This window comes from Microcystis wesenbergii NRERC-220 (genome assembly GCF_032027425.1).
GTDB classification, from domain to species: domain Bacteria; phylum Cyanobacteriota; class Cyanobacteriia; order Cyanobacteriales; family Microcystaceae; genus Microcystis; species Microcystis wesenbergii_A.
In genome coordinates this window covers 2,572,288-2,687,630 of sequence record NZ_JAVSJA010000001.1, presented here as the reverse complement: position 1 = coordinate 2,687,630, position 115,343 = coordinate 2,572,288, and the positions used below count along the sequence as shown (strand labels likewise).

At 43.2% G+C, this 115,343-nt stretch carries 102 protein-coding genes, 1 tRNA gene, 1 other RNA gene and 8 pseudogenes (1 of these 112 running past the window's edge); 59 read left to right on the top strand and 53 right to left on the bottom strand.

Annotated elements, in window-relative coordinates; all coding sequences use genetic code 11:
• Positions 1-61 precede the first annotated feature (61 nt).
• Positions 62-301 (top strand): DUF6737 family protein, encoded by a 240-nt coding sequence (locus tag RAM70_RS13300; RefSeq protein WP_312674127.1) that lies wholly within the window; start codon positions 62-64, stop codon positions 299-301.
• Here the strand turns inward: RAM70_RS13300 and RAM70_RS13295 are convergent.
• From RAM70_RS13295 to RAM70_RS13280, 4 genes are all read right to left on the bottom strand, one after another.
• Positions 266-2,566 carry an ATP-dependent helicase gene (locus tag RAM70_RS13295; protein WP_312674125.1) on the bottom strand — a complete coding sequence of 767 codons (2,301 nt, stop codon included), beginning with the start codon at positions 2,564-2,566 and terminating at the stop codon, positions 266-268. The two genes, RAM70_RS13300 and RAM70_RS13295, sit on opposite strands and share 36 nt — an antisense overlap.
• 243 nt (positions 2,567-2,809) lie before the next feature.
• On the bottom strand, positions 2,810-3,784 hold the full coding sequence (tilS, locus tag RAM70_RS13290; protein ID WP_190380659.1) for a tRNA lysidine(34) synthetase TilS: 975 nt from the start codon (positions 3,782-3,784) through the stop codon (positions 2,810-2,812).
• Between the two features lie 213 nt (positions 3,785-3,997).
• Complete coding sequence (hemF, locus tag RAM70_RS13285; protein ID WP_045356280.1) at positions 3,998-5,020, bottom strand: oxygen-dependent coproporphyrinogen oxidase; 1,023 nt, start codon at positions 5,018-5,020, stop codon at positions 3,998-4,000.
• A gap of 120 nt (positions 5,021-5,140) precedes the next feature.
• The gene (locus tag RAM70_RS13280; protein WP_045356278.1) at positions 5,141-5,431 is read right to left on the bottom strand and encodes a DUF2288 domain-containing protein; all 291 of its coding nucleotides are present in this window, start codon (positions 5,429-5,431) and stop codon (positions 5,141-5,143) included.
• A 135-nt stretch (positions 5,432-5,566) separates the two neighbouring features.
• Here RAM70_RS13280 and RAM70_RS13275 point away from each other — a divergent pair, with 135 nt between their 5' ends.
• From RAM70_RS13275 to RAM70_RS13250, 6 genes are all read left to right on the top strand, one after another.
• Complete coding sequence (locus RAM70_RS13275) at positions 5,567-6,139, top strand: TetR/AcrR family transcriptional regulator (RefSeq protein WP_312674124.1); 573 nt, start codon at positions 5,567-5,569, stop codon at positions 6,137-6,139.
• A 31-nt stretch (positions 6,140-6,170) separates the two neighbouring features.
• Positions 6,171-7,454 (top strand): ABC exporter membrane fusion protein, encoded by a 1,284-nt coding sequence (locus RAM70_RS13270; RefSeq protein ID WP_312674123.1) that lies wholly within the window; start codon positions 6,171-6,173, stop codon positions 7,452-7,454.
• 7 nt (positions 7,455-7,461) lie between these two features.
• Positions 7,462-8,634, top strand: a complete 1,173-nt coding sequence (gene devC / locus RAM70_RS13265; RefSeq protein WP_312675914.1) for an ABC transporter permease DevC — start codon at positions 7,462-7,464, stop codon at positions 8,632-8,634.
• A gap of 18 nt (positions 8,635-8,652) precedes the next feature.
• Positions 8,653-9,372: a DevA family ABC transporter ATP-binding protein gene (locus RAM70_RS13260; protein WP_045356272.1), complete on the top strand. Its 720-nt coding sequence runs from the start codon at positions 8,653-8,655 to the stop codon at positions 9,370-9,372.
• A 61-nt stretch (positions 9,373-9,433) separates the two neighbouring features.
• Positions 9,434-9,525, top strand: a tRNA-Ser gene (locus tag RAM70_RS13255).
• A gap of 19 nt (positions 9,526-9,544) precedes the next feature.
• On the top strand, positions 9,545-10,351 hold the full coding sequence (locus RAM70_RS13250; protein WP_312674122.1) for a radical SAM protein: 807 nt from the start codon (positions 9,545-9,547) through the stop codon (positions 10,349-10,351).
• Here RAM70_RS13250 and mrdA read toward each other — a convergent pair.
• From mrdA to RAM70_RS13230, 4 genes are all read right to left on the bottom strand, one after another.
• The gene (mrdA, locus tag RAM70_RS13245) at positions 10,348-12,222 is read right to left on the bottom strand and encodes a penicillin-binding protein 2 (protein WP_312674121.1); all 1,875 of its coding nucleotides are present in this window, start codon (positions 12,220-12,222) and stop codon (positions 10,348-10,350) included. The genes RAM70_RS13250 and mrdA overlap by 4 nt on opposite strands.
• 486 nt (positions 12,223-12,708) lie before the next feature.
• Positions 12,709-12,906 carry a hypothetical protein gene (locus tag RAM70_RS13240; protein ID WP_045356263.1) on the bottom strand — a complete coding sequence of 66 codons (198 nt, stop codon included), beginning with the start codon at positions 12,904-12,906 and terminating at the stop codon, positions 12,709-12,711.
• Between the two features lie 55 nt (positions 12,907-12,961).
• Positions 12,962-14,071 carry an S-(hydroxymethyl)glutathione dehydrogenase/class III alcohol dehydrogenase gene (locus RAM70_RS13235; RefSeq protein WP_312674118.1) on the bottom strand — a complete coding sequence of 370 codons (1,110 nt, stop codon included), beginning with the start codon at positions 14,069-14,071 and terminating at the stop codon, positions 12,962-12,964.
• A gap of 478 nt (positions 14,072-14,549) precedes the next feature.
• Positions 14,550-15,605: a Fe(3+) ABC transporter substrate-binding protein gene (locus RAM70_RS13230; protein ID WP_312674116.1), complete on the bottom strand. Its 1,056-nt coding sequence runs from the start codon at positions 15,603-15,605 to the stop codon at positions 14,550-14,552.
• 247 nt (positions 15,606-15,852) lie between these two features.
• Between RAM70_RS13230 and RAM70_RS13225 the strand changes: the two genes are divergently transcribed.
• The gene (locus RAM70_RS13225) at positions 15,853-18,474 is read left to right on the top strand and encodes an O-linked N-acetylglucosamine transferase, SPINDLY family protein (protein WP_045356259.1); all 2,622 of its coding nucleotides are present in this window, start codon (positions 15,853-15,855) and stop codon (positions 18,472-18,474) included.
• A 79-nt stretch (positions 18,475-18,553) separates the two neighbouring features.
• Here the strand turns inward: RAM70_RS13225 and cobT are convergent, their stop codons facing one another.
• Genes cobT through RAM70_RS13210 form a run of 3 tightly spaced genes read right to left on the bottom strand, consistent with a single transcriptional unit; the run spans position 18,554 to position 20,283 of the window.
• Positions 18,554-19,624 carry a nicotinate mononucleotide-dependent phosphoribosyltransferase CobT gene (gene cobT / locus RAM70_RS13220; RefSeq protein ID WP_288000633.1) on the bottom strand — a complete coding sequence of 357 codons (1,071 nt, stop codon included), beginning with the start codon at positions 19,622-19,624 and terminating at the stop codon, positions 18,554-18,556.
• A 27-nt stretch (positions 19,625-19,651) separates the two neighbouring features.
• On the bottom strand, positions 19,652-20,062 hold the full coding sequence (locus RAM70_RS13215; RefSeq protein WP_002738349.1) for a type II toxin-antitoxin system VapC family toxin: 411 nt from the start codon (positions 20,060-20,062) through the stop codon (positions 19,652-19,654).
• On the bottom strand, positions 20,050-20,283 hold the full coding sequence (locus RAM70_RS13210; RefSeq protein ID WP_052426663.1) for a hypothetical protein: 234 nt from the start codon (positions 20,281-20,283) through the stop codon (positions 20,050-20,052). Before RAM70_RS13210 ends, RAM70_RS13215 begins: the two co-directional genes overlap by 13 nt.
• 222 nt (positions 20,284-20,505) lie before the next feature.
• Between RAM70_RS13210 and RAM70_RS13205 the strand changes: the two genes are divergently transcribed.
• The 4 genes from RAM70_RS13205 to RAM70_RS13190 are packed head-to-tail and all read left to right on the top strand — an operon-like array spanning position 20,506 to position 23,156.
• Complete coding sequence (locus tag RAM70_RS13205) at positions 20,506-21,384, top strand: ABC transporter permease (RefSeq protein WP_190380984.1); 879 nt, start codon at positions 20,506-20,508, stop codon at positions 21,382-21,384.
• Positions 21,385-21,429: 45 nt separating this feature from the next.
• Positions 21,430-21,792, top strand: coding sequence for a thioredoxin family protein (locus RAM70_RS13200; RefSeq protein ID WP_008203477.1), 363 nt, complete (start codon positions 21,430-21,432; stop codon positions 21,790-21,792).
• A 16-nt stretch (positions 21,793-21,808) separates the two neighbouring features.
• Positions 21,809-23,026, top strand: coding sequence for an LL-diaminopimelate aminotransferase (locus tag RAM70_RS13195; protein WP_045356254.1), 1,218 nt, complete (start codon positions 21,809-21,811; stop codon positions 23,024-23,026).
• Positions 23,019-23,156, top strand: a complete 138-nt coding sequence (locus RAM70_RS13190) for a hypothetical protein (RefSeq protein ID WP_238567721.1) — start codon at positions 23,019-23,021, stop codon at positions 23,154-23,156. The genes RAM70_RS13195 and RAM70_RS13190 overlap by 8 nt, the downstream gene beginning before the upstream one ends.
• Before the next feature lie 63 nt (positions 23,157-23,219).
• Here the strand turns inward: RAM70_RS13190 and RAM70_RS13185 are convergent, their stop codons facing one another.
• Entirely contained in the window at positions 23,220-23,426 is a 207-nt protein-coding gene (locus RAM70_RS13185) for a helix-turn-helix domain-containing protein (RefSeq protein WP_045356253.1), read from the bottom strand.
• A 22-nt stretch (positions 23,427-23,448) separates the two neighbouring features.
• Positions 23,449-24,264 (bottom strand): Rpn family recombination-promoting nuclease/putative transposase, encoded by an 816-nt coding sequence (locus RAM70_RS13180; protein WP_045356252.1) that lies wholly within the window; start codon positions 24,262-24,264, stop codon positions 23,449-23,451.
• Positions 24,265-24,521: 257 nt separating this feature from the next.
• Here RAM70_RS13180 and RAM70_RS13175 point away from each other — a divergent pair, with 257 nt between their 5' ends.
• Together RAM70_RS13175 and RAM70_RS13170 are read left to right on the top strand one after the other, a co-directional pair.
• Positions 24,522-25,154, top strand: coding sequence for a 6-bladed beta-propeller (locus tag RAM70_RS13175; RefSeq protein WP_288002341.1), 633 nt, complete (start codon positions 24,522-24,524; stop codon positions 25,152-25,154).
• A gap of 274 nt (positions 25,155-25,428) precedes the next feature.
• Positions 25,429-25,716, top strand: a complete 288-nt coding sequence (locus RAM70_RS13170) for a YggT family protein (protein ID WP_045356251.1) — start codon at positions 25,429-25,431, stop codon at positions 25,714-25,716.
• Here the strand turns inward: RAM70_RS13170 and RAM70_RS13165 are convergent.
• Positions 25,713-26,153 (bottom strand): hypothetical protein, encoded by a 441-nt coding sequence (locus tag RAM70_RS13165; protein ID WP_002741759.1) that lies wholly within the window; start codon positions 26,151-26,153, stop codon positions 25,713-25,715. The two genes, RAM70_RS13170 and RAM70_RS13165, sit on opposite strands and share 4 nt — an antisense overlap.
• Positions 26,154-26,239: 86 nt before the next feature.
• Here RAM70_RS13165 and RAM70_RS13160 point away from each other — a divergent pair, with 86 nt between their 5' ends.
• The 7 genes from RAM70_RS13160 to RAM70_RS13130 all read left to right on the top strand — a co-directional run bounded on the left by RAM70_RS13160 (position 26,240) and on the right by RAM70_RS13130 (position 31,236).
• Positions 26,240-26,833: a hypothetical protein gene (locus RAM70_RS13160; RefSeq protein ID WP_045356249.1), complete on the top strand. Its 594-nt coding sequence runs from the start codon at positions 26,240-26,242 to the stop codon at positions 26,831-26,833.
• A 166-nt stretch (positions 26,834-26,999) separates the two neighbouring features.
• A complete protein-coding gene (gene grxC / locus RAM70_RS13155; RefSeq protein WP_002763636.1) occupies positions 27,000-27,260 on the top strand; it encodes a glutaredoxin 3 in 261 nt (86 codons plus the stop codon).
• 15 nt (positions 27,261-27,275) lie between these two features.
• The gene (gene gshB / locus RAM70_RS13150) at positions 27,276-28,247 is read left to right on the top strand and encodes a glutathione synthase (RefSeq protein ID WP_287998961.1); all 972 of its coding nucleotides are present in this window, start codon (positions 27,276-27,278) and stop codon (positions 28,245-28,247) included.
• Between the two features lie 157 nt (positions 28,248-28,404).
• Positions 28,405-28,716: a DUF2499 domain-containing protein gene (locus RAM70_RS13145; protein WP_002741768.1), complete on the top strand. Its 312-nt coding sequence runs from the start codon at positions 28,405-28,407 to the stop codon at positions 28,714-28,716.
• Positions 28,709-29,032, top strand: a complete 324-nt coding sequence (locus tag RAM70_RS13140; RefSeq protein WP_045356246.1) for a DUF3593 domain-containing protein — start codon at positions 28,709-28,711, stop codon at positions 29,030-29,032. The genes RAM70_RS13145 and RAM70_RS13140 overlap by 8 nt, the downstream gene beginning before the upstream one ends.
• A gap of 97 nt (positions 29,033-29,129) precedes the next feature.
• Positions 29,130-30,149 carry a glycosyltransferase gene (locus RAM70_RS13135; protein WP_045356245.1) on the top strand — a complete coding sequence of 340 codons (1,020 nt, stop codon included), beginning with the start codon at positions 29,130-29,132 and terminating at the stop codon, positions 30,147-30,149.
• A 220-nt stretch (positions 30,150-30,369) separates the two neighbouring features.
• Entirely contained in the window at positions 30,370-31,236 is an 867-nt protein-coding gene (locus RAM70_RS13130; RefSeq protein ID WP_287998958.1) for a Tab2/Atab2 family RNA-binding protein, read from the top strand.
• 212 nt (positions 31,237-31,448) lie between these two features.
• Here RAM70_RS13130 and RAM70_RS13125 read toward each other — a convergent pair whose 3' ends face one another.
• Both RAM70_RS13125 and RAM70_RS13120 read right to left on the bottom strand, forming a co-directional pair.
• Positions 31,449-32,942 carry a carotenoid oxygenase family protein gene (locus RAM70_RS13125; protein WP_190381600.1) on the bottom strand — a complete coding sequence of 498 codons (1,494 nt, stop codon included), beginning with the start codon at positions 32,940-32,942 and terminating at the stop codon, positions 31,449-31,451.
• Between the two features lie 405 nt (positions 32,943-33,347).
• On the bottom strand, positions 33,348-35,519 hold the full coding sequence (locus RAM70_RS13120; protein ID WP_045356240.1) for a glutamine synthetase III family protein: 2,172 nt from the start codon (positions 35,517-35,519) through the stop codon (positions 33,348-33,350).
• Between the two features lie 416 nt (positions 35,520-35,935).
• On the opposite strand from RAM70_RS13120, the gene RAM70_RS13115 reads away from it, so the two are divergent.
• The 5 genes from RAM70_RS13115 to RAM70_RS13095 all read left to right on the top strand — a co-directional run bounded on the left by RAM70_RS13115 (position 35,936) and on the right by RAM70_RS13095 (position 37,896).
• Positions 35,936-36,649, top strand: a complete 714-nt coding sequence (locus tag RAM70_RS13115; protein WP_190381174.1) for a PEP-CTERM sorting domain-containing protein — start codon at positions 35,936-35,938, stop codon at positions 36,647-36,649.
• Positions 36,650-36,794: 145 nt separating this feature from the next.
• Positions 36,795-37,133: a hypothetical protein gene (locus RAM70_RS13110; RefSeq protein WP_045356237.1), complete on the top strand. Its 339-nt coding sequence runs from the start codon at positions 36,795-36,797 to the stop codon at positions 37,131-37,133.
• 2 nt (positions 37,134-37,135) lie between these two features.
• Positions 37,136-37,324: a hypothetical protein gene (locus tag RAM70_RS13105; RefSeq protein ID WP_312674096.1), complete on the top strand. Its 189-nt coding sequence runs from the start codon at positions 37,136-37,138 to the stop codon at positions 37,322-37,324.
• A gap of 105 nt (positions 37,325-37,429) precedes the next feature.
• A complete protein-coding gene (locus tag RAM70_RS13100) occupies positions 37,430-37,675 on the top strand; it encodes a type II toxin-antitoxin system HicB family antitoxin (protein ID WP_312674093.1) in 246 nt (81 codons plus the stop codon).
• Positions 37,675-37,896, top strand: coding sequence for a type II toxin-antitoxin system HicA family toxin (locus RAM70_RS13095; RefSeq protein WP_002732388.1), 222 nt, complete (start codon positions 37,675-37,677; stop codon positions 37,894-37,896). The genes RAM70_RS13100 and RAM70_RS13095 overlap by 1 nt, the downstream gene beginning before the upstream one ends.
• A gap of 116 nt (positions 37,897-38,012) precedes the next feature.
• Here RAM70_RS13095 and RAM70_RS13090 read toward each other — a convergent pair whose 3' ends face one another.
• Entirely contained in the window at positions 38,013-39,449 is a 1,437-nt protein-coding gene (locus tag RAM70_RS13090) for a folate/biopterin family MFS transporter (RefSeq protein ID WP_045356232.1), read from the bottom strand.
• 345 nt (positions 39,450-39,794) lie between these two features.
• Between RAM70_RS13090 and RAM70_RS13085 the strand changes: the two genes are divergently transcribed.
• Entirely contained in the window at positions 39,795-40,268 is a 474-nt protein-coding gene (locus RAM70_RS13085) for a hypothetical protein (protein ID WP_190381175.1), read from the top strand.
• 790 nt (positions 40,269-41,058) lie between these two features.
• On the top strand, positions 41,059-42,027 hold the full coding sequence (locus RAM70_RS13080; protein ID WP_242017349.1) for an endonuclease/exonuclease/phosphatase family protein: 969 nt from the start codon (positions 41,059-41,061) through the stop codon (positions 42,025-42,027).
• Positions 42,028-42,343: 316 nt separating this feature from the next.
• Here the strand turns inward: RAM70_RS13080 and RAM70_RS13075 are convergent, their stop codons facing one another.
• Complete coding sequence (locus RAM70_RS13075; RefSeq protein ID WP_045356227.1) at positions 42,344-42,664, bottom strand: DUF5615 family PIN-like protein; 321 nt, start codon at positions 42,662-42,664, stop codon at positions 42,344-42,346.
• A gap of 1 nt (position 42,665) precedes the next feature.
• On the bottom strand, positions 42,666-42,884 hold the full coding sequence (locus RAM70_RS13070) for a DUF433 domain-containing protein (RefSeq protein ID WP_045356225.1): 219 nt from the start codon (positions 42,882-42,884) through the stop codon (positions 42,666-42,668).
• 395 nt (positions 42,885-43,279) lie between these two features.
• Between RAM70_RS13070 and RAM70_RS13065 the strand changes: the two are divergent.
• From RAM70_RS13065 to RAM70_RS13025, 9 genes and pseudogenes are all read left to right on the top strand, one after another.
• Positions 43,280-43,948: pseudogene (locus tag RAM70_RS13065) on the top strand (RNA-guided endonuclease InsQ/TnpB family protein); the annotation flags it as partial.
• 219 nt (positions 43,949-44,167) lie between these two features.
• Entirely contained in the window at positions 44,168-44,869 is a 702-nt protein-coding gene (locus RAM70_RS13060; protein ID WP_080754213.1) for an NnrU family protein, read from the top strand.
• Between the two features lie 88 nt (positions 44,870-44,957).
• Positions 44,958-45,284, top strand: a pseudogene (locus RAM70_RS13055) (thioredoxin family protein); the annotation flags it as partial.
• 278 nt (positions 45,285-45,562) lie between these two features.
• Complete coding sequence (locus RAM70_RS13050) at positions 45,563-46,219, top strand: vWA domain-containing protein (RefSeq protein WP_312674085.1); 657 nt, start codon at positions 45,563-45,565, stop codon at positions 46,217-46,219.
• 13 nt (positions 46,220-46,232) lie between these two features.
• Positions 46,233-46,991, top strand: coding sequence for a PP2C family serine/threonine-protein phosphatase (locus RAM70_RS13045; protein ID WP_312674083.1), 759 nt, complete (start codon positions 46,233-46,235; stop codon positions 46,989-46,991).
• Positions 46,992-47,061: 70 nt separating this feature from the next.
• Positions 47,062-47,451, top strand: coding sequence for a FitA-like ribbon-helix-helix domain-containing protein (locus RAM70_RS13040; RefSeq protein WP_238567717.1), 390 nt, complete (start codon positions 47,062-47,064; stop codon positions 47,449-47,451).
• 395 nt (positions 47,452-47,846) lie between these two features.
• Complete coding sequence (locus tag RAM70_RS13035) at positions 47,847-52,838, top strand: SUMF1/EgtB/PvdO family nonheme iron enzyme (protein ID WP_312674081.1); 4,992 nt, start codon at positions 47,847-47,849, stop codon at positions 52,836-52,838.
• A 227-nt stretch (positions 52,839-53,065) separates the two neighbouring features.
• Positions 53,066-53,539: a type II toxin-antitoxin system VapC family toxin gene (locus RAM70_RS13030; RefSeq protein WP_043998848.1), complete on the top strand. Its 474-nt coding sequence runs from the start codon at positions 53,066-53,068 to the stop codon at positions 53,537-53,539.
• 2 nt (positions 53,540-53,541) lie between these two features.
• Positions 53,542-53,769, top strand: a complete 228-nt coding sequence (locus tag RAM70_RS13025; protein WP_004268635.1) for a hypothetical protein — start codon at positions 53,542-53,544, stop codon at positions 53,767-53,769.
• Positions 53,770-54,037: 268 nt separating this feature from the next.
• Here RAM70_RS13025 and RAM70_RS13020 read toward each other — a convergent pair whose 3' ends face one another.
• Positions 54,038-54,364, bottom strand: a complete 327-nt coding sequence (locus RAM70_RS13020) for a DUF433 domain-containing protein (RefSeq protein ID WP_312674078.1) — start codon at positions 54,362-54,364, stop codon at positions 54,038-54,040.
• Between the two features lie 866 nt (positions 54,365-55,230).
• Between RAM70_RS13020 and ureA the strand changes: the two genes are divergently transcribed.
• The 3 genes from ureA to RAM70_RS13000 all read left to right on the top strand — a co-directional run bounded on the left by ureA (position 55,231) and on the right by RAM70_RS13000 (position 56,849).
• Positions 55,231-55,533 (top strand): urease subunit gamma, encoded by a 303-nt coding sequence (ureA, locus tag RAM70_RS13010; RefSeq protein ID WP_002738360.1) that lies wholly within the window; start codon positions 55,231-55,233, stop codon positions 55,531-55,533.
• A gap of 19 nt (positions 55,534-55,552) precedes the next feature.
• On the top strand, positions 55,553-55,879 hold the full coding sequence (gene ureB, locus RAM70_RS13005; RefSeq protein ID WP_045356217.1) for an urease subunit beta: 327 nt from the start codon (positions 55,553-55,555) through the stop codon (positions 55,877-55,879).
• Positions 55,880-55,961: 82 nt separating this feature from the next.
• Complete coding sequence (locus RAM70_RS13000) at positions 55,962-56,849, top strand: S-methyl-5'-thioadenosine phosphorylase (RefSeq protein ID WP_287999782.1); 888 nt, start codon at positions 55,962-55,964, stop codon at positions 56,847-56,849.
• A 93-nt stretch (positions 56,850-56,942) separates the two neighbouring features.
• Here RAM70_RS13000 and RAM70_RS12995 read toward each other — a convergent pair whose 3' ends face one another.
• Entirely contained in the window at positions 56,943-57,899 is a 957-nt protein-coding gene (locus RAM70_RS12995) for an RNA polymerase sigma factor, RpoD/SigA family (protein WP_045356207.1), read from the bottom strand.
• Between the two features lie 742 nt (positions 57,900-58,641).
• Here RAM70_RS12995 and RAM70_RS12990 point away from each other — a divergent pair.
• On the top strand, positions 58,642-59,283 hold the full coding sequence (locus RAM70_RS12990; protein ID WP_045356206.1) for an LON peptidase substrate-binding domain-containing protein: 642 nt from the start codon (positions 58,642-58,644) through the stop codon (positions 59,281-59,283).
• Positions 59,284-59,829: 546 nt separating this feature from the next.
• Here the strand turns inward: RAM70_RS12990 and trxB are convergent.
• The 3 genes from trxB to RAM70_RS12975 all read right to left on the bottom strand — a co-directional run bounded on the left by trxB (position 59,830) and on the right by RAM70_RS12975 (position 63,430).
• Positions 59,830-61,188 carry a thioredoxin-disulfide reductase gene (gene trxB, locus RAM70_RS12985; protein WP_045356205.1) on the bottom strand — a complete coding sequence of 453 codons (1,359 nt, stop codon included), beginning with the start codon at positions 61,186-61,188 and terminating at the stop codon, positions 59,830-59,832.
• Positions 61,189-61,423: 235 nt separating this feature from the next.
• Positions 61,424-62,194, bottom strand: coding sequence for an HAD family hydrolase (locus RAM70_RS12980; RefSeq protein WP_288001312.1), 771 nt, complete (start codon positions 62,192-62,194; stop codon positions 61,424-61,426).
• A gap of 42 nt (positions 62,195-62,236) precedes the next feature.
• Complete coding sequence (locus tag RAM70_RS12975) at positions 62,237-63,430, bottom strand: lipase family protein (RefSeq protein ID WP_312674071.1); 1,194 nt, start codon at positions 63,428-63,430, stop codon at positions 62,237-62,239.
• Between the two features lie 226 nt (positions 63,431-63,656).
• On the opposite strand from RAM70_RS12975, the gene RAM70_RS12970 reads away from it, so the two are divergent.
• Positions 63,657-64,289: a Uma2 family endonuclease gene (locus RAM70_RS12970; protein WP_045356201.1), complete on the top strand. Its 633-nt coding sequence runs from the start codon at positions 63,657-63,659 to the stop codon at positions 64,287-64,289.
• A 48-nt stretch (positions 64,290-64,337) separates the two neighbouring features.
• Here the strand turns inward: RAM70_RS12970 and RAM70_RS12965 are convergent, their stop codons facing one another.
• Positions 64,338-65,318, bottom strand: a complete 981-nt coding sequence (locus RAM70_RS12965; RefSeq protein WP_312674068.1) for an ABC transporter ATP-binding protein — start codon at positions 65,316-65,318, stop codon at positions 64,338-64,340.
• A 274-nt stretch (positions 65,319-65,592) separates the two neighbouring features.
• Here RAM70_RS12965 and dacB point away from each other — a divergent pair, with 274 nt between their 5' ends.
• Positions 65,593-66,480 carry a D-alanyl-D-alanine carboxypeptidase/D-alanyl-D-alanine endopeptidase gene (gene dacB, locus RAM70_RS12960; protein ID WP_312675912.1) on the top strand — a complete coding sequence of 296 codons (888 nt, stop codon included), beginning with the start codon at positions 65,593-65,595 and terminating at the stop codon, positions 66,478-66,480.
• Positions 66,481-66,626: 146 nt separating this feature from the next.
• On the opposite strand, the gene RAM70_RS12955 is transcribed toward dacB, so the two are convergent.
• The 9 genes from RAM70_RS12955 to patD form a co-directional block, all read right to left on the bottom strand.
• Entirely contained in the window at positions 66,627-66,893 is a 267-nt protein-coding gene (locus RAM70_RS12955) for a DUF6761 family protein (RefSeq protein ID WP_045356196.1), read from the bottom strand.
• A gap of 135 nt (positions 66,894-67,028) precedes the next feature.
• A complete protein-coding gene (locus RAM70_RS12950) occupies positions 67,029-67,253 on the bottom strand; it encodes a hypothetical protein (RefSeq protein WP_312674067.1) in 225 nt (74 codons plus the stop codon).
• A gap of 17 nt (positions 67,254-67,270) precedes the next feature.
• Positions 67,271-68,236: a M48 family metallopeptidase gene (locus RAM70_RS12945; protein ID WP_312674066.1), complete on the bottom strand. Its 966-nt coding sequence runs from the start codon at positions 68,234-68,236 to the stop codon at positions 67,271-67,273.
• Between the two features lie 406 nt (positions 68,237-68,642).
• Positions 68,643-69,422 (bottom strand): hypothetical protein, encoded by a 780-nt coding sequence (locus tag RAM70_RS12940; protein ID WP_045356192.1) that lies wholly within the window; start codon positions 69,420-69,422, stop codon positions 68,643-68,645.
• 122 nt (positions 69,423-69,544) lie between these two features.
• Entirely contained in the window at positions 69,545-69,679 is a 135-nt protein-coding gene (locus RAM70_RS12935; RefSeq protein WP_274518313.1) for a type 1 glutamine amidotransferase family protein, read from the bottom strand.
• A gap of 340 nt (positions 69,680-70,019) precedes the next feature.
• Positions 70,020-72,155 (bottom strand): glycosyltransferase, encoded by a 2,136-nt coding sequence (locus tag RAM70_RS12930; RefSeq protein WP_045356190.1) that lies wholly within the window; start codon positions 72,153-72,155, stop codon positions 70,020-70,022.
• Positions 72,149-72,394: a hypothetical protein gene (locus tag RAM70_RS12925; RefSeq protein WP_045356187.1), complete on the bottom strand. Its 246-nt coding sequence runs from the start codon at positions 72,392-72,394 to the stop codon at positions 72,149-72,151. Before RAM70_RS12925 ends, RAM70_RS12930 begins: the two co-directional genes overlap by 7 nt.
• Positions 72,395-72,449: 55 nt before the next feature.
• A complete protein-coding gene (locus RAM70_RS12920; protein ID WP_045356184.1) occupies positions 72,450-74,075 on the bottom strand; it encodes a dipeptide ABC transporter ATP-binding protein in 1,626 nt (541 codons plus the stop codon).
• Between the two features lie 294 nt (positions 74,076-74,369).
• Positions 74,370-74,726 (bottom strand): heterocyst frequency control protein PatD, encoded by a 357-nt coding sequence (gene patD / locus RAM70_RS12915; RefSeq protein WP_045356182.1) that lies wholly within the window; start codon positions 74,724-74,726, stop codon positions 74,370-74,372.
• Positions 74,727-74,953: 227 nt separating this feature from the next.
• Between patD and RAM70_RS12910 the strand changes: the two genes are divergently transcribed.
• The 3 genes from RAM70_RS12910 (at position 74,954) to leuC (ending at position 80,215) form a co-directional block, all read left to right on the top strand.
• The gene (locus tag RAM70_RS12910; protein WP_312674065.1) at positions 74,954-77,251 is read left to right on the top strand and encodes a RelA/SpoT family protein; all 2,298 of its coding nucleotides are present in this window, start codon (positions 74,954-74,956) and stop codon (positions 77,249-77,251) included.
• Positions 77,252-77,408: 157 nt separating this feature from the next.
• Positions 77,409-78,407, top strand: coding sequence for an MraY family glycosyltransferase (locus RAM70_RS12905; RefSeq protein ID WP_045356178.1), 999 nt, complete (start codon positions 77,409-77,411; stop codon positions 78,405-78,407).
• 407 nt (positions 78,408-78,814) lie between these two features.
• Positions 78,815-80,215, top strand: coding sequence for a 3-isopropylmalate dehydratase large subunit (leuC, locus tag RAM70_RS12900; RefSeq protein WP_312674064.1), 1,401 nt, complete (start codon positions 78,815-78,817; stop codon positions 80,213-80,215).
• 655 nt (positions 80,216-80,870) lie between these two features.
• Here leuC and RAM70_RS12895 read toward each other — a convergent pair.
• A complete protein-coding gene (locus RAM70_RS12895; protein ID WP_312674063.1) occupies positions 80,871-83,309 on the bottom strand; it encodes a glycosyltransferase family 39 protein in 2,439 nt (812 codons plus the stop codon).
• A gap of 137 nt (positions 83,310-83,446) precedes the next feature.
• On the opposite strand from RAM70_RS12895, the gene zds reads away from it, so the two are divergent.
• Together zds and RAM70_RS12885 are read left to right on the top strand one after the other, a co-directional pair.
• Positions 83,447-84,907: a 9,9'-di-cis-zeta-carotene desaturase gene (gene zds, locus RAM70_RS12890; RefSeq protein WP_288001349.1), complete on the top strand. Its 1,461-nt coding sequence runs from the start codon at positions 83,447-83,449 to the stop codon at positions 84,905-84,907.
• 331 nt (positions 84,908-85,238) lie between these two features.
• Entirely contained in the window at positions 85,239-85,700 is a 462-nt protein-coding gene (locus RAM70_RS12885; protein ID WP_045356168.1) for a DUF29 domain-containing protein, read from the top strand.
• A gap of 79 nt (positions 85,701-85,779) precedes the next feature.
• On the opposite strand, the gene RAM70_RS12880 is transcribed toward RAM70_RS12885, so the two are convergent.
• The 4 genes from RAM70_RS12880 to RAM70_RS12865 all read right to left on the bottom strand — a co-directional run bounded on the left by RAM70_RS12880 (position 85,780) and on the right by RAM70_RS12865 (position 91,715).
• A complete protein-coding gene (locus RAM70_RS12880; protein WP_312674058.1) occupies positions 85,780-89,652 on the bottom strand; it encodes an Eco57I restriction-modification methylase domain-containing protein in 3,873 nt (1,290 codons plus the stop codon).
• A 394-nt stretch (positions 89,653-90,046) separates the two neighbouring features.
• On the bottom strand, positions 90,047-90,403 hold the full coding sequence (locus RAM70_RS12875; protein WP_002784265.1) for an iron-sulfur cluster assembly accessory protein: 357 nt from the start codon (positions 90,401-90,403) through the stop codon (positions 90,047-90,049).
• 88 nt (positions 90,404-90,491) lie between these two features.
• The gene (locus RAM70_RS12870) at positions 90,492-91,310 is read right to left on the bottom strand and encodes a WecB/TagA/CpsF family glycosyltransferase (RefSeq protein WP_238567714.1); all 819 of its coding nucleotides are present in this window, start codon (positions 91,308-91,310) and stop codon (positions 90,492-90,494) included.
• A gap of 15 nt (positions 91,311-91,325) precedes the next feature.
• Entirely contained in the window at positions 91,326-91,715 is a 390-nt protein-coding gene (locus RAM70_RS12865) for a DUF8738 domain-containing protein (RefSeq protein WP_045356162.1), read from the bottom strand.
• A 104-nt stretch (positions 91,716-91,819) separates the two neighbouring features.
• Here RAM70_RS12865 and RAM70_RS12860 point away from each other — a divergent pair, with 104 nt between their 5' ends.
• The 3 genes from RAM70_RS12860 (at position 91,820) to RAM70_RS12850 (ending at position 94,357) form a co-directional block, all read left to right on the top strand.
• Complete coding sequence (locus RAM70_RS12860) at positions 91,820-92,593, top strand: hypothetical protein (protein WP_312674056.1); 774 nt, start codon at positions 91,820-91,822, stop codon at positions 92,591-92,593.
• Positions 92,594-92,630: 37 nt separating this feature from the next.
• The gene (locus tag RAM70_RS12855; RefSeq protein ID WP_045356160.1) at positions 92,631-92,972 is read left to right on the top strand and encodes a phage holin family protein; all 342 of its coding nucleotides are present in this window, start codon (positions 92,631-92,633) and stop codon (positions 92,970-92,972) included.
• Positions 92,973-93,430: 458 nt separating this feature from the next.
• Complete coding sequence (locus RAM70_RS12850) at positions 93,431-94,357, top strand: RluA family pseudouridine synthase (RefSeq protein WP_045356158.1); 927 nt, start codon at positions 93,431-93,433, stop codon at positions 94,355-94,357.
• On the opposite strand, the gene bioU is transcribed toward RAM70_RS12850, so the two are convergent.
• Entirely contained in the window at positions 94,354-95,355 is a 1,002-nt protein-coding gene (gene bioU / locus RAM70_RS12845; protein ID WP_045356156.1) for a (S)-8-amino-7-oxononanoate synthase BioU, read from the bottom strand. The two genes, RAM70_RS12850 and bioU, sit on opposite strands and share 4 nt — an antisense overlap.
• Positions 95,356-95,665: 310 nt before the next feature.
• Here bioU and RAM70_RS12840 point away from each other — a divergent pair, with 310 nt between their 5' ends.
• From RAM70_RS12840 to RAM70_RS12825, 4 genes are all read left to right on the top strand, one after another.
• Complete coding sequence (locus RAM70_RS12840) at positions 95,666-95,881, top strand: DUF2997 domain-containing protein (protein WP_002752708.1); 216 nt, start codon at positions 95,666-95,668, stop codon at positions 95,879-95,881.
• 44 nt (positions 95,882-95,925) lie between these two features.
• Entirely contained in the window at positions 95,926-96,312 is a 387-nt protein-coding gene (locus RAM70_RS12835) for a DUF1257 domain-containing protein (RefSeq protein WP_002762644.1), read from the top strand.
• A complete protein-coding gene (locus tag RAM70_RS12830; RefSeq protein WP_045356155.1) occupies positions 96,312-96,719 on the top strand; it encodes a ferredoxin in 408 nt (135 codons plus the stop codon). Before RAM70_RS12835 ends, RAM70_RS12830 begins: the two co-directional genes overlap by 1 nt.
• Before the next feature lie 68 nt (positions 96,720-96,787).
• Positions 96,788-97,504, top strand: a complete 717-nt coding sequence (locus tag RAM70_RS12825) for a potassium channel family protein (protein WP_312674053.1) — start codon at positions 96,788-96,790, stop codon at positions 97,502-97,504.
• Here RAM70_RS12825 and RAM70_RS12820 read toward each other — a convergent pair.
• Positions 97,461-99,089, bottom strand: coding sequence for a cation:proton antiporter (locus RAM70_RS12820; RefSeq protein ID WP_312674052.1), 1,629 nt, complete (start codon positions 99,087-99,089; stop codon positions 97,461-97,463). The two genes, RAM70_RS12825 and RAM70_RS12820, sit on opposite strands and share 44 nt — an antisense overlap.
• Before the next feature lie 900 nt (positions 99,090-99,989).
• Here RAM70_RS12820 and ssrA point away from each other — a divergent pair.
• Together ssrA and RAM70_RS12810 are read left to right on the top strand one after the other, a co-directional pair.
• Positions 99,990-100,380: a transfer-messenger RNA gene (gene ssrA / locus RAM70_RS12815) on the top strand.
• Positions 100,381-100,389: 9 nt separating this feature from the next.
• A pseudogene (locus RAM70_RS12810) lies at positions 100,390-100,698 on the top strand (pyridoxal phosphate-dependent aminotransferase); the annotation flags it as partial.
• Between the two features lie 27 nt (positions 100,699-100,725).
• On the opposite strand, the pseudogene tnpA reads toward RAM70_RS12810, so the two are convergent.
• A pseudogene (gene tnpA / locus RAM70_RS12805) lies at positions 100,726-101,127 on the bottom strand (IS200/IS605 family transposase).
• Between the two features lie 50 nt (positions 101,128-101,177).
• Between tnpA and RAM70_RS12800 the strand changes: the two are divergent.
• Positions 101,178-102,401, top strand: coding sequence for an RNA-guided endonuclease InsQ/TnpB family protein (locus RAM70_RS12800; RefSeq protein ID WP_288002397.1), 1,224 nt, complete (start codon positions 101,178-101,180; stop codon positions 102,399-102,401).
• Between the two features lie 54 nt (positions 102,402-102,455).
• A pseudogene (locus RAM70_RS12795) lies at positions 102,456-103,313 on the top strand (pyridoxal phosphate-dependent aminotransferase); the annotation flags it as partial.
• A gap of 65 nt (positions 103,314-103,378) precedes the next feature.
• On the opposite strand, the pseudogene RAM70_RS12790 reads toward RAM70_RS12795, so the two are convergent.
• The 11 genes and pseudogenes from RAM70_RS12790 to RAM70_RS12740 all read right to left on the bottom strand — a co-directional run.
• Positions 103,379-104,228, bottom strand: a pseudogene (locus tag RAM70_RS12790) (IS630 family transposase).
• 171 nt (positions 104,229-104,399) lie between these two features.
• The gene (rsmH, locus tag RAM70_RS12785) at positions 104,400-105,272 is read right to left on the bottom strand and encodes a 16S rRNA (cytosine(1402)-N(4))-methyltransferase RsmH (RefSeq protein WP_312674050.1); all 873 of its coding nucleotides are present in this window, start codon (positions 105,270-105,272) and stop codon (positions 104,400-104,402) included.
• 259 nt (positions 105,273-105,531) lie between these two features.
• Complete coding sequence (gene ilvA / locus RAM70_RS12780) at positions 105,532-107,043, bottom strand: threonine ammonia-lyase, biosynthetic (RefSeq protein WP_312675911.1); 1,512 nt, start codon at positions 107,041-107,043, stop codon at positions 105,532-105,534.
• A gap of 164 nt (positions 107,044-107,207) precedes the next feature.
• On the bottom strand, positions 107,208-108,200 hold the full coding sequence (gene dcm / locus RAM70_RS12775) for a DNA (cytosine-5-)-methyltransferase (RefSeq protein WP_312674048.1): 993 nt from the start codon (positions 108,198-108,200) through the stop codon (positions 107,208-107,210).
• 158 nt (positions 108,201-108,358) lie between these two features.
• Positions 108,359-108,595: a DUF4926 domain-containing protein gene (locus RAM70_RS12770; RefSeq protein ID WP_002743276.1), complete on the bottom strand. Its 237-nt coding sequence runs from the start codon at positions 108,593-108,595 to the stop codon at positions 108,359-108,361.
• Between the two features lie 12 nt (positions 108,596-108,607).
• Positions 108,608-108,928, bottom strand: a complete 321-nt coding sequence (locus RAM70_RS12765; RefSeq protein ID WP_024968524.1) for a DUF6883 domain-containing protein — start codon at positions 108,926-108,928, stop codon at positions 108,608-108,610.
• A gap of 49 nt (positions 108,929-108,977) precedes the next feature.
• Complete coding sequence (locus RAM70_RS12760) at positions 108,978-109,172, bottom strand: RelB antitoxin-like protein (RefSeq protein WP_190380465.1); 195 nt, start codon at positions 109,170-109,172, stop codon at positions 108,978-108,980.
• Positions 109,173-109,286: 114 nt separating this feature from the next.
• Positions 109,287-109,697 (bottom strand): annotated as a pseudogene (locus RAM70_RS12755) (GUN4 domain-containing protein); the annotation flags it as partial.
• Between the two features lie 213 nt (positions 109,698-109,910).
• Positions 109,911-111,245, bottom strand: a pseudogene (locus RAM70_RS12750) (GUN4 domain-containing protein); the annotation flags it as partial.
• A gap of 436 nt (positions 111,246-111,681) precedes the next feature.
• On the bottom strand, positions 111,682-113,793 hold the full coding sequence (argZ, locus tag RAM70_RS12745; protein WP_312674042.1) for a bifunctional arginine dihydrolase/ornithine cyclodeaminase: 2,112 nt from the start codon (positions 113,791-113,793) through the stop codon (positions 111,682-111,684).
• A 173-nt stretch (positions 113,794-113,966) separates the two neighbouring features.
• Positions 113,967-115,343, bottom strand: partial view of an SWIM zinc finger family protein gene (locus RAM70_RS12740; protein ID WP_312674041.1) — the 3' portion only. Its footprint extends 387 nt past the window's final position; 1,377 of the gene's 1,764 nt are visible here — the last part of the coding sequence; the start codon falls outside the window, past its right edge; it ends in the stop codon at positions 113,967-113,969.

Below are 115,343 nucleotides of genomic sequence, written 5' to 3'. Positions count from 1 at the left end.
GCAGTTATCTGAATAGTCAGGTACGATAAAATCAAGTTAGTAAATTACCGCCCCTTAACCAATGTCTAACTCGAAATCCGATAACGTTTGGGACCACAAACCCCGTTGGTGTCAACCTTGGTCGATTTTGTTGACAGGAATTACCCTGATTGCTGGGTGTTGGTTTTTAACTCAGCGTCTCTGGTTAACCCTACTCTTATCTGTTCCCATACTCCTCTGGTGGTTTGTCTTCCTAATTCTTTATCCGCGGACGCTGCAGCAACAGTTAAACACAGAAAGAATCGGGGAAAGCATTGATTAAAACAGGAAAGACAGGACAGGGATTTTTATCCTGTAATTGACTACTTTCATCTCCGCGAAAAGTGTTCCAACGGAAGGGAGCTTTTTTTTCACTCGACATCCATAAAAGTCTTTTTGCTCGCGTCATCGCTACATACAAAAGTCGGTATTCTTCAGCTTTTTTAAGTTGTCCAGCTTCTAACCAAGCGCTTAAAGGTGGGGGAATAATTGGTATGCTGTCGGGGTTTAAATAGCGTTGATGAACTGCTGCTCGAATTTGCGCCCGGGCCACTTCTGCAAGGCTAAAATCTCCCAAAAACTTTGCCCCATTGGGAACCCAAGGTTTGCCCGGGATAATATCTTCATGAAGAAAGGGAATAAAAACATAATCCCAGTCTAAACCCTTGGCTTTGTGCATAGTAATAATCGTCAGTTGTCCGGGACGAGTATAACAATCGTCGTTATCTTCTTCCACCCCTTCAAATCGCTCAGAGGCGATAATTTCATTAAGAGTATTAATGGTATTTTTGAGAGAACTATTACCAGCAGTTTCCTGATAAATACGGGCGGTTAATTTTTGCAAAGTTGCTAATTCTGACCCCGAATATTGGAGAGTCATAGCGAAAAAAGATAGGAGTTGATAATGGGGTAATTCTAATCTAGCTTTTAGTAAACTGCAGCAATAACGACGGGCGATTTTTTCGTTAGATTTCAGTTCAGGATCGAGGGGAGTAGGATAAAGAAATTGTTCGGGATAGGTAACTAAAGGATTTAAATCTTGGGCAGTAATTAAACCCCTCAATTGTAACACTTCTAAGGCCGCTTTCAGATAATCGGGAGAGTGGGGACGTTCGACAAAAGCTAATAGTTTCAGCATTTCGGCGGGAATTTGGGAAAAGCGATCGATCTCGTTAGCTTCAAAAATTCTGATCTGATAACTTTTATAAAAATGGGCAAATTTTTGAGCAAAAAAGTGTCCTTGTCGATTTTCTCTAACGAGGATAGCGGCATTATGTTGAGGGTTTTCTTGAAGTAATTTAACTAGACGTTTTTCAATTAATTCTACTGTTTGATAAATATCATCAGGTTGATAAATTTCTAATCCTTTTCCCTCCTTAACTGGATTAGGTTGGGGATCTTCAGCACTGACGGGAAGAATCGCTTGAACTCGAAAAGGAGCCTCGGTAACTTTATGATTATCTTTTCCCTGTTTCCAATCTCGATCGACCCATTGTAAAACTAAATTAGCAGCTTCAATAATTTTAGTATTGCTGCGACCTGCTTGGTTCATAGTGGATAAATTGCCTTCGTTTTGACAACTTTCACAAAACCAATTAAAGTAAACAGGATCGGCGGGGGTAAAGGTAGAATTAATCGCTTGATTGGGATCACCGACGCGAATTAAATTAGGTATTTCCCCGTCATTATTTTTTGCTAAAATAGTAATTAGTTTTTCTTGAAGAGGACTAGAATCCTGTGCCTCATCTTCAAAGACTCCAAAGACAGATTTTTGCCATTGTCGGCGAATTTTTTCTTCCTCTAATACTCGCAAGGCTCCTAAAATCATGTCATCATAATCTATATAGTTTTTCTGACGCATCAGGATTTCATACTGTTGGTACAAACCACTAGCAATAGCGAGAATTTGATAATTATCGTCGGTATAGTGGCTTAATTCCCAGACTTGCTGCGGTGATAATCCCGAACTTTTTAGCTCATGAATGGCCGCATAGGCAAGACTAGGTAAAATTTCGGTTCTCAGCACCGATTGACGGCGTAATCTTTCGGTTTCTTCCCCATCAAATTCCACTCCTTCTAATAACTTTTGATAACGAATTGGATCGGCAATTAGCCATTTTTCCACCGAGTTTCTAATAATTCTGTGGCTAGGAGTCGGAATAACTAAGGTAGAAGATTCGAGGTCTAATCCCGATAATTCCGGATAACGACGGGCCAATTGTAGGGCCAGTCCGTGCAGAGTTTGGACGCTGAAACCTTGGGCCGAAAGTTGTAAATCTTGCAAGCGTTGTTTAATTTTAGCTTTAATACTAGCGGCAGCCGAGCGCGTGTAGGTGACAATAATTAACTGTTTTTTAGCATGAAGTTGCTCACGAGCAATAACCATAGCGGCAGCTACGGCCAAACTGTGGGATTTTCCCGCCCCCGGCACCGCAGAAATGGCCATTTTTCCTCCTTGCCAATCGGCTAATTCCTGTTGTCCGGCTCGCAGTTGTTGCCGGAGATTGACCAGTAAACTTTCTCGATTAATTACTTTAGTTTCGCTCATTATGCTCCGCCAATTTTATTTTTAGTTTAATTGTATTACTATTTTAGTTTATCTTTAAACTAATTGCTGTAAAAGTTAGCTACAGATAACTAGAATGGGGAGATAGGTTTTTTCAGTGAACAGTAAACAGTAAGCAGTGAAAAGAAAGTAGCAAAGTTTTCACCTAACACTGTCCACTTAAAACTGTAATCTGATAACTGATCACTGATAACTGATAACTGATCACTGATAACTGATAACTGATCACTGATAACTGATATGTAGCCAATTTTGTTGTACTTCTACTCGAATTTTGCCGCTTAAGGAGGAAGTGGCATCGCGATTAACACCAGTAATGAGATTAACCACTGACTCAACTTCGGCAAAATTAGGTGATGAGGGTAAATATTGAGCCAAAAATAAACGAATCACCCGTCTTTGTATCGCTAGAGGTAAAATTTGTAAAGGGGAGCGATCGAGTCTTTGTTGATCTAGATCGATAACCTGACGAAAAATATCCCGGGCAATACTATCTAAATAATCGCTTTCTGCTTCCAAAATTTCGGCAGTTTGGGCGAGATGTTTTTCAATTTGGGGATTTAAATTAGTTTGCAGGTAGGGTAATAATTCCCGACGGATGCGATTGCGAGCATAGCGTAAATTCTCATTAGCTCGATCGTACCAGATCGGTAATTCTCGACTTTGACAAAAAGCGAAAGTTTCCCCGCGAGTGACATTTAAGAGGGGACGGACTAAAAAAATATCTGGGGTTAAACTTGTCAACCAAGTTAGGGCAGAAAGTCCATCACTACCCGCTCCGCGCATGAGATTATAAAGAAAAGTTTCCGCTCGATCGCTCCTCGTGTGTGCCGTGAGAAGATAATTAAAACCCTGTTCTTGGGCGATTGTTTGTAAAGCTTGATAACGCCATTGTCGGGCCTTGGCTTCCGTTTCCGCCATGGGGGGTGCGGTGGCAATATAAACGGGTAATTGCCAAATTTCGGCGATTTTACGCACATGATCCACTAATCCTCGGTCCTGGGACCAACGGTGATCACAATGAGCGATCGCTAGTTGCCAACCCCAACGAGAGCGCAAATCCAGCAATAATTGACCTAAACAAAGGGAATCCTGGCCTGCCGACAATGCCACTAACAGAGACGCATTTTTAGGTAGTAATTGTCCCTTTTTCACCGTGGTTTCCAGACGAGTATGGAGAGGTGTCCAAAAATTAGCCAAAATTTTTAGATTTATTTACTTGACAAGGGTGTGGGAAGTATTTTCAGTGATCACTGATCACTGATCAGTAAACAGTAAAAAGACAGTAGGAAACTGCTATTTAATACTGCTCACTTAATACATAATGCTCACTTAAAACTCAAATCTGATAACTGATAACTGATAACTGATAACTGATAACTGATAACTGATAACTGATAACTGATAACTGATTTAACCTTGCCAATTAACCCAATCTTGGGGTTTTAGGAAGACATCATAGAGTTTTGCTTCTGGGGTATTGGCTGCAGGTTGATAACAGTATTCCCAACGGACTAAAGGAGGTAAAGACATCAAAATTGACTCGGTACGACCATTAGTTTGCAACCCAAAAATTGTGCCACGATCATAAACTAAATTAAATTCTACATAACGACCGCGACGATAGAGTTGAAACTGACGTTCTCTGTCACCGTATTCCGTCGAGCGCCGTTTCTGGACAATGGGAACATAAGCGGGTAGAAAAGCCCGGCCACAGTCATTAATGAAACTAAAAATTTCTTCCCAGTTGCGCGGTTGTTGGGGAGATAATTTTTCTGAATAGATAGCGGCATCACTTTCGGCAAAGGGACCCCGATAGAGAGGGTCTAAACCGTCTTGGTAATCAAAGAAAATCCCGCCGATGCCTCTGGCTTCCTGACGATGATTGAGATAAAAATATTCATCACACCAGCGTTTAAAAACGGGATAATATTCGGGATGATGTTGGTCGCAAACCTGTTTAAAAGTGCGGTGAAAATGACTAGCATCTTCTTCAAAGCCATAGTAGGGAGTTAAATCAGCGCCGCCGCCAAACCACCAAACTGGACCGGCTTCAAAATAGCGATAATTGAGGTGAACCGTGGGAATATAAGGATTGTGAGGATGCAAAACCATCGAGGTTCCCGTGGCGTAAAATTGATGACCGGCAGCCTCGGGCCGTTGTTTGGCAATGCTAGGAGGTAATTCTTTCCCCCAAACTTCCGAAAAATTCACCCCTGCCTGTTCAAAAATTGCCCCTTCCCGCAAAACTCGCGAACGTCCGCCGCCACCTTCAGGCCGTTGCCAACTATCTTCGATAAATTTTGCTTGTCCATCCACTTCTTCTAATCCCTGACAAATTTCATCCTGTAGGGATTTCATAAATTCACTGACGCGGCTACGGCTGTCACTGGCGGGCAAATTGGCAAGGGTGGGGGTTGTGGTGAATGCAGTCATACTTAAGGATCAAAGTTGATAACTCAGTGATTATATTACTACTGGGTGATGAAACGGCCGCTCTTCGATACTTAACTTAACATTTAGACGGATTGGGGGTTTTTCAGTGATCAGTGTTATCTAAACTATGGTCTGAATTAACACAAAAGGTTGCACGATTAGTGTATTAAAAAGGTTATCGGGATGGGAATTCCAATCGCTTAATTGCTCTTGTGTCGGTTTTTCTAGTAGTTTTTCCCCGATCCAATTCTGCACTTGAGCAACCTGATCACTGGCGATCGCTTCTGCCACTTCGATTAAATTGAGGGAATCGGAAACCAGGATCAGCGCATCCCTTTGAGCATGGGGGATCAAGTCACTCCATTCCACTTCGGCTAATTCCTCTAATAACTGCTCGTGAATATTACCCATACTGTCAATCCTTGCGAAAAAGCTCGCTCAATAACGAATTATCCCCTCCTTCTAGCATACAGGCAAAGGGACGACTGATTTCCCCATCTATAGTAATGTTAAGCTAAAATATAACGAACGTTCGATATTAAATTTATGCCTAAGATAGTAGATGTAGAACAATACCGAAAAGAACTCCTCTTAAAAAGTGCCGAACTCTTTGCCGAGAAAGGCTATGCTAACATGACGACGAGAGAATTAGCGCAAGGATTAGGAGTGTCCACGGGAACGCTATACCACTACTTTCCCAGTAAAGCGGCACTTTTCGAGCAATTAGTCGAGGAGATGTGCCGGCAGGATGTTTTATTAGCTAAAGCCGAGATCGATCGAGGAAAAACCCTGATAGAAAAGCTAAAAATTCTCGGCAAATTTATGACTAATCGCGAGGATTCCTGTATCAAACAATTATTCTTATCGATCGATTATTCTCAATACCAAGGACGAGAAGAACTGCGTCGTAGTCAATTTTTTGAGCGCATTGATCGCCGCTATCATCAGGCAGTAATCGAGATTTTAGGTATTAGCGATCCGAGTGTAGCTTGGTTAGTTGTCAGCGTTATTAATGGACTGATATTAGAGCGCCTGTGGTGCAATGAACAGATTGCGATCGATGAACAAATGGAATTATTAGGTAAAATTCTTACTACTTATTTGCAGAAAAAATGTTAACCCCCAACAATCACTTATTAACTAAAAAATTATGAAAGGTAAAACTTTTGTGAAACCAAATCAAAAGTTAATAATCGGGTTAATAGTATTAGGCACGGGATTATTAGGAATAACCACCTTTTATAGTCTTTCCCAAGTCGCCCCCAAACCCGAAACCAAAACCCCTGTAGTTGCCTCGCCCGCACCGCAAAAAATCACCGCTTTAGGCAGAATTGAACCGAGGACAGAAATTATCAGCATATCTGCCCCGATGTTGCTTAATTCCGATCGAGTCATACAATTATTAGTCGATGAAGGAGATAGCGTCAAAACGGGACAAATAATCGCCATTCTCGAAAGTCAGGAAAGATTAGAGGATAACCTGCAACAGGCACAAGAACAGGTGAAAGTAGCCGCAGCCAAACTAGAACAGGTGAAAGCTGGGGCAAAAGTCGGTGAAATCGATGCTAATGCCGCTAACGTGCGAAAAATCGAGGCACAATGGGTAGGGGATCAAGCAACCCAAAGGACAACCATCCAAAGATTAACAGCGCAATTAGAAGGGGATATAGCCGCCCAAAAAGCGACAATTGGCAAATTAGAAGCAGAATATCGCAATGCCAAAGCTGAATTTGATCGCTACGAAAAACTCTATCAAGAAGGGGCAATTTCCGCCTCTAGTTTTGATAGTAAAAGACTGAATTTAGAAACCAGTAATCAACAACTAACAGAAGCAAAAGTTACCCTAGAGAGAATTGAACGCACTGGTAAACAACAGATACAAGAAGCCAAGACTACCCTAGCCCGGATTGAATCCACCGGTCAACAGCAGATCAAAGAGGCCAGATCCACTTTAAATCAAGTCTCAGAAGTGCGGGGAGTCGATGTGCGGGCAGCCCAAGCGGAGGTAAATGCTGCCCTAGTTGCCGTTAAAAAGGCTCAAACCGAGTTAAATCAGGCTTATATTCGATCGCCAATTACCGGCAAAGTGATTAAAGTCAATACCCGTATCGGGGAACAAATCAGCGATCAAGGAATTGTTGACCTCGCTGAAACCGAGCGCATGGAGGTAATTGCCGAAATCTATCAAAGCGATATCGGGAAAATTCGCTCTGGACAAACTGCCACGATTACCGGATCGGCGTTTAAGGGCGAAGTTAGCGGAAAAGTGCGCTTAATTGCTTTAAAAGTTGACCAACAAAATATCTTCAGCAATCAACCAGGGGAAAACTTCGATCGCAAAGTTATCTCTGTCCGCATTGCCTTAGATCGCAAAAACAGTGAAAAAGTGGCAGGTTTAACCAATTCCCAAGTAACTGTAACTATCAATGAGTAGGTTTTCCATGAAACTAACCCATCTATTCAAAAAAACGCCCCTATCTTGGTTACAGGTGACGCGAGAGAAAACCCGTTTGATCGTGGCTATTGCCGGGATTGCTTTTGCTGACTTCTTAATCTTCACACAGTTGGGGTTTCGGGATGCCTTATTTGACGCTTCCGTTAAACCCCATTATGTTCTCGATGCGGATTTAGTCCTGATTAATCCCCAATTCGATACCCTCTTTGCGGTGAAAAGTTTCTCACGCGATCGCTTGTACCAAGCTAAAAGAGTCGAGGGCATTCAATCTATAGCCCCAGTTTATATTGCTTCGGCCCAGTGGCGCAATCCCGAAACTGCCCTAGAAAGAACTACTTTAGTCTTTGGTTTTGATCCCAGTCAACGGGTTTTTACCCTCCCAGAAGTCAATCAAAAATCCAGTGATCTAAAGATGTTAAATCGCGTCTTATACGATCAAGCAGGAAGACCAGAATTCGGTCCAATTGCCGATTTACTCCAGAAAAACCCCGATTTGACAGTTCAGTTAAATAAAAAAGAGGTACAGGTAGCGGGAATTTTTACCCTTGGTGCCTCCTTTGCTGCCGATGGTAACGTCATTAGCAGTGATTCTACCTTTTTAAGGCTCTTTCCCGAACGTCAACCCCACGAAATCGATATAGGACTGGTGAAACTGCAACCGGGGGCAAATATCGAGGCAGTTAAGGTCAATTTACAGGCACTTTTCCCTAAAAATGAAGTAATTGTCCTTACTTTAAAAGAATTTGCTGAAAGGGAAAAAACCTATTGGGCAAATGGTACAGCGATTGGTTTTATCTTTGGTTTAGGTACAGTAGTCGGTTTTATCGTCGGTATCGTCATTGTCTATCAGATTCTCTATTCCGATGTCACCGATCACTTACCCGAATACGCTACCCTAAAAGCTATGGGTTACGGTGATTGGTATTTAGTCGGGGTTTTGATGCAAGAGGCCTTATTACTAGCGGTTTTGGGGTATATACCGGGGTTTATCGTCTCTCTCGGTGTTTATCATCTCGCTTCCTCCGCTACACTGTTACCGATAGTGATGACTACCCCTAGGGCGATCGAAGTTTTAATCCTGACAATTATTATGTGTATTGCCTCTGGAATTGTCGCCATGGGCAAATTAAGGACAGCAGATCCAGCCGATATTTTTTAAGCTATCAAGGGTGAAATAATGCGGATTTTTCAAAAAGAGCGAGAATTAGTCGATTTTAGCCCTAATGAACCCGTAATTGCTATTAAAGGCTTAAATTACTATTTTGGCACGGGGGAATTAAGAAAACAGGTTTTATACGATATCGATCTGGAAATTAAAGCGGGGGAAGTAGTAATTATGACCGGTCCTTCGGGGTCCGGGAAAACTACTTTATTGAGTTTAATGGGAGGTTTGCGATCGGCACAAGCGGGCAGTTTAAAAATTCTCGGCCAAGAAATGTTAGGAATTAGTAAGGGCAAAATGCTGAAAATTCGCCGACAAATTGGCTATATTTTTCAAGCACATAATTTACTAAAATTCCTCACAGCGAAACAAAACGTAAGGATGTCTTTGGAACTGCACGAGGAGTTTTTAGAACAAGATCTCGATCAAAAAGCGGCGGCAATTCTAGAGTCAGTCGGTTTAGGCAACCGCGTTGATTATTATCCCCATGATCTATCGGGGGGACAAAAACAACGGGTTGCGATCGCTCGCGCCCTCGTCAGTCATCCCAAATTAGTCCTCGCCGATGAACCGACCGCGGCCTTAGATAAACAATCCGGGCGCGATGTGGTGGAAATCATGCAGAAATTGGCAAAAGAACAAGGTTGCACGATTTTACTTGTCACCCACGATAACCGGATTCTCGACATCGCCGATCGCATTGTCAATATGGAGGATGGTCGTTTAGGCGATTAACTGCCCAAAAATTACTTGCCAAAAATCGGCCTTTTATGTTAGACTAAAATAATGTCATCTTGGAGAGGTGGCAGAGTGGTCGAATGCGGCAGATTGCTAATCTGTTGTACGAATCGTAAGACCGTACCGAGGGTTCGAATCCCTCCCTCTCCGTCTTCTTTCGGTGTGTTCGATGACTGCTCGCCAGGATTATTTCTGCTCCGTATATGGTCCGGTTGCCTCTTGGCGTTTCGGCAGTTCCCTGGGCATTGATCCGATTGGTTTAGTTTCCACCTGTTCCTTTAACTGTGCCTACTGTCAGTTAGGAGAAATTGAGCAAAAAACCGAGCAACGAAAAATTTTTATCACTAGCGAACAAATTAGCAGGGATTTAAGGGCTTTTGCTCCTTGGGAGGTGGATATAGTCACTCTCAGTGGTAGCGGGGAACCCACCCTCGCCCTCAATTTAGGGGAAATACTGGCCACCGTCAAGGAAATGACCAGGCGGCCGGTGGCGGTCTTAACCAATAGTACTCTCCTGGGAGATGCCCGAGTGCGTCAAGACTTGAGCAAAGCTGATATCGTCGCCGCTAAAATCGATGCTGTTTCCGAGGCCCAATGGCGACGGGTTAACCGTCCAGTCCCCGGCCTGGATTGGCAGGGTCTTTGGTGGGGATTAAGACAATTTCGCCAAGAATGGTCGGGAAAACTAGCAATTCAAACCATGGTGCTGGCCTCTTGGTCGCCCCAAGAGCAAGACCAGTATATCGATTTGATGCAACAGCTACAAGCGGATGAAATTCAACTTAACACCCCGACCCGTCCCCGGGCCAGACAAAGACAATTGGAAACCCGCGGTAATAATCCCCTCACCGCTGCCGACGGAATGCAAATTCTCAAACCCGTAAACGCTGAAATATTGGCAATTTGGGCGGAAAAAATCGCCACGGCGACGGGAATTACCGTGCGCTGTGTGCCACTTACCGCCACAGGTCTCTAAGGCTTCGGCCGAGGTTTTTCTTCTTTCGGCTTGACATTAAAATAAGCCTCCATTACCTGACGTACCATAGGTGCGGCCACTTTACCACCACCACCGCCGGAATGTTCCGCAAAGGCGACCACGACAATTTCGGGCTTGTCGAAGGGTGCAAAAGCTCCAAACCAAGCGTGGGACTGCCCCGGGGGTGCTTCTGCCGTGCCGCTTTTGCCCGCTACGGGCGGTAAAGCGGGGTCTGATAGGGCCCGCCCCGTTCCTTCCGCTACCACGGCTCTCAGGGACTTTCTCAGGGTGTCTAGGGTGCTAGGTTTCATGTTCAAAGATTTTCGCCATTCCTTAACATCCCGGGCATCCTGTAAAAGGTGCGGTTTCACCAAAAAACCACCGTTAGCGGGGACAGCAAACATCACAGCTACCTGTAGGGGAGTTGCGAGGGTAAATCCTTGACCGATCGACATATTAATCGTATCCCCTACGGACCAATCCCAGTTTTTAAAATTACGCAGCTTCCAATCGCGATCGGCAATTAACCCCGGGGTTTCTTCCGCTAATTCTATCCCGGTTTTCTGACCGAAACCGTAGCGCCGAGCCATGGCAATTAAAGCCGGTCCCCCCACTCCGCGACCTATTTGACCGTGAAAAGTGTTACTACTCATGGCCATGGCCCGGACAAAACCCATCGGACCAAAACCAGCGCGATTCCATTCCCCAAAAGCTGTCCCCCCCACATAAAGGGCGGCAAAGGTATTTAAGACCGTATTAGGGGGAAATTTACCCGATTCCATGCCAGCAGTGGCAGTGACGACTTTAAAGGTGGAAGCGGGGGGGAATCCTTGGAGAGCGCGGTTAACAAACGGGTTGCCCTCCGCTTGTAGTTTTTTCCAAGTGGCGGTGGTAATTGGGGCCGAGAAAACATTGGGATCGAAACTAGGATAACTGACCATGGCCCGCACGGAACCATCCCGGGGATCGATCGCCACGATCGCACCCTTGCGTTTTCCTAAAGCGGCCTCGGCGGCTTTTTGGAGTTTTAAATCTAGTGTCAGGGTGACATCTTGCCCCGGTTTAGCAATTTTTTGGCCGAGAATTTGGATTACTTGTCCCGATCCGTTGACCTCTAACTGCATTCCCCCCCATTCTCCCCGCAATTTTGACTCGTAGGCGGCTTCTACACCCATTTTACCGACGACATCTCCCAATCGGTAGCCCTGTCGTCTTTTGGCTTGATATTCCTCCGGGGTTAGTTCCCCAGTATAACCGAGAATATGCGCCCCAATTTTACCATTGGGATAGTAGCGCACTGATTCCACGTCCACTTCAATGCCGGTTAATTCGTCTTTGTATTCCTCTAGGGCGATAATTTGGCCTGGAGTTAAACCCCTAGCGATGCGGATCAGGGTGGAGGGGTTTTCGTCCGCTTCGTTAATGCGTTTTTCTAGGTCGCTTCTGGGAATTGCTAAAATACTGGCTAAACGGTCAAGATTGAGTTTTTGGGCAGGATTACGCTGGGATTTGGGCCAAATATAGGCCGCATGGGTTAAACGGGCCGTAGCCAAAACTTTGCCATTGCGATCAAATAAGTTGCCCCGGACTGGGGGTTTGGGAAGAATGCGAATCCGGTTATTTTCTGCCCTTTCTCGGTTAATTTGTCCTTGCTGCAGTTGTAAATAGGCCAATCGTGAGCCGACTCCTCCTAGCAGGACAAGGCTAATTAAGCCCATAATTAGCCATGACTGACGCTGACGACCGACTAGACGCTCCTTGTCTTTGATTTTATTCTGTAATTTATTCGGCGATGGCCGCGTCGGCGAGGTGAGCGGTTTTTTCGGTTTCAGTTTGACTTTGGTTTTTGATAGGAGTCCGCTATTACGCATTTGCTTAAAGTTATAAAATTTAAAAGTTATTAGGGCAGTTATCAGTTATCAGTTATCAGTTATCAATTATGAGATTTGAGTTTTAAGTAATAAGTATTAAGTGAGTAGTTTTAAATAGCACTTTCCTAATGTCTTTTCACTGGTTACTGGTTACTGGTTACTGCTTACTGGTTACTGGTTACTGGTTACTGGTTACTGATCACTGCTTACTGCTTACTGGTTACTGATCACTGTTCACTGAAAAGGACGCAATACTAGGTGATTTAGCTCCTCTCTTTACTAAAGTTAAGGTAATCTGCAATATATATTAACAAAATAGGAGTAAATGCCCAGACAAATTTTAACTTTTGTTAACTGACCTTGATTTTTCAAAAATACTCAGTAAGAATCTCTCACAGAGCTTTGATAGGAATTGCTAATAAGTAGGGAGGCACAATTATTTGTAGGATGGGTTAGCGGTAGCGTAACATGATCGGGCGTTGGGTTTCATGCTTCAACCGAACCTACGTTCATCTTATATTTAATTCCACCCACCCACTTAGTTCCGATTAAAATGGCCTCTTGGGCGAATAATCCAGCAGTTTCGGCAAATTCGCCCGCGTTTAGCCTTTGAAAATAGCGGTAGATAATTGGTTCCGTGATACCAGCGATCGAGATTTCGGGACAGGAAACTGGCGCAGACATATAGTTAGGAGTCTTTTGTCAAGTATTTCTTAACCTAATGTAACATTATCCCTGCTCAAAATGTAATCACACTGCGGATAGAATCTCCTTGGCGCATCAGGTCAAAAGCCTCGTTAATTCTTGCCAGAGGTAGAACGTGGGTGATTAAATCATCGATGTTAATCTTGCCGTCCATGTACCAATCGACTATTTTTGGTACATCTGTACGACCTCTCGCTCCACCAAAAGCCGTACCTTTCCAGACCCGTCCGGTGACTAATTGAAAAGGACGGGTACTAATTTCTTGGCCGGCCCCAGCTACACCGATAATAGTGGCAACACCCCAACCTTTATGGCAACATTCCAAAGCTTGACGCATAATCTGGACATTGCCGATACACTCAAAACTATAATCGGCCCCACCTTTAGTTAAATCCACCAGATAGGCCACTAAATCCCCCTCAATTTCTTGGGGATTAACAAAATGAGTCATCCCGAATTTTGTCGCTAAAGCTTGTTTCTGGGGATTGATATCGACCCCGACAATCATATCGGCCCCCACCAAACGGGCCCCTTGAATAACATTTAAACCGATACCTCCCAGACCAAAAACCACCACTTTTGCCCCCGGTTCCACTTTAGCGGTATTAATCACCGCACCGATACCTGTAGTGACTCCGCAGCCGATATAACAGACTTTTTCAAAGGGAGCATCGGGGCGAATCTTGGCCAGGGAAATCTCCGGCAGCACGGTATAGTTAGCAAAAGTCGAGGTTCCCATGTAGTGATAAAGAGGCCGACCATCGAGGGAAAAACGACTGGTTCCATCCGCCATTACTCCCCGACCTTGGGTAAGACGAATCGCTTGACAGAGATTGGTTTTAAAGCTGAGACAGTATTCGCACTGACGACATTCGGGAATGTATAGGGGAATCACAGAATCACCCACTTTTAGGCTAGTGACACCTGCTCCCACTTCTACCACGATTCCTGCCCCTTCATGACCTAAAATTGAGGGAAATAAGCCTTCAGGATCGGCCCCGGAGAGAGTATAGGCATCGGTGTGACAAACTCCCGTGGCTTTGATTTCTACTAACACTTCCCCCGCTTGCGGTGCTGCTAATTGTACCGTTTCAATAGTTAGGGGTTTTCCCGCTTCTAGGGCAACTGCCGCTCGAACATCCATAGGCTAAAAGCAATAGGTTTTTTCCAGTATAATACGGCTAAACTCGGATATTATAGCTAATAAATCAAAATTATCAGGATTTTTCCGCTTTTCTTCCCTATTTCACCCTGATTTGTCCTGACAAGCTCAAAAATACGAGAGTTTTTGGGCGTTGCTGAATCAGGGTATGAATGTCAACCGTGCATCCTATCCAAAAGTTAGTTTGGGTCTAGGTTTTAAAAACCCCACACAAGAAGATTCATGTCTTAAATCGGCTTTTTAGCTATCAGCTGTCGCACTTCCTAAGTAGTCGTGCAAAATTAATTTCTTAGTCAAGACAGGAGACAGGAGGCAAAAGGCACTCATGCAAAAGGCACTCATGCAAAAGGCACTCATGCAAAAGGCAGCTTTGTTCTCCCCACACCCCACACCCCACACCCCACACCCCACACCCCACACCCCACTGATAACTGATAACTGATAACTGATAACTGATAACTTATTTCCAACCGGCGCGATTCATTACCTGTACTGCTGTGGCTAAATTAGGACCGTAATTAGCCACACTAACGGTATCTTCTTTACCGCGTCCGAGTTTTGCTAGGAAAGGGTCTAAAGCAACCCCTGGAACGACGGGATATTCTCGATTACCCTTAGCAAAAAAGTTCTGTGCTTCATTGCTAGAAAGATATTCTAAAAATTTAATGGCCGATTCTCGATTCGGGGCGGTTTTAATTAAACCACCACCGCTAATATTAACGTGAGCGCCGCGCCCTCTTTGGTAGGGGAAAATTACGCCTACTTGGTCATAAATTGCCCGTTTAGCGGGGTCTTTTTCTTCGGCATACCCCGCTAAGTAATAGGTGTTAGCTAGGGCTAAATCGGCAATTCCTGCGGCGACAGCTTCGATTTGTGCCTTATCATTTCCCTGGGGTGAACGGGCAAAATTAGCCACTAATCCTCGACACCATTTTTCTGCGGCCGCTTCCCCTTGGATGTCGATTAACCAAGCGGTAAAAGATTGACTATAGATGTTACTGGATGACCGGGTGACGACTTTTCCTTTCCATTTGGGATTGGTTAAATCTGCATAGGAATCGATTTCTCTGGGGTTAACTCTGTCTTTGTTATACATGATTACCCGCAAGCGTTTACTAAACCCGAACCAGTGACCTTTGGGGTGACGCAAATTAGCGGGAATTCTTTGGGTGAGAATGCGGGAATTGACTGGGGCAAAAATTCCCTGTTGGTCGGCGCGCCATAGTCTCCCCGCATCTACCGTCAGGAGTATATCGGCAGGACTATTGCTGCCTTCGCTTTTAATCCGTTCGATTAATGGGTCCGCTTCCCCTTCCACGAGGTTAATTTTTATTCCCGTTTGTCGGGTGAAGTTGTCATACAATCGTCGGTCGGTGTTGTAGTGACGGGAGGAATAGAGGTTTAATTGTTTAGTTTGGCCGGAAACTTCGTTTATTTTCCCTAATTGACCCACTGCTATCGCTAAGGTGGCTGTTCCCGCACCTAGAAAGACTCTACGAGTTATTTTATCGTTCATTGCTCGATTCTTGGCAAAGTTGTCTTTTCCTATTGTACAACTATTGAGAATAATTCTTATCTGTGTGAGAAATTATTTGCCTTACTAGAGCAGTCAATTCAAGACAATCCCAGCAAAATGAGGATTTTTTGCCTTAATAGGGCTAATAAATCCTCGAATCTATCGCTATTAAAATTCAATAAGTCCGAGATGTTACCCGAAGCTCGATCGAGGGTATTGTGGAATTAGAGCAGCGGGAGTCAAGATAATGATCAACAGTGATCACCAACAAGCGATCGAGCTAATGTTAGCATCGGGAGACCATAATCAATTATTGTTATTTTGTCAACAAGCGCTGGCGGTTCATCCGGAAGTGACTGATTATTATCCCTATCTGGGATTAGCTTATCTGCTGCTAGGGCAGCAAGCAACAGCGCAAGAAATTTGGTTATTTTGGCTGTTAGAATCAGAGTCCAGTCAGGATTTAATTGTGCTGCTCAAAAAAGAGATAATTAGAAATCTCGATTGCTGGCAGTTTGGCCAAGCTAAATTAATCTATCTCCAGGGGCTAGAATTAGAAGAAATAGAAGGCGATGAAGAGATAGAAAATTATGCCCTGACTGCGATAAACTCCTGTCTTCAAGAGGTGCAAGAGGCAATTAATCGGCGAGAATATACTTTAGCTGAGGACTTTTACTTAAGAATTTTATCTTGGCGTGAACAATTAGCTTACATCTGGCACGATTTAGGATATTTATACTATATAATTAACCGACTAACAGAATCTTTTAACTGTTTAGCACGAGCCATAGAATTAGAGGAAAATCAAGCCTTATATCATTATACTATGGCCATGGTGCTAGAAAAACAATCCCGTTTAGATCTAGCTTTATCAGCTTATCAAAAAGCGATTGATCTCAAGGCTAATTTTGTCGATGCTTATAATAAACTGGGCAATTTATTTTATCGATTAGGGCAGCTAGAGTCAGCCGAAAAATTCTATCAGCAGGGAATTAATAACCAGGCTGATTTTTATCCTTTCTATATCAATTTAGGCAATGTCTATTTAGTTAAACAAGCTTGGACAGAAGCAAAAAATGCTTATAAAACTGCCCAACAACTGGCAGGAGATAGACGAGAAATTAGTCAAAATCTCTCCCTTTGGGAAATCCTGCAAGCTGACCAACAAATTGCCGATATTTACTCAGGTGATTATTTTTATCAAAGAAAACTCTATCAATTAGCACTAAACTATTATCAAAAATTATTAGCAATTAAAATAGAGGACAGCAATTTTTATTTACATTGCGCCCATTGCTATCTCATTCTTAAAGAAGAAAAACAAGCTTTAGAAGTGTATAAAAAAGGCATTGCCTATCATCCAAAAAATATTGATTTACATTTGCGCCTAATTTGGTTACTGCAAAATAATTATCCGATCGAGGTGGCAATTCAAGCAACTAAATCGGCTTTAGAGTATCTTCCCGATCACCTATCTCTGAAGTTAGAATTAATGCGGTTAATGCCAATAGTTTACACAACTCAAGCCGATATTATGCAATATCGATCGAACTACGAGAAACGGTTAGATAATATCTTGTCCAATCTTGATTTAAACACTACTAATCAACAACAAGAGGCTTGGAAAAGTATTGGATTAAGAACTAATTTTTATCTTCAATATCAAGCCAAAAATGATTTAGAACTACAAAAAAAATATGGAGAATTAGTTTATAAAATTGCCTCGGCTAACTTTCCTAATTGGGTGAAAAACCTAACTATGCCTACGGGAAAAATCCGCCTTGGCTATATTTCTGCTCACTTGCGTCATCACACGGTAGCGAAACTCTTTCAAGGATGGTTGCAGTGGCGAAATCGAGAACAATTTGAAATTTATTGTTATGGAATAGATATTAATAACACCTTCGATAATTTTACGAGAGAATATCAAGAGCAAAGTGATTATTTTTATCAGTTTGATAATCTAGTCAATATAGAAAGAATTGCTCAACATATTTTAGATAATCAGTTACATATTCTCGTTTATTTAGATATTGGTATGGATGCTCGTACTACCCAACTAGCAGGATTGCGTTTAGCTCCAGTACAATGTGTAACTTGGGGCCATCCAATCACCTCAGGATTACCAACCATTGATTATTTTATCTCCAGTGAATTAATGGAACCCACCGAGGGAGATAATCACTACAGTGAAAAATTAATTCGCTTATCCAATTTAGGTATTGCCTATCCCAAACCTTCCCTTCCTCCCCAGAGAAAAACTCGTTTAGAGATGGGATTAGCCGAGGATAAAATCATCTATTTAAACTGTCAGAGTTTATTTAAATATCTGCCAGAAAATGACGATATTTTTCCTAGAATTGCTCGACAAGTTCCCCACAGCCAATTTATTTTTATCTGTCATCGTAGTGAATTTGTGACCCATTGCTTTCAGTCGAGATTAAGTCAAGCTTTTAATAAGTATGGACTCAATTGGCAAGATTACGGGGTAATGATGCCACAATTAGAACAAAATGATTATTTTCGGCTTAACTTACTAGCAGACATCTATTTAGATAACTTAAGTTGGTCGGGAGGAAATACCACCCTGGAAGCAATTGCCTGTCAGCTTCCAGTTGTTACCTGTCCGGGGGAATTTATGCGCGGAAGACATTCCTATGCTATCTTGAAAAAGTTGGGCATAACCGAGACAATTGCTACGGATAAAAATCACTATATTGAAATTGCTATCCGTTTAGGTTTAGATAATCAATGGCGACAAACAATCAAAGATTATACTAAAGTGAATATCGATACAGTATTTAACGATCAAACCTCTGTAGAAAGTCTAGAAAGATTTTATCAATCTGTAGCAGGAGAGGATAAATAAAACTTTAGAGCTAGATAAATTTAAAAAACTCACATCCGACGACCGACTCCCCCAAACGAAATCATTAAGACAAATGCTATCATTGAAACCCGATTAAATTTTCGATCGCTTTGAGCAAATCTTGATTAGTCCAATTTTGGTACAGATAAGCGGCGATCGCACATCCCCCCGCACCTACTCCCTCTTTGACGAAACCCTGTTCATAAGCTTGCAAAACCGGGTATTTAGAGGCTGAAAAGTTTAATTGTGTGGCTAATAAAGGCACTTTTCCGATCATGCGGGCTAATCCCACCGTATCCCCCGTTTTATCTTCCGCTACCCAGCGAGTTGTGCCGACGACGATATTTTCCCAGTTAACCGGATAGGCATATTTAGCCACTAGAGCTTTAATTAAGGCAAAAACCGCCAACATTTGGGTTCCTCCGGCGAGGAGTACCCCACCCTGCCCACTGGCGGAGATCGCCATGCCAGCGACGAAAATCTGCTGAGGATCGCCTAGGGCGGCGATTACCTCAAAAGGATCAAAAATTTCTTTTCGGGCTAATCCCTGCTCAACTATTGCCTGTTTCTGAGCATGATTGCAATGGGGATGGCTGCTATTAACTTTGCCTTTGGCTTGATAACCCAATCCGGTTAAGATGGCGAGGGCGGTGGTGGTGCCACCGACCACACACTCGCCGATAATTAGATAACTAGACTCGCGGGCTAATTTTTCTCCCCAGGTTAGTCCTTGGGCGAACAGGTGTTTTACTATGGTCAGGTCTAGGGCGCGGCCGGTGGAGAGACAACGGGCCGGTTGTCCCCCCAGTTCGATATAATCGACGGCCGGGGGCAAGGGTAAACCGGCGTTAAAAACGAGGACGGGAATGGCTAATTTTTCCACCACGGCGCGGGTAATATAGGCGGGGGAGGCTCCCACCGTTAGGGGTGGTAGGGGATAACGGGGATGGGGTGAAACTCCTTTAACGATAAATTCGGCATCGGCGATCGCTGTATATTTTCTATCTTCCGGGGTAGCACCGGCGGTGGAGATTCCGGGGATTAATCCCGTCTCGGTAAAGCCTAAAACTAGGGCAAATATCGGAGAAGATTTTTGATGGCGCTCTAACCAATTTTGCCCCTGTTCGATTTCCGTGTAAATTTTAATCATCTGTTGATTTTGTCCTCTTACTTATCACTATTTCCCTCTCTCCATGAGATGATCTTTGATTTCGACATATTTAGAAAATAAGTTATCAATACTAGCCAGTTTTGCCCCGTATGCTAAGGCTGTAGCCATAATAATACGGTCAAAAGGATCTTTGTGAATGGGAGATAAATTAACGGCTCTAATGGCAATTTCTGGGGTAATTGAAAATATATCTATTTTAGCTACTGTTAAAGCTTGTTGAATCCACTCTTGAAGGGGATAACTTAATTCTAATCTTCCCCGTTGGTTAGCAAGGGCTATTTCATAGCAAGAAATGGGGGAAACTCCGAGAGATTCTGCTAACTCAAATTTTTCTAGCCAATGCTCGGGAAATCTGTCAAAATTGCCATTTATTAACCACAACCAAATATGAGTATCAAGCACAATTACTTCAGACATTCCCAATCTTCTTCATCTACAATAGGACTGACTATATCACCTAGTATTTTAGCTTTACCCACCATATTCTCCACTGGAAAACGCCGTTTAAATAAGGATGTTTTTTCTTCTAATAAGTTGTTTTTGCTGGCGGTGAAATTTTTAATTAATTGATAAAGTTCATCCAGTTGTTCTTCAGGTAGATTATCAATTGCTGTTTGAATAAGTTCTTTAACAGTCATAGTTTTACTCTCTATTTTCTGAACTTGAGTTATATTATAACACAACGGTTCCTTCAATAAAGGGACTCATCTTGAGATTTTACCTAAAATACAGCAGACTAAAAACTTTCTCCGCATTTGGTAAGCTAAGACTCATTTAAACCGTTTATTCTTAGATTAGCGGAATCTCCCCCAATGCAAGAATGTCTCGTCTCAAAAAGTAATTTAAACACTTAACAGCTTATGTCTTCCCTGTCTTCTGCAATTATCGATACTTGGCGACGTTTTTACCGAGATCCCCTGGCAGTAATAGGAGCGATCGCATTAATGATAATTATTCTTGCCGTCCTATTCGGTCCGATTTTCTATCGGGTCCCCATCGATACCATTGATTTTAGTCAAGCTACGGCTCCCCCTAGTTTAAAACATCTTTTCGGGACTAATGATCTGGGCCAGGATCAATTGGCGAGGATTTTGGTGGGAGGTCGAATTTCCCTAGCGGTGGGGATTGCTGCTATGATAGTTGCGATTATTCTAGGGACAGCGATCGGGGCTATTTCTGGGTTTTACGGGGGCGCAATCGATGGCTTATTGATGCGATTAACGGATTTATTCTTATCTTTGCCCCAATTACCCCTACTTTTACTGATTGTCTATCTATTTCGCGATAGCATCAAAAAAATCGCCGGACCGGAAACGGGTATTTTTATCCTCGTGGTTTTAGTAATCGGGGGTTTAAATTGGATGTCGGTGGCGCGATTGGTGCGGGGAAATTTCTTAAAATTACGCGAGATGGAGTTTATCTCGGCTGCGATTGCTTTGGGGGCCACTCCTTTCCGTTTAATCTGGGTGCATTTATTGCCTAATGTTTTGGGAATGATCATCGTGGCGGCCACTTTAGCCGTGGGTAATGCGATTATTACCGAGTCAACCCTGAGTTTTTTGGGTTTGGGTTTCCCCCCCGATGTGCCGACTTGGGGACAAATGTTATTTAAAGCTAAAGATTACTTGACAACTGCCCCCCACTTGGTCATTTTTCCCGCTCTAGCTATCGTGATCACGGTGTTAAGTATTAATTTTATCGGTGATGGTTTACGCGATGTCTTTGCTCCTAATGTTTAAGGAAGCGTAGAAGTGGATAATTGCCGAAAATTACCCAGAACCCCTATGATGATCAGTAACGATGGCGAGGAAATAAATACTGTGAGTAGCGTAACTGTCATTAGCGATCAGAAGTTTGACCAAGAGGTTTTTGAGGTCGAAAAACCCGTTTTAGTCTATTTTTGGGCGAGTTGGTGCGGTCCGTGTCGTTTGGTATCCCCCTCGATCGATTGGGTAGCCAACACCTACGGCGAACGGCTAAAAGTAGTTAAACTAGAGGTGGACCCTAACCCCAACTCGGTGGCTAAATGTGATGTTAAAGGTGTTCCTGCTTTACGCATCTTTAAAGATAACGAAATTATTGCCACTCATGAAGGGGCGATCGGCAAACAACAATTACAATCTTTTATCGATACCTATGTCAGCTAATTAGGTATCTGTGGTTATGAATAACTTAACCCTAGCACACCGCTTACAGGCACTCCAATCCAACGTTTTTGCCGATATGGATCGGGCAAAAGCTGCCAGTAGAGAAGCGGGTAATACCATTATCGATCTTTCGCTCGGTTCCTCCGATCTTGGTGCTGCTCCCCATGTTATCGATGCTATAGAGCGATCTCTCCACGATCCTCACACCCACGGCTATTTACTCCATAATGGGACCAGAGACTTCCGAATAACTGCCGCTAACTGGTATAGCGATCGCTTTGGTGTCCCCGTCGATCCGGAAACGGAGGTTTTACCCCTAATTGGTTCTCAGGAAGGCACGGCCCATCTACCTTTGGCCCTTCTCAACCCCGGGGATTTTGCTCTGCTCCTCGATCCGGGTTATCCCTCCCATTTGGGCGGTGTTGCCCTTGCTGGCGGTCAAATGTACGGAATGCCAATTTTGGCAAAAAATGACTTTCTGCCGGTTTTAGAGGACATTCCTGAGGCAGTGCTGGCACAATCGAAGCTGATGGTCTTGAGTTATCCCCATAATCCCACTACAGCGATCGCACCTTTGGCATTTTTCCAAAAAGCGGTTGACTTTTGCCGTCAGCATAATTTAGTTTTAATCCACGATTTTCCCTATCTAGACATCTTTTTTGCGGGAACATCGCCCCCCCCGTCAATTTTACAGGCCGATCGAGATAAAACTAATTCGATCGAGTTTTTTACCTTTTCCAAGTCCTATAATATGGGCGGTTTTCGCATCGGTTTCGCCATTGGCAACCCGCAGTTAATTATGGCTTTGCGACAGATTAAAGCCATGGTTGATTTTAATCAGTATTTGGGCATCCTCAACGGTGCGATCGCTGCTTTAACCGGTAATCAAGATTCAGTCAAGGAAACCGTCGCTATCTTCCAAAAACGTCGGGATGTGTTTATTAATGCCCTAAATCGCATCGGTTGGCCAGTTGCCACTCCGGCCGCCACTATGTACGTTTGGGCGAAAATTCCCCCCAGTTGGGCGGGTAATTCCGTCGATTTTTGTCGGCAATTGGTGGCCCAAACCGGTGTCGCTGTTTCCCCCGGTTCCGGTTTTGGTAAGGGTGGCGAGGGTTATGTTCGTTTTGCCCTAGTTCACGATCCCGATATTATAGAGGCTGCTGTGGAGAAAATTGGGGCTTTTTTGGGATCAAATCGATATTCTAAGCAGTGGTTATGCTGCAATGGATAACTTTCGCCTTGTTGCTTCTGATATTTCGGGTGATATTGGTAATGTGTCCACTCCCAAACTTTCTAGTATTATCGGACTAGGCATACTAGGTAGTGGTTTAGTGGTGCGTCGCCTAGCTAAACGTCGTTAATCGGTGTGGGGTGAGGAGACGGTTAAAATTTTCCTAATTCCCCACCCTTTGCGGTTAAAAGCTTTAATTGTGCTGCTGTCTTTGTAATTCCTCGATAGTTGCGGGAGATAAATCGGTAAATTGGGCGATTTCTGGGACAGGAAAGCCAGCAGATAGCATTTTTAGGGCAATTTGTCGAGCTTTTTCTTCTTTGCCTTTTTGTAGTCCCTTCTCCTCGCCTTCCTCTCTGCCTTCCTCTAAAATATCTTGATAGATGACGGATTCTCTCATAATGTCACTCCGAAGGATTTTTTTAATCGTCTCTCGATTGTAATTCCTCGATAGTTGCAGGGGATAAATCGGTAAATCGGGCGATTTCTGGGATAGGAAAACCAGCAGATAGCATTTTTAGGGCAATTTGTCGGGCTTTTTCTTCTTTACCTTCTTGCAATCCTTCTTGTCGTCCTTTTTGTAGTCCCTTCTCCTCGCCTTCCTCTCTGCCTTCCTCTAAAATATCTTGATAAATTACGGATTCTCTCATAATGTCACTCCGAAGGATTTTTTTAATCGTCTCTCGATTTAATACTAACCCAGCGAGAATACTGGTGGCGGCAGCGAGATTGCTTTGCACCTGTTTTTCAGAGATAGTTTCTAAAGAACGGGACACCTGACTTAACACCTGTTCGGGGTCATCGGTATTGCTGAGGACGGCAAAGGGTAATAAACCGGGATGATGGAAAAATTGTGGTGTATTTTCTTCCCAAAGACGGATGACTTGGAAGGAATGAAAGGTTTCCCCCAGACGGAAAGTATTTTCTTGTACTAGGGGAGAGTCGCTGCGTCGCAGATAAATTACCACTTGACGCATTTGTTTTTGGGGATGACGACGATAGACGCGAATGCGATAATCGAGCATTCGGAAAGGAATTTTGGAGTCGGGGTCGGTTTGAAATTCGGTATGGAGAATTAGTTGCTCTGACTGCAAAAAAATCAGAGAATCGGCACGAATGGGGTCTAATTGTAATTCTGTCGGGTCGAGTACGGTTAAGGAGAGGGGAGAACCCAATAACCAAGTGGCTAGATCATCGGAGAAGTTTTCGGCGATAAATTTACAAATATTATCAAACATCTTCAGGGATTACTTTCCGTTTCTCCTAGGATACCCTCGGTCGCCGGTGTTCACATCCTGTATTCGCCGTAACTGTTGCCGAGGAGAATCGTAGCGCGGAATACATTATCGGCAAAATTCAATTCTACTCATCGACTAATTGTATAGATATCGGCAAATTTGTCACATCTTCCCAGAAATTTCTTGACAATTGCTAGAGGAAGGGGTAGGTTACAATCAGTTTAATTTTATGAAGTTTTATGTAATTATCTACGCTTATGAATCACAAAAGTTTAGAGAAGCATAGCTTATCAAAGGCTCGGCTGAAATCCTTTTCCCTAGTCACGGCCACTGCGATCGGATGTATTAGTATCGCCACCAGTGCCACTGCAGCCAGTTTTTCTTTCGCTTTCGGTAGCTCCGGTACGGGGAACGGTGAGTTCAATAACCCCAACGGTATCGCCGTCGGTAGCGGTGATAATATCTATGTAGCCGATTCGTTCAACCATGGCGTACAGGTATTCGACCCCAGAGGTGTCTTCCAGTCCACTTTCGGTAGCTTGGGTACGGGGAACGGTGAGTTCAATAACCCCAACGGTATCGCCGTCGATAGCGGTGATAATATCTATGTAGCCGATGCCGACAACCATGGCGTACAGGTATTCGACCCCAGCGGTGTCTTACAGTCCGCTTTCGGTAGCTCCAGTTCGGGGAACGTTCAGATCAATCGCCCCCGTGGTATCACCGTCGATAGCGGTGATAATATCTATGTAGCCGATGCCGACAACGATGGCGCACAGGCATTCAGCGAGAGTCAGCCGCCAGTGTCCACTCCCGAACTTTTTGGTATTATCGTATTAGGCATACTAGGTAGTGGTTTAGTGGTGCGTCGCCTCGCTAAAAGTCGTTAATCGCGCTTGGGGTGGGGAGATCAGTTAAAATTTTCCTAATTCTCCACCCTTTGCGGTTAAAAGCTTTAATTGTGCTGCTGTCTTTGTAATTGCTCTCACGACGGCTTCGATGCTATTGTTATTCAGTTTTCTTACCCGGTGTCCGTCAACCCCGAGCAAGGCCGATAGCTGGTTAAAACCACTAAGATAGGGCGGCGAGAGTAACTAAAGACGATTTTTTTGGTAAGATCAAAGCTAGACTGACCATCACGCCCCCTTGAGGAAAGATTTATTTATGAGCGATATAGGGTTTATTTTGACGATAATCAACAATTTCCTGCAAATTTACTCGGTAATCCTAATTATTAGGGTTCTACTGACTTGGTTCCAAAATGCCGGTTGGGCCTATCAGATTATGTCTTTTCTTAGCCCGATTACCGATCCCTATTTAAACCTCTTTCGCTCGATTATCCCACCCCTAGGCGGGATGGACTTTTCCCCGATTCTCGCTTTCCTGCTGCTCAACGTCGTTCAGAGTGTCGTAGCCACAGGGGCCGAAAGTCTGGTCAGCAGCGGTTTCTAAATCCGCGGATCCACACTACTGGTAAAACCGGAAGCTTTGAATTTTTCCAGTCGCAAGGGGGTTGGTTGATTGGTAGAAACAGAAATTCTGATCTCGAAATCACTAATCCCCGGCGGCACTTCTGGAATTGCCCCGACTCGGCTACGATTTTGTAAAGCCGGTTCCCCGTTAGCATCGTAAATCCGACCAAAAACATCGGCATCATAGACGGTTTTTCCAGAATTATTTTTAGCTTTGCCGGTGATTAAAAAACAATTAGCCGGAAAACTGGTTCCCCCACTGGTGACACTCCCCTCGGCTAATTCGGGGGGACAGTCTTTATAAGATACATCTAATAGTTGAATTGGGGTCAAAGCCTGAGCAGTAGGGATGATAAGCCAGCTAGACAGCCAGAAAAGAACAGAAAGCAGTAAAACGGTGAGCGAGCGTGGTGTCATAGATGAGTGATTTTACGGTATGATTTCCCCAATACTTAGATTATCGTGGATCGTCACCCTTTGAAATCAGCTTTTTTAGGACTCTGATGGATCGAGATGAGATTGAAACCACTCTCAAAGCGGCTTTTCTCCAGTGTGAGGCTTTATCCTGTCCTCTCAATCAACAACAAAAAGAAATTTTGTTAGAGGTGTTTTTTGAGCGAAATTCCCTCGCTGATGGCAATCCCCTCGACGAATTAACATCTATGCAAAGGGAGATTTTGCTGGAATTTATCCTCAAACAAGAACGGGAAAATTTAGCTTGGAAAAGTTCTCTCCTCAATGATTGGCTTAACGATCGCCCTTCCGGTGCGGTACAATTTATCCGCGATCAGTATGGCTTGGCTTGGTTGAATAGCATAAAACCGATTCATTGGCAAGAATATTTACAAAAATTAAGGTTAACCAGAGAAAAATTACAGGTGGGAGATACGATCGAGGTGTCTAATGGATTATGGGAATGGATTCCCGCAGACGCTGCCGATAGTTGCGACTGGTTTCCCTGTGAGGTAATAGAAGTAAATGAAAGTGAAGATGATTCCCCCCCTGTTAGTTGCCGTATTCGCTTTCAAAACGGTGAAGAATGGGAAATACAAGGAATATATCGGTGGAATCGCCCTAATTGGCGTTTTCTGACCTGAAGGAAGATCACTGCTCGGTTAAGTAGTCGTGCAAAATTAATTTCCTAGTGAAGATAGGCAAGAGGCAAGAGGCAAGAGGCAAGAGGTGGTTAGATATGTGTAATTAATTTTGCTTAGGTACTTATCGGCTAAAATTTAAGATATGTAAAGAAGGAAGATAAATTTTATGGCCGCTAATGTTGAGATCTATACTTGGAGTTCCTGTCCTTTCTGTATCCGCGCTAAAGCATTACTCAAGAAAAAAGGAGTGGAGTTTACTGAATATTGTATCGATGGTGATGAAGGAGCGCGAGCCAAAATGTCCGATCGAGCCAATGGTCGTACAAGTGTACCACAAATTTTCATAAACGATCAACACATCGGGGGCTGCGATGACATCTATGCTTTAGATAGAAGTGGTGGTTTAGCTCCCCTGTTGCAGAATTAAGGATAAAAACTATTAATGAAACTAGCCTTTATTATCGATCCGATCGAGTATCTAGATCCGGGCCATGATACCAGTGTAGCTATCATGGAAGCGTCCCAATTATTAGGCCATGAAGTCTGGATGACTTCCATCACGGATCTCAGTGCGATTGCGGGAAAAGCTTGGGCAAAACTAACTAAAATTGAACTGGTTCCCGTGGAGTTAAAAGATAATCATTGGGTGGCTGTATCTCAATGGTATCAAAGACAAGAGACAGTTTTTACCTGCTTAGAAAACTTCGATTTTGTCTGGATGCGAAAAGACCCACCCGTGACAATTGCCTATCTTTATGCCACCTATTTATTAGACCTGATCGACCCCCAAAAAACCCAAGTAATTAACTCAACTAGGGGTTTACGCCATGCCAATGAAAAGTTATATACTATTCACTTTGCTCAGGTAATGCCCGCTACAATTGTTTCCCAAGATAAAGCAACGATTAGGGAATTTGTCAACCAAAAAGGGGCGGCAGTTATGAAACCTTTAGGGGGTAAAGCAGGGGAGGGAATTTTATTTCTTAGTCCCGAAGATCGCAATCTCAATTCAATGATTGAAATTAGCACAAAATGGGGACAAGAACCGGTAATGATTCAAGATTATTTACCAGCTGCCCAAGAAGGAGATAAACGCATTATTGTCCTCAATGGTGAACCCATCGGGGCAGTTAATCGCATTCCCACCGGTTCGGAATTTCGCGGTAATATGGCGGTGGGTGGACGGGTGGCAAAAACAGAAATCACAGATCGAGAATTAGAAATCTGTGCCACTTTAGCCCCAAAATTACGAGAAGATGGCCTATATTTTGTCGGATTAGATGTGATTGGTGGCTACCTCACCGAAGTTAATGTCACCAGTCCCACTGGCATTCGCGAGATCGATCGATTAAACAATGTTAGTTTAGGTCAACAGGTAATTCAATGGCTAGAAAATTTTTCGGGAAATGGGTAGTATTTTTAGTGATCAGTGATCAGTAAACAGTAATCAGTGAAAAGACAGTAGGAAACTTCTATTTAATACTGCTCACTTAAAACTCAAATCTGATAACTGATAACTTACCCACTGATAACTGATAACTGATAACTGATAACTGTCTCCTGTAAAAAAAATGAATGCTTTATCAATACCGACGTGGATAGTTCATGTATCGAGTGTCGTAGAATGGATAGCGGCGATCTGGTTAGTCTGGACCTATAGCGACATCAGTAGCGATCGATCGTGGCGAATGTTATCTTGGGGAATGTTACCCGCTTTAATTGGGGCAATGTGTGCCTGTACATGGCATTTTTTTGATAATATCAGTGCCTTATCCTGGTTAGTCACCCTACAGGCAGCCATGACTGTCTTAGGAAATTTTACCCTCTGTGCTGCCGGTTGGTGGCTGTGGCGTTCCAGTAAAATCAGCGTTAACAATGAATAAAGAGAGTTTATTTGCCATTTCCCTGTTTCCCTATCTGGGGTTTCTCTGGTTGATCACTCGTTCGGGAAAAATGCCACTTTTAGCCCTAATTGGCTTTTATGTGCTGTTAATCTTCGTTTTTATCACCATTCCTGCCGGTATCTACGCCAAAATCCACTATGGTCAAGAATTAGCTAACGTCGATTGGTTACACGGCAGCGCCGAACTTTTCCTCACCCTCTCCAATATTCTCGTCGTCCTAGGTTTTCGTCAGGCAATTTTAGCCAAAAAGCAAGCAGAGAAAGGGGAACAGGGAGCAGGGAGCAGTGAACAGTAATCAGTGAACTGACAACTCACATCTGATAACTGATAACTGATAACTGATCACTGAATTGTGATACAATCGCCCCAAAACGTCCCCGCGTCAGTCAACTATGTCCCCGATTACACCGTCCATCAGTGTCAATGAACCAAACCCGCAGGCTGCTATCCAGACTTTATCGGTAGTGGTTCCCATTTATAACGAAGTGGACAGTATCCCCCATCTCGTGGAGAGTATCGCCACGATTTTGCGTTCTTATCAAATTAACTACGAGATTATCTGTGTTGACGACGGTTCTAAGGACGGTTCCACCGAGGTTTTAACTAATTTAGCCAAAAATCGCGATGATCTCAAGGCGGTAATATTGCGACGCAACTACGGACAAACCCCCGCCATGGCTGCCGGATTTAATTATGCCGCGGGACAGGTCATCGTTACCCTTGACGGCGATTTGCAGAACGATCCCAATGATATACCCCTATTATTGGCCAAATTAGAGGAAGGTTATGACCTCGTGAGTGGCTGGCGCAAAAATCGCCAAGATGACCGGGTAAAACGGCTTTTACCCTCAAAAATAGCTAATTGGCTAATAGCAAAGGTAACAGGGGTCAAATTACACGACTACGGTTGTTCTTTGAAAGCCTATCGAGCCGAATTAGTGGCCGATATGAATCTTTACGGGGAATTACATCGCTTTTTACCCGCATTGGCTTTTATTGAAGGGGCAAAAATAACCGAAATTCCCGTTAATCACCACGCTAGACGGTTCGGACAGAGTAAATATGGTTTAGGTCGCACAATTCGCGTGATTATGGACTTATTTACTGTCTTTTTTATGAAAAAGTTCCTCACCCGTCCGATGCACATTTTTGGACTCTACGGACTGTTATCCATGGTAGTGGGGATTATTTTAGGCACTTATCTGACTATTCTCAAACTCGGTTTCGGACAAGACATCGGCGATCGACCTTTGTTAATCCTGGCCGTGTTATTCTTTTTAACCGGGGTACAATTACTCTGTTTTGGTCTTTTGGCAGAAATTTTGATGCGGACTTACCATGAATCCCAAAAACGTCCTATCTACCGCGTTCGTACTGTTGTCGGGAATAGGGGATTTTTCAGTGAGCAGTAAACAGTAAACAGTAATCAGTGAAAAGAAATCTCGGAACTTGCCACTTAATAAGTAGTCGTGCAAAATAAATTTCCTAGTGAAGAAAGGCAAAAGGCAAAAGGCAAGAGGCAAGGGGGGGTTAGATATGTGTAATTAATTTTGCTTAGGTACTTATTGTTCACTGAAAACTCAAATCTGATAACTGATAACTGATAACTGATAACTGATAACTGAAAAAAATATGACTATTTGGGAACTTGATTTTTATTCGCGGCCGGTGGTGGATGAAAATAATAAAAAAAGATGGGAATTATTAATCTGTGAAACTCCGGCAACAATCGATCGCTCCTCCGATACACTATTTAAATATGCCAGTTATTGTCCTAATACGATGGTTAATTCCCAATGGTTAGGGGAAGCAATTACTGCAGCTATCAAGGCAGCGGGGGTAACTCCCAAAAAAATTCGCTTTTTCCGTCGTCAGATGAATAACATGATTAGCAAAGCTTGCGAGGATATCGGTATTCCCGCTTCCCCTAGTCGTCGCACTCATGCTCTCACTAGATGGATAGAAGAAAGAATGGTTAATTTCTACCCTCAAGAAGTTGGTTATGATCAAAATTTAACTAAAACCGCTTCCGTGAATTATCCTCCTTTAAATGCTGTTCCCCTTCCCGATGCTGTCCGGGGAGATAAGGCAGATAAATGGGCTTTTGTTACGCTAGAATTGTCTTCTTTTAATGATTTAAAAGATTGGGATATTAGCTTCGGAGAAAATTTGCCTATACTAGGGATGAGATTAGATGAGAATCTAAAAATCCCCGGTTTAGTTATTTTTTCCCCCCGCGCTTTACCCCTAGCTGGTTGGATGTCAGGGTTAGAAATGGCCTATTTAAAGTTAGAAACTGGTTCTCGTCCTCTGCTACGTTTAGAAACGGGTGCTAGTGATAGCTGGATTCTCGTCAATGTCACTAATGCCGAGACTTTAAACGAAGCTAAAAACTTTGAAGAAGCTAAACAAAAAGCCAATAATCTGCATTTTTTAGCCATTCAATCTAACCCTGAATCGGAATCCTTCGCTGGTTTTTGGCTACTACAAGAAGAATAAGCTGTTAAGCATTAAATTACTTGTTGAGATGAGGCAAGAGGCAATAGGCAATAGGCAACACCCCCCCCCTTGCCCCCCCAACCCCCCCGATGTCGGGGGGGCAAGGGGGGGAGATTCAGCTAATTTAAGGATAGGCGCTTAAAATGCGTCGAAGGCTCTCAAGAGTAAAGTTTAGTCAGGGTGGATTGAAAACCCACCCCTAGGGAATTAACTTAAAAACATTGTCTGGTCCAACTACCGTGTAACCCGTAGGGAATATGATGTTTAAGATGGATAACCCCTAGGGAATTAGTGATATCTTTAGCATCTAAGATTACCCCATTCGATCGATGACTAGCCGCATCGTAAGTGACAACCAATAACCAACCATCATCTTCAGCGATTCCATCGGGTTTAGGCACAAAAACTGGCTCACCCGCAAATCCCCGGGGAGCAAAAGAATGTAATTGTTTTTCTCCCGTTAATAGGTCCAGTTTTAAGATTGCTTGCAAAGGAGCATTACCGGTGGCATGATGAGCGGCAGCGATGTATAAATAACGGTAATCTCGACCAACTTTTGCCGGATTGATGCTGGGAAATTCACAACAATGCTCTAGAATACATTCTCTTGTAACGGTATTTTCTGATAAATTTAGTGTAAATCGCCACAGATGTCCGGGAGCTAAACTATCAAAATCTACCGCTTGAAAACTGCTATTTGAATCCAGTTGTGGTAAGGATTGATAACAAATAGAATCAATATAAATTTTCTCCCCCCCTTCGACGTAGCTCGGGGCAAGTTGTTCAAAAGCATTGCTATGATGGAAGACAAAACCTGATGGAGTTTCTAAAACTTTCACTTCTCTTTTGTTAGGATCCCGGGAGATAATAATAATCTTAGTTAACTTGTCCGGTTGATTGATCAGGCATTCTCCCGCACCTTTTAACCCAAAAAGAAAGGGAAAAGGATTATAACCAACCGGGTTTTGGAAAAAGATAGCGTAGTGGGGAGTAATAACAAAATCGTGGATAAAACAAAAGCCCGGTATACTGTGGGTATGACGACGTAATAACTTACCCGTGGGACTAATTTCGTAGAGAGTAATTGAACTAGACAAACCCGTTTTAATGGCAAAATTTACCAGACAAGGTTGATGATTATCGAAAATACAAGCGGGATCGATGCGAGGATGAGCGGCAAAAGAATCGCCTTTTTCTAAGATACCATCGAGATAGTCTAAACCAATAGTATCAAGGGTTTTAGCATCGAGGCGATGGGGTTCGGCCGCTTCCCAAAGTGCCAGTAATTTATCACCCCAGTAGATAACATTAGTATTAGCAATATTTTTCAGACGCAAATCAAAAGCATTGCCGAAAATTCCCCCCGGTTTTTTCGTGCCGAAAACACCGCGATAAAGGGGTTTTCCCGCTTTCTGTTCCTGGAGATAACCCTCAGTTTTAACAAAACGATTACGATAATGTACGCGCCCATGGTTGAAGCTAATCGCGCTGATCATACCATCCCCATCGAAGGGATGAGCGATCGCCGTGCCAGCGATATCGAGTAAACCGGGGCCGTTTTTAAAGACTGTACCCTGTAAATCGGGGGGAATTTGCCCCTCGATGTCTTCTACCTCGTAATCATACTCGTTAGGTTGGGATTGATAGCCTTTTTGCCAATCCTGACGATTATAGGATTTTTCGCCAATTGTCGGAGTTAGTACCATAGTAGTTTTAGATTTATATTTACTTTTCTTAACATAACTTAAAACTACCAGAGCTAACGAAGGCAGGAGGCAGGAGGGAAGAATCTGACTAGAAGGCGAGGTTTTAGACAAGGGTTGTTGGGTGCATCTCACATTTGCAGAAATACCGACAATCAGCAATTATCAGTGACCCTTAAATTATTACAGATATATCAGCAGCTGCCTGTAAGCATCCCACCGAAAAACTAATGCGCTCTAGGGTTTGGGTAGGGTTGATTCATGAATCAACCCTACTATAGAGTTCTTGCATAATTAATTTTTGAGAGGGCAAAAATGAGATGCACCCAGGGTTGTTTCGATAACAGCTAAAAAGAAGGGGGTGACTAATCATTTTTTCAGCTTATTCACCCCCTCCTTGTCGTCATGTTATTTAACAAACAACATTTCTTGATAGGTAGGCAGCGGCCAGAAATTGTCGGCCACTTCCCCTTCCAGTGTGTCGGCATATTCGCGCACCTTATCCATCAAGGGACGGATTGTTTGAGCAGAATACTGCATATGTTCCTCGATCGAGTCAAAATCGTCTTTAGCCATGGCCTCACTCAGTTTGCCAACGCTATCCATCATTAACTTAATCAGATTCGAGAGGGTTTGGGCGTTTTCCTTATTGATCTCGATGCCGATCGCCGCCGCATTAGAGATCGCCAAAGACAATTCCGACAAGTAGCGAACAGCAGCGGGATAAATAATCGTTTTAGCCATACTTACCACCAGTTCCGCCTCCACTTCGATGGCCAGCAAATACTGTTCCGCATAGACATCAAAACGACTTTCCAGTTCAACGGGGGTAAACACACCCATGCGGGTAAACAGTTCTTCAATATAATCGGCTTTCAGCACGGGTAAAGCATCGGCAGTGGTGCGGAGATTCGCTAAACCGCGCTCTTCTACCGCCATTTTGTGCCATTCCGGGGAATATCCGTTACCTCCGAAGATCACATTTCTGTGTTTGTCCATGATCTCCTTGAGAACACCCTGGGCGGCAGTATTGAGGTCTTCCCCGGCTTTCATCCGGCTTTCTAAGTTATCCGCCACCCAAGTCAGGGAATCCGCTAGAATCGTGTTCATCGCCACCAGCGGCCCAGAAACTGACTGATTAGAACCCACGGCGCGGAATTCAAAGCGATTGCCCGTAAAAGCAAAAGGAGAGGTACGATTGCGATCGCCAGGATCCTTGGGGAATACCGGCAGGGTATCGACACCGAGATCCATCAACCCCGGAGCATCAGAACCCTCAATTCGGCCTTGGCTAATTTGGTCGAATACCTTTTCTAACTGGCTGCCCAAATATACCGAAATAATGGCGGGAGGAGCTTCATTTGCCCCCAAACGGTGATCATTGCTGGCGGTAGCCACCACTGCGCGTAAAAGCGGCCCGTACTTGTGAACGCCACGAATCACCGCCCCACAGAATAACAAAAACTGCATATTAGCGTGGGGAGTATCGCCCGGATCCAACAGATTACCCTGGGTAGCGTTGCCGACGGACCAGTTAACGTGTTTTCCCGAACCATTAATTCCCGCAAAGGGTTTTTCATGCAGTAGGCAAACAAAACCGTGTTTTTTAGCCGTACTTTTCAGCAAAGTCATAATTAACTGCTGATGGTCACTGGCCACGTTAGCAGCCTCGAAAAAGGGCGCAATCTCGAACTGTCCGGGGGCGACTTCGTTATGGCGGGTTTTGGCCGGAATGCCGAGGCGATACATTCTTTCCTCCACTTCCTGCATAAACACCTGAACCCGTTCGGGAATCGCGCCAAAATAATGATCGTCGAACTGTTGACCCTTAGCGGCGGGTTTACCAAATAGGGTGCGACCGGTGAGCAGTAAATCGGGGCGACTATGGGCAAAATGAGCATCGACTAGGAAATATTCCTGTTCAGCACCGCAGCTGGAGTTAACGGGGGCGACCTCCGTATGTCCTAAGAGCTTCAGCACCCTGGTGGCGGCTTTACTCATCGATGAAATCGAGCGTAAAAGCGGCGTTTTTTTGTCGAGGGCCTCTCCTGTCCAAGAGATGAAAACCGTGGGGATACACAGGGTGACACCATTATCCGTCTCCATGACGTAGGCGGGACTGGTGACATCCCAAGCGGTGTAACCCCGCGCTTCAAAGGTGGAGCGAAGGCCGCCGTTAGGAAAGGAAGACCCGTCCGGTTCTCCCTGTACTAAGACTTTGCCCGTAAATTCCGTGATCACCGAACCGTCGCTCTGCACGGAGATAAAACCATCGTGTTTTTCGGCGGTGGCGTTGGTCATCGGATAGAAGACGTGGGCATAGTACAGCGCCCCTTTGGACGTGGCCCAATCCTTCATCGCTGCCGCTACCGTACTGGCGATGGAAACGTCTAATTTTCCCCCGGTTAAAATCGTGTTTTTGACCGATTTGAATACGTCTTTCGGAAGACTGGCCTGCATTTTGCTCAGGGTAAAGACATCGGTTGCCCACAGAGCCTCTAAACGTTGAGGAATTTTGCTCGGTAGGGGTTTACGGTCTGTGACTTGAGAGATAGCTTGAACACGGGTTCCATAACTCATAAGTATTTTTCCTATTGTGTTGTGTCGTGGATAAAGGGTTACTTTACTTAGGCGATGACAAGTTTCCTACTAACTTTGATGTTGAATTCCGGTCAGAGGCTATTCTCCGCTTAATAATTTTGATCCCACGGCACAAGCTTCTCTGCGGTTTTTATCTGCTTGCGCCGGCCTCTTTTCCGATCAATTAGCAACACCAGCCTTAATCTTAAGAACAGATGATCGAGAGATTTGTATCAAACATTACAAATATCCTAAACCCGATCTTCCCCAAGCGATCGCACTGATAAAACGGGTTTCTTTGAGAAACCCGTTTTCTGGAGATAAAACTCTATACATCTATGCAATCGATAAAAAAGCGATATTTGACAAAATCGGGGGGGGGGTAGAATGCTGGTGGAATTTGCCCAAAATTGCCCATGAATTTTACAACTAACTTCAAATCTCTCTCTCTGGCTGGTGTTGTCTTCGCTGGCACAGTTAGCGCGATCGCTGGACTGACTATCCTCCCCGTCCAAGCGCTGCCGATCATCTACAATCCGACTCCAACCTTAACGCTTAATGCAGGCACTGCTACTCTCACCGTTGGAGCCTTAGTCAACACTGCCAACGGCAATGGGTTGACTGGACCTGGAAACGCTTTGCAGCAACAGCACGTCGCAGGTAGCGATTTGTCTAATTTCTGGGGAGTACGTTTAGAAATCGGGACGACTCCTGCTGATGTCAATCTTGATTTTGATTTTGGCAGTTCTGTGTTCTTAGATACCTTGGCTTTGTGGAATTACAACGCTTTTAATACCACAGCTACTGATCGCGGAATCAAGGATTTCACACTAATTCTCTCCAATAACTCCGACTTTAGCAGTCCAGTTTATGTATCAGGAACCCTAACACTACCTGAAGGTACGGCAACTAACATACCAGCCACACTTTTTTCCTTTCCTTTAATTCAAGCCCAATATGCTAGAATTGATGTAGCAAACAATTGGTTCGTTGGTTGGACAGCACCAGGGCCTATTGGTCTCTCTGAAGTTCGCTTTGCCCAGACTGTTCCTGTTCCTGAATCAAGTTCTGGCTTAGGTTTGCTGGCCCTAGGCTTACTGGGAACGGCAGCGGCATTTAGGCGCCATTAGGGCAGCCATAGAAAACGGGTTTCTTTGAGAAGAAAACGGGTTTCTTTGAGAAACCCGTTTTCTGGAATAAGATGCGATCGCTAGGGATTGCTAACTCGCGCTAGACTGGAATCAGTAGATTGGCCAGTATGGTAAGCTGAGAAAAATGGCAAAATTATCGCCAGAGTCAAAACAACTGATCATCAATCTGAAAAATAGGCTATTAGACATTGTTGACGAATCTAAAGCTGTAGAATTTGCCATCTTAAACCGTTGTGGTGAAACAGCAGAAACCCTAGACAGTTTAGAGCAACCCACAGAAATTGCCCTCCAAGCAGAATCTCGGTTTTCTCAGCTATCAAACTTAGAAATTCGTGCCGCTCAATCTCAACCGATGATTTCTCCTGACTTGCTAAGATTTATAGAAGAAGTCATTAAGACAACCCAAGTGCGGATTCCTGCCTTGATGCGTAGTGTCGAAGAAATTAAACTTGAATGGAGTTAAATATGGATTTTGTTCCTCAGCTTCCCCAGGATTCTGATCAACTTAAGCAAACTTTGGCAAAAGCACACCGCAATTGTCAAGAGATGGAATTAGTTGGATTACAATTAGAAGAAGCGATTAGTCGCTTAGAAGCGGAAAATCGTCAAAGACGAAGACAGCAGCTAGAAAACCTAGAAAACGGGTTTCTTTGAGAAACCCGTTTTCTGGAGAAACAGGGCAAAATTATCGCCAGGTTCAAAACAACTGATCATCCAATAGAGAATCTTCGAGACAATCACTGAGCTTTATTCCTGTCAATGATGCTAACAAAATATCTAAAACAAGCAATGGAACTGGCAACTTATGAAGTTCTAGAAGACGGTACTTTTTATGGAGAAATTCCGGGATTTGAGGGAGTATATGCTAATGAAACAACTCTCGAAGCTACTAAGGAACAGTTACAGGAAGTTTTAGAAGGCTGGGTTATTTTAGGATTACGCTTACAGCATCAGTTACCGATTATTGACGGTATCAATCTAACCCCTCAAGAAAAAATCGCCTGATGCCACCTTTTGCCCCCATCAAAAGGAAAGAGTTAATTCGCCAGTTGAGAAAGCTGGGATTTTCTGGTCCTCTGGTAGGAGGAAATCATCAATATATGGTGCAGGGAAAATTAAAAATCTGGATTCCTAATCCACACCAAGGAGATATAAGTAAAAGCTTGCTGGCTAAAATTTTACAACAAGCAAATATTAGTAGAGAAGAATGGGAAAAATTACGTTAAACAATTCTGTCTTGGAAAAGTTAAAAACTGTTCTCAATTGAGCAAGATGAAGATGGCAGAAAACGGGTTTCTCAAAGAAACCCGTTTTCTCTCAAAGAAACCCGTTTTCTGGACTGTCAATCTCTTGTGTCGATTAATTCGGGGACAAGTTCAGGAATAAAACCTGGTTCAGCTAAAGAACCGGTAACATGATGTTCAAAGACTTCTGCGGGGGGAAAAGTTTTCTTGACTTCCTGAGATTGCGGATCCGTAGAAGGTAGCCATTTAATTAGGGGTAAAGGTAGGAGAGTAGAGAGATTAGTAATCACTACCAATAACCAAAGGTTATCAAAATTGGTTTCGGTGACTCCCAACCAATGGGTTAATAAAGCGCCGATTTCTTGGGAAACTAATCCTGACATATTCCAGATAGACATTAATAAAGCGAATAGAGATGCTTCAATGCCCACGGGACAAAGACGGGCCGATAAAATTAAGACGGGTAAAAAGGCAATTTGTCCCATGACGGTGAGGATGAGACTATCCCCCAAACTAAACCAATGATCGTCAATACCGAGCGCTCGATTAGTATGGGTAACTAAGAGTAGGGTAGTCATCCCTAAAAGCGCAGAAATCACCGTACTCCAACCCAAAATTAAACGAAAGGAAATCGCTTTTAAAAACCGTTGATATACCCAGATGCCCAGGATCGAGGCTAAACTGGTGACTAAGCGCACTCGTCCTAAAAATTCCGGTTCAAATCCTAACTCGTTGGTGGTGAAGTAAAAAAAGGCAGAATCGGCGCTAGGGGTAGCCTGCCAGAGAAAAATAAAGGCAGTGGGTAATAAAATTGATTTTTGTCTAATTGCTGACCATAATTGCCCGATTTGCTCCTTGACTTTGGGCGTGGATTGTGTATCATCATTATTCTTGACTTTTTCCTCTGTGATTAAAAACGCCATGGCTGAGGCAATCAGGGGAAAAATAGCCGTGAGAGCGAAGACAGGACGAGTACCGAGGTGTGCCAGTAACCAACCACCGAGATAAGCCGTAATTAAGCCGCCTAGGGCCGATATTCCCCAAGTTAAGGACTGTAGAGAACCGGATTGAGTGAAGGACTCTTTGCGCGCTCTTTCTACTACCAAAGAATCGACGATGACATCACTAATGGTGACAGAAAGGGAACCAAGCAGGATCGCAGCCGTAGCTTGCCAAGCATTCTCCACCACAGTGGCTAGGGCCAACCAAGCTAAAACCCCGAGAATTCCCGATAAAATTAGGTAGGGCCGACGACGATAGCCGAAAATAGGCAAACCATCCGAAAGAAAGCCAAAAGCTGGTTTAATCACCCAAGGAATCGCCGCCACTCCGATTAATGCCCCCATCTGGGAGGGACTTAAGGCCAAATCGTCCTTTAAAAAGAAGCTAACCGCTAATCGGGAGAGTCCGAGAATGCCCTGCACAAAATAAACCCCTAAAATGCCAATTAATTCGGGATTAGGGTCATTTCCGAACAAGATACTCTCTTTAAGGAATTTTTTCCCGCGATCGATGCCAAGGCGATTAATAAGCATGAAGTTTCATAAATATTTGTTACTGTCTCTATGATAATTGATCGCTCGATCGGTGCGTTAGCTGTTAGGGTTTAACTGTTGAGCTTTAGGTTTTGGCGGTTGGCTATTGGGTTTTAGGGTTTTAGTTGAATTTCCCCATGTCCCCATTCCCCCACTTCCCTATTCCCCTATTTCCCCATTCCCCCATTCCCCCACTTCCCTGTTACCTCAAAGTGATAACTTCTGTCCCTCACGAGTATGATTATTGCTATAGTGATATCATTTTGCAAAAGTGTTAGGTTTGGATCAGCAACAAACATTGAAAACTAACACATCCAATTGACAAGTTCCATTTCCCTTTTATCTATGCCGTTATCTCGGAACCAGATTGAGAAGACAATAGAAGAAATCGATTACCTAGCTAATCCCTCAAGTGAGCGATATGGGCGATTACTCAACTGGCAAAATCCATTCGATCCGTTTTGGCATTATGGGATCGGTTTGTCAGATCTGCACATCTTCGATACAGGTCGTGGATTATGTCCATTTGAAAAGAGAGAAGCAAAGCTTGTAATTGACATTGACCACATCGCTTTTAAGCCGGCTCAAACAGTTAAGCGACTCAAACACGCTTTCCATGTTTTTGCAGACTGGGAGTACACTTTGACTGGCTGGAATTGCGAACACCTTGGTCGATTAATTGCAACAGATCAACCGAGATGTTATCAAAGTAGTCCCATCTGGTGGTTATGCGACATGACTCCAGAAGGTGATCATAAGGTCGCGCGCCAAATTTTTCAGGATTACTTGAAGGCGGTTGAGCCTAGTCTTTCCAGGTGAGCCTCGTAGGTTGGGTTGAGCGCAACAATACTGGGTCGAAAATAGCTCAAGTCGCTTGTTTAAGCGAAACCCAACCACCCCAAAGGTTACTCTTGGTTGGGTTTCCTAGCGTCAACCCAACCTACAATAGTTGCTGCTCTCGTAGTGGATTGTTTCAGTGCGCTCGCCATGGCCCTAGGGTGCGTTCCCTAAGGTCAGTCCTACTACTGCACCGATAGATTGTTGGGAACGCACCTTGCTCATTCATTGAGGGTGTAAGTCCAGATAATCTAATATCCTCTGTCAGATTAGCAGCTAATTGGGGATAGATCATCTACTTGTTGCATTAATGCGATGCCGAAGGCACGGCGTAGCAGTACGCTGCTCTGGTAGTGGTGGAGGGTTCATAAAAGAATGCCCCAATCGGCATAACAGACTTAACGCGATCTGCAACTAAAAACGACAGAATCAGGGTTCCAGAGGATACTTTATCTCTGCTAATACCATTTTTCTTTATTCTTGGCAGGTATCTTACCCCCCCTTGCCCCCACGAAAAACTTTTTGCCGCAAACCCTACTGATGAAAAATGGTATAATTTCTGAAAGCCTTGTAAATCAAGACTAAAAATATAGTTGCACAAGGGGTGACTTATTGTCGTGTTATTGGGAAAGTTTCTTGCGATCGCTCTATTTGAGAGTAATATACAGAAAGATTTTTTTTAAAATGTGTATTGGGGGTGATGTGTGGAAAGTTGACCTATAATATCTAGTTAGTCCCCAGTGACAAAGCCATTGGATTTTCAATAGATGTTATGCTGACCAGTATTTTGCTGTGGTCGATCGCACTTACCCTGTTGCTAATCAGCTTCACCCCTGGAGTATGGTACAAGCTGTGGTTTTTTGAGATTTTGGGGACAGGCTATCTTTGGTTTGCGGGCTTGACTTTGATCTTGCTGTTGGCTCTGTTTTTACCCAGGTTCCGCCCTTCGCGCCGGAAATTGATGATCACGTTAGCTGTCGGACTGGGGTTTTATGCCAGCACAATTGGTACCTGGTATGTTCCGAGGTTGTCAGATGCTAGAACTGGTGGTATCCCCTTAACTGTAATGACCTATAACGTCAACTACCAACTCTGGGAGACCAGTGCCGTGACTGACCTGGTTCGGGCAAATCCCGTAGATGTATTCGGGTTAGTTGAACCGTTCAAGGAGCAGGCAGCAGAGCTACTAGACAATGTGCAGGATCTTTATCCTTACTATTACCGCGCAACGGGAGGCGGACTGAGTTTATTTAGCCGCTATCCTATTACAGAAGCAACGACTGATAACTTGGGAACCCGCCACCATAGCCTATTCGCCAGCGTTAATGTCAAAGGACATCCGATTCGGGTCGTTGTCGCCCATCCCCCTGTCCCTATATTCATACCTAACTTTATCAATCGTAACCAGGCGATGGTAGCCCTGGCAGACTATGCAGCACAGCAGTCAATCACGACCGTAATAATGGGTGACTTTAACCTCACCTCCTGGTCGATTTATTTTCGCAAATTTATCATTAACTCAGGATTACGCAGTGTCAATCTAGGGCATGGACTAAATCCAACCTGGTTTTATACTGACGAAGCGCGATCACTATCCCATCTCGATCATTGGAAACAAGCTCTAAAAATTCCCATTGACCACATTTTCGTCAGCCAAAATGTCAGGGTTGATCAGGTCATCACACTGCCTTTGGGTGTATCTGATCATCGTCCAGTGATGGCAAAACTACGCGTGATGTAGCTTGTTTTAGCTCCGGTTCATAGCGATCGCATTGCCTCCTATTGTGATCGCCCTAGGGTGCGTTCCCTAATGCAAGTACTACTACTGCACCGATCGATTTTGGGGAACGCACCTTGCTCATATCATTTTTCTTTATTCTTGGCAGGTATCTTACCCCCCTTGCCCCCCCGATGTCGGGGGGGCAAGGGGGGTTAGGGGTGAGGGCAATTAACCATCTCTGCCATTACTTGTGACAAATGGTATCATGTATTCCCGCCAGTAAACAGAGCCTGGTTTAACAATTTCTGGCACAAGAATAGATTGCTCACCTACACTTTCAGGCACTGACCACTGTAGCTTGTCCTTTAGCCACGGTAGCTAAAATAGCTAAAACTTGAGGTGCTAGAGGTTTGAGATCAGCTAAACGATTGGAGGGTGCTTGTAAAACAATTACCGCAATATCAAACTGTGGCAGATTCTGTTGAAATGAGAGATTCCGATCAACGGTAAGGAAAATATCAAACTCTGCCTCTGCAAGGGCAAGAAGTTGTCCGTTCTTGACTCCTGCCCATCCCATTTGCGGAACTGTTTTTACTTCGTAGCCAGGAAATTCTCTTGAAAGCTTGCGATCAATACACTCATCCAACAGGAGCTTCATGCTATACCGTCATACCAATAACCCGTTTCCCGGCCTCTTCCAGTAAGGCGATGACCTGCTCTCTGGTGACAGTTGGAAATCCATCTAAGAAATCGTCTATGGATTCTCCTGCCTTAAGATAGTCCAGTAGCGTTTGAGCAGGAACCCTAGTACCGGTAAACACTGGAGTGCCGCCCATAATCTCAGGGGATGCGCTAATGATTGGGGAGTTCTTAAGCATAGATCTCTGACCTCTGGGTTCTATATTGATATTTTATCTCAAATGTCGGGGTGAAGACCCTCGATTTTAGCGACGGGATGAAACCCCGACCAATATAACACAGCACTTCGACACATTTCGACACGCTCAATGTAAAAGCTCAGTGTCCACATTTCGACACATTTCAACACATTTCAACACATTTCGATACATTTCGACACATTTCGACACATTTCGACAGGCTCAATGTCAAGGCTCAATGTCAAGGCTCAATGTCAAGGCTCAATGTCAAGGCTCAATGTAAAAGCTCAGTGACACGAAGCACGACACTTCGACAAGGCTCAGTGTCAACTAAAATCTTGACAATCTGTGCTGTATAGTTTAATACAAAATAAATTGTTTGAGGTCGATAAACAATGATTGTCTTAGAAATGAAAGCCGTGCTTAAGCCTAGTCAGTGTTCTGCCATTGATGAAGCTATTCGTACAGTACAATTCATCCGTAATAAGGCTTTAAGGCTTTGGATGGATGCCAAGAGAGAAGACAAAATTGATAAATATTCTCTCAATAAATATTGTGCAGTTCTCGCCAAACAGTTCAAGTTTGTCGATACTCTAAATTCTAGGGCTAGACAAGCATCGGCCGAACGGGCCTGGTCAGCTATTGCCCGTTTCTATGACAATTGCAAGAAAAAGGTTAAAGGTAAAAAAGGTTATCCCAAGTTTCAGAAAAATAATCGTTCTGTGGAATCTAAAAACTCTGGATGGAAATTATCAGAGGAGAGAAAGAAAATAACTTTCACGGATAAGAAAAATATTGGGACGGTTAAACTGAAAGGAACTAGAGACCTGAACTTTTACCCTATAGACCAAATTAAACGAGTTAGGATTGTTAAACGAGCGGATGGTTACTATGTCCAATTCTGTCTAAGTGTTGATATTCGGGAATACGCAAAACCTCTAGAACCAACAAAGAAATGTGTGGGATTGGATGTAGGTTTAAAAGTTTTCTACGCTAACAGTGATGGGGAAACAGTAGAGATACCGCAATACTATCGCAAGGCGGAAAAAAGATTAAGCCGTTTGACGCCCGGGGGGGAGATTCCCTCTGACGAATGCTGGATACGTCCTGCCAGATTAAGGAAACTCAGCGGAACCAAGAATCCCTCGCATGAGTGCGACGGGAGTGTCAATGATGAAGCAGGCAGAGTTGGGGGTAATATGATAGATGGGTTGGGTTGAGGCAGAAAACCCAACCCCCCCAACGGTTACTATGAAAGGTTTTAGTCAATCAAGAGGGTAAAAGTGGCATTTGCTAGTCATTGGATCATGTTAGGTTTATTACTGGGTTTTGCTGTCGCCCATAGCGGATTAGCCAGTTTACGAATGGGGGGAGAAGCTATCATCGGTGCGCGACTGTATCGGGTATTATTTGCCCTTGTTAGTATCCCTCTAGCGGTAATTTTAGTAGTTTATTTCTTCAATCATCGTTATGATGGTTTGCTTCTCTGGCAAGTGCAGGGAGTAACCGGAGTTAAAACCCTAGTTTGGATACTTTCGGCCATTTCTTTTTTCTTTCTCTATCCTGCCACCTTTAACCTGCTGGAGATCGCCGCTATCCAAAAACCCCAGGTTCATCTCTACGAAACCGGCATCCTGCGCGTTACCCGTCATCCCCAGATGGTAGGACAGGTGATCTGGTGTATTGCCCATACCCTCTGGTTAGGGACAAGCTTTACCCTATTAACTTCCCTCGGTTTAATTGCCCATCATCTTTTTGCTGTCTGGCATGGCGATCGCCGGTTAGAGAACCGTTACGGAGAGGCATTTTTAAAGGTCAAAGAACGCACCTCAGTGGTTCCCTTTTTAGCGATTATCGATGGTCGGCAAAGCCTAAAATGGCAAGAATTCCTTCGTCCTGCCTATCTAGGAGTAACAGGGTTTATTTTACTCCTCTGGTGGGCGCATCCTTGGCTAATGCAAGCAACAAGTAAAATTTATTGGTGATTTGGCTCCCAACCCCTTTCCTGTTGATCCCGATTGGTGTAAGATGGTTTCTATATCAAAATTAAGTTTTCATAAAATCGGTTTAGACATGATGCTATCTGTCAACGAAGAGAGCTTCCCCAAGCTAGTTTTAGAGTCTTCTCGTCCCGTCCTCGTGTATTTTTGGGCTCCCTGGTGTGGTTTATGTCGTTTAATCCAACCCACCCTCTTGTCTTGGCAAAATGACTGTCAAGGTGCGATTCAATTAGTCGGTGTCAATGCCGATAATAATTTTAAATTAGCTAATAGTTTTCGTCTGCGTAGTCTGCCTACTTTAATTCTCTTCGATCAAGGTGTTCCCGTTCACCGTCTGGAGGAAATTCACAGTCGCGAGGAATTGCAACAAACCCTGCGACTAATAGTCAAAAATCAAATCCGGTTCTTCTCGTTTCCGTGTGGGAACGAGGTCTATACTGAGAGTTTCTTCTGCAAAATAGTCCTAGAAGTCTTGCTCAATAAGCATTTCACTATTCTATAAGCGCAAATTATCACACAAAGTCGAGAAGAGCCTCAAATCCTGCGTTCAGCTTAAGGGAAAGATGTCTTTTCTGATGGGACTGGCAGAGATAATATAATAGGACAAAAAGTAGATAATCCCAATTCCTAAGATACCCATAGTTCCCCCAGTTCAAAAAATTAGGAGGCTTGCAAAAAATGCCGATTGGTGTGGCTGAATTTGTCGAAAATCAGGAAAATCGCTGTCCTGTGGTATTACTACTGGATACCTCTGGTTCAATGTCAGGGGAACCGATTAAGGCTCTCAATCATGGTATCAAAACCTTTCAGCAGGATGTGATGCGGGATACCCAAGCGACGTTGAGTGTAGAAACCGCCATTGTCACCTTTGGTAATGGAGGGGTTAAAACCGTGCAAGATTTTGTCGGGATTGACCAATTTACGCCACCGACTTTAACCGCAGGAGACTTAACCCCCATGGGAGAAGCGATTGAATTGGCTTTAGATTTAATCGAAGATCGTAAGGCGATTTATAAAAGTTATGGTATCCAATATTATCGTCCCTGGATATTTTTAATTACTGATGGTGCGCCTACGGATCAATGGAATCTGGCGGCGCAACGGGTAAAACAAGGAGAAGCAGAAAATCGGGTTTTATTTTTTTCTGTAGGTGTTCAGGGGGCCGATATGGAGAAGCTCAAACAGATTTCTAATAATCCCCCCGTGTTACTCAATGGGTTAGATTTTCGGGATTTATTTCAGTGGTTAAGTAACTCAATGAAACGAGTTTCTGGTGGTAAAATTGGAGAGGCGATCGATTTACCACCAGTGAATTGGGGACAAATTACCACCTAGAGGACAGTTAATTATGTGGAGAACGTTGTGTCAATCGGTAATCGGTAGTTTTCATGTGCAAGGGGGATTACCCTGTCAAGATTATGCTGCTTATAAATTATTGGGTCAGGATGTTTTGATTGGAGCCGTGGCCGATGGGGCCGGTAGTGCCAAACGTTCGGATTTGGGTGCGAAAATAACAGTTAAAGCAGCGCTGCAATTTTTAGAGGAAAATCTCAAAAAAACAGCATTTGCGGCAACTGAAACTGAAGCAGAATTAGAGGAAATATTCCGGCGACTGTTGGCTTATGTTCAGCAAATTCTCCAAGAAGAAACCGAAAAAGAACAGTTAGACATTAATGATCTAGCGACAACTTTACTGGTTGTTTTGGTTACTTCAAAACGGTTAGCGGCGATGCAGATAGGAGATGGTTTTATTGTCTTCAAACCTCTGGGTGGAAATTATCAGTTATTGTTGCAGCCTGACAAGGGGGAATACATCAATGAAACCACTTTTGTTATTTCTAGTAATGCTTTGGAGGATATGCAAATAAAAGTTTTAACCGAGCCAGTTGCCTTTATTTGTGTGGCGACAGATGGAGTGGAAAAGGTATCGATCGATTATAAAAATTGGCAGCCTTTTCCGCCTTTTTTTCAGCCATTAGAGGAATATTTACAACAGACAGAAACGCCATTGCAGGAAGATCTCAAAGAATTTTTAGAGCGGGAGGATTTAAATAAGTTAACAACCGATGATAAAACCTTACTCCTAGCTTTTTGTTTAAGAAACTGAGGGGTTTAAGAAACCGGGTTTGTTTGACAAACCCAGTTTCTGGATCATAGCGTTCCCAGGTAAAACAATCGTGAGCAAAAAATCTATCAAAAGCGACTTGAAGAGAATTGATGCGATGACGGATGAGAATATCGATTATTCTGATATTCCGCCGTTAGGTGATGAATTCTTTACCCAAGAAACAGTATCTTTTTCGCCATCAAAGCAGCAATTAACTATACAACCTATGGCAGATTTAATCGTCCGCAATATCGATGAAGCCATCGTCAAAGCTCTCAAAAAGCGAGCCAGCCAACACGGGATCAGTGCCGAAGCCGAACACCGCCAAATCTTAGAAAAAGCCTTGCTGCAACCGCAACGAAAATCCCTAGCAGAGGTGCTATGCCAGATTCCCAGCGTTGGCAACGATTCAGACTTCGATCGCGTTCAAGATGACACAGCCAAACCAGTATTTGATTGATACTAAGTAGGTAGGCGTTAAAAATTATCAGACACCCCCGTTATCAAGGGTAGGGTTGATTCATGAATCAACCCTACCTTATCAAGGGGGGATCAAGGGGGGATTAAAGGCAAAATCCATTTTTAATTTAATTATAACCAGCTACTTAATATTATTAGTAAGTGAGCAAGATGCTCACACTTATAATAAGTAGGTAGGTGTTAAAAGTTGTCAGGCACCCCCCTTATCAAGGGGGGCAGGGGGGATCCCCCCGCCTATCGGCACCTCCCTTATCAAGGGGGGCAGGGGGGATCGAACCCAAAATCTATTTAATTATAACCAGCTACTTATATCTAACTTATTAGAAACGACTAGATAAAATTTTCTGAACAGCACAAATACTCGGAGATTTTTTGATGTCTTTAACTTATCGCTGTCAACTACAAAATCGCCTGATTACCCTGACGCAAGAATTGGCGAACAGTGGCGAGGCGAAAGTATGGCATACTAACTTTAATGGGTACTTAGCGAAAATCTACCACAATCCCCATAATGAAAGGGTTGATAAATTACAGTTAATGGTGAGAAATCGTCCTGGGGATCCTAATGCTCATCTTAACCATATTTCCTTCGCTTGGCCCTATTCTATCTTGGAAGATAACCAGGGAAAAGTCGCTGGTTTTTTAATGCCAGAAGTGGTGGGTTCAGAAACATTATTAAAGCTTTGTACGCCCAAGTTAAGAAGACAAGACAAGTTAGAAGCTAATTGGTATTTTCTTCATGTAGTAGCGCGGAATATAGCCGCTATTATCCAAGCAATTCACGCTAAAGGTTATGTTTTGGGAGACATCAAGCTAGAAAATATCTTAGTAAATAATCGGGCATTACCTACAATTATTGACACAGATTCATTTCAAGTATCAGATCCCTATAGCGGTAAAATATATCGGTGTTTAGTTGGCTCAGAAGGATTTACACCGGCGGAATTAATTGGAGTGAATATAGCAGATGTAGATCAAACAGAAGTGCATGATCGCTTTCGATTAGGAGTTGTTATTTATTATCTACTATTTAGCGGGCCGCCGTTTCGGGGATTGTGGCAAGGAGCAGGAGATTCCCTGGAACAGTCGGAACTAATTCGACGGGGACTCTGGCCTTTTTCTGGTGATAAATTGGTTGTACCTAGTAATACAACAATCCCATTAAATATTTTACATCGCGACTTACACGCCTTATTTTTGCGCTGTTTCAATGAGGGACATAAATTCCCCCACAGACGACCGACGGCTGAGGAATGGCGCGGTACTTTGGAAGCTGCACTAAAAGAGGTTATACGCTGTGGCAAAGTTGATAATCATTACTACAACCGCAGTTACGGAAAGTGTTATTGGTGTGAGCGATCTAGTGATTTAAATTTTGATATTTTTCCGGGTAAAAGTATCGCTAATGTGACATCTACACCGTCACCTAAAGTATCGCCACCACCGCCCTCTTCGCCACCACCTCCCCCAGCAAAGCTAACTCTATTTACCGAAAACCTACCCAAGGGAATAACACTGGAGATGGTAGGCTTACCAGCAGGTAAATTTCTCATGGGATCTCCTGACAATGATCCCGATGCTAGGGATTCGGAAAAGCCTCAACACCAAGTTAAAGTCAACAGTTTTGCGATTGGGAAATATCCAGTGACTCAGGCGCAATATGAAGCAGTAATGGGAAACAATCCCTCTCGGTTTCAAAACAATCCCCAAAATCCGGTAGAAAAGGTTAGCTGGGACGACGCTCAAGCTTTTTGTCAAAAATTGAGTCAAATAACAGGTAAAACCTATCGCCTACCGACAGAAGCGGAATGGGAATATGCTTGTCGTGCAGGGACAACTACTCGCTATTATTTTGGTGATGATGCTAATCAGTTAGAAGATTATGCTTGGTATAACGGAAATTCTCAAGATACAACTCATCCTGTTGGACAGAAAAAGCCCAATGCTTGGGGATTGTATGACATGAGTGGTAATGTTTGGGAGTGGTGCGAAGACGATTGGCACGATAACTATATCGGAGCGCCAAAGGATGGCAGTGCTTGGCTGACAAATGATAATGATCAAATAGTGCGGGGCGGTTCTTGGTCCGACCATCCGTCTTTCTGCCGTTCTGCGTATCGCCGCGACAACTACTACAACAACAACGGTTTTCGGGTGGTGTGCGTCCCCACTGTGACATCTACACAGTTACCTATCGCTACTGTGACATCTACACCGTTACCTAAAGTAGCGCCTCCAGCGCCCTCTTCGCCACCACCTCCCCCAGCAAAGCTAACTCCATTTACCGAAAAAATATCCAAGGGAATAACACTGGAGATGGTAGGCTTACCAGCAGGTCAATTTCTCATGGGCTCTCCTGACAGTGATCCCGATGCTAAAAGTTATGAAAAGCCTCAACACCCAGTTAAAATAAACAGTTTTGCGATTGGGAAATATCCAGTGACTCAGGCACAATATGAAGCAGTAATGGGAACCAATCCCTCTTGGTTTAAAAACAATCCCCAAAATCCGGTAGAAAAGGTTAGTTGGGATGATGCTCAAGCCTTTTGTCAGAAATTGAGTCAAATAACCGGGAAAACCTATCGCCTACCGACAGAAGCGGAATGGGAATATGCCTGTCGTGCGGGGACTACTACTCGCTTTTATTTCGGTGATGATGCTAATCAGTTAGGAGATTACGCTTGGTATGACGGAAATTCTCAGGATAAAACTCATCCTGTGGGCCAGAAAAGGCCCAATGCTTGGGGACTCTATGACATGAGTGGCAATGTTTGGGAATGGTGCGAAGACAATTCGCACAATAACTATATCGGAGCGCCAAAGGATGGCAGTGCTTGGCTGACAAATGATAATGATTATCACATACTGCGGGGCGGTTCTTGGTACGACTTTCCAAATTACTGCCGTTCCGCTTACGACTTCACCTACTTCCGCCGCGACTACTACTACTACGTCGGTTTTCGGGTGGTGTGCGTCCCCAATGTGACATCTACACAGTTACCTGTCGCTACTGTAACACCTACACCGTCACCTAAAGTAGCGCCTCCAGCGCCCTCTTCGCCACCACCTCCCCCAGCAAAGCTAACTCCATTTACCGAAAAAATATCCAAGGGAATAACACTGGAGATGGTAGGCTTACCAGCAGGTCAATTTCTCATGGGTTCTCCTGACAGTGATCCCGATGCTAGGGATTCGGAAAAGCCTCAACACCAAGTTAAAGTCAACAGTTTTGCGATTGGGAAATATCCAGTGACTCAGGCACAATATGAAGCAGTAATGGGAACCAATCCCTCTTGGTTTAAAAACAATCCCCAAAATCCGGTAGAAAAGGTTCGTTGGAATGATGCTCAAGCCTTTTGCCAAAAATTGAGTCAAATAACCGGGAAAACCTATCGCCTACCGACAGAAGCGGAATGGGAATATGCTTGTCGTGCAGGGACAACTACTCGCTATTATTTCGGTGATAATGCCAATCAGTTAGGAGATTACGCTTGGTATGGCGGAAATTCTCAGCAGACAACTCATCCTGTGGGCCAGAAAAGGCCCAATGGTTGGGGACTCTATGACATGAGTGGCAATGTTTGGGAGTGGTGCGAAGACAATTGGCACGATAACTATATCGGAGCGCCAAGGGATGGCAGTGCTTGGCTGATAAGGGATAATGATTATCAAATACTGCGGGGCGGTTCTTGGTACTTCAATCCGGATTACTGCCGTTCCGCTTTCCGCTACAGCTACGTCCGCCGCTACGACCTCAACTACTTCATCCTCGGTTTTCGGGTGGTGTGCGTCCCCAATGTGACATCTACACAGTTACCTATCGCTACTGTGACATCTACACCGTTACCTAAAGTAGTGCCAACTCCACTGACAAACTTTACCGAAAACCTACCCAAGGGAATAACACTGGAGATGGTAGGCTTACCAGCAGGTCAATTTCTCATGGGTTCTCCTGATAGTGATCCCGATGCTACAAGTTATGAAAAGCCTCAACACCCAGTTAAAATAAACAGTTTTGCGATCGGGAAATATCCTGTCACTCAGGCACAATATCAAGCAGTAATGGGAACAAATCCCTCTCATTTTTCAAATAATCCCCAAAATCCAGTAGAAAGGATTAGTTCGGACGACGCTCAAGCCTTTTGTCAGAAATTGAGTCAAATAACCGGGAAAACCTATCGTCTCCCCACAGAAGCGGAATGGGAATATGCCTGTCGTGGGGGGACTACTACTCGCTATTATTTCGGTGATGATGCTAATCAGTTAGAAGATTACGCTTGGTATGAAGGAAATTCTCAAAATACAACTCATCCTGTGGGTCAGAAAAAGCCCAATGCTTGGGGACTCTATGACATGAGTGGCAATGTTTGGGAGTGGTGCGAGGACAATTGGCATAATAGCTATCAGAATGCGCCAAGTGACGGCAGTGCCTGGGTAACAAATAATAGTAATGTTCACATAATACGTGGCGGCTCTTGGGACGACATTCCCGAGTATTGCCGTTCCACCGATCGCTCCAACGGCGATATCCTCAACCTCAGCATCGGTTTTCGGGTGGTGTGCGTCCCCACTGTGACATCTACACAGTTACCTATCGCTACTGTGACATCTACACCGTTACCTAAAGTAGTGCCAACTCCACTGACAAACTTTACCGAAAACCTACCCAAGGGAATAACACTGGAAATGGTAGGCTTACCAGCAGGTCAATTTCTCATGGGTTCTCCTGATAGTGATCCCGATGCTACAAGTTATGAAAAGCCTCAACACCCAGTTAAAATAAACAGTTTTGCGATCGGGAAATATCCTGTCACTCAGGCACAATATCAAGCAGTAATGGGAACAAATCCCTCTCATTTTAAAAACAATCCCCAAAATCCGGTAGAAATGGTTAGTTGGCATGACGCTCAAGCCTTTTGTCAGAAATTGAGTCAAATAACCGGGAAAACCTATCGCCTACCGACAGAAGCGGAATGGGAATATGCCTGTCGTGCGGGGACTACTACTCGCTATTATTTCGGTGATGATGCTAATCAGTTAGAAGATTACGCTTGGTATAGCGGAAATTCTCAGCAGACAACTCATCCTGTGGGCCAGAAAAGGCCCAATGCTTTCGGCCTCTACGATATGCACGGAAATGTCTGGGAGTGGTGCGAAGACAATTGGCATAATAGCTATCAGAATGCGCCAAGTGACGGCAGTGCTTGGCTGATAAAGGATAATGATTATCAAATAGTGCGGGGCGGTTCTTGGTACGGCCTTCCAAATCTCTGCCGTTCCGCTTACCGCAACTTCAACTACCGCCGGGGCAACATCGTCAACTACTTCGGTTTTCGGGTGGTGTGCGGTGCTGGGAGGACTCTGTAACCCTTATTCTCTTTTTACCCTTTTTTACCCTTTTTTACTTTTTCTCTTTTTCTCTTTTTCCCGCCTAGCGGCGGGTCGATTTTTTTGAGATTTTCTAGGGTGCGTCCCAGGCAGCTTTTGCCTTTTTGACAGCAGCCCGTAGTTGGGTTGACGACTGTTACCCAACACCCTCGGAACCAAGATTAAATAGGGTATGATGGACGTTGGATAGATTTTCTCCTATTGCCGTGAGCGAAAGCGTCTATATTGAAACCAGTATCTTAGGCTACCTAACTGCTCGACCCAGCAGAGATATTATTGTGGCGGCTAATATTGAGATAACGAGGGAATGGTGGGAATTTCGTCGAAACGACTTTATTCTGTACACTTCCGAGGCTGTCCTAGAGGAAGTAACTAAAGGAGATACAGCGATCGCCTCCGAAAGGCTGGATATTTTGCGTGATTTTCCCTTGTTAGCATTGAACGAAGCTGCACAAGGTTTGGCTAAACAATTCTTAACCCGCAGTAATCTGCCTCCAAAAGCGAAAGTTGACGCGATCCACATTGCCGCCGCAACTGTCCACGGTATGGATTATCTGTTAACGTGGAACTGTAAGCATATTGCTAATGCTCAAATTCAGAGAAAATTGGCAGAGATCAGCATTGATTTTGGATACGAGTTACCGATTCTTTGTACACCCAACCAACTGTTAGGAGGTTGATTATGTTTCATGATGAGATCGTCGAAGAGATCCACCGAATCCGTGAAGAGTATGCCAAGTCCTTCAACTATGACTTGGATGCAATCTTTGCAGATCTACGCAAGAAGCAAGCGGAAAGTGGCAGAGAAGTTGTCACCTTGTCGCGAAAACCCGGTCTAGCAAAACGTTGGAGCGGACGACCGAAAGATATTGGTGATGATACAATGGATACCAGTCGCCGCTCAAGTTAGAATGGGATGACGAAGTAAAAGCTTTTTCGGCAAATTGTCCCCAATTAAATTATCAACTTTAGAGCATTGCTGGCCTCAGATATCTTAGGGTGCGTCCCAGGCAGCTTTTGCCTTTTTGGGAGCAGTTTAATCTAATACTAAATCCGTTGAGTATAGGCTACATATCAGGAGAGGCAACAGACAACAGGCAACAGGCAACAGGCAACAGACAACAGGCAAAACGGAGAATAAATAATCAGTTTTTAATAAGCGGATTTAGTATCATCCCCTAAACTGCCTGATTCTGCTCAATGAGTAAATCAATCTCATCTTCATGAGCCGCCGCATATACCCAAGCATTGGCTAAATCCGTAGCTTTAATAGTTGGATAACTTGTTAATAAATCAGCATCACTATAACCAAGACGACGAGCTTCTACTAACACCCAAACTGGAATTCTTGTATTGGCAATGCAGGCTTGTCCACCACAAACTTTAGGCGTTTTCTCAATTCCCTGCCAATTACCACCAAGACTTTGAGCGAGTAACTGGATTACCTGCACTTTTTCGCTAGGTTTGAGGGCAAGAAGTTGCTCTTCTAACTCTTTGATGATCACAGGCTTAAATCCCCATAAAGTTTTGGCCAATTATCCTCAATCATTTTACCAGAAAATTTGGGTTGAAAAACTCCCACTTTTAGTAGAGTCTAGGGTGCGTGTTTGCGGCTATCAATTCGGTCAAAAAACTCAAATTAACAATCCGCCGTAACGCACCACCTTTATCATTCGGGTTGCCTGTGTCTCCCCAAGACTTTAACCCTTTGCTCTTCTATCTTTCCCGCCTAACATTACCTCGATTTTTTTGAGAAAATTGAGGTAGTGTTAAATTTTGTTAAGGACAATGAAAATGAAACAGTTATCGGTTATCAAAAAGTATTATAATTGTCTTTTCTATCCTAAATCAACAGTTTCTGCTTGTCAATAATTATGAATACCTATCAAACCTATTTAACTATTGAAATTCTCAAAAGATTATCCTCTCTAACTTACCCTTTGAAGCAGCAACAAAGTTAGCCATTAACATTCAAGTGGTTGAGGATGAAAGGACAGAAGCGGATTTTGAAACCTTATTAGATAAAACCAAGGGAATCTGGGCTAGTGGAATATAGCTAGGTAATAGGTGTAGGGCTAATTCCGGAATTAGCCCTACAATAGGCGTTGTCAAATTGAAAGATGCCCCGAATCAGCCCGGAACTGAAATTACTTTGACTTGCCCTGAGCCAAGTCGAAGGGTAGCAAGGATTGCATGGCATCTTTCCTATTCTGATCTGACAACGCCCTTTCCTAGCAAAGTTTTTGAGTATTTTCCCCAATCTTTATCAATAATGCTGGCTAAGTACATAAATTTTCACAACTCGATCGCTACAACTACCCGGCCAAGAACTACAATAACCCTAGGCATCTGTGTGAAAAAAGGCCCATCTATGCAACTTTCGCCCCAAGAAAAAGATAAATTACTCATTTTCACGGCGGCACTGCTCGCCGAAAGACGCAAAAACCGCGGTATTAAGTTAAATTATCCCGAAGCGATCGCCTATATTAGCGCCGCCATCCTCGAAGGTGCTAGGGAAGGTCGTAGCGTGGCTGAATTGATGAGTTACGGCACGACTTTATTAACTCGCGAGGAGGTAATGGAAGGTATCCCGGAAATGATTACGGAAGTGCAGATCGAAGCGACTTTTCCCGATGGTACTAAATTAGTTACCGTTCACAATCCCATTCACTAACAGGAGATTTTTAGCACTTATGATTCCGGGAGAAATTATCACACCATCCGGGGCGATCGAGATTAATGTCGGTCGCGACACCCTGCGTATTTCTGTGGCTAATACAGGCGATCGACCGATTCAAGTGGGTTCCCACTATCATTTTTATGAAGTTAACGAGGCCCTGGAGTTCCAGCGCGAATTAACCAAAGGAACCCATCTGAATATTCCCGCGGGTACATCAGTTAGATTTGAACCGGGAGACACGAAAGAGGTGGAATTAGTTGCCATCGCGGGAACTGAAGAAATTTATGGCTTTAATGGTTTAATTAATGGTTCCCTCAAGGGCAAGAAAAAGAAAAAGTAAGGTCTTGACAGAAAAATTATCATAGTTCGATCGCTCAATTATGGTAACATCAAGGCAACGATAACTAATTCTTTCCAAGACTATGACGACGGTAAAAATTGGCATTATTGGCGGCAGTGGTTTGTATAAAATGGATGCCCTCAAGGATGTGCGGGAAGTATCCCTCGATACTCCTTTTGGTTCTCCTTCCGATGCTTTAATTCTCGGTACTTTAGAGGGAACAGAAGTGGCCTTTTTAGCGCGTCATGGCAGAAGTCACCATTTTTTACCGACCGAATTACCCTTTCGAGCTAATATTCACGCTCTCAAACAATTAGGGGTTGAATATATTATTTCCGCTTCGGCCGTTGGTTCCCTAAAAGCCGAAGTTAAACCCCTAGATTTAGTCATTCCCGATCAATTTATTGACAGAACTAAAGAGAGAATAGCGACTTTTTTTGGGGAAGGAATTGTTGCTCACGTTGCCTTTGGCGATCCCGTTTGTCCCCAATTAGCCGAAATTTTGGGGGATGCCGTCGCTAGTTTAAACCTGCCAGAAGTTACCTTGCATCGGGGCGGTACATACATCTGCATGGAGGGGCCGGCTTTTTCTACTAAAGCGGAATCAAATCTCTATAGAAGTTGGGGGGCAACCGTGATCGGTATGACCAATTTAACCGAGGCCAAATTAGCCCGAGAAGCGGAAATTGCCTATGCTACCTTAGCCCTAGTTACCGATTATGATTGTTGGCATCCCGATCACGATCATGTCACGGTAGAAATGGTGATCGAAAATCTGCACCATAACGCTATTAATGCCCAAAAAGTCATCCAAGAAACGGTGCGCCGTCTAGCAGCTAATCCTCCCGTTTCTGCCGCTCATTCTGCCCTTAAATACGCTATTCTTACCCGTCTAGATTCTGTTCCCGTCGCCACTAAAGAAAAATTAGCTCTCCTGTTGAAAAAATATCTTGAAGAAGTAGAGAAATAGCCGAGAAAAGTGGCCGATGAATCTAGAAGTGGGTCATTTTTCTCGCTGTGATCCAGACGATCAATTTGACCCAAATTCTAAGTTATCTCTGGCTTAACTAGCTAGATATTCTCTGATGTTGCCCTTGCGTTTTCTTAATTTAGCGATCGCTTCTCGTTCGATCTGACGGACTCGTTCACGACTGATATTGAGTCGAACGCCAATTTTTGCTAGGGTGAGGGGCTGCCCATTATCTAAACCAAAACGCAGAGAAATCACTTCTTTTTGTTGAGGGGTGAGGTCTGCCATCAGTTTTTCTAAGTCCACTTGGAGGGAAGAATAGGCAGTGTAATCTTCGGGGGAAAGTCCCTTATCTTCCAAGAGTTCCCCTAATTCCGTGTCTTGATTGTCCCCCACCTTTAAGTCAAGGGAAAGGGGTTGACGGGCCCTTTCCAAGTAGTCTCGCACCTGTTTGGGAGTTAGGTCTAATTCCTCGGCTAATTCGGCAATGGTGGCAGCGCGACCTTTATCTTGAGCTAGTTGACGCTGGGCTTTTTTGATTTTATTCAGTTTTTCGGTGATGTGGATAGGCAGACGGATGGTGCGACTTTTTTCTGCGATCGCCCGGGTGATGGCTTGGCGAATCCACCAATAGGCATAGGTGGAAAAGCGATAGCCTTTGGTGGGATCGAATTTTTCCACCCCTCTTTGCATCCCAATGGTTCCCTCTTGGATGAGGTCCAATAGATCTAGATTGCGTTTTAGGTATTTTTTAGCGACGGAAACCACTAGACGCAGGTTCGCTTCTACCATCTTGCGTTTGGCGAAATCCCCCGCCCCTAATTCTCGACGTAGTTGTTCTTCACTAATTTCCGCCGCTTCTGACCACTGGCGATCGCTGGGGTCGCTGCCGAGTTTAGCTTTTAGGGATTCTTTGATTTTTTCCAGAAAAATTAATCTTTGTACCTGTTTCGCGTAGAGAATTTCTTCTTCATGGGAAAGAAGGGGAACTCGGCCAATTTCTCTGAGATAGGCGCGAACTGGATCGGTGAGGTTTTTCGAGGTTTTCATGAGTGCGCGTCGATTGAGGGTTGATATTCAGGGATTGATGGCGTTTTTAAGATCGCTTCCCCAGGGGCAGTTAAGGAGATGCTATCAGGGTTTTTTCTAGTTTTGTAAAGAGATCGGTAAGTGATTACTCAAGGATAGAGAGAAATCTAATTGACGATTTAATTGGCTCTATAGTCCGGTTTTTAGCTATATGTAGAGTTTATGGGCATAAATGGCAAGTAGTGACAACCTTGTTTATTTAACTAATATTACAACAAGTATTAAATATTGTAAAGTTTATGAGAAAAAAAATCATCCCTCTCAGGAACGCACCGATGAAGGAGAGGTTTGAGTATCTATACTCATAGATTACCCAGAGGTTTCCGATCAGGCTGCAATCTAGATGACAAAATCAGCAATTTTCTCATCTAGATTGCATAGCGATCAGTGAGGGAAGTATTTTCAGTGAACAGTGAACAGTAAACAGTAATCAGTGAACTGAAAACTCACATCTGATAACAAGGGCCGAATCTAAGACCTAATTGGTTAAGCTAAAAGCTTTGATGTGCTTAGTTTCTAACCTTCTTTTTAGGTAGGAGAATTGTCAGATTCTGTCTTTTGCACGAGTGCCTGTTGCCTCTTGCCTTCAGAAGCTGATAACTGTTTACTGATTCAAGGCTGCCTCCTGTCTATTGCCCTTGCCTAGCGGTTCAGGGGGGATTGTGTAAAAATAAGAGAAGATCGGTTTTTTTTCACTAAACCTATGGCCACTTCTTCCATTGCCGTTAGAGAATTACCTCTCTTTCCCCTACCCGAAGTTGTTTTATTTCCGGGTCGTCCTCTGCCCCTGCACATCTTCGAGTTTCGCTATCGGATTATGATGAATACGATATTGGAAGAAGATCGTCGTTTTGGGGTCTTAATGGTAGATCCGGCCACGGGAGAAATCGCTAAAGTGGGCAGTTGTGCGGAAGTTGTCCGTTGTCAACGTCTCCCGGATGATCGGTTAAAAATTCTCACCATCGGTCAACAGCGCTTCCGTGTCCTAGAATACGTCCGGGAAAAACCCTATCGCGTCGGTTTAGTGGAGTGGATTGAAGATGTCCCCACCCCCCAAGATTTGCGACCTCTGGCCAAAGAAGTGGATCGACTGCTGCGGGATGTGGTTCATCTATCAGCCAAATTAACCGCTCAAAAAATTGAACTCCCCGACGATTTGCCCAGTCTTCCCCTGGAATTATCCTACTGGGTGGCGGGTAATCTCTACGGTGTGGCCGGGGAACAACAAGCTTTATTAGAAATGCTCGATACAGTCAGTCGTCTGCAACGAGAATCGGAAATTCTCACCTCGACTCGCAATCATCTGGCCGCTCGCACGGCTCTTAAAGATGCTTTAAATCAATAGACCTCTGGCAAAAATCAAAAATCTGACCTTAGGTGAGGAGTCTCCGAGCCAGTAGTCAGTAGTCAGGAGAATTAAGAATGAGCATTAATCAATTAAATGCTCTATTTAGGGATTTTACGCAATTTTATGCCTATTTTTCTCATTTTTGAACTATCAAAAATTAATTAGGCAAGAACTCTAATGATATTGAGGTTTTCAAGCTTGAGGAGATGGCAGTGGAGGTGTTATTTCAGTAATCAGTAAACAGTGATCAGTAAACAGTGATCAGTAAACAGTAATCAGTAAACAGTAAGTAGGGAGGCACAATTATTTGTAGGATGGGTTAGCGGTAGCGTAAACTATGCGGGCGTTGGGTTTCATGCTTCAACCGTTCGGACCTCGGCGTGAGCTTTTGTCGAACGCAAAAGCTCACGGCCGAAGCCCAACCTACGTTCATCTTATATTTAATTCCACCCACCCACTTAAACAGTGAAAAGACAGCAGAAAACTGCCATTTAATACTGTCCACTGAAAACTCACATCTGATAACTGATAACTGATAACTGATTATTGATAACTCTCAATTACTTGACGAAAATCGCTTTTTTGTTTGACTCCGCGCATTTCTTTTACTAATTCCCGATCCTTAAAGAATTGTACCGTGGGAGTCCCGGTTACTTGACCCATTTTGGCAATTTCTGGGTCAGCTTCGATGTCAATTTCCACAAAATAAATTTTGCCATCGTACTCATCGACAACTTTATCTAAAATCGGTTTCAGGGTTTTACAGGGGCCACAGGTGGGAGAAACATATTTTACCATTAACAAGCGATCGCCATCGTGGAATAATTTCCGTAAAGCATAACCCCCAACGTGACGGGTTTTGTTAATATCAAAAGTTTCCTCCGTATCGGCCGGGGTTTCGCTAACGGTTTTCGTCTCGTAATGTTCAGAAGTGGCTGATTGACGGTATTCTTGGATTAAATTATGCTCCGATAACCATCTTTCTGCCAATAACGCCGCCATACACCCCGTACCTGCGGCAGTGATTGCCTGACGGTATTCGTGGTCCTGCACGTCTCCTGCGGCAAAAACTCCCTCGACGCTGGTAGCAACGGTCCCCGGTTTGACTTTCACATAACCCACCTCGTCTAATTCTAGTTGTCCTTGGAATAGGGAAGTATTGGGAGTGTGACCGATGGCATAAAATAACCCTCTAACGGCTAATTCCCTGATTTCTCCCGTTTGCGAGTTTTTAATGCGTAGTCCTGCCATTTTACTGTCTGTACCGAACACATCCAGTGCTTGGGTGTGAAAATGAACGGTAACTTTCGGATTATTTAACACCCGGTCCTGCATTGCTTTCGAGGCACGCATCGCTTCCCCGCGTATCAATAAATGGACGTGAGAGCCGTATTTAGTCAAATATACGGCTTCTTCCGCCGCCGAGTCACCGCCACCGATTACAGCGAGGTTTTCCTCTCTAAATATCGGTGTAGCACCGTCACAGATAGCACAAGCGGAAATCCCGTTACTCCAGAATTGGGCCTCGCTGGGTAATCCTAAGCGTTTGGCAGTGGCTCCCGTGGCGATAATAATACTATTGGCCTTCACTTCCCGGTCTGTGGAACGAATGGTAAAAGGACGCTGACTTAAATCCACCGAGATAACATCTTCGGTATAGCATTGGGTCCCCCATCTTTCGGCCTGTTCCTTCATTCTTTCCATCAGCTTCGGACCGGTGATTCCTTCGGGAAAACCGGGGAAATTTTCTACTTCTGTGGTGGTCATCAATTGTCCACCCGGAATGCCTCCCGCTTGGAAACCCTCAAACATCAAGGGTTTTAAGTTCGCACGCGCCGCATAAATCGCCGCCGTATATCCCGCCGGTCCCGAACCAATAATGACTAAATTCTCGACAGTCATAACCGTAAATGCAACTCATAACGACTACGCTTTTTAGTATAGCAGCATCAGTTATCAGTGATCAGTTATCAGTTATCAGTGATCAGTGTAATACTAAATCCGGTTATTAAAGACTGATTATTTATTCTTCCTTTTGCATGAGTGCCTGTCTTCATAAGTAGCCTATACTCAACGGATTTAGTATAACAACCCCATCGGGTAATGGACGAAGTTTTAATATTTTTCGTCAGTGACTCTACCAGTGGGTAAAGTCTGCCGCAAATTGAGATAGGGATAACAGCTTAATGCGGGTATCTTGAGCGACCTTTTGGCGCATTTGAGCGGTATTATATCCCCAATCGGCTAAATATAAGCCCACATCGTTTAAATCTGCTTGTTGCTCCACTAATTCCAACGCATCGAGACGATCCTCGACAAACCACAAATTAGCGGGAGATTCGGGTAAATTAGCCAGTATTTGCTGAATAGTCAGGTATTTCGGCTGTTTAATTTCCTTGCCAATTAATCTCGCTGCCGGAAAATTAATTGCTACTTTTTGTAACAATTGCTTGACAAAACGGCTTTCTTTGGTAGTGATGATATAAACCAAAAAATCCGAGTCTAAAAGAGAGGCGAGGCGATTGATCGCGGGTTGATAAAATCGGTGTAAAGTTAACCAAGACTCTAGATCCGACTCAATCCATCGATCCCTAAGACCATCGAGAGCATTTGAGAGAACTTTTTTCGCTATTTTCTCCCTTTCTAGTATATTTTGAGCAATTGACGGCCAATTATTTAAAGCTTCCTCGTCGGGAATACCGAGAACGAGCGATCGCAACAGTAAAGGCATTTCCCAACCGGTTTCGATAACTGGACGAAGTTGCGAAAACCTCGGGAAAAAATCCTCGGGAATTGTTTCCGGCCAAAGGGTTTCATAGGTGCGTTTGCTAATCTGAAAATACTCGATCATGCCATCACAAAGAACACCATCAAAATCGAGTGCTAGAATACGGGGGGATTGACTCATAAATGCTGGTTTAATCTCAATAATGGCAGTATAGCGCAGCTATTAGCTATTCTTTGCTTCATCGTTGACATAACATAGCTGTCTGATGATTTCGGTGACAGAATTTTTCAATCCCTCTACATGAATCCAACCCACATATACAGCATATACAATATTTTGATGATTGTCCTGTATATAAACATGATGAACACGATATAAATCTGAGCTTAAATAAATATAACCACTGGCATCTTTAAATTTACCTTCTAGTAATATTTTTTCTTTTAAAGGTTTCATTTTTACCACATCTTTAGTCACTCCAGATATTTTGGCTATTCTTTCTATGGCAAGCTCAACACAGGTGTTATTGCCGTAACTATTGCCATGATTATAATCGTGCTGATCAAAATAAATTGTCTCTACGATATTTTTGGCCACTTTATCTGATGTTAGGTAATAGGTATGAGCATTAAGGGAATTTAAGACAACGGCAGCAATTTCTACAGAATCAAAAATATTGCCAGTCGCTTCTAGATAATAATCGCTCATTAAAATCTTGGATACATCGGTTATAGAATCAAAAAGAGGACGAATTGGATAAGCGATAATATCGGAGGAATTGATCAGATTATTCCAGAGCAAACGCTGGCCTTGATGCTGGGTAATAAATTTTTCAATTTGATTAGTATCAATGCCTAGAGTTAGATTTAAAAATGGGATCGGTGAACCCATTGTTGTTACACTAGATAGGGAAAGTTTGCCCCGCTCTTTACCGATAATATCACGAATTTCATAAGCGGGATCCTGAGGGTCAAAACGCTCAGAAAATAACAGATCCCAAAGGATTACAGTACCCAAAGAATGGGCGACTATATGTAATTCGGTTTCCCGGGAATGAGCTTGAACAAGATCGATTAATTGATCGGCAATAATGCGGCGAATTTGTTTTCCTCGATCGCTGCCTAAATAGCTAAATGCGTCACCGATAAAATAAGATAAATACTCTTTTCTAAAATTTTGATAGCGAAAGGATTGCTCGGGGTTAAAATTACTATTTTTCTGTTTTTGTATCTGTAATTCTTGGTCGATATCTCGCCATAATTTTTCGGTTCCTTTGAGGACATTTCCCCAAAATCCTGCATAACAGTAGGGAATTGTCCGATTTTTGCGTTTACATTCTTCTTCAATTAGTTTGATTAATTTATTGGCATAACTAGCATCTCTGGTTGCCACTCCATGAATAAAGTAAATAAGCATAATAGGTTGATCTCAATAAGCGGTGATCGGAATCTCTCACCTTCTTAATATACCCTTCTAGCTTCAGAAAAATATCAGTATGTAGCGAGATATAGTAATATATAATTAATTAATGCGATTTGTCAAGAGATGGTCGCTTAGTCCTTGCTAACCCAGCCTACGAATTGCTATATAATATAAATGCCCGCTATTATAAAATTATATTTTTCACTTTTAACTTAGTCCTATGGTTTCACAACTAGATAAAACTAACGTTACTGAAATTATCTACCCCGATAGCGATGGTCAACCCATGGCCGATAATACCCAGCAATTTCGTTGGATCACAACAATTAAAACTAATTTAGACTGGCTATTTCGCCAGCAGTCTGATGTCTTTGTTGCGGGGGATTTACTTTGGTATCCCGTGGAAAATGATCATAAACTGCGTCAAGCGCCGGATATCATGGTGGTTTTTGGGAGACCAAAAGGGGAAAGAGGTTCCTATCGACAATGGCTAGAAAATAACATTAGTCCCCAGGTGGTTTTTGAAATCCTCTCTCCGGGTAACACCCTCACGGAAATGGCCAAAAAACAGCTATTTTATGACCGTTATGGGGTCGAGGAATATTATCTTTATGATCCCCATAAAAATGATGCTAGTGGTGGGATAAGAGGGGAAAATCAGCTAGAAATTCTGGAAACTCTCGATAATTGGGTTAGTCCCCGTTTAGGCATTCGTTTTCAGTTAGGGGAACCGGAAATGTTGCTTTTTTATCCCGATGGACAAGCTTTCACCAGCTATAACGAGGAAAAACAACGAGCGGAACGATTAGCCAACAAACTGCGGGAATTGGGCATTAATCCTGACCAAATCTGAGAGGATGTTTCTGGGCTGCTATTAAAAACGGATTTGCTCTGAGAGTGCCTATTGACTAGAGGTAATACCGCGCTGACGTAATTGGTCGATAAAAAATTCTTCCAGGGAAGCACGAGCTAAATTAAGACTAATCAAGCGAGCATCGATACTAGACAGGGCAGCCAGAAAAGCATCTGGTTCTCCCTGTAGTTGTCCGTGCCAACAATTATCGCGCCAATGCAAACCGAGGAGCCATTGCTGTAGTTGATCCTCCCTACCACCTTGAACAATCACCTGATAGACATCAGCACGACCGAGAATTTGATCGAGGGAACCGACACAGAGTAATTCTCCCCGGGCTAACAGGGCAATGCGATCGCAAATTTGTTCCACATCGGAGAGAATATGAGAGTTAAAAAAGATGGTTTTCCCCCGTTGTTTGAGGGAGTGAATAATTTCTCGCACCTGATAGCGACCGATAGGGTCCAGTCCCGACATCGGTTCATCGAGAAAGACTAATTCTGGATCATTGATTAATGCTTGAGCTATACCGATCCGTTGCATCATCCCCTTAGAATATTGACGCAATTGCTTTTTCTGGGCAGTTTTGCGGTCTAATCCCACTAAATCCAATAATTCAGGAATGCGTTTTTTCTGCACAGAAGAGGGAATTTGAAAAATGCCGCCGATTAATTGTAGGAATTCCCAGCCGGTGAGATAGTCGTAGTAGTAGGCATTTTCGGGAAGATAGCCGATGCGTTGCCTGACCGAGCGATCGCCAATTGGCTGACCGAGAATCAAGGCCCGTCCGGAAGTGGGTCGGACAATCCCCAAAAGGGTTTTTAAGAGCGTGGTTTTGCCGGCCCCGTTCGGGCCTAATAATCCAAAGGTTTCGCCCTCATGGACAATTAAAGTACAGTTTTTCAAGGATTCGATTTTTTTATCTAACCAGAATCCCGTCCGATAAGTTTTTTGTAAGTTTAACGTCTCTAGCACAGTTTGACGGCTGGTATTCGTCATTATTTTGGAATCATCTGAGACAGAATACATGGGTCTGATATCCCTTTTCCGATACTTTGCTTTTATTATCCCCAAATTGTCAGCAGCAATGTCAACAGTATCAAAATAGCACGATTTTGGAACCCAGAAAAATTCCCAACGGTCTTGAGAAGGGGTATCAGTGCGGGCTATTGCCAGCTTTCTTCTCTGGCATTGCCGAAAATTAGCGGCTAAAATCTGTTAGACAGGTAACGTTGACACTTGAGCGGCAACTGGTACAATAGGGCGAACGCTTATGAAAACCAGACTCTTACACAAACACAGCATGAAACAACTCCTCACTTGCCTTAATTCCCTGACAGTGGCCAGTGTAGCCACTATCGCCTTGTCCTACCCCAGCATCGCTCAAGTTAATCTGTCTGTTTATCCCGCTCCTTCCTCGTCGAACGAATCCATAGAATTATACGTTCCCCCGCCGGAAAACAATAACATCGATAATACCTGTACTCAATTGATTGGGGCAAATATCGATAAAATTATCAGTCAAGCTCCCAATCAGTGGGGTATATTAATCGAATCTCTTGATCGCCAAACGGTTATTTATAGTCATAACGCCGATCGCTATTTTATCCCTGCTTCTAATACAAAGTTATTTACCACGGCTGCCGCTTTACAAGCGATGAACCCGGAAACGACGATTCAGAAAAAATCCCTGCGCGATTGGGTTAATATCACTAATCAGAGAAGTAATAATTTCTACGCTGAAACTCTTTTTCGCTTCATCGGCGGTGCTAAAAATGTTACTGCCATCTTGGCACAATTGGGCATCAATCCCAGTGGTTTTCGTTTAGCCGATGGTTCGGGATTATCCCGCCGTAATACCGCTACTCCCCGCTCGATCGTGGAAATTTTGCGGGTGATGTATTATTCTCCTAATCGCGATACTTTCTATGCTTCCTTACCGGTAGCGGGAATTAGTGGCACCCTGAGAAACCGAATGCGTCAGACGGCCGCTACTGGCACAGTTTACGCTAAAACTGGCACTCTCACCGGTGTGCGGGCCCTATCGGGTTATCTAGAAAACCCCCAGCAAGGACCGATGTTATTTAGCATTATCGTTAATAATCAACGGGTTTCTGGACAGGCCCTGGTGAAAGCGATCGATACTATTGTTCTACAGATGACCGAATCTCGTTCCTGTCAAGCTCAGTAGACCGCTTGTAAAAATCGCCCTGTCTCCCGACTCCTAACTCCTGAATTCTGCTGTGTGCAGGAGGTCTAATCCTGAGGCTATTCTAGCCAGTCAATCCGATTCTTTTTCCGGAACTGATGGCCAAATTCCCTTAACCCGAACTGGGGTTAATAATAGCCATAATCTGCTTCAGTTTGGGTTTGGGTTTGGGGGGAGAGATATTCAAAATTGGAAGGATCTCGCAAGAAGCGAAATATTTCTTCTTCAAGACGATGAATTAGATAGGGTTCTATGGAATTAGAATCGCGCAAACAGGCTAAATAGCCTTCCACATATAGCCGGATCTCATCAAAACGCGAGCCACGGTGCCAAAGATCCACCATGTCATCGGTTAGTCTTTGATAGTAACGAATGGATTGGGTATCTTGGAGCATGGGCAGTAGAACAAAAAAGAGAGAGTAGGGGTAAGTGTTTATGGATCATCGTAGGGAGAATTGCTATTCTCGGTCTCCGCTATCTCTATTGTACTCACCAAATCGGCAAAACACAGACGAGGGAATTTTCTGTGATCAGTAAAGGGTGTGGGGTGTGGGGTGTGGGGTGTGGGGTGTGGGGAGAACAAAGCTGCCTTTTGCCTTTTGCATGAGCGCCTTTTGCATGAGCGCCTTTTGCATGAGCGCCTTTTGCATGAGCGCCTTTTGCATGAGCGCCTTTTGCATGAGCGCCTTTTGCATGAGCGCCTTTTGCATGAGCGCCTTTTGCATGAGCGCCTTTTGCATGAGCGCCTTTTGCATGAGCGCCTTCGTATAGATTATTCAGGGTTTCTTTGTCTTTTTGCCCGTTCAATTTCTGCTTGTAGTTCTGCTATTTGTCGCTGCAATCTTTCGCTTTCGCTATCATTAGCATCAACATTAATCGAGCTTTTTACCCCTGTTTTGGCATAGTTTCCCCGGCGAATTTGACGATAGGATTCCGAGTTAAACCATTCCTGTAGATAATGCACTCTTTCTACGGAAAAAGGATGGGTTAAAAAGGAACCATTACCGCCATTATAAATGAGAAATTTATAAATCTGGTTTAAGTTATCTTGGTCTAATTGTCGATAGGCTTCTCCTTGGCGAATAAATTCTTCTAAGTTGCATTCATGCAGGTATTTTTGACTTCCTCCTGCACATTTCATTAAAGTTCTCAGGACTAAATTTAAATCATCGGTGACTAATAAAGCGCCTCTGTCTGCTGATAATTCCGCTTTTCTGCGCCATTCATAAAAGGCATAAACTAGACCGGTAGTAATGGCTTTTCCTAGTCCTAAAGTGATGTCACCAAGGAAATTAGCCGCCCCCATCACCCAAAAAGACATTTGAATTAAAATACTATGATCGCATTTTAAATGTCCTAATTCGTGGGCAAGAATTACCCGAATTTCTTCTTCATCTAAGAGGTCTAAAAGAGCAGTATTAAAGACAATGTAGGGATGTTCAGAACCCAAAGAATAGGCATTCGCTGAAGGGTTTTGACTGACATAAAGATTCGGTTCTGGGGACATATCTAAATCCCGCAGACATTGGCGATAGATACCGTATAAAGTGGCGTATTGACGCGGGCCGACTTTTAGATCATTGCCCATTAATAAAATTTGCTGGGGACGTTCATAGAGATATTCGGAAAAACTTTTCGCTAATAAGTCAAACCCTGGAACCGATCTTAAGGCCTGTTCAGCTTGCTGATCTAGGGGATGTTTAAAAGCTTGACTGGAGATATCAGGATAAGTTGGCATATTAATAAAACCTCTTGTAAAAATCAAAAATTGTTGTTAGGGTTAGGAGTCAGTAGTCAGTAGTCAGGAGAATTAAGAATGAATAATAAGCAATTAAATGGTCTATTTAGAGATTTTATGCCATTTAATCCTTATTTGTGCCGTTTTTGAAACCTCAAAAATTAATTATGCAAGAGGTTTATAGAATAAAAAAGTCAAAATTTGTCCTAAATTGATCCTATACAAATGCTTGATACAGCGGTTATCTTAAAGATAAAGTGTAACCTAATTTGATGTTGACGACCGACTCCTCAAAAGGAAAACTTTGTGCTTCACCATTAAGATAACTGCTACGGATAAACAAGCTGATCTAAAAATTGAAAATCATAGGCCTAGTTTATCAATTTATCAAGTTTATACTGTCCCATTAATCAGTATAATAAAAGTTAAAATCTTTTAAGGCTAATATTCTCTGCTTATTTAAGCGATAATGATAGGCCACACGAAACTTTAACTTTTCCCAGTCGCTTTTTTGAATTCTGTTTTTACCAGAGGAAAACTTAAGATGTTCGACAAATTCATGCTCGATTATGTCAGACCATTCGCTAGGATAGGTAGGTAAACCTGCTTTCGCCGCAGCTAACCCCATTACTGGACCATCTGCACCGTGAAGGCGGTGTATTTCTAAATATTTGGCAATTATTCCCCAATAGTAAATGAATTCTTGTTCTTTTTTCCGATTTTTTCCGACAGCAAAGATAAATTCCCCAACATAGGGAGCGTTTTCAAAATCTATATCCAACTTCTGCGCCACTTTCTCATAATAAGGAATATTTTCGGGTTGATAACGAGTTAGATGAGCTTTTAGATTCTTGATTGTGCCGAAAACTCCGTCAAGATTATTAAATTGTTCAGGAAACACTAAGGATTTTATTAATCGAATATCCGTATCAATTTGAATAGTCATGTCATAGCGTTCTAAGGCTTTCTCAATAGCAAAACGCCTGTCATTATAGGGAAACATGATACTATCCTGAATATGTTTAATGGCAATTACGTTACTTAAATCTTGAAAATCCCTTGGCTCATCAGTCAATATCAGATATTGAATACCGGGATGGTATTTTTCCAGATCCCGCGCTACGTTGACTGCACAGGAACGATACTTTTTGCCGAGAGCTAAACCGCAAAAACAATAACTATTCATTAATCACTGTCTGAATTTTTGTCTGGGTTCAGTCTAGCTTATCTTAGAAAATTCGTCAATCAGTCGATAAAATTGCGTTGAAAAAATCTCTAGTTTTTAGTTGGCAGCAAAACTACAAGGTACTACTTCGGACAAATAAGGAGGGCATCGTAGTTTTCGGAGTTAATTTCGTCAAAAGTGGCGTTAAGGGTGCAATTATGACCGATTTTTTCGCCATAGGTTTGATATCCTTCAAAATCGTGGACGGCAGTACGCACCGATGACCAACCATTTGTAAAGCTTGAAAGGGAACCATTACTTCGTAATCTTCGACGAAATCGCCCACCAGCATGAGGATTTTTTTGCCTGATTACCTATAGTTTTTAGGTAGCATATAAAGTACAAAAGTGAGCAAAACTTTAACTTTTCTTTGCAAGTTTTTCGAGGCAAACGAGCGCATTATAGTCAGGAATTCCTTCTAGAGAAAGTTGGCGTTTATCAAATCAGCAACGCCGACTTTCTCAATAGGTTTTTAATTCTGCAAAATTGCGGATTCTAGAGTTTATTTGGTTGCGGTGACATAGAATAGACCTGTGGGAGAAATGAGCTTTTTTCTTGTTAACTATCCTTAGCAACAATTCCTAGATTCGATAACAAAGCTTGTAGGTTAGTTTGCACGGTAGCGGGTTGGTATCTCTTAATAGTTTCTAGGGAATTATCAGCGAGTTTTTGCCACAATTCCCTATTGTCATAGAGTTCGATCACCCCTCGGGCAAATTCCTCGTCAGTATCGGCAATTAAAACATCTTGGTGGTCAATTAATCCCATACCTTCGGCACCAATTTTTGTGGTAATAGTCGGTAATCCTAGGGAAAGACTTTGACCTATTTTACCCTTCATTCCCGCACCAAATCGCAGGGGGGCAACAAAAATGCGACTCTTTTGGAAATGGGGTTCTACTTCGGGAACATAACCAGTAACAATCACTTTATCACTGGCTAATTCCTTCACTTCATCCTTGAGGTTACTTCCCAATAAATTAACGGTAATATCGGGACGGGATGCCCAAACTAAGGGCATAATTTCTAAACATAACCACTTAACGGCATCAATATTAGGAGGGTGATTGTAGCTACCAATAAATACTAAACCCGATCGCTGGTCAAAGGCAACTTTTTCTGACAGGGAAATTTCTTCATGGATATTGGGGATTACCCAAACATTTTTCACTCCTAAAGAGGATAAAACCTGCTTTTCATCTTCCGTTACTACCACGGTTGCTTCCGCTTGGTTAGCATAGTTTAACTCTAATTTCTGATAGGTTTGCCAACTCCAGCTAGTATTTTGGTAACTGGGATCGAGATAGTCTTTTTGACGTTTTAAACGCAGAAAATGCAGGTCAATTGTATCATAAATAATTGGTACTTTTGTTTTTAAGCGAATTAAATCCATATACTTATCGCACAATTCGGGCCGACACAACCAAACTCCATCTATCAGGGGTAAATATTTGATTAATTTTTCTTCTAGATTATATCTTTGCGGTGTGCCATAAATAACTTCAATTCCCAGCTGTTGCAGTACAGAAGTATAGGGTTGTTCAGGATAGCCATTATCGGGAAAGAATATCACTGAATAGCCCAAATTGAGCAGTAGCTTAAGAATATTTAATAAACGCACACAGCCAGATTCTCGATCGTATAGTGGCACATAGGAATCGATGACTAAAATTGTCGGTTTTCCTTGTAAACGTCGGGCAGCTTTGGGTACATTATTAGCATCGTTATCTAGGTGTTTAGTTAATACCTTTGACCATTTTTCTCGAAACTTAGTTTGATTAATAATTTGATATTGTTTTGTCCCACTGGAAAGGTCTGTTCCCGAGGTAATTCCCTCGTAGTGAATGACGTTAGATTGGGGTTGATAGAGGACTTGATAACCCAATTCTCGGATGGCAAAACATAAGTCTGTATCTTCGTAATATGCGGGGATAAAGTCTTGACAAAAACCACCTAATTGCTTAAATAAATCCGTAGGAACTAATAAACTGGCCCCCGAACAATAGTCCACGGGACGCACATAATTATATTCCGGTTCCTCGGAACTATCTAAGCGTCCATAATTCCAACCATCGGCAGAATTCCAGATAATTCCCCCCGCTTCTTGTTGTTTACTATTAGCATAAATTAACTTAGAACCCACCGCACCAACTCGGGGATTATTGACGATTAATTTCACTAAACTTTCTAGACAATTTTCCAGAATTCTAGTGTCGTTATTGAGAAAATATAGGTATTGACCTTTTGCTTTACTAGCCCCATAATTACAGGAACGGATAAAACCAGAGTTTTCTGTATTGGTTAATACTTTAATTCCTTTAACTAAAGTTGCTAATTGTTCTAAAGTTTCATCGCTGGAAGCATCATTAACAATGATTATTTCATAGGCTAAATCAGAACTTAGGTTAACACTCAAGGATTCCAGACAGTTAAAGGTGTAGGCAAATTGGTTATAAACAGGAATAATAATCGAGACTAAAGGATCATCACTACTGGCAATTTCTAGGGGTCGCGGTTCAGCTAATTTAGCCCTTTCGATCACCTGTTCTTCAAATTCAGAGGAACTCTTTCCTGTGAGAATTTTAATAATTTTTCGTTTCGTCTTTTTGAGTGCTGGTTTCCATCCTTCCTCTTGGAGACTAAAGACAAATTTTTTCAGCAGTTTTTTAAGTTTGAAAATAATCATTATTACCATAAATACTCCTCTAGAGAAACCCAATTTTGTGCTAAATTTAAATCTCTTTCTGCTCTAATAATAGCTCCTTCCTTTAATTGTTGCTTGAGGTAGTTTCTCGGTTGTTTCATAATATATAATTTAATCGCTTCATTGATTAAATTATTATATTCTTTTTCAGGATCATCACTACTCGCTAACCATCGATCGAGAAGTTGCATGGTATCTTCAGGGAGAGTTATCTGAAGTTGTCTGGGCATTTTGTTTTTCCTAACCATATCTAGACAATAACAATTATAAACCCCTAGAGCGATTTTAGTTGCTGTCGGGATAAATTCTCGGGGCTGCGGCGATTAATTTTTGGGTGTAGGGGTGTTGGGGATGGCTAAAAATCTGTTCAGTGTCACCCATTTCAACAATTTTACCCGCAGTCATCACCGCAATTCGATCGCAGAGGAATCTCGCTAACCAAAGATCATGAGTTATAAATAAATAAGTGAGATTAAATAACTTTTGTAACTCTAACATTAACTCTAAAACCTGTGTCTGGACACTAGCATCGAGCATACTAACCGGTTCATCACAAATAACTAATTCTGGATGGGTAATTAAAGCGCGAGCAATGGCTACCCTTTGCTGTTGTCCCCCCGATAACTCCCTAGGATAGCGTCGATAAAACTCCTCTACTGGTGTCAAACCGACTCGATCTAACATTTCTAAAACCTGTTCTTTAGCCGTTTCTAGACTAATTTTTTGATGGATCAAAAGCGGATCGGCGATACTTTCTCCCACCGTCATTAAAGGATTGAGACAAGCGAGGGGATCCTGAAAAATCATCTGCATTAAGCGCCGTTTTGGACGCATTTTTTCCCCCGACAAAGTTGTTAAATCTTCTCCTAAAAATTCCACTTTTCCCCCAGTGGGTTTAATTAACTGTAATAGGGTTCTCGATAGGGTACTTTTCCCACACCCCGACTCCCCAACTAAACCGAAAATTTCCCCTCGATACAGTTCAAAATTGACTTCATCCACCGCTTTAATAAATTTCTTTTTTTTCTTGAAAAAACTATCTAAAAAGTTATCTTCTAGGGTATAATAATGTTTTAAATTATCCACCTTTAACACCGTTTCTTTGCCTTGAATTGCCGTTGATTTTTCCTCCCGTAACTGTAGGTGTAAAGCGGCGGCCAAAAGAGAACGAGTGTAGGGGTGTTGAGGTGTATTAAAAACTGTTTTTACCGCTCCCGATTCGACAATTTTGCCCCCCTTCATCACCGCTAATCGATCGCAATATTCTCCCACCAGCGCTAAATCATGGGAAATTAACAATAATCCCATCTGTTTCTCGCTACATAAACGCTTTAATTCCCGCAGAATTTCCGCCGAAACTGTCACATCTAAACTGGTGGTGGGTTCATCGGCAATAATTAACTTAGGGTTTAATAATAAAGCTAAAGCAATGGCCACTCTTTGCCGCATTCCCCCGCTAAATTCGTGAGGATATTGGGACCACCGATTAGCGGGAATTTTCACTTTTTCTAGGACAGTACAAGCTTCACTTTTAGCTTGACGATAGGTTAAATTCCCTCGATGAGCTTGCAAAGTTTCCACACAATGATCGCCAATAGTCATTAGGGGATCCAGTCGCGTCATCGGATCTTGAAAGACTAATCCCACCGCTTCCCCGCGAAACTTTTCTAACTGTTTGCTAGATAAAGATAAAAGCGATCGCCCTTCAAAGGTAATCTCACCTTCCACGTGAGTGCGATTGGGTAATAACCTTAAAATAGCCTTACCGATGGTCGATTTTCCACAACCGGATTCACCCACTAATCCCAGAGTTTCCCCTTGGCCTATACTAAAAGATACCCCATCGATCGCCCAAGAGGGAGAACTTAATTCGGTCGGGTAGGCAATTTTTAGGTCTTTAATTTCCAACATGACGCGAGCGGTAACGATAAAAGTTAGGACTTAGGGTCAAGTATGCCACACAAACGGCGATCGAGCATTTAATTAGGGTTTGCCGAAAAAGTTTTTCGTGGGGGCAGGGTGTGGGGTGTGGGGTGTGGGGTGTAGGGTTTTACCCATTTTCAGGGGGTCAATTACCTAATTTTTAGGGAAAAAGTCCCTGAATTTTACCCCCGATCACTCTCATATCTGGTACTTTTTGATTGACAAAAAGTCTAAAAGTCTTACCCAACAAGGTTTTTAGATTTATTCAGCAAGCCCTAATTACTAATCGACAACTTCCCCTAACAAAACCCGACAATACCCCTTTAAAGTCGCCACTCGCTCGCTAATTATCTGTAAACGCTTCTCCCGTCCTTGCCGGGCCGAGGCCAAAAATAACCAATCCGTCTCCAGCAATCGCCAGGATCGATATAGTTCCGTCTGGACAGTGCGCCAACGATTAGCCACCTCTGGGCTGAAATTGTCATCATTTAGTGACAATATCTCCCCTTCTAGACAGGTTTGTAAAGCTTGAAAAGATTGTAACCCCGTGGAAGCGTCCCCATCCAGAAGGGCAAGACTGAAATCCTCCAGTTTTCTTAACAAAGATTCGTAGGCTTGACGGTAATTTGTCGGTAGCATCCAATACAAAGCGCGTTAGAATTTGTTACATAAGATTAACGATTTGCCGTCACGGTTGCAAGTCCTCTCTCCTCCCGACCAGAGACAAAAACTTAAAAGAATCGCGTCCTTTTCGCCGATCGATCCGATGCCAGTGTTAGAGAGTTAAGTAATCTGGCATCCCTTCGGCCTAATAGTTTTCTAGTTATCCGTCTCCTCCCCCCCCCTATTATCCCCCCGATCTAACCATGAACGCCATCACTGCCATCCAACCAGAAACCCTCACCGCCCTTCCCCGGGCCACGGAACCGAAAAAAGCGTTAGTTTTACCCGATTGGCTGAAAGAATGCCTAATTACCTACGAAAACGACCCCCAGAATCCCGATAGCGATTTAATCTGTCGGGCCTTTAATTTCGCCCACAAACTCCACGAGGGGCAGTATCGCAAATCTGGGGAACCCTATATCGCCCATCCCATAGCTGTAGCGGGATTACTGCGGGATCTGGGGGGTGATGGGGCAATGATCGCGGCGGGATTCCTTCACGATGTGGTGGAAGATACGGAAGTCACCCCCGAAGAAATCGAGGCTAGATTCGGTGTTGAGGTGCGTAATTTGGTGGAAGCGGTGACAAAACTCTCCAAATTCAACTTTTCTAGCAAAACTGAACGGCAAGCGGAGAATTTTCGCCGAATGTTCCTGGCGATGGCTCAAGATATCCGCGTCATCGTGGTCAAATTAGCCGATCGCCTGCACAATATGCAAACCCTCGAACACCTCACCCCGCAACAGCAGCAACGCATCGCCCTCGAAACTAGAGAAATCTTTGCTCCCCTGGCTAACCGTTTAGGGATTGGGCGATTTAAATGGGAATTAGAAGATTTATGCTTTAAATACCTCGAACCCGATGCTTATCGCGCCGTGCAGTTATTGGTATCGGAAAAACGCATCGATCGAGAGGCCCGCATCGAAACTGTCACTAACACATTGCGGGAAAAATTGCAAGAAATTGGCATAAAAGTTCTTGATTTGCAAGGTCGCCCCAAACATCTCTACGGCATCTATCATAAAATGCACAATCAAGGCAAAGAATTCGAGCAGATTTATGATATAGCCGCCGTCCGCATTATCGTCGAAACCAAAGAGGAATGTTATCGTTGTTTAGCCATAGTTCACGACCAATTTACCCCGATTCCTAACCGTTTTAAAGACTATATCGGTTTACCAAAAGCTAACCGTTATCAATCCCTCCATACCACCGTTGTTGGTTTAAATGCCCGTCCCCTAGAAGTGCAGATTCGCACCCTAGAAATGCACCATGTTGCTGAATACGGTATTGCAGCCCATTGGAAGTATAAAGAAACCGGTTCTAGTCAGACAACTTTAACCGCCGAGGATGAAAAATTTGCTTGGCTGCGTAATCTGCTCGACTGGCAAAAAGACCTTAAAGATGGTCAAGAATACATGGATGGCCTGAAAAATAATTTCTTTGAAGAAGATATCTATGTTTTCACCCCCAAAGGTGATGTGGTGGCCCTTGCCCAAGGTGCGACACCGGTAGATTTTGCCTATCATATTCATAGCGAAGTAGGTAATCAGATGAAAGGGGCAAGAATTAATGGTAAATGGTCAGTTCTTGATGCTCCCTTGCAAAATGGTGATCTGGTGGAAATTCTCACCAGCAAGCATAGTCACCCTAGTTTAGATTGGTTAAATTTTGTCGTTACTCCTAGCGCCAGAAATCGCATCCGGCAATGGTACAAAAAATCGCGACGAGAAGAAAATATTAGCCGTGGTCGTGATTTATTAGAGAAAGAATTGGGTAAAACTGGCTTCGATGCCCTGCTGAAATCGGAACGAATGCAATCCGTGGCTAAACAGTGCAATTATGTGGCAGTAGATGATTTATTGGCGGCCTTAGGTTACGGCGAAGTTACCCTAAAAAATGTGGTTAATCGTCTGCAAGAAGCGGTTAAAAATCAACAGGAAATTTTAACGGTCAAAAATCCGCCCGATGTCTTGACTGATTCCCAATTGATTCTACCACCTTCTCCCGTTCAAAGGGCTTTACCCGTTAGTAAATCACCGATCGCCGGTGTGGAGGGATTAGTCTATCGTTTGGCCGGTTGTTGTTGTCCTTTACCCGGAGAAAATATTACTGGTATAGTTGCCCATGCGGGGGAAGGTATTGTTATTCACCGTCAGGGCTGCTCGAATGTGGAAAAAGCCGAAGCTGAACGCTTAATTCCTGTTAGTTGGAACCCCGTAGATGACCAGGGACGTTATCCAACTTATCCGGTAAATATTCAGATTGAAGTGATTGATCGCGTCGGGGTTTTAAAAGATATTCTCTCTCGTTTAAGTGACCAAAATATTAATGTTCGCAATGCTGGAGTTAAGACTAATTTCGGCAAACCCGCTTTAATTTCCCTGAAAATTGAAGTAAAAGACCTGCAACAATTTGAACGCTGTGTTAGTCAAATTAAGCTGATGAGCGATGTTTTAAACGTTCGTCGCACCAGTCAGGTAAAAAGCGATCGAGAGTAGGTTAAACCTAAAATTGCTGATCATATTCCCCAAAACCCGAAGCGCCTTAGCTTTGGAAGTGGGATGCTGACACTGACTAAAACCACGATGGCAATATCGGCACTTTTTGTCACCGAACAGCGTAGGATCGATAATTAATCTGAGTGCGAAAATCCCTATGTTATTATCCCTACTCTCAGTCATCAGTTTTCTGATTAGTTTTCTGGTGGTTGCCCTGATTAAACAACGTTTTAGTCAACAATTGTTAGATATTCCCAATGAGCGTAGCAGCCATAGTCAACCCACACCTAGGGGGGGTGGACTCGGTTTTGTCGTCGCTTTTGCTCTGACCAGCGGCCTCAGTTATTTTCTCCTTCCTCCTTCCCTACCTCTTATTCCCCTGTGGTTGTCCCTGACTCCTTTAATTATTATCGGCCTTCTCGATGATCGTCGCGGTATTCCCTCTAGTATTCGCTATTTAGTGCAGTTATCCTCCGCTAGTGTTGCGGTCACTTTTTTCGGCGCTTTTCCCCAATCGTGGCTATTAGATTTGGGTTTTGGCGGCAAAATTTTGGCTTTTATTCTCACAATTATCGGCCTGACCGCGATCATTAACTTTTATAATTTTATGGATGGTCTCGATGGCTTGGTGGCTGGCTGTACGGCGGTACAATTAGGATTTCTCGCTCTCTATTTTCAGCAACCAATTTTATGGCTTTTAGTGGCAGCTTTAGGCGGTTTTCTCCTCTGGAATTGGTCGCCAGCGAAAATTTTTATGGGTGATGTGGGTAGCACCAGTCTAGGGGCAATTGTCGCTATGGTTTTACTTAATAACCAGGGGAATCAAAGTCAAGCTTGGTCAGCTTTAACTATCACTTTACCTCTGATTGGTGATGCTATTTATACCCTGATTTGTCGATTATTAAGAAAGGAAAATATCTTCCAAGCTCACCGCAGTCACCTTTATCAAAGATTACAAAAATCTGGCTTGTCTCATCCACAAGTAGCAATTATTTATATGGGGGTAACTCTCCTGATTGCTATTAGTGTTAACTACTTAGGAATCCTAGTATCATGGCTGAGTTTACCTCTGATTCTAGGATTAATTGTTCTCGGAGAAATTTATCTGAACAGGAGAGTTAGCGAGCATAATTTATCAGTGACAAGAAAAGAATAAATTTTTTATGGCTATAGACCTAGGGGTTATTCAAACCTAGAAAATGTTATAAGTAGGTAGGTGTTAAAAATTGTCAGTTCCCCCCTTATCAATGGGAATTAAGGGCGGATCGGCACCCCCCTTATCAAGGGGGGATTAAGGGGGGATCTATCTTCAATTTAATTATAACCAGCTACTTACTGAATCCTGTTTCAAAATTATATGTATCGAGGGTAAGGATCAGAAGTAATCACTCAAATAGTTATTAGCGAAAGTCTTTTATTTCACTCAAAAACTGATGGTTTTAAGCGGGCAAAAACAGAGCTATTTACCTATTATCCCTACTAACCAAGAGAAAAGAAAAAATTAATATTTATCGGCTGGGGTTAGCTGATATGATTAGGGAGATGACTATCATTCCAAGGTCAATGAGCGCAAGAACGTTATTCGATAAAGTCTGGGACGCACACACGGTTAAGATTCTTCCCAGTGGACAGACACAATTATTTATCGGACTGCATCTAGTCCATGAAGTCACCAGTCCGCAAGCTTTTTCGATGCTGAGAGAAAGGGGTTTAAAAGTATTATTTCCAGGACGGACTATTGCCACCGTCGATCACATCGTCCCCACCGAAAATCAGGCGCGTCCTTTCCTTGACGATTTGGCCGAGGAAATGATCCGGGCGATCGAAACTAATGTTCAAACCAATAATATTCCTTTCTACGGCATCGGTTCCGGCAATCAGGGCATAGTTCATGTGATCGCTCCCGAACAGGGTCTAACCCAACCGGGGATGACGATCGCCTGCGGTGACTCCCACACCTCCACCCACGGCGCTTTTGGGGCGATCGCTTTTGGCATCGGCACTTCCCAAGTACGCGATGTTCTTGCTACCCAAACCCTATCCCTATCGAAATTAAAAGTGCGTCGAGTGGAGGTAAACGGCGATTTAAACCCCGGGGTCTATGCTAAAGATGTAATTCTCCATATTATCCGTCAATTGGGCGTTAAAGGCGGTGTTGGTTACGCCTACGAGTATGCTGGTAGTACAATCGAACGGATGTCCATGGAAGAAAGGATGACGATTTGTAACATGGCGATCGAAGGTGGGGCCCGATGTGGTTATATCAACCCCGATCAGATCACCTACGATTACCTCAAAGGTCGTGATTTTGCGCCTAAAGACTGGGAAAGTGCGGTTAATTGGTGGGAAAGCATTAAAAGCGATGCCGATGCGGTTTATGACGATGTGGTGGTCTTTGATGCCGGCGAAATCGAACCCACCGTTACTTGGGGTATCACCCCGGGCCAAGGAATCGGGGTTAACGAAGTCATTCCCACTCCCGAAAGTTTACCGGCCAGTGAAAGAGCGATCGCAGAGGAAGCCTATCAATACATGAAACTCACCCCCGGCGCCCCGATTAAAGGCACAAAAATCGATGTCTGCTTCGTCGGTAGCTGTACTAACGGCCGGATCAGTGATCTGCGCGAAGCGGCCAAATTTGCCCAAGGTCATCGTGTGGCCCCCCATGTGAAAGCTTTTATCGTCCCCGGTTCCGAAAGAGTCAAAAAACAAGCGGAAGCAGAAGGATTAGACCAAATTTTCCTAGCATCGGGCTTTGAATGGCGCGAGGCTGGCTGTTCCATGTGTTTAGCCATGAATCCCGATAAATTGCAGGGAGATCAGATCAGCGCTTCCTCCTCCAATCGTAACTTTAAAGGTCGTCAAGGTTCCGCTTCTGGGCGTACTTTGTTGATGAGTCCGGCGATGGTGGTAGCGGCAGCAATTAAAGGGGAAGTCACCGATCCCAGGGAGTTGTTACAGTAGTTGTCTCAATGGTGAGATAGGAGTCAGTATTCAGTTATCAGTTATCAGTTATCAGTTCACTGAGAAAACTCCCCACACCCCACACCCTACACCCCACACCCCACACCCCACACCCCACACCCCACACCCCCCTCCCATCTCCCTTCTCTACAATAATTACTCGCAACCAGAAATACCTTGGGTTCCTATCATACTTTGTGCTTTTTGTCAAAAAAACTTTTTTTTTGCAATAAAACTACATAAAAAAAAGATCATCGTTGCGGGTGAAATTGACTAATTTACCCGTCTTAATTAGGATCACCTTCTAGGTGTGGCAAGGGTTTCAACCATTGCTGCCCAAAAAAGCATAGAATATCCCATTATGAAATTCTATCAAATCGCTGTAACTAGCATAACGTCGTTGTTAAATAAAAATCTTTCTCAATTAATTCTTAAGAATTTATAAATATTGCGGAATGTTAATTTAAATATTCTCAAGTTTTTGCATTCAATAAATAACTTTTGCTTATCTTTGTCCAACATTGGGTTAGAAGTCAGGAGTCAGTTATCAGTTATCAGTTATCAGTTATCAGTTCACTGAGAAAACTCCCCACACCCTACACCCCACACCCTACACCCTACACCCTACACCCTACACCCTACACCCCACTCTATTTTAATTTGACTGCCATAATTGCCAAGCTTTAACGAGATTTCCTCCCATCAAGGCAGCCACTGCATTTAAAGTCTTAATTTCCTCACTATCCGGATTTAATTTTCTGGCCTGATCTAAGACTTTTTGGGCTGCTTGCGGTTGCCAATCGTAGAGATAAATAAAACCTTGATAAGCATAATGATAGGGATTATGGGGGTCAATTTTAATCATTTCCTCCGTGGCTTTTATTGCCCCTGCTACATCCTGTTGTAGTACCTTAGAAATTGCTAATCCGTAGGCTAAAGATAATTTATCGGGGGGGTTTTGTTGCTGTAAACGATAGGAAAAAGCCTTGTCTGCTTGCAGCACATAATCCTGAATCGAATCGTATTGATTGATACGATTAGTTAACTGAAAAATTGGCTCAATACCCGTTAATCCTTGACCAATATTAGCAGACTTTAAGCGCAATTGGGTCACTAAATCTAATTGGGGCGTTGCTAACTTGGAGACTTGAGGATCGATAGTAATTTGAGCATTAGTTTTAATCGGATAGGTTTCGCCAGTTTCCCGATTGAGATAGACAGCAGATAAGCGATAAACTCCGGGGGTTGCTGCCGACTGCATGGCGGTTTTTTCAGTGACTTCAAAACCTTTTTGTTGCTCTTCTGGAGTTAATTTTTCTGCCATTAATCCCCCCATAGCAATACCATGATCGTGCATCCAATAATCCTTACCGTCCACTTCTTGCCAAGTTAAAATTACTATTCCTGACTTTAATTGTTGCCAGTCTCCGGCCCATTTATAAACCACGGGAATGGGTTGATTAGGAGAAGCTTTTTCGGCAATAGCAATCTCTCTTAATTCCACCCGTTTTGGCGCATTTTCAAGGGGGTTAACCGTGACGGAAGGATATATTTTTCGGTGTAGGGACAGGGTGCTATCATCCGGTAGCTGCCAAGTTTTTTCCACTTGGAAATCTGGCCCAGTGGCGACTCGATTAACAATTTTTTTCTGGACATCGGGGACGGAACCCTGTTCACCAGTTTTAGTTAAAAACCAATCTAAAGAATTGACATCCTTTTCTATATCTTCTTCCCTAACTCCCACCTGTCTGCCGGCAACCTGGGAATTATGTTTACCACCGTAGAAAGAGAAAGTATGTTGATTTAATTCCGGGGTGGAAGGTAAAACCCCTAGGGTGCTGCGAAGATAGGGAGAATCGCCTAGAATCTCTTTAACTACTTCTTCCTGCTGCCAGCCAGTTTTTAAATAGGGATGGTGTTGTAATTCGGGACTGAAAACGTTAGTAATTATATCTCCCCCCAAGGGGAATAAATTTAAACTGGTGAGGATAGCGGCAATAGTTATCGTTCCCCAACGGATACTGGGGGCAAAACGACCGCGCCAAGATAATAAACCGACGGATAAAATTAAGGATAAAGTCGGTAAAAGCGGCAAAATATAACGAGCATCTTTATTGATATTTAGGGATGATAATAGGTATCCCCCCAGCAGAAAAACTCCTAACCAAATCCACACAGGACGATTAACCTTATCTTCGGTTTTTCTATGACGTAAGGAGATTAATAATCCCACCACGGGAACTAATAACAATACCCAAGAAAGAAAATAGGGTAAAACTTGGGCGTAAAATGTCCAGGCATCTGGACTGGTAAGAGGCGGATCTCCCTCCAAAATCGCCGAATCTACCGTGGCACGTTTGCCCGCAGTTAACATTAATAACCAATTCGTCCGATACCAGGGAAACATTAACCATGCTGCCGTCAAAAAACTCAGCATTAATTGCGCTAGATTGCCCCAACGTTTTCGCCGGAGATTTTCGCCCAATACCCACAAAATCGGTAAAAAGAGGAAAAATAGGGCGGTTTGTTTGACTAACATCCCTAAACCGAAAGAAATCCCGAAAGCGATCGCTTTTAGCCAGCCTTGACCACTAAATCGCCACCATGTCAAGCAAAAGTAAGAAAACGTTACAATTGCCGCTAAGGGAAAATCTAAGAGATATTCGAGGCGATAATAGTATAAACCGGGTAGAAATTGACAGATTAAGACCGCCCATAAAGCCACAGTCCCATTAAAGAGGATAATTCCCAATCCGTACACAGAAAAGAGCAGTAGGGCGCTATAGATAGCCATTACCCACATACCCGCGTCAAGACTAATACCAAAGAGATTAAAGAAGGGAATCGTTAAAAGATAGGTTAAAGGGGGAATTTTCGGGGACATTAGCCATAAACTGCGCCACCAATCCCCATCAAACCAGCGCGGATTTTGGAAAGCTTGGGTATAGATAATGCCACCGTTGAGATAATCGGCCTGATCCCAAGCGGGAACGGTATGATCGAGACTAAACCAGAATCTATCGACTAATATCCCCAATATCCAAATAATACTGACAATAATTAATCCCTGTCTCCCATCTAGCGATCGCTTCAAAATGACTTCTCCCTAGTGCAACTCTCAATTATTCTGCCACGCCCTCAAGCGACCCTGAAAAAATCGCCAGCGAGAAACACCAGACGGATCGGGGTAAAATAAAGATTTAGTGAAAAATTGTAACAGGAACTTGACAAATGCGAGTGGTGATCGTTGGTGCAGGATTAGCGGGAATGGCAACAGCTATCGATCTGGTCGATGCGGGCTGTACAGTAGAAATATTAGAATCTCGTCCCTTTGTCGGGGGAAAAGTCGGTAGTTGGGTAGATGCGGACGGTAATCACATCGAGATGGGCCTGCACGTCTTTTTTGGCTGTTACTATAATCTTTTTGAGTTAATGAAAAAAGTGGGCGCTTTTCAATCCCTACTACTCAAAGAACACACCCACACTTTTATCAACGAAGGGGGAAAAATCGGCGAATTAGACTTCCGTTTCGTCGCAGGTGCGCCTTTTAACGGTTTAAAAGCCTTTTTTACCTCCTCCCAACTCTCGGCAGCCGATAAAATCTTTAATTCTCTGGCCCTAGGTACCAGTCCCATCGTCCGTGGTCTGATAGACTTTCAAGGAGCGATGAAAACGATTCGGGATCTAGACTCGATTAGCTTTGCCGATTGGTTTCGTAGCCATGGCGGTAATGACGGCAGTTTAAAAAAAATGTGGAATCCGATCGCCTATGCCCTAGGATTTATCGATACGGAAAATATCTCGGCCCGTTGTATGCTGACGATTTTCCAATTTTTTGCCGCTAAAACCGAAGCTTCCGTCCTGCGGATGTTGGAAGGTTCCCCCCACGAATACCTACATAAACCGATTATTAACTATCTGGAAGCTCGGGGTGCCAAAATCTCTACCCGTCGTCAGGTGCGGGAAATTCTCTATTCTGGAGAGGGCGAAAATCTGCAAGTTAATGGCATGATCGTCGCTAACGGAGAAACCACAGAAACTATCACCGCAGATGCCTATGTTTGCGCTGGTGATGTCCCCGGTATTCAGCGTCTTATTCCCCAAGATTGGCGGAAAATGCCGATTTTTGACAATATTTTCCGACTAGAAGCCGTCCCCGTCGCCACGGTACAATTGCGTTTTGACGGTTGGGTGACGGAGTTAAATGATGCCGAAAAACGCCGACAACTGCAAAAAGCGGTGGGAATTGACAATCTTTTGTACACCCACCAAGCGGATTTCTCCTGTTTTGCAGATCTTGCCCTCACCAGTCCTAGGGATTATTATCGCCCCGGAGAAGGTTCTTTATTACAGTTGGTTTTAACCCCTGGGGATCCTTTTATTAAAGCTAAAAATGAAGATATTGCCCAGCACGTTTTAGCGCAAGTCCATCAGTTATTTCCCTCCTCGCGGGAGTTAAAGATGACTTGGTTTAGTGTGGTGAAATTGGCCCAGAGTCTCTATCGGGAAGCACCGGGGATGGATGTCTATCGTCCCTCGCAAGCGACTCCTATTGCTAACTTTTTCCTTGCCGGTAGTTATACCCAACAGGATTACATTGATAGCATGGAAGGGGCCACTTTATCGGGTAAACAGGCAGCCAGGGCCATCTTACAACAGGCCGAGCGCTGGAAATCTTTAGCCACGGTTTGAGCAAACAGCCGGCAATCTCCTCTCTTGAGAAGGGATTGCCTTTTACCTCATCTCAACCAGTAATTTAAATACGCAGGCAGCTGATTCTCTCTTGGGTTTGGTGGGTAAAATGTATTTTAAGATACAGTCCTGCTGGCGAGGGAGTGGAAGGAACCACAAAGACACAAAGAACACAAAGATCGATCGCTCCTATATAAGTTAAACTGGTCGCAACGCGCTCGCTACGCGAGATCACACAAAGAAGAAGAGAGCCGATTTTACCTATCCACAACTAGAATACTAGAACTACTGAATAGAACGCCATATCTTTAATTGTCAAGGCTGCTCCAATATGAAAGATCGAGCGAATTCCCTGTATGAATCCGACTTCTACGGGTGGACAGAGCTACAAGCGAAAGTTCTAGCCAACCGACAGGTAGAAGCTCTGGACTGGCAAAACTTACGGGAGGAAATCATTTCCTTGGGTAAACAAGAATATCGAGAACTGGTGAGCCGTCTAACCGTTTTGGTAGGACATCTTCTCAAATGGGAATATCAGCCGGATAAACGTTCTCGCAGCTGGTTTTTGACGATTAGAGAACAGAGACGAGGGATCAGACGGCATCTAGAGGGTAATCCTAGTTTAAAATCCCGGATACCGACGGCTTTATCCGATGCTTTCGAGGCCGGAGTCGATTTGGCTTTACGCGAGACGGATTTACCGATACGGACTTTTCCCTCTCACTGTCCCTTCACCTTCGAGGACATCATGGCCGACCATTTCCTCTGCGATACGAGTCAGGATTGGCCGTAAATTTAACGGTTATACCGCCTCGACGGGTATCTGTATCTCAACAAGTAATTTAAATACGCAGGCAGCTGATTCTTTTTTTTTACTCTCTCCCCTCAATAATTTTAATTTCTTCCTCGCTTAATCCATAGAGTTTATAAACAATTAGATCGATCAATTCATCGGTGGCGCTTAATTGTTGTTTTAGTGGCAAAAGTTTATCTAGACTGGTTTGATATTCTTTTTCTAGGGTTTCCTGTATTTGACGATCGAGTAAGTTAACGGTAATTTTCTTTTTGTTCTTTTTCAGTATCTCCCACAGTTGATCGCAGCTAAGATGAGGTTCGCTTTTTTGGTAGTCACCGAGATAGTTTTGGATTTTTGATTTGTTGGTTAAATTATCGATCGCACTGCCGATTATTCTCTCTAAATATCTTAAAAAGCTTTTGATTTCTTTTTGTTTTTCCCGATTTATCTCGATCATCTGTTCTGCTAAGTAGGCCAAAATATCATGGACTATATCGGTTTCTTCTCTCCTAATATGCTCCTCGATTTCTTTTAATATTTCTTGCTTTTCTTGATAACTTTTGATAAGTTTCTCTAAACTCTGTTGACGGCGATCGCTATTAGTGCTAAAAGATATTTTAGGAATAAAAATTACGTTTAGTTCGTAGGCATTAATATGATTAGTCGTACTTGTAAGGCTGAATCTCCATTCCAATAATTTTGAATTTAAAAAAGCTAGAACTGTTTCTAGTTTATATTGTGTATCTACAATATAACCAACTGTGTCAGAACAAAAAAATCCCTCTTGAATAGTTGTTGCTATTATCCGTCGATAATTATCGATTGCTGCACCTCTTTGATAGGCGATTCTTCTCTTTAAATGATCGTATGCTTTAACTTCTTTATTTGTACCACGTTTTTCAAGGAATTTTGTTTTATTTAAATACACTGGGTTTCCTTGTTTTGGCTTTTCGTAAAACTCATAACGACCTATATGCGCTCCACGAAGAACTATTTCACCTGGAGGATCATCTGATATAAATTCTTTGAATTGCTGATTGAACATAATCTCTCCAGGAGTCGGATAACCAATGGTTTTAAATAAAACACATCTAGGATTTTCACATAGGTTTAATAACAATTTCCAAGACTCCTGATTGACTGTTGGTATAGATAAATTATCAGGATCAAATTTATCGATTTTTTCAGCATTAGCATAATATCGACGAGAATGATCTAGAATATCTTTGCCCTCATGAGTTCTCATCGAGAAATCTAGCGGTAATATGCCATTAAAAAGAACATACACACAAGTGGATAATTTTGCTTCACGAAAAACCCGATTATTGGGGTCATCTTTTTGCGGAAAAGCTTCAATACATATCAAACTGGTTTTTTGTAAAAGCTTACGTCTTAACTCAAATGTAAAACGATCACCTAGCAGTGACATAGGAACAATAAAGCTATGATAGCCATTTTTCTTAGCGAGACTTATAGCTTTGGCAACAAATAAACGATATAAGTTAACTCTAAATGCTCTAGCTTCTTTATAAATTTCTGTATTATCTATAAATTGTTTTTCGTCAATTACTCTACCGAGAGCGGATTCTGACAATTCATCATAAGGAGGATTACCGATTACTGCATCAAAACCGGGGTTATCCTTCCAAGAAGCGGAATCAAGATCGATAAAAACTTCAGGAAATTCCAGATCCCAATGAAAAAAGCGCTTACTTTTATATAAACTAGCTGCCTGGTCTAAAATTCCTTGATCTGATCGGGGTAACTTATCCCAATTAATTGCCGATATATTGCCACCGTAGCGCTGCAGAAACTCGATAGCAGTTTTAACCCCAAAAAAGCGAGAGAGGAAAACATCTAATAAACGCTTGTAGGGTTTAGCTTGACTATCAAAATCACGGAATAACTGTTCACTTGCTTCCACTTCAGCAAAAGTCGCATCGCTGAGGGTACTAATTCCCCGCATAATTTCTGCTGCCCGAAGTAACCCAACAAAAGGGCCAGTTAAAAGAGTTAATTGACCACCTTCTTCCTCAATCATAGCGGCTTCTGCGTCCTTGGCGGTAGTTCCGATCAGAGAATTACCACAACGTAAATGATGATCCAAAAAACTCAAAGGTGCGCCCACTGTGAAAGAATGTAACCAGAGACTAACCTTGGCCAATTCTACAGCCATCGGATTGATATCCACCCCATAAATACAGCGCTTCATCACCACTCTCTGTAATAATTGCGTGGGTTCAAGGGTGGGAGAATCGAGAATAATTCCCTGTTGTCGGAGATTGTCGATAATGTTTTGTCGGGTGGTTTCCAACATGGTTAAAACGGGATTATCTTCGGGATAAAGATTGAGAATCTGGATTAACTCATCGGTGAGATAGTCCACTGCTTCTACTAAAAAATGTCCGCTTCCCATGGCGGGGTCACAGAGTTTAAGATCAAGTAAGGTAGTGATCGCTTTTTTTTCTAAGCGTTGTAGCTCTTTTTCTAATCCCTGCTGACTGAGATTTCCTAAACGTCTATCGCTGCTTTCTTGTCTTCGGGTGGCGATTTCTGTCATCACATCCCCGAACTGTTGCGCTCTTTGCTCTAAAATTGGTTTGAGGGTATGACTGACAATATATTTAACAATGTAATCGGGAGTGTAATAGGAACCGGTGGCTTTTCTTTCTCCCCGATCATTTTCCAGATGCACCGATTCCCCCTCAATCACGATGCGATATTCCAGTAATCCTTCGTAAATTGATCCTAACTGTCGCACACCTAAAAAACTATAGTCGATCGGCTGTCCCTCAAAACGTGCTAACTTGTCTAAGATGGGCGCTAAAACCGCATCGGATAACTTGTATTGACCGAGAAAACAATTCACCCGGCCTTCTTCCATGTCAAATAAACCCCCGTTGTAACGAGGTACGGCTAAATTAGCATCCCCTCGATCGACAATGCGAAATAAACTGAGGAGAGCATCGTATATTCCCGTCGAGGTGCCACTAAAGGCCTGCTGACGATCGATTTTAACGGCAATTTCTCGCGTCTTTTGCAATAAGCTGTAATCGCGATAGTCTCCCCTCACCGGCAGCAAGTCCCGCGCTTCTGCGTAGAGCAGAAATAATAATTTATACAGCAGGGATAAACTCGCTTCATACAATAAATCTGGCTGTATGTCTGTATTTAATGATACAAAACCCTTAGAAATATCGGGAAAAATGCGATCGAAGACTAACTCTTTTAACTCGTTACCCACTCTGGTGGCATAGGTGGTACTCTCCTCCCGGACCCGTTCAAGGAAATTCTGAGCGTGAATATCCTTAATAAAAGCCTCTTGACGGAAAAATAACCAGAAATACCGAAATTTTTGCCGGTCTCCCCCTTCTAATAGTTCCATCAAGTCCACTGGATAAAATTCCGTGGCTGTGGAGGACGCTTGACGGTAATATAAGCGCCATTCTCGACCATTGGTGAGAATACCCCAATCTACTCCCGTCCCCGTCAGATAATTGGTGATCTGAAAGGAAGGATTACTATTTTTCCAGATATCTCGCTGATCATTCTTAGAAACGTCACTAAGAGAACGTTGCCAGTATTTGGCCTCAGCGATCGCTAAAACTTGACTATAAAAGGCTCTTTCATTATTCTGGAGAGAATAGGCTTGATAACGGTCATTTTCTCCGGCAAATAGGGCATAATCTGGCCTTTCTGACCTTCCTTTTCCCCTACTGCTTACTTGCGGTATATAACTAAAACCGAGAATTTCTAGAATCGGTTGTATTAATTCTGCTTCCGTTTGCGCTTCGTTAAGAGTCGGCAAAATCGCCTTTTTTTGTTGATAAAGACTCTCTAAGCGGGAAAATGCCACCGATACATCCTCTTGCCATTCCGGAGAATCCGGCAGCCGATGCTCAAGATAGTGTTGAGAAAAAAGTGGTTTATTGCCCGTTTGTCCTGACATGGCCGATTATCCTAACATTGAGGGTATCTAGCCTAAAAATGAAGGGTTCGCAGGCAGGCACGGATTCCCATTATACAAAAAGTATATGTCAAGTCTCCGATTTTGTCAAGGGTTTTGGCCAAAAAAAAATCGCCTCTGGGAGGCGGGGGTGAAAGGTATCACCCTGGAGAAATAATTAGGGTTTGCTGAAAAAGTTTGTTGGTGGGGGCAGGGTGTGGGGTGTGGGGTGTGGGGTGTAGGGTTTTACCCATTTTCAGGCGGTCAATTACCTAATTTTCAGGGAAAAAGTGCCTAAATTTCCCCCCGATCACTCCCATATCCGGTACTTTTTGATTGACAAAATGTCTAAAAGTCTTATCCAACAAGGTTTTTAGATTTATTCAGCAAGCCCTAATTAAACGCCGAAAGACTTACCACAGCCGCAGGTTTGACTGGCGTTAGGATTAGTGAATTGGAAACCGCCGCCGATCATCGCGTTGCTGTAATCTAACATGAGACCGTAGAGATAGAGCAGACTTTTTTTATCAGAGACAATTTTAAAGCCATCGTAATCGAAAACCTCATCTTGGGGGCCAATATTGCTAGGATGCTCAAAATCCATCATATAGGACATTCCCGAACAACCACCCTGACGCACACCCACGCGCAGACATAAATCCTTGCCCTGTTGCTTTTTGAGCATGGTAAGGTGTTTGAGGGCAGCCTCACTGAGTAAAATTCCTTTTCCTTGAATCTGAGTAGCTTGTGTCATCGTTAGCAGGAACTCCTAAACGTAGATAAAACTTTGCCTTCTCCTATCCATCTTAACGATAGTTGAGGACTGATGACTGGATTACTGTTTACTTTTCCCGGCCTCGCAGGAGTTGCAGGGCAAAAAGAAGCAAAAAAATGGGATTATTAATTAAATAGCGTTGCCAGAGACGACCAGGTTCTTGAAACAAACGATAGAGCCATTCTAAGCCGATTTTCATCACCCAACCGGGTGCTTGAGACACTTCACCACTGTGGAAACGAAAAGCGGCGCCGACTCCCAACATAACAGCCTTTAATTTTCCCTGTTGTCGGGCCATCCACTGTTCTTGTTTGGGACATCCCAACCCGACAAAAACCAATTTAGCCCCGGATTGCTGGATTCTGTCCCTATCTTGCGCTTCTTCATCGTCGCTGAGGGGACGAAAAGGGGGGGAATAGCTACCAGCGATAATTAAATCAGGAAAACGCTGTTTAAGATTGGCTTGCAGATCAATTAGGGTCTTTTCTGTGGCACCGTAGAGATAGATGGGGATTTGGCAGCGGGCAGCCCGCTCGCAACAGGCTAACATAAGATCAGGGCCATAGACGCGACTTTGTTGTTTAATCCCCAGTAAGCGCAATCCCCAGACGAGAGGCATTCCATCCGGTGTCACCAGATTAGCGCCATTAATCAGACGACGATAGGCTTTGTGCCAATAACCCATCATCACCAGATGGACGTTAGCGGCGACAATATAGCAGGAGAGATTATTTTCCACCCAGGACTGAATGCGATCGCAAGCATCTTGATAACTGGTGGCATCCAAACGAGTGCCAATAATCGATCGATGTGCTAAAAACATATTGTCTCCTGCTGCCGGACTAACTGCTTTGAGGATGCCCAAAAAGCAGCCAGAAAAGATCAAGGGAAATTGAGAAATTCACTTTTCTAAGCGGAGATTAGCGCCACTGCTATTGGTGCGATAAACCCAAGTTTTTTGGTTATCAGTCAGAACAATTCGCCATCCTGGCACCAGTGCTTGAGTACATAATTCTCCCGGTTTAGCTAATCCTAAACAACCGTCGGGCCAGGTTTGTCGTTGTGCTGCTTGAATTTGCAAGCGATTAACGGATATCTTGGTTTTCTGACTCAAATCTTGACGGGCGGCCTCGATGACCGAATTAGGTGGCCCAGGAGATGCTAAACTAGGTTGTACCAAGAGGAGAGAAAGCAGACTCCCTAGTATTAAAATAGCAGTTGCTCCCTGAACGATTCTCGTTGTACCGATTGGCCCTGGCCGGTTCTGGCTAAAATTCTTTCTAGATATCATGTTTAGTCCTGTCTCTTTTCTGGGATTGATAGTCTGATCATATCTTCCTGTTTATTATCAGTGTAATCGAAACTATGTTCCCTCTCTGGTTGTCGAGTCCATCGGTGTTTTCTCAAGAAAATTCCATCGTCCAAGTTCCTTCTCCTGAACCGGCGGTTGAAATCTCTCCCTCCAATTCTCCTTGGCTTTATAGCACAATTGCCTTAACTATTGCTTTGATCGGTTTAATTATTTACGGCAAATTCAAAATAGAACAGATCAAGAAACAAGTTAGGATTGAACAATTTAAAAGTAAAGAGTTGAAAAAAAAGTTGAAGTTAGCACTTCATACCATCAAAAAAATGGAAACCGACCCCGATCTTGTCCATTCTAGGGCATTTAATCTCGATTATTTGCGGATGAGGATGGATGAGGCGGTTTTTCGTTCCGTCATTTTTAACCAGATTAAGATGAAAATAACTAACTTAATCGGCGAAGCTTTACGACCAAATACAGCAAAAAATGCCGGAGGAATTGTCGGTGCAGGAAGACAGATTAATGAAACTTTTGATGTCACCTACGAAGTGGAAGCACAGGAAGGAAAATCGAATAAAGGGGTTTTATTTCGGATTCAGATTAAACTGACAAAACTTCCCACCCAAACCAGTTCCGCTACCGTTAACGAGATTACTAATTGTATAGAAACCTTTCTTTCTGCGGACTCAGATAAAGCTAATTGGCAACCAACTATTCATGGACAAATAGTTTTAATGAGTTGGGATGAAAAAGCGAAACCGACTCCTTTATTGGTATTGGAACAATCAGAAGAAGGAGTCAATATCACTTTTCGTTCCCATCCCCTGAAAACCGGCATCCCTTTAAGTGGCGATGTCGATTAAAATAGATGAGGATGAACTATCTTAGATGGATGGACTTATGTTATCTTTTTTCCTCCGTTGGTTGATTACCGCCGTCTCTTTATTGATTACAGCGCAAATAGTACCAGGTATAGAAATTAAAAATTTTACCGTGGCTTTGATAGCTGCTGTCGTCTTGGGTTTAATTAATGCTATTATTAGACCCCTGTTGATTCTTTTTACCCTGCCTTTAACTATTTTGACCCTAGGGTTATTTATTTTTGTGGTCAATGCCATTTCCTTTTCTTTAGCCTCCTATTTTATCCCTGGTTTTCAGGTAGAATCATTCTTTGCTGCTTTATTCGGTTCGATCGTGGTTTCGATCGTTTCAGGAGTTTTAAATAGCATTTTCAGTGACTAAAGTGGGCAAAATTCGGTTGTTTAAAACAGCTTGGCTTACTCTAATCGATTAATTTCTGATCTAGAGACGTTGCTATAATCAACGTCTCTCTATTTTTTGGAGATGAGGAAATCTCTACTGATTTGCTGTGGCTTTTGTCGTTAAGTAGCTGGTTATAATTAAATTGAAGATAGATCCCCCCTTAATCCCCCCTTAATCCTAGGGTTGATTCATCGTAGGGTTGATTCATGAATCAACCCTACCCTTAATCCATCTTTAACAAGGGGACATCTCAACGTTTTTAACACCTACCTACTTAAAAATCAGGAAAATTTAATCCCAAGATTTCCATCTCAAGCAGCCAGAGCAAGTTCAATTACTGTTAAAATAACTGGAATTGTTGAGCTAAGTAGATTAACTAATCTCCAGTCAGTTTTTCTTGATTCCCCTACACCCTACACCCTGATCACTAAAAATCGATGAACCAATTAAACTTAGAAGTTGCGGGAAAAAAAGAACGTTTAGATGCTTGGATGGGGTCACAATTGCCCGATTTATCGAGATCGAGGCTGCAAAAACTGATAGAACAGGGATATATACAGTTAAATGGTCAAATTTGTACTAATAAAAATACTAAAGTTGCTCAAGGCGATCGCTTAAAGATTACCATTCCCGACAGTCAACCCCTGCAATTAAGCGCCGAGGCGATCGATCTTGATATTCTTTACGAAGACGAATATCTGATTATTATCAATAAACCGGCCGATTTAGTGGTTCATCCGGCCCCCGGCCACGAATCGGGAACCTTGGTCAACGCTTTACTGCATCACTGCCCAAATTTAGCCGGAATCGGTGGAATTCAACGGCCCGGAATAGTTCACCGCTTAGATAAGGATACCACGGGTGCGATCGTTATTGCCAAAACCGACCAGGCCCATCAACACCTACAGGCACAACTAAAAACCAAAACTGCCCGCCGGGAATACATCGCCCTCGTCCACGGTGTCCCCAAAACGGAGACAGGTACAATTGATCTGCCGATCGGTCGTCACCGCAGCGATCGCCAAAAGATGGCTATTATTGCCGTGGAAAAAGGCGGTAGAAATGCCGTCACTCACTGGCAAGTCAAGGAAAGACTAGGCAACTACACCTTAATGGAATTTCGCCTAGAAACTGGCAGAACTCATCAAATTCGGGTTCATAGCAGCCACATCGGTCATCCGATTCTTGGGGATCCCCTTTATAGTTCCGGTCGTTCCATCGGGATTAATCTACCCGGGCAATTACTCCACGCCCATCGTCTAATTTTAATACATCCGGTCACGGGAGAGAGCCTAGAAGCGATCGCTCCCTTACCCGCTATTTTCCCGAAAGTTTTAGCTATTTTACGGCAGAGAAACCCTTAGCGCACAAATTGCGGCATAATCTCCGCTGCTGTCCATAATCCGTAGATACCGCGACGATGCAGGGAAACCCCCGCTTTCAGATAACCGAAAGCCGGCCCGCAGACATTAGCCGCCATACTGGTTTCATCGCCTAAAGTGAAGGTATGGGTGGAAATTTTGCCTTCAAAAGTCCGCCCCGTGACTTTAACATTGGTACTTAACGGCTTTTTCGGGTTGCGCGTATCCACCACACCCCCGACGGAAACCCGATCGCGTCCACAGATTCCGGCCAATTCCAGCATAATATCGTCCGCGTGTTCCATATTTTCGAGGCTGAGAATGCCATTGGTTTTATTTAACAGCATTTCCACTTCCGCATCACTCATCCGGTGCGCCGTTTCTGGGTCGTAACCGGGTAAATGGGCGATATCTTCGCGAATAGTGGCACGATAAGCCTCCCAGTTGGCAATTCCCACGCCAAAGGTAATTTTAACGCTATGAATCTCCCCATAACTCTGGGCAGCTAGGGCAGCGGCCGCAGTTAACAGTCCGGGGGTAGCGCCGCAGCCGGTCATGTAGGTGATGCCGGCGGCTTCTAGGTCTGCTTGTAGTGCTAAGATTTGTTCCATGGCGCTGGTACGTTTGAGGGCATCGACTAAAACTCCGCGCCAACCTAAGCGAATGAAAGTTTTAGCGATATCGGCCATGAAATTGTTAGGTAAATTCGGTAAGGCGAGAAAATAGCCCTCTACATCGGCAGTTTTGATTAATTCCTCGATACTTTTCTCGCTGAGACTGCCGTAATTTTCCAGATAACCGATCGAACCCCGGTCATGATAAATTTTGTTACAGGTATTGACATCTAGACCGTCTTTGTGGTATGCAAAACCAGCTTTATCGGCGGCGGCAGTCCAGAGCATTTCCTGTTTGGGGGCGAGAATTCTAGCGGCGGCCTGTCCCAAACCACCAAAACCTAAAACACCGATCCGAAGGCGATCGCCTGCTGTTTGTTTATTCATATTTGTTCTGATTCCTATAGACAAAATTCTCCGATCTCGGCGGTCGTGGTTCGCCGTTGCATCTCCTTTATTTTCAATTTATCGCTTCAGGTCGTCTTTTTTGTGTAGTTTTGTTAAATTATGCCCTCCGGGGACAGGTTTGCCCTTGACGGTAAAGAAAAGTTACGGGAAACTTACAAAAAATGAAAGTGGTTGGCCGAGATAATATAAAGTTTTGCTAAAATTTTAACCAGATTGCTACGATTAGCAAACTATCGTAAATTAAAACGATAGGGAGCTTTGCAAACCCCAGATCACGCCGAGAAGACCTATGAGCATGGAAAGCCTAGAGTTTATCATCTATCCCGATGGTCGCGTCATGGAAAAGGTGACAGGCATAGTCGGTTCATCTTGTCAAGAGGTGACGGCGGCGATCGAGGCACAACTCGGGCAGCTGATGTCTCAAGAGAAAACCTCGGATTATTACCATCAAACCGTCAGCCAGTCAGAGAAAGTCAGCAACGCAGCCACTTTTAGCGACTGGTAATTTTTCATCTTTCCCAATCCCTTTATTTAAGCCACTGAAAAACCATGTCACACTTTAGCAATATCAAAACCAAAATCCGCGATCTATCCTACCTAAAAGCCGCCCTCAGCGATATGGGTATGGAATGGAAAGAGGGTTCCCACCCCGTCAAAGGTTATCAAGGTCAAACTTTAACCGCAGAGGTGGTAATCGAGCAAGATAACAATTACGATATCGGTTTTCGCTGGAATGGTAACGAGTACGAGTTGGTTGCCGATTTGCAATACTGGCAACAACCCCTAACCGTAGAAGGATTTTTAAGAAAAGTAAATCAAGGTTATGCCTACCACACCATTCTGGCAGAAACTGCTAAACAGGGTTTTCAGGTGGCAGCACAGGAAAAAAATACTGATGGTTCTATTCGTCTAGTGGTACAACGTTGGAGTGCCTAATGGCTGATTTTTCTCCCAAACGCTCTGGTTTTGAACCAGAGTTAGGGGGATTCCTAAGAGATTCCCCCGATCGCACCGGTTTTGAACCAGAATTGGGCGGTTTACTGCGCCAGAAAGCGGTTTACGTCGATGAGGTCACTTGTATCGGTTGTAAACACTGCGCCCACGTTGCCCCCAATACCTTTTTTATTGAAGGTGAATACGGTCGCTCTCGCGTCTATAATCAGGACGGTGACGAAGAAGAAATTATTCAAGAAGCGATCGAGACTTGTCCGGTTAACTGTATTCACTGGGTTAATTATAATAATTTGCAATTCCTTGAGGAAGAACGCAAACATCAAGTGATTAAACAGTTAGGTTTTCCTCAGATTCACAAGAAATTTAGCCCCGCAGATTTAGATATCTAGGGTGGATAGGTGCAGCCTCATCCACCTATTATTTCCTAGAAGTCAAGTTTGTTAAGTAAAGAGCCGCTATGTACGTTTTAATTGGTGGGGCGGGAATGATGGGGCTAGGTTTAGCCCAACAACTTTTAGACTTGGGACACACCGTAGCCATCGTTGATGTAGACCCTTTAGCTTGTCGGTTTGCCCGGGAAAAAATTGGTGTCATGGCCTTTGAGGGGAGTGCTGTCAGCACGAAAGTTCTGCTGGAGGCGGGGATTCGACAAGCTAACGCAGTTGTTGCCGCCCTGAGGGACGATGCCATGAATCTAGCCCTAGTCACCCTGTCTAGAAGTTATGGCATTTCCCATATTGTGGTGAGAATGTGCGATCGCGAATTTCTCGAGGCCTATCGTCTTGCTAGAGCTAGTCACATCATCAGCACGATTGATTTAGCCGTTGCCACCATGGCCAATGCGATCGAATACCCTGAAGTAGAATCGATGATGCACTTTGAACAGGGACAAGTGGAGGTGCTAAAGCTGCCCGTCCCCAAGGATTGTTATGTAGCTGGGCGTACCGTTGCCCAAATCGCTCAAGATGCCAACTTTCCGACCGGTTCGCTGATTATTGGCTATCAGTGTCACCCTTGTGCCAGTTTAGAGATTCCCAACGGCAATACCGTCCTAGAAGCAGGTTCAACTATTCTAGTGGTCACTCGTCCGGAATACGTCAAACCGATGATCGATTACCTCGGCATTCAAACTAATCATCGTCCAACGATAGAAGTTTCTCATCCAAACCTTTAACGTAGGATTGTACCAAGTCTTCCGGGACGATACGTTTGCGAAGTGCATCCCCCAGGGCTGCCTTCTCAGCGAGGAACAATCGTCGTCGAATGGCATCTAGTTGACCGTTGTTAGGCTCCATTTGCCCCGATCGAGACTGATTATAAGCATCCCGCAGCACCCGTTCCGATACCGCCACTTTTGCCTGATAAGATGCCCACAGTTCTTCGTACACTGCTTTCGGTAAAACGCCCGATTTCAGTAAATTGGCTAACTCATCCTGTGCCGCTTTCGACGCAATCAACTGCAGCTGCAACTGCCCAATCTCCCGTGTTACTGCCGAAACCTGACTAATATCGAGCTTTTTAATTAACCAGGGTAAGGCTAATCCTTGGATGACCAGAGAAAATAACACAGCCCCAAAGACTAGCTCGATGATCAATTCCCGCCCTGTTAGAGTCAAAGGAATAGCAACCGCTAGGGCCATGGAGAGGGAACCCTTGATGTTGCCCAAAATCAGAATATGTTGCCAGCGCAAGGGGATCGGTCGATCAATCCAGCGAAGTACCCATAGTAAAGAATACACTGACAGAATACGCCCCAATTGATAAGCCAAAATGACCAGCACAATCGATGGCAAGGTTTGCCATAGGGTCAAGGGGTTGATTTCAATGCCAATAAGCAGAAAAATAAAGGTATTGACTATAAAACCGGCATATTCCCAAAAACTGATCAGGGTAATGCGATCGGATGCAGAGGCGCTGCGAGGCAGCCCCAAGTTACCAAAGACAAGTCCGGCAATAACTACCGCCACCGCTCCCGATACACCCAAAAACTGCCCAAGTTGAAAAGCTCCCAAGGCAAGCGCAACCGTAAGAAGCAGGCTACTCAGAGGATCCCGTAAGCGCACATAGATAGGCAGACACAGGTAGCCTAGGACAGCGCCCACTAATCCCCCACCCAGAGCAACGATCAACACTTCCTTGATGACTTGTGTAGTGCTGATGGTTCCAGTCGCGTAAATCACCAAGAGCAAATTAAAGGTGACGAGTGCGGCTGCATCATTAAATAGTGTTTCCCCTTCCACAATAGTCAAGAGCCTAGAGGGAACCCGAATTTCTTTAAAGACGGCAATTATCGAGACAGTATCCGTGTTTGCCAGAATCACTCCCACCAGTAAGGCGGGAATCCAATCTAGACCCAGGCCAAATTTTACCAGAACTGCAATAATCGCCGCAGAAAAAACCGAGCCGGGACCTGCGAGCAGTGCGATCGGTTTAAAGGTACTGCGAAGACGGCTGATATCGGTATTAATCGCCGCTTCAAAAATCAGAATCGGCAGAAAAAGGTTAAGCACTAAAAACGGATCTAAGCCAATACGATGAGATAACAGATCGGTAATCGGTAATCCTGCTAAGACTAAACCTGCCACATAGGAAATGCGTAATCGCTGGGTTACTAGAGCAACGGCAGTGGCAATCAGTAGCAGCAGGATCAAGACAAGAACCAGTTCAGGAATGTCTCCCACCGTTTGGCTGTTCACAGCAGAATTGCTATCCAAGGATTTTTGTTGTGCTGCCCAGGCTACTAATAATTCTCCCCTCATAGGACGATATTCTCGGTAAGACCGACAATTAAGAACTTGGCTATTTTTATAATATAAGGGAGGTTATGGCAGTTACAGCCTTTCTCAGATTGATGAGGTTAGTTATTGTTGCTAAAATACTTGATGAGTAAGGATTAATCTGTACTTCATCTTTAGGAGAAAGAATGAGAAATTTTCTACTTACCCGGTGATTGCTGTGGGGAGGGAAAAGTTAGAGGCAATCGGGGCAAAATGATAAGTATTTTATATGCAAATACCTTCAATACTTAAAAATATTTAAATTTACAATTAGTAATATTTATTTTTACTCAAGAATTTATTGAGAATAATTTCTATTTATTTACGAGGTTGCAATACTTCCAGCGATTTTGGTATAATTTTGCATTATGCTAGGATGGTTTCTTCTTGTCTTTTTTGAAGTTTTCAAGGTCTAGCTTGCCTTGAAACCACTGCTAAATCTAGACTTTCCCTTTTAGCAAAACCAAACACTTTCGCCAATTGCCCCTTTTTTCCCGAACAACGTTGATCTAATTTTTGTGTAGTTTTGTTGCAAAGTCAAATTTTTTTTGACAAAATGGCTAAATTGTGGTATGGAGATAGATTGTTGATAGGTGGCAATTCAAACCGAGGCAATCAATAATTAGGGGAGGGTTAGGGAATTTAACCGAAAATTGGGAAGATTCAGAAGAATTAGCCGAAGAACTGGATAATATCTTGGACGAGAGAACCTGATGGCTTATCTCTTTAATACCGATGCTATTGCCGAAAAATCAGCGATAAAAACCTTTTTTACCGATCTAGCCAGGCTCTAACCCTTGGCAAGAGGGGAAAAATCCTCAGTCGAAGCGAAAGGAAACTAGCTTAATCAAAAAATGTGCTATAATCAGAATGTAAGCACAAGGGGCCGTAACGGTTTCGACAGGTTAGCGAAAGCTCCCCCGTGATACAGGTCGAGAGTGAGTCTCCTCTCGTAAATCAAAGGCTCAAACAAAAAGTAAATGCGAACAACATCGTTCCTTTCGCTCGTAAAGCCGCTCCTGTAGCTGCCTAATAGTCTCTAATCGACTCGAGCATTCATAGTTTGACTCCGTTAAGGACTATGGATCAACCCCCAACGGATGCCACGTTTAACTTTCTCTAGTTAGTTAACCGTCTAAGCTTTAACTAGAGCATCCCACTGTCCGGGATAAGTGACAGTCCCCGTTTCGAGGGTAATCGAAACTAAACCTGTGAATGAACGGACAGTCAATACCTAATTTGGACAGCAGTTCGACTCTGCTCGGCTCCATTGATTAGTTTAATGAAAAACCTTCTCTCCCGCATGGACGGGGTGCAAACGCCGATCATTCCCGTGGTCGGTCAATTAATTAAAGCGAACCCCGGCACTATTTCCCTAGGTCAAGGGGTTGTTTCCTATGATCCACCCCGGGAAGCGATCGAATCTCTATCTTTATTCTTAGCTAATCCCAAAAATCATCAATATCAATCTGTGGCGGGAATTCCCCCCTTATTAGCAGTAATTCGGGAAAAACTAGCCGAAGATAATCGGATAGAAATCAGCGATAAACAGGCAATTTTTGTGACGGCGGGCAGTAATATGGCTTTTATCGAAAATTTGGGTTAAAACCCCGTCGTTTTACGACGGCTTTTCCTGATTTTTGATGTAGCACTTAAGAACTTCCAGTGGCGCACCTCCTACAGAAGATACAAAATAATTGGGCGACCAAAGAGCGTCTTTCCCCTATGGCTTAGGATATCCAGCTTGTCCATATCTACGACTAGAGACTCCTTTTAAAGAATTGACCATTACAGAAATAGATAGTTTCGGCGGGTATTCAATCAATGCGTGTACATGATCGGACTCCCCGTTAAATTCCAATATCTGAAAATTCATCTTTTCCGCAACTTCCCTAAAAGATTTTTCAACCAAAGTCAGACTTTTACCCGTAAAGACCTTTCTTCTGTATTTTGTCACACAGACCAAGTGTATCTTTAGATCGGAAACAGAGTTTCTTTCTCTTCGTAACTGACTTGACATTATCAACAGACCTAGTTAGAATAGACTACAGACACACACATCTTAACCCAATGAAAGCGAGGTATCAATACCGTATTTACCCAACAGACCAACAAAAGAGGCTTTTGTCTCAGTTGTTTGGGTGTGTGCGTGTTGTCTGGAACGATACTTTAGCTTACTGCCAAGAACTCTATCGACAAGGGGAGAAAAAGCCAAAATATACTGAGTTATCTAAAAGACTAACTCAAGTCAAAAAAACAGAAGAAAGACGGTGGTTAACCGAGGTTTCTTCTATTCCTTTACAACAGTCTTTGAGAGACTTAGAGACTGCTTACTCTAACTTCTTTACATCTTGTAAGGGCGAGAGAAAAGGAAAGAAAGTCAAACCTCCCAAGTTTAAAAAACGTAAATCTAAACAATCAGCAAGATTTACCGATAATGGTTTTACCGTTAACCAACACTGCGTTACTTTAGCAAAAATCGGTGATTTAAGAATCGTTTGGAGTCGTCCATTACCTTCTAAACCTTCTAGTGTCACCGTGATTAAAGACGCATCAGATCGCTATTTTCTTAGTTTTGTCGTCGAGGTTCAGCCCGAAATACTTCCTGATAATGGGGAGTCAGTGGGAATTGATCTAGGGATTGCTACCTTTGCTACCCTCTCAACAGGGGAAAAGATAGACGCACCGAAACCGCTAAAGAAACGATTAAAACGACTAAGAAAAGCACAGAAAAACCTTTCTAGAAAACAGAAAGGAAGTAACCGACGGGAAAAAGCTAGGAAACGAGTAGCTAAAATCCATGCAAAGATTAAAGACACTCGCACTGATTTCTTGCAGAAACTATCCACTAGAGTTGTTCGTGAAAATCAAACGATAATTTTAGAGGATTTAAACACATCGGGAATGGTTAAAAATCGCAAGTTATCTCGTGCCATATCAGATTTAGGATGGCGTTCTTTCCGAGATATGCTATCGGCAAAATCTGATAAATATGGGCGTAATTTTCGGATAATTTCTCGATGGGAGCCAACGTCTCAAAGGTGTTCCTGTTGTGGGAATATCGGCGGTAAGAAAGCATTAAATATCCGTGAGTGGGAATGTCTTTTTTGTGGGACTTTTCATGATAGGGATGTAAACGCCGCAATTAATATCAAGGTCGCCGGTGGGCAATCGGAGACTTTAAACGGACGTGGAGGAAAGTGTAAGACTTCTGTTAAAGAAGCATCATCCCGTGAAGCGTCAACCGTTCGGCTGAGCTCACGGCCGAAGCCCAACCGAAGATCGTTCAATTAAGTTTGTTTGATCTGCCGGGAATCACCGTCCGGCCCCGGCGGTGAGGATGTCAAGAATGCCATTTTGGCCATTACTTCCCCGGGGGATGAAATTATTCTCAACACTCCCTTTTATTTCAATCATGAAATGGCCATAAAAATGGCTGATTGTCAAGTTATTTTGGTCGCCACAGACAAAAATTATCAATTGCGTCCAGCCGCCATTGAAGAGGCAATCACTGCAAAAACTAAGGCAGTGGTGACGATTTCTCCTAATAATCCCACGGGAGTAGTTTATCCAGAAAATACCCTAAGAGAAGTCAATCGAATCTGTCAAAAAAAGGGCATCTATCACATTCATGATGAGGCTTATGAATATTTTACCTATAACCATGCTCGCCACTTTTCTCCGGCGGCAATTGTTGGTAGTGAATCCTGGACTATTTCCTTATTTAGTCTCTCAAAAGCCTACGGTTTTGCCAGTTGGCGCATTGGTTATATGGTAGTACCAGAACATTTATCTGAGGCGATTAATAAGATTCAGGATACTATTTTAATCTGTCCGCCGGTGGTTTCGCAATACGCGGCCCTAGGGGCGTTACAGGTGGGTAAAAGCTATCCTTTAGAACAGTTAAAAACCATCAGTCAAGTTAGAGAAATTTGCCTGAATGCTCTAGAATCAATCGGCGATATCTGTGATGTTGCCACTGCGGAAGGGGCTTTTTATTTCTTCCTGAAAATTCCCACAGACAAGAATGATTTTCAGTTAGTTAAAAGTTTAATCGAGCGGCAGCGGGTGGCGGTGTTACCCGGTTCAACTTTTGGGATAACAGAAGGCTGTTATTTGCGTCTTGCCTACGGTGCTTTATCTCCAGAAACGGCTTTAGCGGCAGTGGAAAGATTGGTAAAAGGACTGCGTTATTTTAGTCAATGATTTTCAAGAATAAATACCAGCTTTCTTTCTTGGTTTTTATAGTTATTTCAAATAAGAACGAGACACTAGGCGACACAATAAGTACGAATAATTTCATCAAGGGGTGTACCCACAGGAGCATACATTCTTGCCCTCTTTAATGCACTAAAATCATGTTCGATATCATTTAAATCAGGAGAGTATTTTGGCAAAAACACTACCTGATGACCTGCTTCCTCTACCAGTTGTTTAATGACTGTCTTCCGATGAATTGGTGCCTTATCCATAATTAATACTGATGTTATGGTTAGAGAGGGCAACAAATATAAAGATAACCACCCTTCAAAACCTTCTGCATTCAGGCTTCTCGTAAATATCATCGGTGCAATAAAGTCTTTTTTTCCCTTTCTTCTCCCAGCGACAAGGTTCTCTCTTTTTCCTCGTTTTCCTTGTCTATCTCCCAATACTTTCTTCCCTTTTTGTGCATCGGGCATAAAAACAGGTTTGAAATTCTTCAAACCCTGATTCATCAATAAATACAAGGCTTTTACTTCCATATATTTTAATCAATTCTCTCAGCACTCTGTAGTATTTCATTCTTTCTTCTCGGTTTCTTTCTTTATAACGAAGTTACTTCTTTTTTCTGGTAACTTTCATTTTTTTTTAGGCATAGCAAATGGCACTTGGTCTCACTCCAAACTTCTCGGCTCTGTCTCTTAATCTTGCCTCGGGATTTTCTTGGACATCTTTTGACAGTGCTTTCCAGTCCAGCTTTCTCTGACGGTGTTTTACCTTTGTTGCTTCTAGTTTTTCCCTACTCAGCCATCTATATATTGTGGCTCTTCCTATATTAAATAGAGCGGCGGCTTTGGTTATGCTTCCTCCATTCTCTACATAATCAATTACTTTTTTTCTCAAGTCTAGGCTATAGGACATTTTTCTGTATGGGTTGCTTGTTTCTCCTTATTTTACCTTATTTTTTACTTGTATCATACTTATTTGAAATGACTATACTTTAAGCTCAGACTAAATCCAGTTATTAAAAACTGATTATTTCTTCTCCCTTTTGCCTGTTGCCTTTTGCCTCATCTCAATAAGCAATTTAAATTAAGAACAGCTTATCTTTTGGGCTATTCTTAGTTTAGCCGAACGAGAACGGGGATTTTTAGCCTGTTCTTCCCGGCTGGGAATAATCGGCTTTTTCGTGATAATTTTCAAGGAATTATCTTCGCGAAAGCCATACTTGATCAGACGATCTTCTAGACTATGAAAACTGATCATAGCGATAATTCCCCCAGATTTTAGCCACTGGGGGGCTTGATTTAACAATTTTTGCAGAGAATCTAATTCTTGATTAACAGCGATGCGTAGGGATTGAAAAACCCGCGTTGCTGGATGAATACGTCCATAACGGTAACTAGCGGGGACAGAACTAGCGATGACAGCCGCTAATTCTGTAGTGGTAGTAAAAGGACGTTTTTGGACGATCGATCGAGCAATAGGACGAGATAAACGTTCTTCTCCGTATTGATAAAAAAGATCTGCTAATTCTTTTTCCTGCCAATGGTTGATAATATCGGCTGCCGTCAGGGATTGACAGCGATCCATCCGCATATCTAAGGCTGCCGTGTGGCGAAAACTAAAGCCGCGCTCGCTCTGATCGAATTGGGGAGAACTGACTCCTAAATCGGCGATAATGCCATCAAAACTGCTATTTTGTCCATCATAATCGGCGAAGTTCCCCCACCAGAGGGTTAAACGGCTATCTAGATAGGGGGCGAGACTAATTTTAGCGGCTTCTAGGGCGCTTTGATCGCGATCGATGGCGGTTACTGTGGTTTCGGGATGGGCTTCTAAAAGCAAGCGGCTGTGTCCACCACCGCCTAGGGTAAGATCGAGATAATGCCCCCCGGGTTGAATATTTAAGCCGGCGATTAATTCTTGACTCAAAACGGAAATATGGGGAAAATCTTGATTCATCTGTACTGATAACTTCCTGAAAATGGCGATTTAACCTAGGGTTTGCGGCAAAAAGTTTGTTGGTGGGGGCAGGGTGTGGGGTGTGGGGTGTGGGGTGTAGGGTGTAGGGTTTTACCGATTTTGAGGTAGTCAGTTACCTAATTTTCAGGGAAAAAGTGCCTGAATTTTACCCCCGATCACTCCAATGGTCAGCACTTTTTGAGGGGAAAAAAGTCTAAAAGCCTTATCCAACAAGGTTTTTAGATTTATTCAGCCAACTCTAACCTAAAAACAACTGATAGGCAGGATTTTGACTTTCATCCCAATAGCGATAGCCGAGAGTATCGAGAAAAGCTTGCCATTGATTCATTTCATCGGGGGGGACCTGTATGCCCACGACGATGCGCCCATAATCGGCCCCGTTATTGCGATAATGGAAAACGCTGATATTCCAGTGGGGACTCATGGAGGCGACAAATTTCATTAAAGCCCCCGGTCGTTCGGGAAACTCGAAGCGATAAAATAATTCATGCTCGGCTAAATGCGATCGCCCTCCCACCATGTGGCGCAGATGCAGTTTAGTCAATTCATCATCGCTAATATCGAGGGTTTTAAAGCCGCAAGCTTCAAAACTCTCGGCTAATTTCTTGGCATCGGTGCGATTTTCGATCTGGGCGCCGACAAAAATATGCGCTTCTTTTTCATCGGCAATGCGATAACTAAATTCGGTTAAATTGCGTTTGCCGACACATTCGCAAAAACGCCGTAAACTGCCCGGTTGTTCGGGAATAGTCACAGCATACAACGCCTCGCGCCGTTCCCCTAATTCCGCCCTTTCCGCCACAAACCGCAGACGATCAAAGTTCATATTCGCCCCACAAGCCACAGCAACGAGGGTTTTATCCTCAATTCCTTCTCTTTCTACATAAGCTTTCGCTCCTGCTACCGCTAACGCCCCCGCAGGTTCTAAAATCGAGCGTGTATCTTGAAAAACATCCTTAATCGCGGCACAAATATCATCCGTATCCACGAGGATAATCTCATCCACATACTGCTGACAGAGACGAAAAGTCTCCTCTCCCACCTGGCGCACCGCCACCCCATCGGCAAATAATCCCACTTGAGACAAACGCACCCGATAACCGGCTTTTAGGGATTGATTCATCGCGTCTGAGTCCACAGGTTCCACCCCGATAATTTTAATTTCTGGGCGTAAACGCTTGACATAGGCTGCAATACCTGATATTAAGCCACCGCCACCAATAGCGACAAAAATCGCCTCGATCGGTTGCTGATATTGTCGTAAAATTTCCATACCGATCGTACCCTGGCCGGCGATTACCTCCGGGTCATCGAAGGGATGGATAAAAGTTAAGCCTTTTTCCGCTTCTAATTGCCGCGCGTAGGTGTAGGCATCATCGTAGGTGTCACCGTGCAGGACAACAATCCCGCCCCGAGCTTTTACCGCGTCGATTTTGACTTGCGGAGTGGTGACAGGCATAACGATAATCGCTTGGGTTCCCAATTGCCGCGCCCCCAAAGCGACTCCCTGGGCATGATTTCCCGCCGAAGCAGCAATTACACCTTTTTGTAACAAATCCCTTGACAAATGCGCCATTTTATTGTATGCGCCGCGCAGTTTAAAAGAGAAAACCGACTGCATATCCTCGCGCTTGAGTAAAAGCTGATTGTGCAAGCGTTGGGAGAGATTGGGGGCAAGTTCTAAGGGGGTTTCTTGGGCGACATCGTAGACGCGTGCGGTGAGGATTTGAACCAGGTAATCGCAGTACATTATTCTTTTTTGGCGGTGGGGATTCGCGAGTCGGGCTAGGATCCAGAATAGATCATCGTCGGTCCGATTAGCAATAAAGATGCGATCAGCCATCAGACTTGAATCAGTTATCAGTGATCAGTGATCAGATGCGAGTTATCAGTTCACTGATTACTGATTACTGTTTACTGATCACTGAAAAAAGCTCCCCGCTGCCCTGAAGCTGGATAAAGATTTAACAAAGAATTGATCGCAGAATTAACCACAGCAGCCACACAGGGAATTGCCACACTATTACCCGTTAATTTTCGCATAGTTTGATAACTGCCGACAATTTGATAATTATCGGGAAAACCTTGTAAACGTAGCATTTCTCTTGCTGTTAAGCGTCTTTTCCCATCCACTAACAAATAATTATAGGATGCTCCTGCTCGCAAGGCACAGGAATAGGGATAAGCACTCACATTACCTCCTTTATTTTCGTGCCAGATAGTCGGTTCACTATAAGGTTTTTTTCCCTCTCTTTTCAGGAAGCGACTTTTTTGAATTCTTTCGGAAGCATAATAAAAATCCGAGACATTTTCCTCTAAGATTTCCGTTAAACTTGTTCTAGATAAAGCCGGTTTTGGCCAGATAAAACCCCGCAATTCTCGGAAACCAACGATAAAAATCCGTTCCCGTTTTTGCGGTAAACCAAAATTAAGCGCATTCAAAACCCGATAATCGGTATAGTAATCTAAATCTTGCAAAGTATCGAGAATAACTTCTAAGGTTTTTCCCTGTTGATGTCCCTGCAATTGCTTGACATTTTCCAGAATAAATGCTGCGGGTTGTTTGGCTTTTAAAATACGGGCAATCTCAAAAAATAGCGTGCCTCTGGTATCTTCAAACCCCTTTAAATCACCACAAATACTAAAGGGTTGACAGGGAAATCCCGCCATTAAAATATCGTGATTGGGAATATCTAGGGCAGCAATTTCGGTAATATCTCCCCGGGGTTGGTCGCCAAAATTAGCGTGATAAATTGACCGAGCGTGTTTATCTATATCACAGGAAAAAACACAATCAGATTCTAAGTTTTGTTGGCGACAAACTTGTTCAATAGCGACTCGAAACCCTCCCAAACCAGAAAAGAGGTCAATAAAACGAATTTTTTTACTATCTTTCAGGAGATTCATCGATAATTAAAATTGTAGCGATAGGGATATTCTCTTTGATTTTAACTTATTCAACTTTCACCAAAGAGCGGACGGTAAATATTTCATTGGCGCTTGAGAGTAACAAACTGAAAACAGTCGTCATCCCTGGGGACATACATAAAAAAAGAATAACAGAATTATATAATTTGCAATTCATCCTGTTTAAGATTTTGAATCGATTCAATCTTGGAAACTTCTACAGCGATAACTGTATAGGCTTTTCCCTGATTATTTAACACTTCTAAAACATAGCCATCCTCTTGGCCTTCGGGTCGAGGACAATAATCCACGATAATCGCGTGAGTGCCACGAGACAAATTAGATTCTGGCAAATCTTCGGTTAATTGAACTTCGGAAAACATATCAAATTTCATAGTCTAACTCTTTTAATCTGGTAATAAAGTCACAAATCTTGTTTCTTTCGTAAGTGAGTCGATAATCCAATAAGTAGAGACTCGTAAGTTTATCCCGTTCACCCCTTGTAAAAGTCCTTTAATTTCATAAATATCACCGAACTTTGTTTGTTTATTTAAGGTGGCCTCGTTGAGAAGAATACGTCTTAAATCTTGTTCCAATACCTGCCAGTTGTCTAAATTATATCCCGCTTGTGCCAGAAAGCCTGATTTATCATCTTTGGGTTGTAAAACTAGCAAATACCGGGTTAATTTAGCTGGTGGGATTGTCGCATTGGGATTTAAATAAGGCATTTATATTGTAATTTAGCCAATTTCTTTATAGACTTCTATAAAATAGATTTTACAGTATATACCGGCAGTATTGCCAGGCTTTTTCTTTGTCTAGGATTTGATCATTTTCAACTTCTTCGATGAGTTTTCCTAGTCCGTAATTCTCTAGGATTTCTTCGATTTTTTCAAATTCAGCAATGGGAATCTGAACGGCAATCGGCTTTTGATCCTTGTCTAATACATAGTTTTTGTTAATTTCTAGCATTTGGTTTTCCCTCCGATACAATTCTTAAAAATTGGCTGTTACCTTTATATGTTACATTTTACAAGTCTCGACGCGAGAGAAGAGATCAAAACACCCCACCTACGCCTGTAATCCTTAGATTTTACATTTTGCAAGTCTCGACGCGAGAGAATAAAATAAAGACCCAGTTCCACCACCAACTCCTCCCCAATTCCACAAATCAAAGATTCGGCATGGTAGATGTCCTCTAGGTGCATTTATATCGAAAATAGCCCTGTCGTATCTAATGTTTTTATTCTCCTTTCGCCATCCTATAATCAAACCGAAGTCATCCCAGAGCTTATCATTATATTGTTGACCATTATCAAGCTGATCAAATATTTGTTTTTGAATCGAAAAGCCAAATTTTTCTTGGCTATAGTTTAACCATAATTGATCAATTATTTGTAAGTCTTCACAAGGGAAAATATCTATATCTTTAACTCTTAAAAATCCATGTCTGTTACAAATTCTCAGCATAGTTTCAAAAGTTATTATGTCCGCTTCCTTCCATTGCTGCCGTTTCAATAAATCTTCTAAGTTCCGATAATCGATTCCTTTGGCGCTTTTAAGCTGGATAGATGGGGGAGTTTGAGGAACGGAAATAATGGGAGGTTGAATAATTGTTGCTACAGGTTGTTTTTGATTAATAATCTGGTGACTAGAAGTCTGACAAACAAATATTCTTGAGGTTAGATGATAGATAATATAACTTCCTTCTCCCTTATAACCGTAGCGTATTAGCGGCAAATGACCTTGAGGTGCTTGCCAACTATAATTAATATCTTGCCAATTCCAACTATTATTTTTTTGCCAGCCTACCAAACTGCCAAAAATATCCCAATTTCTTTCATTATATTCTTCCATGCCACCGATTTCTCGATAGATTTGCCCCTGCACAGAAAAGCCAAATTTTCCGTTACTGTAATAAACCCATAATTGGTCAATAGTTCGCAAATCCTCGCAGGGAAATTTCTGTATATCTTCATCTCTTAACCAGTCTTTGACACGATTAGTTACTTTTCGTACCAAGTTCGCAGTTTCCTCGTCCGCTTCTTTCCATTGCTGCCGTTTCAGTAAATCCTCTAAGTTCCGATAATCGATTCCTTTGGCACTTTTAAGCTGAATAGATGGGGGAGTTTGTGTAATAGTTGTCTGGGGTATAGAGACTGATGTTTTTATCTGCAAAGCTTGCAACACTTCCGAGGCAGATTGATAGCGTTTTTTTGTACCAAACTCGATTAATTTATCCAGAATATTCCCTGAATCATTACTAACAGGATTATTAACCAACCACTGTCGCCATACCCATTGGTGTTCCCCCCCATCGAATAAATCAAAGGGAGATATTCCTGTTAATAAATAAAGGCAAGTTACACCCAAACTATACAAATCACTGGCATTAACTGCTTTCCCGTTCCCCTGTTCTGGTGCGATGTATTCCGCAGAACCGATAATTGTTCCTGTCATGGAACGATTTAAAGGACTGACAAATTTTGCCGCTCCAAAGTCCACTAAAATCAATTTATTATCGCTTTTTCTGCGAATAATATTTTCGGGTTTAATGTCGCGATGAATTACTTGTTTACTATGAATAAATTCTAGAATCGGTAAAATCTCTGACAAAAGATGTTTAATTTTGGCTTCATTAAATACTCCTTCCTGTTTTAATTCTTGTTCGAGATTTTGTCCTTCGATATATTCCTGCACGAGATATTGTCGCCCGTCATTACCGGTAAAATAGGCGTAAAGTTCGGGGATTTGTGGGTATCTTCCCAAACTATCTAAACGAATCGCTTCTTCTTTAAATAATTCTGCTGCTTTTTGTAAAGTTCCTGTTCCCTGTGCTGACGGGAAAAATTGTTTAATCACACAATAGGGTTTTGAAGGTTTATCCTCATCTATCGCTTGAAATGTTTTACCAAAACCCCCTTGACCGATTAATTTTAGCGCTCGATAACGTTCTCTGAGCAGTAATTGAGAACCGCACTTATGACAGAATTTATCCGTGGGGGTGTTTTGGTGCGAACAATCGGGATTGAGACAGAGACTCATAGCCGTTTGACAAGTGTGGGAAGATTAACCCCTATTATACTAAATCCGTTGAGTAACGCACAGAAAACGGGTTTCTCCGAGAAACCCGTTTTCTGCTCATGCACTCATGCAAAAAAGGGAATAAATAATCAGTCTTTAAGTAGGTAGGCGTTAAAAATTATCAGACACCACCCTTATCAAGGGGGGACTAAGGGTAGGGTTGATTCATGAATCAACCCTACTATGAATCAAACCTAGTACTAAGGGGCGATCAAACCTAAAACACATTTTTAATTTAATTATAACCAGCTACTTAATAACCAGATTTAGTATTATAGAAAAAGAAAGCAAGCTAGGGCGACTCTAGTGGGCAAATTTTCTCCGATAATTGGTTGAAAATATCGATAAAAATAGGTGAGTTAGCAAAGCGTAACCCACCCGATATCTATTTTGGGTTTTAAACCGTTTCTACCAAGGGACGGGTTAACTTATCCAACTGTTGGGTTAACAGACTCAGGAATAAACCCACATCGGTGACGATACCGACGGATTCTACAGAACCTCGATCGCTTAATTTTGTCACCACGGCCGGGTTAATATCAACACAGACCATTTTCACCCCCGCCGGTGTCATATTGCCCACACCGATGGAATGGAGCATACTAGAGAGCATGAGAATCATGTCTGCACCTTGAATTAAGCGGGAATATTCTTCCTGTGATTTAATTAAATCCATCTCCGTATCCGGAAGCGGACCATCATCGCGAATTGAACCGGCCAAACTGAAGGGGACATTATTCTTGACGCATTCATACATTACACCTTTTGTCAATACCCCGGCCGATACAGCTTTAGCGATGCTGCCGTGGCGACGGATGAGGTTGATAATCTTGAGGTGGTGACGATGGCCACCGCGCACGGGGATGCCTTTCTGCATATCTACCCCTAAAGAAGTACCCATGATCGCCTGTTCCATGTCGTGAACTGCGATCGCATTTCCCCCCAGTAAAGCGTGAACGTAACCATCGCGGATTAAACGGGAGAGATGTTGCGCTCCTCCAGTGTGAATGACCACCGGACCTGCCGTTACTACCACTTTACCGCCCTGGTCGCGAATTTGGCGCATTTCCCAGGCAATCTGCTCCACGGTTAACTCGACTCGGCGCTCGCTGGAAACCCCCGCACCCATAAAGGTAAATTCCTGGGTGCTGTTGCGTTGTTCCCTGGATTCCGCCTGTCGGATAGTACGGATGCCCTCAACTCCCACCATGACGCGATCGCCAGCTTTTAAATCCCGCAGCAGAGTACATTTTGCCGTTTTGCCTTCCGGACTTTCAGTGACGACGATGGCTGCATCCATGCGTTGATTTTCCACCCGCACCCATTCACAGTTAACCCGCACTTCCGTGGGATAGATGGTGCTGACATAAAAATCATCGGGAGCGACCCCATCTTGTGCCACCACTGCGGTATTGACATCACAGATTTCTTGAGGACGAGCGGCCGCACCGAGGTCGATCAATTGTACCATGATCTCCTCCATTACCTCGTGAGAGGGTGCAGAAACGCGCACTTCGGCCGAGGAGGTACTTTGGCGCTCAATCCCTAAGGTGAAGTTTAAAACCTTGAAGCTGCCCCCATTTCCTACCACAACATCGAGAGCTTTATTCATAATTCCCGCGTCGAGCAGATGACCTTCTAACTGGAGAATGCGACTTTCAATGGTGACATTAGCGTGATGGTCTGGAATTAAGGGTTCGGTGGTACGCAGGGTTAAACATTTAGCGGCTCCTCCTGCTTTTAAGAACTCCGTTAGGGGAGTTTGTACCACTTCAAACCCTTTTGACGCTAACTTATATTGTAAATCGTCACTAATTTTATTCATGACGATTACTTGACCGATATTCACTGCATTACAAGCAAAGTTAACCGCATCGGCTTCTTCAACGATAATGCGTTTTTCTTCGGGAATTTTTAACTCAATTAACCGATTAGAATAGGCATCGAAAGCATCGGGATAGTAGAGTAGATAACCGCCACTAAGGGGACAAAAACAGGTATCAAGGTGATAGAAACGTTCATCGATTAAACGTAGGGATAAAACCTCGATATCGAGCCATTTAGCGATTAAAGGGTGGGAATCTAACTCGGTTCTGAAGCCATATCCTGCCCATAACCAACGTCCTTCCCGATCTAATAATGCGTCTCCTGCACCTTCAAAGGGTAAATCTTTTGGCAGTTCGTGAACCGTAAAACCGTTATCTTCAAACCACTGCTTAAAATAGGGTTCTTCTCCCTGTCTTTCTTTGTGTAAAAAGCGACTGAGAACGACAGTTTTTTCCAGAACTAAACCTGCATTAGCGGTAAAAACCATGTCAGGCCAGCCTTTTTCTGGTGGGACTAAATCCACAAGCGCCCGATCTTTGAGAACATGATAAAGCTGCTGCCATTGTTGCCTAGCTTTTTCCTGGGAAGATTTGTGAATGTTGCCCTCCATCCAAGGATTAATCACATAATCCACATCGTAATGATCGGGAGAACACATCAAAAAGCGAATAGTTTCAGTCATATTTTTTGACAATGAATATTCAGTATAAGTAGTCTGGAGATAAGTTTAGACCAATCTTCCATTATACTCCACTTTGCCCCAAAATATCACTAAGCCTAAGATTAGGACAATTTCCACTCTACAAGCTAAAAACAGCCTGATTCTAGCCGATAACTGACGGCTAGAAGCTTAAATTATTGTAAATCCTGATATTTAAATAACCCCATAAATTTCGATTTGCGTCCGTGTTCCTTAATTAAATTTTCTCGATAGGTTTGCCATTCTTCTCGTCTTCCCGACATATAAAAGGCATTACGAGCTTTTTTTAGCCATTTAATCGCTTCTTCGTAGCGATCAGCCTTTTTTTCGTCGAGTATCTTTTCCGCAGGAGGACGTGCGCGATCGATCACCCAGTTAGGATCGACGGTAGCAGCCGCATCCATTATCCGCCAAATTAGGTGAGACTGCACATAGGAATTATCAGAAACGACTTTAATTGCATCTCTAACTAAATTTTCGTGGAGAAATATATCGATTTTAGCCTCTGTGGAACGTCCACCGCTAAACTCGCGCAAGTAATCTAACAAGTCTAATTTTAAATCGGGCCAATCTTCCCCCGCTAAAGACTCAATTGTTTGGTAATGGGAGAAGGACGGTTGGTCTTGAAACGCCTTAATTCTAGCAGCCAAAGCTGTATCTATATCCCCTAAAGATTCTGCTAGTTCACTTGTCCAGAGAGCTAATTGATAATGATAATTACCTGGAAAATTTAGACCAGTTCGGGCAATTATTAAGGCCGATTCTGGTGCGGATTCATCGCGTAAAGCTTTGGCAAAAAAGAAGGCTTCATCGTTTTTAGTTATCATGTTTTTTGCCGATGCAATCGCTTCGTCAATGCGATCAAGATAGACTAACTTAGTTAGGTATTCTACCACTTGTCCTGAAGCTAAAGCTAGATTCAAATATTCCTGATCTTTTTCCTGTTTCTCGAAAATTTCTAAGCGAATAGAGGTCAATGTTTGGGCATAATAGGGTATATTCCCTGACCACATTTCTGAAAAATTATCCGATTCTCCCCGTAAAATCTTCTCTAAAACTGGATCGTCCCATCCCTGTTGTAAGGCTGCTAAACTCATCTCAAAATCGGCACTCCATTCATCCTGCCATTGCTCGATTTTTTCCCTTAAATCTTGATTTTCTTGGGGATTAAATTCCTTGCTTAAAATTGCTGCCGTTAGAACTCGATCGATTCTAGCACTTAAATCATCATTAACAGCACCGTAATCTTCTAAATCATCCCATTCCTCGATACAGGCGCTAATAATTGCTTCCAAAATAGCGATCGCGTTATCCGGTTCGCCCTTTTGATAATAATCTTGGGCCTCATCCACCAAGGCATAAATTTCATCAGAAATTGGATCTTCTTCGTAGTAATCTTCTTCGATCGCTCGCAGGGATTGCCGCAGTTCATTACGGACAGTATTACGATAAGCTTTGATATTAATAGTTATCTTCCCTCCCGCTTTATTAACTGGGGTAGCTGGCACTAAAAACTTATCAATTGTCTCGAT

Bases quoted from the DNA above. Each gene is read 5' to 3' on its own strand.
- RAM70_RS13300 (WP_312674127.1), top strand. From the start codon at position 62: ATGTCTAACTCGAAATCCGATAACGTTTGGGACCACAAACCCCGTTGG.
- RAM70_RS13295 (WP_312674125.1), bottom strand. From the start codon at position 2,566: ATGAGCGAAACTAAAGTAATTAATCGAGAAAGTTTACTGGTCAATCTC.
- hemF (WP_045356280.1), bottom strand. From the start codon at position 5,020: ATGACTGCATTCACCACAACCCCCACCCTTGCCAATTTGCCCGCCAGT.
- RAM70_RS13280 (WP_045356278.1), bottom strand. From the start codon at position 5,431: ATGGGTAATATTCACGAGCAGTTATTAGAGGAATTAGCCGAAGTGGAA.
- RAM70_RS13275 (WP_312674124.1), top strand. From the start codon at position 5,567: ATGCCTAAGATAGTAGATGTAGAACAATACCGAAAAGAACTCCTCTTA.
- RAM70_RS13270 (WP_312674123.1), top strand. From the start codon at position 6,171: ATGAAAGGTAAAACTTTTGTGAAACCAAATCAAAAGTTAATAATCGGG.
- devC (WP_312675914.1), top strand. From the start codon at position 7,462: ATGAAACTAACCCATCTATTCAAAAAAACGCCCCTATCTTGGTTACAG.
- RAM70_RS13260 (WP_045356272.1), top strand. From the start codon at position 8,653: ATGCGGATTTTTCAAAAAGAGCGAGAATTAGTCGATTTTAGCCCTAAT.
- RAM70_RS13250 (WP_312674122.1), top strand. From the start codon at position 9,545: ATGACTGCTCGCCAGGATTATTTCTGCTCCGTATATGGTCCGGTTGCC.
- mrdA (WP_312674121.1), bottom strand. From the start codon at position 12,222: ATGCGTAATAGCGGACTCCTATCAAAAACCAAAGTCAAACTGAAACCG.
- RAM70_RS13240 (WP_045356263.1), bottom strand. From the start codon at position 12,906: ATGTCTGCGCCAGTTTCCTGTCCCGAAATCTCGATCGCTGGTATCACG.
- RAM70_RS13235 (WP_312674118.1), bottom strand. From the start codon at position 14,071: ATGGATGTTCGAGCGGCAGTTGCCCTAGAAGCGGGAAAACCCCTAACT.
- RAM70_RS13230 (WP_312674116.1), bottom strand. From the start codon at position 15,605: ATGAACGATAAAATAACTCGTAGAGTCTTTCTAGGTGCGGGAACAGCC.
- RAM70_RS13225 (WP_045356259.1), top strand. From the start codon at position 15,853: ATGATCAACAGTGATCACCAACAAGCGATCGAGCTAATGTTAGCATCG.
- cobT (WP_288000633.1), bottom strand. From the start codon at position 19,624: ATGATTAAAATTTACACGGAAATCGAACAGGGGCAAAATTGGTTAGAG.
- RAM70_RS13215 (WP_002738349.1), bottom strand. From the start codon at position 20,062: ATGTCTGAAGTAATTGTGCTTGATACTCATATTTGGTTGTGGTTAATA.
- RAM70_RS13210 (WP_052426663.1), bottom strand. From the start codon at position 20,283: ATGACTGTTAAAGAACTTATTCAAACAGCAATTGATAATCTACCTGAA.
- RAM70_RS13205 (WP_190380984.1), top strand. From the start codon at position 20,506: ATGTCTTCCCTGTCTTCTGCAATTATCGATACTTGGCGACGTTTTTAC.
- RAM70_RS13200 (WP_008203477.1), top strand. From the start codon at position 21,430: ATGATGATCAGTAACGATGGCGAGGAAATAAATACTGTGAGTAGCGTA.
- RAM70_RS13195 (WP_045356254.1), top strand. From the start codon at position 21,809: ATGAATAACTTAACCCTAGCACACCGCTTACAGGCACTCCAATCCAAC.
- RAM70_RS13190 (WP_238567721.1), top strand. From the start codon at position 23,019: ATGGATAACTTTCGCCTTGTTGCTTCTGATATTTCGGGTGATATTGGT.
- RAM70_RS13185 (WP_045356253.1), bottom strand. From the start codon at position 23,426: ATGAGAGAATCCGTCATCTATCAAGATATTTTAGAGGAAGGCAGAGAG.
- RAM70_RS13180 (WP_045356252.1), bottom strand. From the start codon at position 24,264: ATGTTTGATAATATTTGTAAATTTATCGCCGAAAACTTCTCCGATGAT.
- RAM70_RS13175 (WP_288002341.1), top strand. From the start codon at position 24,522: ATGAATCACAAAAGTTTAGAGAAGCATAGCTTATCAAAGGCTCGGCTG.
- RAM70_RS13170 (WP_045356251.1), top strand. From the start codon at position 25,429: ATGAGCGATATAGGGTTTATTTTGACGATAATCAACAATTTCCTGCAA.
- RAM70_RS13165 (WP_002741759.1), bottom strand. From the start codon at position 26,153: ATGACACCACGCTCGCTCACCGTTTTACTGCTTTCTGTTCTTTTCTGG.
- RAM70_RS13160 (WP_045356249.1), top strand. From the start codon at position 26,240: ATGGATCGAGATGAGATTGAAACCACTCTCAAAGCGGCTTTTCTCCAG.
- grxC (WP_002763636.1), top strand. From the start codon at position 27,000: ATGGCCGCTAATGTTGAGATCTATACTTGGAGTTCCTGTCCTTTCTGT.
- gshB (WP_287998961.1), top strand. From the start codon at position 27,276: ATGAAACTAGCCTTTATTATCGATCCGATCGAGTATCTAGATCCGGGC.
- RAM70_RS13145 (WP_002741768.1), top strand. From the start codon at position 28,405: ATGAATGCTTTATCAATACCGACGTGGATAGTTCATGTATCGAGTGTC.
- RAM70_RS13140 (WP_045356246.1), top strand. From the start codon at position 28,709: ATGAATAAAGAGAGTTTATTTGCCATTTCCCTGTTTCCCTATCTGGGG.
- RAM70_RS13135 (WP_045356245.1), top strand. From the start codon at position 29,130: ATGTCCCCGATTACACCGTCCATCAGTGTCAATGAACCAAACCCGCAG.
- RAM70_RS13130 (WP_287998958.1), top strand. From the start codon at position 30,370: ATGACTATTTGGGAACTTGATTTTTATTCGCGGCCGGTGGTGGATGAA.
- RAM70_RS13125 (WP_190381600.1), bottom strand. From the start codon at position 32,942: ATGGTACTAACTCCGACAATTGGCGAAAAATCCTATAATCGTCAGGAT.
- RAM70_RS13120 (WP_045356240.1), bottom strand. From the start codon at position 35,519: ATGAGTTATGGAACCCGTGTTCAAGCTATCTCTCAAGTCACAGACCGT.
- RAM70_RS13115 (WP_190381174.1), top strand. From the start codon at position 35,936: ATGAATTTTACAACTAACTTCAAATCTCTCTCTCTGGCTGGTGTTGTC.
- RAM70_RS13110 (WP_045356237.1), top strand. From the start codon at position 36,795: ATGGCAAAATTATCGCCAGAGTCAAAACAACTGATCATCAATCTGAAA.
- RAM70_RS13105 (WP_312674096.1), top strand. From the start codon at position 37,136: ATGGATTTTGTTCCTCAGCTTCCCCAGGATTCTGATCAACTTAAGCAA.
- RAM70_RS13100 (WP_312674093.1), top strand. From the start codon at position 37,430: ATGATGCTAACAAAATATCTAAAACAAGCAATGGAACTGGCAACTTAT.
- RAM70_RS13095 (WP_002732388.1), top strand. From the start codon at position 37,675: ATGCCACCTTTTGCCCCCATCAAAAGGAAAGAGTTAATTCGCCAGTTG.
- RAM70_RS13090 (WP_045356232.1), bottom strand. From the start codon at position 39,449: ATGCTTATTAATCGCCTTGGCATCGATCGCGGGAAAAAATTCCTTAAA.
- RAM70_RS13085 (WP_190381175.1), top strand. From the start codon at position 39,795: ATGCCGTTATCTCGGAACCAGATTGAGAAGACAATAGAAGAAATCGAT.
- RAM70_RS13080 (WP_242017349.1), top strand. From the start codon at position 41,059: ATGCTGACCAGTATTTTGCTGTGGTCGATCGCACTTACCCTGTTGCTA.
- RAM70_RS13075 (WP_045356227.1), bottom strand. From the start codon at position 42,664: ATGAAGCTCCTGTTGGATGAGTGTATTGATCGCAAGCTTTCAAGAGAA.
- RAM70_RS13070 (WP_045356225.1), bottom strand. From the start codon at position 42,884: ATGCTTAAGAACTCCCCAATCATTAGCGCATCCCCTGAGATTATGGGC.
- RAM70_RS13050 (WP_312674085.1), top strand. From the start codon at position 45,563: ATGCCGATTGGTGTGGCTGAATTTGTCGAAAATCAGGAAAATCGCTGT.
- RAM70_RS13045 (WP_312674083.1), top strand. From the start codon at position 46,233: ATGTGGAGAACGTTGTGTCAATCGGTAATCGGTAGTTTTCATGTGCAA.
- RAM70_RS13035 (WP_312674081.1), top strand. From the start codon at position 47,847: ATGTCTTTAACTTATCGCTGTCAACTACAAAATCGCCTGATTACCCTG.
- RAM70_RS13025 (WP_004268635.1), top strand. From the start codon at position 53,542: ATGTTTCATGATGAGATCGTCGAAGAGATCCACCGAATCCGTGAAGAG.
- ureA (WP_002738360.1), top strand. From the start codon at position 55,231: ATGCAACTTTCGCCCCAAGAAAAAGATAAATTACTCATTTTCACGGCG.
- ureB (WP_045356217.1), top strand. From the start codon at position 55,553: ATGATTCCGGGAGAAATTATCACACCATCCGGGGCGATCGAGATTAAT.
- RAM70_RS13000 (WP_287999782.1), top strand. From the start codon at position 55,962: ATGACGACGGTAAAAATTGGCATTATTGGCGGCAGTGGTTTGTATAAA.
- RAM70_RS12995 (WP_045356207.1), bottom strand. From the start codon at position 57,899: ATGAAAACCTCGAAAAACCTCACCGATCCAGTTCGCGCCTATCTCAGA.
- RAM70_RS12990 (WP_045356206.1), top strand. From the start codon at position 58,642: ATGGCCACTTCTTCCATTGCCGTTAGAGAATTACCTCTCTTTCCCCTA.
- trxB (WP_045356205.1), bottom strand. From the start codon at position 61,188: ATGACTGTCGAGAATTTAGTCATTATTGGTTCGGGACCGGCGGGATAT.
- RAM70_RS12980 (WP_288001312.1), bottom strand. From the start codon at position 62,194: ATGAGTCAATCCCCCCGTATTCTAGCACTCGATTTTGATGGTGTTCTT.
- RAM70_RS12975 (WP_312674071.1), bottom strand. From the start codon at position 63,430: ATGCTTATTTACTTTATTCATGGAGTGGCAACCAGAGATGCTAGTTAT.
- RAM70_RS12970 (WP_045356201.1), top strand. From the start codon at position 63,657: ATGGTTTCACAACTAGATAAAACTAACGTTACTGAAATTATCTACCCC.
- RAM70_RS12965 (WP_312674068.1), bottom strand. From the start codon at position 65,318: ATGTATTCTGTCTCAGATGATTCCAAAATAATGACGAATACCAGCCGT.
- dacB (WP_312675912.1), top strand. From the start codon at position 65,593: ATGAAACAACTCCTCACTTGCCTTAATTCCCTGACAGTGGCCAGTGTA.
- RAM70_RS12955 (WP_045356196.1), bottom strand. From the start codon at position 66,893: ATGCTCCAAGATACCCAATCCATTCGTTACTATCAAAGACTAACCGAT.
- RAM70_RS12950 (WP_312674067.1), bottom strand. From the start codon at position 67,253: ATGCAAAAGGCGCTCATGCAAAAGGCGCTCATGCAAAAGGCGCTCATG.
- RAM70_RS12945 (WP_312674066.1), bottom strand. From the start codon at position 68,236: ATGCCAACTTATCCTGATATCTCCAGTCAAGCTTTTAAACATCCCCTA.
- RAM70_RS12940 (WP_045356192.1), bottom strand. From the start codon at position 69,422: ATGAATAGTTATTGTTTTTGCGGTTTAGCTCTCGGCAAAAAGTATCGT.
- RAM70_RS12930 (WP_045356190.1), bottom strand. From the start codon at position 72,155: ATGGTAATAATGATTATTTTCAAACTTAAAAAACTGCTGAAAAAATTT.
- RAM70_RS12925 (WP_045356187.1), bottom strand. From the start codon at position 72,394: ATGCCCAGACAACTTCAGATAACTCTCCCTGAAGATACCATGCAACTT.
- RAM70_RS12920 (WP_045356184.1), bottom strand. From the start codon at position 74,075: ATGTTGGAAATTAAAGACCTAAAAATTGCCTACCCGACCGAATTAAGT.
- patD (WP_045356182.1), bottom strand. From the start codon at position 74,726: ATGCTACCGACAAATTACCGTCAAGCCTACGAATCTTTGTTAAGAAAA.
- RAM70_RS12910 (WP_312674065.1), top strand. From the start codon at position 74,954: ATGAACGCCATCACTGCCATCCAACCAGAAACCCTCACCGCCCTTCCC.
- RAM70_RS12905 (WP_045356178.1), top strand. From the start codon at position 77,409: ATGTTATTATCCCTACTCTCAGTCATCAGTTTTCTGATTAGTTTTCTG.
- leuC (WP_312674064.1), top strand. From the start codon at position 78,815: ATGAGCGCAAGAACGTTATTCGATAAAGTCTGGGACGCACACACGGTT.
- zds (WP_288001349.1), top strand. From the start codon at position 83,447: ATGCGAGTGGTGATCGTTGGTGCAGGATTAGCGGGAATGGCAACAGCT.
- RAM70_RS12885 (WP_045356168.1), top strand. From the start codon at position 85,239: ATGAAAGATCGAGCGAATTCCCTGTATGAATCCGACTTCTACGGGTGG.
- RAM70_RS12880 (WP_312674058.1), bottom strand. From the start codon at position 89,652: ATGTCAGGACAAACGGGCAATAAACCACTTTTTTCTCAACACTATCTT.
- RAM70_RS12875 (WP_002784265.1), bottom strand. From the start codon at position 90,403: ATGACACAAGCTACTCAGATTCAAGGAAAAGGAATTTTACTCAGTGAG.
- RAM70_RS12865 (WP_045356162.1), bottom strand. From the start codon at position 91,715: ATGATATCTAGAAAGAATTTTAGCCAGAACCGGCCAGGGCCAATCGGT.
- RAM70_RS12855 (WP_045356160.1), top strand. From the start codon at position 92,631: ATGTTATCTTTTTTCCTCCGTTGGTTGATTACCGCCGTCTCTTTATTG.
- RAM70_RS12850 (WP_045356158.1), top strand. From the start codon at position 93,431: ATGAACCAATTAAACTTAGAAGTTGCGGGAAAAAAAGAACGTTTAGAT.
- bioU (WP_045356156.1), bottom strand. From the start codon at position 95,355: ATGAATAAACAAACAGCAGGCGATCGCCTTCGGATCGGTGTTTTAGGT.
- RAM70_RS12840 (WP_002752708.1), top strand. From the start codon at position 95,666: ATGAGCATGGAAAGCCTAGAGTTTATCATCTATCCCGATGGTCGCGTC.
- RAM70_RS12835 (WP_002762644.1), top strand. From the start codon at position 95,926: ATGTCACACTTTAGCAATATCAAAACCAAAATCCGCGATCTATCCTAC.
- RAM70_RS12830 (WP_045356155.1), top strand. From the start codon at position 96,312: ATGGCTGATTTTTCTCCCAAACGCTCTGGTTTTGAACCAGAGTTAGGG.
- RAM70_RS12825 (WP_312674053.1), top strand. From the start codon at position 96,788: ATGTACGTTTTAATTGGTGGGGCGGGAATGATGGGGCTAGGTTTAGCC.
- RAM70_RS12820 (WP_312674052.1), bottom strand. From the start codon at position 99,089: ATGAGGGGAGAATTATTAGTAGCCTGGGCAGCACAACAAAAATCCTTG.
- RAM70_RS12800 (WP_288002397.1), top strand. From the start codon at position 101,178: ATGAAAGCGAGGTATCAATACCGTATTTACCCAACAGACCAACAAAAG.
- rsmH (WP_312674050.1), bottom strand. From the start codon at position 105,272: ATGAATCAAGATTTTCCCCATATTTCCGTTTTGAGTCAAGAATTAATC.
- ilvA (WP_312675911.1), bottom strand. From the start codon at position 107,043: ATGTACTGCGATTACCTGGTTCAAATCCTCACCGCACGCGTCTACGAT.
- dcm (WP_312674048.1), bottom strand. From the start codon at position 108,200: ATGAATCTCCTGAAAGATAGTAAAAAAATTCGTTTTATTGACCTCTTT.
- RAM70_RS12770 (WP_002743276.1), bottom strand. From the start codon at position 108,595: ATGAAATTTGATATGTTTTCCGAAGTTCAATTAACCGAAGATTTGCCA.
- RAM70_RS12765 (WP_024968524.1), bottom strand. From the start codon at position 108,928: ATGCCTTATTTAAATCCCAATGCGACAATCCCACCAGCTAAATTAACC.
- RAM70_RS12760 (WP_190380465.1), bottom strand. From the start codon at position 109,172: ATGCTAGAAATTAACAAAAACTATGTATTAGACAAGGATCAAAAGCCG.
- argZ (WP_312674042.1), bottom strand. From the start codon at position 113,793: ATGACTGAAACTATTCGCTTTTTGATGTGTTCTCCCGATCATTACGAT.